The 115,343-nt window shown below is 40.2% G+C and carries 74 protein-coding genes and 2 pseudogenes (1 of these 76 running past the window's edge); 27 read left to right on the top strand and 49 right to left on the bottom strand.

Annotation, left to right across the window (positions count from 1 at the left end):
• Window positions 1-193: 193 nt before the first annotated feature.
• The 3 genes from V7K67_RS11505 to V7K67_RS11515 form a co-directional block, all read right to left on the bottom strand.
• Window positions 194-391, bottom strand: a complete 198-nt coding sequence (locus V7K67_RS11505; RefSeq protein WP_334708702.1) for a CopG family transcriptional regulator — start codon at window positions 389-391, stop codon at window positions 194-196.
• A gap of 54 nt (window positions 392-445) precedes the next feature.
• Window positions 446-1,120: a response regulator transcription factor gene (locus tag V7K67_RS11510; RefSeq protein WP_334730473.1), complete on the bottom strand. Its 675-nt coding sequence runs from the start codon at window positions 1,118-1,120 to the stop codon at window positions 446-448.
• Window positions 1,121-1,817: 697 nt separating this feature from the next.
• Complete coding sequence (locus tag V7K67_RS11515; RefSeq protein ID WP_335166596.1) at window positions 1,818-3,251, bottom strand: sensor histidine kinase; 1,434 nt, start codon at window positions 3,249-3,251, stop codon at window positions 1,818-1,820.
• Window positions 3,252-4,031: 780 nt separating this feature from the next.
• Here V7K67_RS11515 and V7K67_RS11520 point away from each other — a divergent pair.
• A pseudogene (locus V7K67_RS11520) lies at window positions 4,032-4,478 on the top strand (DUF3479 domain-containing protein); the annotation flags it as partial.
• Between the two features lie 25 nt (window positions 4,479-4,503).
• Window positions 4,504-5,052, top strand: coding sequence for a hypothetical protein (locus V7K67_RS11525; RefSeq protein WP_335166757.1), 549 nt, complete (start codon window positions 4,504-4,506; stop codon window positions 5,050-5,052).
• 289 nt (window positions 5,053-5,341) lie between these two features.
• Here V7K67_RS11525 and V7K67_RS11530 read toward each other — a convergent pair whose 3' ends face one another.
• The 4 genes from V7K67_RS11530 to V7K67_RS11545 form a co-directional block, all read right to left on the bottom strand.
• Window positions 5,342-5,539 (bottom strand): DUF2283 domain-containing protein, encoded by a 198-nt coding sequence (locus V7K67_RS11530; RefSeq protein ID WP_292724987.1) that lies wholly within the window; start codon window positions 5,537-5,539, stop codon window positions 5,342-5,344.
• The gene (locus tag V7K67_RS11535; protein WP_334730475.1) at window positions 5,536-5,796 is read right to left on the bottom strand and encodes a DUF4258 domain-containing protein; all 261 of its coding nucleotides are present in this window, start codon (window positions 5,794-5,796) and stop codon (window positions 5,536-5,538) included. The genes V7K67_RS11530 and V7K67_RS11535 overlap by 4 nt, the downstream gene beginning before the upstream one ends.
• A gap of 51 nt (window positions 5,797-5,847) precedes the next feature.
• On the bottom strand, window positions 5,848-6,336 hold the full coding sequence (locus V7K67_RS11540) for a helix-turn-helix transcriptional regulator (protein ID WP_334730476.1): 489 nt from the start codon (window positions 6,334-6,336) through the stop codon (window positions 5,848-5,850).
• Between the two features lie 116 nt (window positions 6,337-6,452).
• Window positions 6,453-6,686 carry a hypothetical protein gene (locus tag V7K67_RS11545; protein ID WP_335166598.1) on the bottom strand — a complete coding sequence of 78 codons (234 nt, stop codon included), beginning with the start codon at window positions 6,684-6,686 and terminating at the stop codon, window positions 6,453-6,455.
• Between the two features lie 57 nt (window positions 6,687-6,743).
• Between V7K67_RS11545 and V7K67_RS11550 the strand changes: the two genes are divergently transcribed.
• The 6 genes from V7K67_RS11550 to V7K67_RS11575 all read left to right on the top strand — a co-directional run bounded on the left by V7K67_RS11550 (window position 6,744) and on the right by V7K67_RS11575 (window position 13,991).
• A complete protein-coding gene (locus V7K67_RS11550) occupies window positions 6,744-7,046 on the top strand; it encodes a hypothetical protein (RefSeq protein ID WP_335166600.1) in 303 nt (100 codons plus the stop codon).
• Window positions 7,047-7,458: 412 nt separating this feature from the next.
• Complete coding sequence (locus V7K67_RS11555) at window positions 7,459-11,445, top strand: magnesium chelatase subunit H (RefSeq protein ID WP_335166602.1); 3,987 nt, start codon at window positions 7,459-7,461, stop codon at window positions 11,443-11,445.
• A gap of 115 nt (window positions 11,446-11,560) precedes the next feature.
• Window positions 11,561-11,923, top strand: coding sequence for a XisH family protein (locus V7K67_RS11560; RefSeq protein ID WP_335166604.1), 363 nt, complete (start codon window positions 11,561-11,563; stop codon window positions 11,921-11,923).
• Between the two features lie 44 nt (window positions 11,924-11,967).
• The gene (locus V7K67_RS11565) at window positions 11,968-12,303 is read left to right on the top strand and encodes a XisI protein (RefSeq protein WP_194003987.1); all 336 of its coding nucleotides are present in this window, start codon (window positions 11,968-11,970) and stop codon (window positions 12,301-12,303) included.
• Window positions 12,304-12,691: 388 nt separating this feature from the next.
• Window positions 12,692-13,069: a hypothetical protein gene (locus V7K67_RS11570; protein ID WP_335166606.1), complete on the top strand. Its 378-nt coding sequence runs from the start codon at window positions 12,692-12,694 to the stop codon at window positions 13,067-13,069.
• Between the two features lie 100 nt (window positions 13,070-13,169).
• The gene (locus V7K67_RS11575) at window positions 13,170-13,991 is read left to right on the top strand and encodes a hypothetical protein (protein WP_335166608.1); all 822 of its coding nucleotides are present in this window, start codon (window positions 13,170-13,172) and stop codon (window positions 13,989-13,991) included.
• A 223-nt stretch (window positions 13,992-14,214) separates the two neighbouring features.
• Here the strand turns inward: V7K67_RS11575 and V7K67_RS11580 are convergent, their stop codons facing one another.
• Window positions 14,215-14,658, bottom strand: a complete 444-nt coding sequence (locus tag V7K67_RS11580; protein WP_335166609.1) for a type II toxin-antitoxin system VapC family toxin — start codon at window positions 14,656-14,658, stop codon at window positions 14,215-14,217.
• Complete coding sequence (locus V7K67_RS11585) at window positions 14,646-14,867, bottom strand: hypothetical protein (RefSeq protein WP_334730484.1); 222 nt, start codon at window positions 14,865-14,867, stop codon at window positions 14,646-14,648. Before V7K67_RS11585 ends, V7K67_RS11580 begins: the two co-directional genes overlap by 13 nt.
• A 387-nt stretch (window positions 14,868-15,254) precedes the next feature.
• On the opposite strand from V7K67_RS11585, the gene V7K67_RS11590 reads away from it, so the two are divergent.
• From V7K67_RS11590 to V7K67_RS11600, 3 genes are all read left to right on the top strand, one after another.
• Window positions 15,255-15,485 (top strand): type II toxin-antitoxin system HicA family toxin, encoded by a 231-nt coding sequence (locus V7K67_RS11590; RefSeq protein WP_335166610.1) that lies wholly within the window; start codon window positions 15,255-15,257, stop codon window positions 15,483-15,485.
• A 29-nt stretch (window positions 15,486-15,514) separates the two neighbouring features.
• Complete coding sequence (locus V7K67_RS11595; protein ID WP_335166759.1) at window positions 15,515-15,850, top strand: type II toxin-antitoxin system HicB family antitoxin; 336 nt, start codon at window positions 15,515-15,517, stop codon at window positions 15,848-15,850.
• A gap of 83 nt (window positions 15,851-15,933) precedes the next feature.
• The gene (locus V7K67_RS11600; RefSeq protein ID WP_334730486.1) at window positions 15,934-16,509 is read left to right on the top strand and encodes a Uma2 family endonuclease; all 576 of its coding nucleotides are present in this window, start codon (window positions 15,934-15,936) and stop codon (window positions 16,507-16,509) included.
• A 32-nt stretch (window positions 16,510-16,541) separates the two neighbouring features.
• Here V7K67_RS11600 and V7K67_RS11605 read toward each other — a convergent pair whose 3' ends face one another.
• Entirely contained in the window at window positions 16,542-16,700 is a 159-nt protein-coding gene (locus V7K67_RS11605; protein WP_334730487.1) for a hypothetical protein, read from the bottom strand.
• Between the two features lie 15 nt (window positions 16,701-16,715).
• Between V7K67_RS11605 and V7K67_RS11610 the strand changes: the two genes are divergently transcribed.
• Together V7K67_RS11610 and V7K67_RS11615 are read left to right on the top strand one after the other, a co-directional pair.
• The gene (locus V7K67_RS11610; protein ID WP_334730488.1) at window positions 16,716-16,937 is read left to right on the top strand and encodes an addiction module protein; all 222 of its coding nucleotides are present in this window, start codon (window positions 16,716-16,718) and stop codon (window positions 16,935-16,937) included.
• A complete protein-coding gene (locus V7K67_RS11615) occupies window positions 16,937-17,233 on the top strand; it encodes a type II toxin-antitoxin system RelE/ParE family toxin (protein ID WP_334730489.1) in 297 nt (98 codons plus the stop codon). The genes V7K67_RS11610 and V7K67_RS11615 overlap by 1 nt, the downstream gene beginning before the upstream one ends.
• A 176-nt stretch (window positions 17,234-17,409) precedes the next feature.
• On the opposite strand, the gene V7K67_RS11620 is transcribed toward V7K67_RS11615, so the two are convergent.
• The 4 genes from V7K67_RS11620 to V7K67_RS11635 all read right to left on the bottom strand — a co-directional run bounded on the left by V7K67_RS11620 (window position 17,410) and on the right by V7K67_RS11635 (window position 19,116).
• Window positions 17,410-17,838 carry a hypothetical protein gene (locus tag V7K67_RS11620; RefSeq protein WP_335166613.1) on the bottom strand — a complete coding sequence of 143 codons (429 nt, stop codon included), beginning with the start codon at window positions 17,836-17,838 and terminating at the stop codon, window positions 17,410-17,412.
• A complete protein-coding gene (locus V7K67_RS11625; protein WP_162400202.1) occupies window positions 17,831-18,046 on the bottom strand; it encodes a hypothetical protein in 216 nt (71 codons plus the stop codon). The genes V7K67_RS11620 and V7K67_RS11625 overlap by 8 nt, the downstream gene beginning before the upstream one ends.
• A gap of 396 nt (window positions 18,047-18,442) precedes the next feature.
• The gene (locus V7K67_RS11630; RefSeq protein WP_335166615.1) at window positions 18,443-18,862 is read right to left on the bottom strand and encodes a type II toxin-antitoxin system VapC family toxin; all 420 of its coding nucleotides are present in this window, start codon (window positions 18,860-18,862) and stop codon (window positions 18,443-18,445) included.
• Window positions 18,853-19,116 carry a CopG family transcriptional regulator gene (locus tag V7K67_RS11635; protein ID WP_335166617.1) on the bottom strand — a complete coding sequence of 88 codons (264 nt, stop codon included), beginning with the start codon at window positions 19,114-19,116 and terminating at the stop codon, window positions 18,853-18,855. The genes V7K67_RS11630 and V7K67_RS11635 overlap by 10 nt, the downstream gene beginning before the upstream one ends.
• A gap of 317 nt (window positions 19,117-19,433) precedes the next feature.
• On the opposite strand from V7K67_RS11635, the gene V7K67_RS11640 reads away from it, so the two are divergent.
• The 3 genes from V7K67_RS11640 (at window position 19,434) to rbsK (ending at window position 21,524) form a co-directional block, all read left to right on the top strand.
• A complete protein-coding gene (locus tag V7K67_RS11640) occupies window positions 19,434-19,850 on the top strand; it encodes a XisH family protein (protein ID WP_335166619.1) in 417 nt (138 codons plus the stop codon).
• Entirely contained in the window at window positions 19,838-20,179 is a 342-nt protein-coding gene (locus V7K67_RS11645; RefSeq protein WP_334719922.1) for a XisI protein, read from the top strand. The genes V7K67_RS11640 and V7K67_RS11645 overlap by 13 nt, the downstream gene beginning before the upstream one ends.
• 409 nt (window positions 20,180-20,588) lie before the next feature.
• Complete coding sequence (gene rbsK, locus V7K67_RS11650) at window positions 20,589-21,524, top strand: ribokinase (protein ID WP_335166621.1); 936 nt, start codon at window positions 20,589-20,591, stop codon at window positions 21,522-21,524.
• A gap of 218 nt (window positions 21,525-21,742) precedes the next feature.
• On the opposite strand, the gene V7K67_RS11655 is transcribed toward rbsK, so the two are convergent.
• The gene (locus V7K67_RS11655) at window positions 21,743-22,174 is read right to left on the bottom strand and encodes a nucleoside deaminase (protein WP_334730493.1); all 432 of its coding nucleotides are present in this window, start codon (window positions 22,172-22,174) and stop codon (window positions 21,743-21,745) included.
• A 15-nt stretch (window positions 22,175-22,189) separates the two neighbouring features.
• Between V7K67_RS11655 and V7K67_RS11660 the strand changes: the two genes are divergently transcribed.
• Entirely contained in the window at window positions 22,190-23,113 is a 924-nt protein-coding gene (locus V7K67_RS11660; protein ID WP_334730494.1) for a nucleoside hydrolase, read from the top strand.
• A 29-nt stretch (window positions 23,114-23,142) separates the two neighbouring features.
• Here the strand turns inward: V7K67_RS11660 and V7K67_RS11665 are convergent, their stop codons facing one another.
• Window positions 23,143-23,403 (bottom strand): hypothetical protein, encoded by a 261-nt coding sequence (locus V7K67_RS11665; RefSeq protein ID WP_334706876.1) that lies wholly within the window; start codon window positions 23,401-23,403, stop codon window positions 23,143-23,145.
• A gap of 15 nt (window positions 23,404-23,418) precedes the next feature.
• On the bottom strand, window positions 23,419-23,640 hold the full coding sequence (locus V7K67_RS11670; protein WP_334730495.1) for a hypothetical protein: 222 nt from the start codon (window positions 23,638-23,640) through the stop codon (window positions 23,419-23,421).
• Window positions 23,641-23,913: 273 nt separating this feature from the next.
• On the opposite strand from V7K67_RS11670, the gene V7K67_RS34355 reads away from it, so the two are divergent.
• A complete protein-coding gene (locus V7K67_RS34355) occupies window positions 23,914-24,084 on the top strand; it encodes a hypothetical protein (RefSeq protein ID WP_334706874.1) in 171 nt (56 codons plus the stop codon).
• 40 nt (window positions 24,085-24,124) lie between these two features.
• Here the strand turns inward: V7K67_RS34355 and V7K67_RS11675 are convergent, their stop codons facing one another.
• The gene (locus V7K67_RS11675; RefSeq protein ID WP_335166624.1) at window positions 24,125-24,688 is read right to left on the bottom strand and encodes an NUDIX hydrolase; all 564 of its coding nucleotides are present in this window, start codon (window positions 24,686-24,688) and stop codon (window positions 24,125-24,127) included.
• 125 nt (window positions 24,689-24,813) lie between these two features.
• Between V7K67_RS11675 and V7K67_RS11680 the strand changes: the two genes are divergently transcribed.
• From V7K67_RS11680 to V7K67_RS11690, 3 genes are all read left to right on the top strand, one after another.
• Window positions 24,814-25,866, top strand: coding sequence for a dipeptide epimerase (locus V7K67_RS11680; protein ID WP_334730497.1), 1,053 nt, complete (start codon window positions 24,814-24,816; stop codon window positions 25,864-25,866).
• Entirely contained in the window at window positions 25,850-26,896 is a 1,047-nt protein-coding gene (locus V7K67_RS11685; RefSeq protein WP_334730498.1) for a DUF1611 domain-containing protein, read from the top strand. Before V7K67_RS11680 ends, V7K67_RS11685 begins: the two co-directional genes overlap by 17 nt.
• A 248-nt stretch (window positions 26,897-27,144) precedes the next feature.
• Entirely contained in the window at window positions 27,145-28,638 is a 1,494-nt protein-coding gene (locus tag V7K67_RS11690) for a catalase (RefSeq protein WP_334730500.1), read from the top strand.
• A 433-nt stretch (window positions 28,639-29,071) separates the two neighbouring features.
• Here V7K67_RS11690 and V7K67_RS11695 read toward each other — a convergent pair whose 3' ends face one another.
• On the bottom strand, window positions 29,072-29,392 hold the full coding sequence (locus V7K67_RS11695) for a TMEM14 family protein (protein ID WP_334730501.1): 321 nt from the start codon (window positions 29,390-29,392) through the stop codon (window positions 29,072-29,074).
• Between the two features lie 87 nt (window positions 29,393-29,479).
• Here V7K67_RS11695 and V7K67_RS11700 point away from each other — a divergent pair, with 87 nt between their 5' ends.
• From V7K67_RS11700 to V7K67_RS11710, 3 genes are all read left to right on the top strand, one after another.
• A complete protein-coding gene (locus V7K67_RS11700) occupies window positions 29,480-30,829 on the top strand; it encodes an ATP-binding protein (protein WP_334730502.1) in 1,350 nt (449 codons plus the stop codon).
• Between the two features lie 162 nt (window positions 30,830-30,991).
• Window positions 30,992-32,263, top strand: a complete 1,272-nt coding sequence (locus V7K67_RS11705) for a tellurite resistance TerB C-terminal domain-containing protein (RefSeq protein WP_335166761.1) — start codon at window positions 30,992-30,994, stop codon at window positions 32,261-32,263.
• Window positions 32,264-32,428: 165 nt separating this feature from the next.
• A complete protein-coding gene (locus V7K67_RS11710; protein WP_335166627.1) occupies window positions 32,429-33,757 on the top strand; it encodes an ATP-binding protein in 1,329 nt (442 codons plus the stop codon).
• A 182-nt stretch (window positions 33,758-33,939) separates the two neighbouring features.
• Here V7K67_RS11710 and V7K67_RS11715 read toward each other — a convergent pair whose 3' ends face one another.
• From V7K67_RS11715 to V7K67_RS11845, 28 genes and pseudogenes are all read right to left on the bottom strand, one after another.
• Window positions 33,940-34,137, bottom strand: coding sequence for an MbtH family protein (locus V7K67_RS11715; protein WP_334709050.1), 198 nt, complete (start codon window positions 34,135-34,137; stop codon window positions 33,940-33,942).
• 504 nt (window positions 34,138-34,641) lie between these two features.
• Window positions 34,642-35,667 (bottom strand): methyltransferase, encoded by a 1,026-nt coding sequence (locus tag V7K67_RS11720; RefSeq protein WP_335166629.1) that lies wholly within the window; start codon window positions 35,665-35,667, stop codon window positions 34,642-34,644.
• A 56-nt stretch (window positions 35,668-35,723) separates the two neighbouring features.
• Window positions 35,724-37,058 carry a cytochrome P450 gene (locus V7K67_RS11725; protein ID WP_334730505.1) on the bottom strand — a complete coding sequence of 445 codons (1,335 nt, stop codon included), beginning with the start codon at window positions 37,056-37,058 and terminating at the stop codon, window positions 35,724-35,726.
• A gap of 195 nt (window positions 37,059-37,253) precedes the next feature.
• Complete coding sequence (locus V7K67_RS11730) at window positions 37,254-38,633, bottom strand: cytochrome P450 (protein WP_334730506.1); 1,380 nt, start codon at window positions 38,631-38,633, stop codon at window positions 37,254-37,256.
• A 24-nt stretch (window positions 38,634-38,657) separates the two neighbouring features.
• Window positions 38,658-42,740 carry a non-ribosomal peptide synthetase gene (locus V7K67_RS11735; protein ID WP_335166632.1) on the bottom strand — a complete coding sequence of 1,361 codons (4,083 nt, stop codon included), beginning with the start codon at window positions 42,738-42,740 and terminating at the stop codon, window positions 38,658-38,660.
• Between the two features lie 189 nt (window positions 42,741-42,929).
• Window positions 42,930-43,691: a class I SAM-dependent DNA methyltransferase gene (locus tag V7K67_RS11740; protein ID WP_335166634.1), complete on the bottom strand. Its 762-nt coding sequence runs from the start codon at window positions 43,689-43,691 to the stop codon at window positions 42,930-42,932.
• Between the two features lie 36 nt (window positions 43,692-43,727).
• Window positions 43,728-48,362, bottom strand: coding sequence for a beta-ketoacyl synthase N-terminal-like domain-containing protein (locus V7K67_RS11745; RefSeq protein ID WP_335166636.1), 4,635 nt, complete (start codon window positions 48,360-48,362; stop codon window positions 43,728-43,730).
• A gap of 40 nt (window positions 48,363-48,402) precedes the next feature.
• Window positions 48,403-53,085 (bottom strand): type I polyketide synthase, encoded by a 4,683-nt coding sequence (locus V7K67_RS11750; protein ID WP_335166638.1) that lies wholly within the window; start codon window positions 53,083-53,085, stop codon window positions 48,403-48,405.
• 44 nt (window positions 53,086-53,129) lie between these two features.
• Window positions 53,130-54,776, bottom strand: coding sequence for a pyridoxal-dependent aspartate 1-decarboxylase PanP (panP, locus tag V7K67_RS11755; protein ID WP_334730511.1), 1,647 nt, complete (start codon window positions 54,774-54,776; stop codon window positions 53,130-53,132).
• 99 nt (window positions 54,777-54,875) lie between these two features.
• The gene (locus V7K67_RS11760; RefSeq protein WP_334730512.1) at window positions 54,876-58,190 is read right to left on the bottom strand and encodes an amino acid adenylation domain-containing protein; all 3,315 of its coding nucleotides are present in this window, start codon (window positions 58,188-58,190) and stop codon (window positions 54,876-54,878) included.
• 2 nt (window positions 58,191-58,192) lie between these two features.
• Window positions 58,193-62,848 (bottom strand): amino acid adenylation domain-containing protein, encoded by a 4,656-nt coding sequence (locus V7K67_RS11765; RefSeq protein ID WP_335166640.1) that lies wholly within the window; start codon window positions 62,846-62,848, stop codon window positions 58,193-58,195.
• The gene (locus V7K67_RS11770; RefSeq protein ID WP_334730514.1) at window positions 62,845-67,425 is read right to left on the bottom strand and encodes a type I polyketide synthase; all 4,581 of its coding nucleotides are present in this window, start codon (window positions 67,423-67,425) and stop codon (window positions 62,845-62,847) included. The genes V7K67_RS11765 and V7K67_RS11770 overlap by 4 nt, the downstream gene beginning before the upstream one ends.
• A gap of 35 nt (window positions 67,426-67,460) precedes the next feature.
• Window positions 67,461-70,232, bottom strand: coding sequence for a non-ribosomal peptide synthetase (locus tag V7K67_RS11775; protein ID WP_335166642.1), 2,772 nt, complete (start codon window positions 70,230-70,232; stop codon window positions 67,461-67,463).
• A 54-nt stretch (window positions 70,233-70,286) separates the two neighbouring features.
• Window positions 70,287-71,543 carry a diaminobutyrate--2-oxoglutarate transaminase gene (ectB, locus tag V7K67_RS11780; RefSeq protein ID WP_335166644.1) on the bottom strand — a complete coding sequence of 419 codons (1,257 nt, stop codon included), beginning with the start codon at window positions 71,541-71,543 and terminating at the stop codon, window positions 70,287-70,289.
• A 187-nt stretch (window positions 71,544-71,730) separates the two neighbouring features.
• Window positions 71,731-73,131, bottom strand: coding sequence for a condensation domain-containing protein (locus V7K67_RS11785; RefSeq protein WP_335166646.1), 1,401 nt, complete (start codon window positions 73,129-73,131; stop codon window positions 71,731-71,733).
• The gene (locus tag V7K67_RS11790; RefSeq protein WP_335166648.1) at window positions 73,128-77,876 is read right to left on the bottom strand and encodes an amino acid adenylation domain-containing protein; all 4,749 of its coding nucleotides are present in this window, start codon (window positions 77,874-77,876) and stop codon (window positions 73,128-73,130) included. The genes V7K67_RS11785 and V7K67_RS11790 overlap by 4 nt, the downstream gene beginning before the upstream one ends.
• A gap of 38 nt (window positions 77,877-77,914) precedes the next feature.
• Window positions 77,915-78,985 carry an HAD-IIIC family phosphatase gene (locus V7K67_RS11795; RefSeq protein ID WP_334730518.1) on the bottom strand — a complete coding sequence of 357 codons (1,071 nt, stop codon included), beginning with the start codon at window positions 78,983-78,985 and terminating at the stop codon, window positions 77,915-77,917.
• Between the two features lie 323 nt (window positions 78,986-79,308).
• Window positions 79,309-80,265, bottom strand: coding sequence for a cupin-like domain-containing protein (locus V7K67_RS11800; RefSeq protein WP_335166650.1), 957 nt, complete (start codon window positions 80,263-80,265; stop codon window positions 79,309-79,311).
• 135 nt (window positions 80,266-80,400) lie between these two features.
• Window positions 80,401-81,270: a cupin-like domain-containing protein gene (locus V7K67_RS11805; RefSeq protein WP_335166652.1), complete on the bottom strand. Its 870-nt coding sequence runs from the start codon at window positions 81,268-81,270 to the stop codon at window positions 80,401-80,403.
• Between the two features lie 69 nt (window positions 81,271-81,339).
• A complete protein-coding gene (locus V7K67_RS11810) occupies window positions 81,340-82,521 on the bottom strand; it encodes an acyl-CoA dehydrogenase family protein (RefSeq protein ID WP_335166654.1) in 1,182 nt (393 codons plus the stop codon).
• A 224-nt stretch (window positions 82,522-82,745) separates the two neighbouring features.
• Window positions 82,746-82,994 (bottom strand): acyl carrier protein, encoded by a 249-nt coding sequence (locus tag V7K67_RS11815; protein ID WP_334730521.1) that lies wholly within the window; start codon window positions 82,992-82,994, stop codon window positions 82,746-82,748.
• A 19-nt stretch (window positions 82,995-83,013) separates the two neighbouring features.
• Window positions 83,014-83,868, bottom strand: coding sequence for a 3-hydroxyacyl-CoA dehydrogenase family protein (locus tag V7K67_RS11820; protein ID WP_335166657.1), 855 nt, complete (start codon window positions 83,866-83,868; stop codon window positions 83,014-83,016).
• Between the two features lie 51 nt (window positions 83,869-83,919).
• Entirely contained in the window at window positions 83,920-85,326 is a 1,407-nt protein-coding gene (locus tag V7K67_RS11825; protein WP_334709072.1) for an acyltransferase domain-containing protein, read from the bottom strand.
• Between the two features lie 93 nt (window positions 85,327-85,419).
• The gene (locus V7K67_RS11830) at window positions 85,420-91,299 is read right to left on the bottom strand and encodes a beta-ketoacyl synthase N-terminal-like domain-containing protein (RefSeq protein ID WP_335166659.1); all 5,880 of its coding nucleotides are present in this window, start codon (window positions 91,297-91,299) and stop codon (window positions 85,420-85,422) included.
• Complete coding sequence (locus tag V7K67_RS34360) at window positions 91,292-93,910, bottom strand: zinc-binding dehydrogenase (RefSeq protein ID WP_442943817.1); 2,619 nt, start codon at window positions 93,908-93,910, stop codon at window positions 91,292-91,294. The genes V7K67_RS11830 and V7K67_RS34360 overlap by 8 nt, the downstream gene beginning before the upstream one ends.
• Window positions 93,911-93,919: 9 nt before the next feature.
• Window positions 93,920-98,002, bottom strand: a pseudogene (locus tag V7K67_RS34365) (type I polyketide synthase); the annotation flags it as partial.
• 22 nt (window positions 98,003-98,024) lie between these two features.
• Window positions 98,025-102,713, bottom strand: a complete 4,689-nt coding sequence (locus tag V7K67_RS11840; protein ID WP_335166663.1) for a type I polyketide synthase — start codon at window positions 102,711-102,713, stop codon at window positions 98,025-98,027.
• The gene (locus tag V7K67_RS11845; protein WP_335166665.1) at window positions 102,706-109,236 is read right to left on the bottom strand and encodes an amino acid adenylation domain-containing protein; all 6,531 of its coding nucleotides are present in this window, start codon (window positions 109,234-109,236) and stop codon (window positions 102,706-102,708) included. Before V7K67_RS11845 ends, V7K67_RS11840 begins: the two co-directional genes overlap by 8 nt.
• Window positions 109,237-109,954: 718 nt before the next feature.
• Here V7K67_RS11845 and V7K67_RS11850 point away from each other — a divergent pair.
• Window positions 109,955-112,654, top strand: coding sequence for a TonB-dependent siderophore receptor (locus tag V7K67_RS11850; RefSeq protein ID WP_335166667.1), 2,700 nt, complete (start codon window positions 109,955-109,957; stop codon window positions 112,652-112,654).
• 176 nt (window positions 112,655-112,830) lie between these two features.
• The gene (locus tag V7K67_RS11855) at window positions 112,831-113,694 is read left to right on the top strand and encodes an iron-siderophore ABC transporter substrate-binding protein (protein WP_335166669.1); all 864 of its coding nucleotides are present in this window, start codon (window positions 112,831-112,833) and stop codon (window positions 113,692-113,694) included.
• Window positions 113,695-113,855: 161 nt separating this feature from the next.
• Here V7K67_RS11855 and V7K67_RS11860 read toward each other — a convergent pair whose 3' ends face one another.
• Window positions 113,856-114,287, bottom strand: coding sequence for an EamA family transporter (locus V7K67_RS11860; RefSeq protein WP_335166670.1), 432 nt, complete (start codon window positions 114,285-114,287; stop codon window positions 113,856-113,858).
• A 141-nt stretch (window positions 114,288-114,428) separates the two neighbouring features.
• On the opposite strand from V7K67_RS11860, the gene V7K67_RS11865 reads away from it, so the two are divergent.
• Window positions 114,429-114,560 carry a hypothetical protein gene (locus V7K67_RS11865; RefSeq protein ID WP_334730530.1) on the top strand — a complete coding sequence of 44 codons (132 nt, stop codon included), beginning with the start codon at window positions 114,429-114,431 and terminating at the stop codon, window positions 114,558-114,560.
• Window positions 114,561-114,562: 2 nt separating this feature from the next.
• Here V7K67_RS11865 and V7K67_RS11870 read toward each other — a convergent pair whose 3' ends face one another.
• A protein-coding gene (locus V7K67_RS11870) for an acylase (protein WP_334730531.1) crosses the window boundary here: on the bottom strand, window positions 114,563-115,343 show its final stretch. It continues 1,325 nt past the right edge of the window; only the last 781 of its 2,106 coding nucleotides appear in the window; its start codon lies off the right edge, out of view; it ends in the stop codon at window positions 114,563-114,565.

A 115,343-nucleotide genomic window follows, 5' to 3' on the forward strand; every position in this document is an offset into this window, starting at 1 on the left:
CTCAGTTTGAAAAATAACTGGTGTAATTTATGATGCGTAGTTTTTATTTCGCGAGTCACACTCGCGAACTTCTTCTTTTTGTCCAAAGTCCAAATAGCAACGCACCTGAGATTGTTGACGGTGCGGCGCTTGGCGACAACACACCCGACATTAAAATTCCTTAACATAGCTGGAAACATTAGCACCGACTTACTTAACTGCCAACAGTTATTGCTGAGTCTGCTGTTTCCTTTTCAGAGTTTTCCGCATTGTCAACCTCAAGACTTCGGAGCAGTTCTCGAATGACATCTGTTGCTGGCCTTCCTGTAAAAGCACAGTAGCGTTCAAGTTTCTTCATTTCCTCGGTTGTGAGATTTACTGTCAGTCGTTTAACAGCCCATTTTTTCTTCATGATCCTTATTTTGTATTTAATTTGCTTTTTATCAAAATCACCAAGTCATTAGGATTATTCCCGTAGTGCATAGCCTACACCACGGACTGTATGAATCAAACGCTTTTCATTATTTTCTTCCAACTTGAGTCGCAGATAACGAATATAAACCTCAATAATATTAGAATCACCCATGAAATCGTAACCCCAAACCTTCTCTAAAATTTGATCTCTAGTAAACACTTGACGGGGATATGAAAGGAGATATTCTAATAAGTCAAACTCTTTTGCTGTTAACTCAATGCTTCGTTTTTCCCGAAATACTTCACGGGTGCGGCGATTTAGGCTTAAATCTTCAAATTGCAACAAATCCTCGTCTGTTTCTTGGGTGCGGCGGAGATGGGCGCGAATTCTAGCTAATAGTTCCTCAATGCTGAAGGGTTTAACTACATAATCATCGGCTCCTGCATCTAATCCTGCCACGCGATCGCTCACTTCATCTTTTGCTGTTAACAAAATCACTGGTACTGTACTCCCTGTTGCCCGCAAACGGCGACAAATTTCCAAACCTGTCAAGCCTGGAAGCATCCAATCCAGAATCGCTAAATCCGGTGATGAGTCTCGGGCTAGAGTTAAACCAGCAATACCATCATGGGCTACACTAACTTTGTATCCTTCGCTACTAAGTTCTAATTCGACAAATCGCGCCAGTTTGACTTCATCTTCTACCAAAAGGATATGTGCTGTCATATTTTTGCTCCTAAAGCAGGTAATGTTAGATTAATAATTCAAAATTCAAAACAAAGTTTTTCTGTCATATACACTATGTCTGCTATCAAATCAAGAAGTCGAGAATCTAAATCTTTCGATTTTCATAAATCAGATATAAATGCTATATAGCAATCCTAAATGAATGAACAGGGTGTAGGGGATAGGGTGTAGGGTGTAGGGAACCCCATAATTAAAATCAGGGGTTTCAAAAGGGACGCTGTATTTCTTGCACATACGTGTCTCAAAATACATCTTTTTCTTTTTCCATATTTAAAAATAGGGGCTTGTACCCGTTGGGTGTGGGATAACCTTCTTTTCCTACACCCTACACCCCACACCCCACACCCTTTTCGGTCACGTCGCTTCTCTACGAGACGCCAAGGGCGAACGCTCCGAATTCAAAATTCAAAATGACGCTCACAGATTCGCTAATACTAATTCTGTATGAAGATGCGCCAAACTACATGAGGAACGAACCGCCAAGTACGCAAAGAAAGAACATTTGGCGCAGCCTCACAAAGAAATGGTATAATGCTGCGCTAACAAAATTCTTGCATTAATGATCCCCATAAATAAATTTAGTTGCTCTGTATCATGAGTCGTTTTCGGTCACGAACTAAAAGATCCCCGACTTTTTCAATAAGTCGGGGATCTGCTCCTCTCGGTGGAGAGCAAATCAGATAGGACTGCTATATGTAGGTAAACTGATTGTAAATATACTACCTTCCCCTAATTTAGATTGCACACTGACACTACCCCCCATACCTTCTATAAGTGTCTTGACAATCGATAAACCCAAACCACAACCCCCAGTAGTATGAGAGCGAGATTCATCTACACGGTAAAACCTCTCAAATATCCGTGCTTGGTGTTGTAAAGGAATGCCATAGCCTTTGTCACAAACTTGAATAATTGCCTTGTCTTGAACCTGATTTAACTTAAAACTTATGGGTGTATCAGCTTCAGAATACTTAACAGCATTATCAATTAAGTTTAATAACACTTGTTTGAGACGACTGTAGTCTGCTTTGATCTCAATTGGATAAATCTTTGACTCAATTGTAATTGTGCGATCGCTATATTTTTCTGCCATCATTACAACTTCTTCAACCAATTCATTGAGTACATAAGATTTCATCTGAAAGTATAAATAACCACTATCGGCTCGTGCCAAATCAAGTAAATCTTGCAACAAGCGGATAGTGCGTTCCGCTTCTGATGCCGCAGTTTCTAAAGCTTCTTGCTGGGTTTGGGTTAAGTTATTCTGCCTTCGTAAGACGCTTTGCAAATAACCATGTACAATTGTTAAAGGTGTGCGTAGCTCATGAGAAACATTACTCACAAATTCTCGCTCTTGCTCCCACGATTGGGAGAGGCGTGATAACAGCATGTTTAAAGTTTGAGCTAATTCTTTAACTTCGCTGGGTGCATTATCAAGATATAGCTGTGCTTGTCCTAAATCTTCAGCGGAAATCACAGAAGTCATTTGATTTAGCTGGCGTAGGGGTTGCAGAGAACGTTTGATATAAAATGCGATCGCAGCAGTTAAAACAATAATTGCCAAAATACTAGTAATACCTAAATTCTGCACCATTCCCACAAACATTTTCTGTTCGCGGGTAATATCCTTAACTACAAATAGCTCACCGATAAACTTCCCCTGCACTTGCACAGAACTACCACATAAAACAAAATAGCTTTGGTTTACTTTGTAAACTTGTGCTTTAATCGGCATCTTAGTCAGGGACATTAACTCAGTAACCGTAGTACCAGATAATAAATTTAAATTGGCAGATTTTACTAAAATTTTATTATCAGGACTTTTTAGCCATAATAATGTGTTGCTATTTCCCAAATTATTAATAGCCTTTTGCAACCCAGTTTCAAGTTGCATCATTTCACTATAAATTTGCACATCTTGCGGCAAGCGCTTGGCTATTTCTTCTATATTATATTTATGACTATCAACTAAAATTTGCTGCATTTTCCAGCTAGTCCATGTAGCGAGACTACCTAATACCAAAGCTGAAAATGCTGCAATACCAATGGTGAGGCGTGACTGTAAGGAAAATGGATCTATACTTATCCAAACTTTTATGATTTGCTTCACTGTTCTGGTTGCGCTTGATGTGTTTAATAAGGCTTGATCAATAAAATCAGACTGCTAAATGTAAAGTTACTGTCAACCGCGACATCTTTAGTTATAGCTGATTTGAACTTACCTCTGTTGCATACCTACAGTGAAAAGTGCAGCCATTCCAAAAAGATTGCTAAATATTTTTATTTTATCGACCCCTTAACTCTACGAATCTTGGTCTAATAATAATCTAAATGCATTTATTGGTAATTAAATTAATTTCCGCTGAGAATTACCTTAAAATGTCTAAATATTATCTGCCTTTAATTTGAACGCAGGGGCTACAAGTCAATCTTTCTCTTTAATAAAGTTTCTTCTGTATGAAGTATAAATTTATGGGTATTGAGGCAGGAAATAGAAACTCTTTAATAATTATCTTGAGTCCTACATTTTTACCTATACAGCAGGGCAAACGCATCTAAATTACTCTTGATCACAACGAAGGTTAAGAACCAACGAAAAAATCAGGATTTCGCGTTTAATTATTTTTTAAGCCCCAAAGCGATCACCTAATTTTTTCGCAATAAGCAAAAGTTAATGATATTATTCTTAACTCTATTGAGAATAGACTTTACTTATTGACATGATGCGGCCGCCCTGACCTATACAGCGTTTGGCATCTAAATAGAGTACATCCTTTACCCTCCTTAATCCACCCTTATAAAGGCTACCATGTATACACAAGTCGAATTGGGAATCAAATGGGCTTGTCAAAGTAACGCTAATATAGCTAAATAGTTATTTAACCATTAAGACCCTGAGAATTACGAGGAGTTCAAACGAGAAATTGAGAATGCGAATATCTTCATCGCTTCCCTCATTTTCATCGAAGACTTAGCACAGAAAGTAGTAGCAGCAGTAGAACCACACCGCGATCATCTGGACGTTTCCGTTGTATTTCCCTCAATGCCAGAAGTAATGCGCCTGAATAAAATGGGCAGCTTTTCTCTGGCACAGTTGGGTCAGTCAAAAAGCGCGATCGCCCAATTCATGCGGAAACGCAAAGAAAAATCCGGTGCGGGATTCCAAGATGGGATGCTAAAGCTTTTGCGAACCCTGCCGCAAGTGCTGAAGTTTTTACCGATGGATAAGGCACAGGATGCCCGAAATTTCATGCTCAGTTTTCAGTATTGGCTAGGTGGTTCTCCAGAAAATCTGGAAAACTTCTTGTTGATGCTAGCTGATAAATTCGCTGTCAGAAGTCAAACGCGACTTGAACTTAACTATGGTTGAAAATGGACGGTTTTTACCTGAAACCCAGTCCATAGAACCTAGTATTTACCTCAAAGAAGCACTAAACGAAGGACTACCACTAGCAACAGCAACAGGCTCAGAAAAAGCTCGCTCAGAGTTAATTATTAGTCCTATCCTCGTAGAAGTTCGGAAAATTCTGGAACGTAAAGTCAGCTTTTTTTCGGGTGAAGATTTTACTGTCGCATCAGAATTAGGCTTAAGTGGAGTATGTGATTTTTTAATTAGCCGCTCACCCGAACAAATATTTATTGAAGCTCCTGTGATCGTAATTATTGAAGCAAAAAAAGGTGATTTAAAACCTGGTTTAGGGCAATGTGCAGCAGAAATGATTGCCGCGCAAAAGTTTAATGAAATCAATAATATACCGATTAAGACAATTTATGGTAGCGTCAGCAGCGGTACGGCTTGGCGATTTTTGAAATTAGAAGGGCAAATACTGAGTATTGATTTGAATAATTATACAGTTCCGCCAGTGGAAATACTATTGGGAATGTTGGTTTGGATGGTGTGGGAAGGTTAGATATTTTGATCTTTGTGTCTTAGTGTCTGTGCTTAAAACAGGATCGCTTCAAAGATACGAAAAGCTAGCTGTACGCTAACGGGAGCATCCACTTTTGGAAGAAACACCGGGCGATTGGAAATCGCGGCTACACAAACTTTCGTCCGCCTGCGCGGACTCTCTGAAACCCGCGTAGGCGGGTTTTGTTTGTATAGCCCCAGACTTCTAGTCTGTTCGCGTAGCGTGCGCCTTAGCGCAGGGCGATCCGCCAAAACAGGATGCTCCCTACGCTAACCCTCTCAAACCTCTATTATGTAGAAATCGAATACTCTAGGGAACGTGGATTATCGATTCTTTTAGAAGCGTCTAATATTTCTAGGGCGATAATATTTCCATCTTCGTCGTAATCTAAAATTACCCCTGGCTTTTCTTCGTCACTATCTTCTATGGGTACATCACTCAATATAATTCTTAATATATCTACTTCTGGGTCATAGGTAATTTTCATAGTTCTCTCCAGTATTTTTCGATTTTACTAGTTTTATATACGGTTATTACAACTGCGGGATCAACATCATCTACTACGATAACGCGTAGCAAGAATATTTTCCCACTACCAAAGTCAATTTTTGACTGGTAGACTTTTCTACCTTCCTTTTCTGACACTACTTGCCCAGGAGCATTCAGAACGGATTCAACTACAGCTTTAGATATATTTCTTCGCTCCATCTCTGTCTGTGCATGACGAGAAATTATATACTTCATTTTTACCTGTTTGCTTATCAAGCATGGTCTGGTTTCGGCAGAATATAAATACTAATTGCTTTTATAATTATCTAAATTATTGAATTCATCTTCCAAAGAATCTGGATTTTCTGAAGTGGGAATACAAACTTTAATACCAATAACTAATTGATTATTTTCAATATTTATATTAGTTACATTAACTACTGCTTTATCAGGCGATAAATCTAAACCTGGAACCTTTATCGACTGATTTTTATACCCTGCGTCATCAAGCCATTCAGAAATATTTCGCCAATTTTCTAACTTTTCATCAGACTTATCCAACAGACTTTTTACATACCTGTATACGGTTGCACAGAGGTCAGTTTCTACACCCTTGCCATTTTTACCCAGTTTATCAGCTATTTCAGCCGGACTACAGCCACAAAGCAAACCCCGCAAGTGTCGCTTTTCCACTGGTGTCAAACACTTACCTTTCACTGATGACAAATCAGAATAAAGGGTTTCCAAGTCCCAGCTATTCGCTGCTTGCGTGAACGGTTCATTGCTGGATGGCATGACTACATTTACGATGGTGATAATTTTTACTGATGTAATCCTAGCATAATTCCTGACGCTTACCAGAAGCTAGTTAGCTTTTAATTAGCAGATACTTAGATTAATGACAATAAAAACTACAAAATATACGGATAAAATAATGATGAACAAATATCAATTAAAAATTGGAGCAAAGTTAAAATCGATCGCGTTTCCTGCTGTAATCCTGATGTGTTCTGCTGTAGTACACCAGCTATGGCGGCAGATTGGAGCTTTCCTTGGCAAGCAGGTAAAAGCGCTACGAACAGATAGGTGTAGTAGCTGCTGACACTCCTAATGATCCTAAGTGTGCGATATCTACAGGTCCCCATCTTCATATAAATTTCCCAAGCCGCAACCTAGTTGTGGATGGTTATCAAGTTGCAACTATGACGCGTGGGACATACACTTCCAGAAATGGTCTTGTTAGTGACGACTTGACCCATGTCAATTTCAGTGGAGTTACTGCTCCTGCTGGAGTTAATGTGCGCTCTGGCACTTCCATATCTGCTTCAATTGTTGGAAGATTGGGGGGTACTGTAAGAGTTAATTTTGATGGATGGAAATATGGCGATTCCGTAGCAGATACTTGGACAGGTAAGCCCGATCGCCGTTGGTATCGCATTGCTGGTACTAATAATTGGATAGCAAGTGCTGTTGTGAATGGTAATGCTCCTGGTTCCCAACCTTAATCTTTTCTATCTAGTTTTTTAAACTTAAATTTCCCCGCTATCGGAAAGCGGGGTTTTTTATCAAAATAGCCGTGAGTTTTTCTAAACTGTTACTCGATGATTTTGAGAACAGACATTCAAAATCTCTCTTCTCAGAGAATATATTTAATAGCATTAATAACTAAATAGTCAACTATCAATGTAAATAATAATTTACATTATTGTGAGCTAATACTTTTAGATAAAGTCAACAATTACGAAGAAATATTTCGTTTTTTATATCGATTTGTGTCATATAGGCGATAAAATGCCTACTGGGCAAGCGTTTTCTGATAAAAAACAGATATTGCCTAAAAGATCACAAGTTACCTGTGGCTGATGATGCCGCTAGGAACTTCCTTCAGAGAACACGCATCAAAGGAGCCGAAGAAGCATGTTCACACACGTCAAGTCCACCATTAGACACATTGCGCCTGATAACTTACGCGGACGTAGTTTAATCAAGGTGGTCTATGTCGTGCTTGAGTCCCAGTACCAGAGCGCATTGTCGCAAGCGGTTCGCACGATTAACGCGAACAATCCCAACTTGGCGATTGAAATCAGCGGGTACTTGATTGAGGAACTCCGCGACCCTGAGAATTACGAGGAGTTCAAACGAGAAATTGAGAGTGCGAATATCTTCATCGCTTCCCTCATTTTCATCGAAGACTTAGCACAGAAAGTAGTAGCAGCAGTAGAACCACACCGCGATCATCTGGACGTTTCCGTTGTATTTCCCTCAATGCCAGAAGTAATGCGCCTGAATAAAATGGGCAGCTTTTCTCTGGCACAGTTGGGTCAGTCAAAAAGCGCGATCGCCCAATTCATGCGGAAACGCAAAGAAAAATCCGGTGCGGGATTCCAAGATGGGATGCTAAAGCTTTTGCGAACCCTGCCGCAAGTGCTGAAGTTTTTACCGATGGATAAGGCACAGGATGCCCGAAATTTCATGCTCAGTTTTCAGTATTGGCTAGGTGGTTCTCCAGAAAATCTGGAAAACTTCTTGTTGATGCTAGCTGATAAATATGTATTTAAAGGTTTAGAAAAACAAAATTTTGCACCTTCTACATACGAACAGCCGGTGGTTTATCCCGATTTAGGGATTTGGCATCCTTTGGCTCCTAGTATGTTTGAGGATGTCAGAGAGTACCTCAATTGGTATACAGCTCGTAAGGATATTTCTAGCGATCTAAAAGATCCCTTAGCTCCTTGTGTCGGGTTGGTATTGCAACGCACCCACCTAGTTACAGGGGATGATGCCCATTATATAGCAATGGTGCAGGAGTTGGAAGCACTAGGCGCACGGGTACTACCTGTGTTTGCTGGTGGTTTGGATTTCTCCAAGCCTGTGGATGCTTACTTCTACGAACCAATTACCAAGATACAGTTAGTAGATGCAGTGATCTCGCTGACTGGTTTTGCTTTAGTGGGTGGCCCAGCCAGACAAGATCATCCCAAAGCAATTGAGTCACTCAAACGCTTAAACCGTCCTTACATGGTGGCGTTACCCTTAGTATTCCAAACCACAGAAGAGTGGATGGATAGCGATTTGGGGTTACATCCAATTCAAGTAGCTTTGCAAATTGCGATTCCCGAATTGGATGGAGCAATTGAGCCGATTATATTATCGGGTAGAGATGGAACTACAGGCAAAGCGATCGCACTGCGCGATCGGGTGGAAGCTGTAGCCGAACGCGCCTTAAAATGGGCTAATCTCCGCCGCAAACCGAAGCTGGATAAAAAAGTCGCTATCACTGTTTTCAGCTTTCCGCCAGATAAAGGCAACGTGGGAACCGCCGCTTACTTGGATGTATTCGGTTCCATCTACGAGGTGATGAAAGCACTGAAAAATAACGGCTACGACTTACCAGAATTGCCAGAATCAGCCGAAGCGTTGATGCAAGAAGTCATCCATGACGCTCAAGCGCAGTACAACAGCCCAGAATTGAACATTGCTTACAAAATGTCGGTTCCTGAGTATGAGGCGCTGACTCCCTACTCTCACCGCTTAGAGGAAAACTGGGGCCCACCTCCTGGACATCTCAACAGCGACGGGCAAAATCTGCTGATTTATGGTAAGCAATTCGGTAACGTTTTCATCGGTGTGCAACCCACATTTGGTTACGAAGGCGATCCGATGCGGCTGTTATTCTCCCGTTCAGCTAGTCCTCACCACGGTTTTGCTGCCTACTACACTTACCTAGAGCAAGTTTGGAAAGCTGATGCTGTACTGCACTTTGGTACACACGGTTCCTTGGAATTCATGCCAGGTAAACAGATGGGGATGTCTGGTGACTGTTATCCAGATAACTTAATTGGCTCAATTCCCAACCTATATTACTATGCAGCCAATAATCCGAGTGAGGCGACAATTGCCAAACGCCGGAGTTATGCCGAAACAATTTCTTACTTGACACCGCCTGCAGAAAATGCTGGTTTGTATAAAGGCTTGAAGGAACTCAGCGAATTAATCGCTTCCTACCAAACCTTGAAAGATAGTGGACGCGGTGTTTCCATTGTCAACAGCATCATGGATAAATGCCGAATCGTGAATCTGGATAAGGATATTAACCTGCCAGAAACCGATGCCAGAGACATGAGTACCGACGATCGCGATAATATTGTTGGTAACGTCTACCGCAAGTTGATGGAAATTGAGTCGCGGTTGTTGCCTTGTGGTTTGCACGTCATTGGTAAACCGCCAAGTGCAGAAGAAGCGATCGCAACTCTCGTCAACATTGCTAGTCTGGATCGTCAGGAAGAAGAACTTCAAGGCTTACCGGGAATTATCGCTAACAGCATTGGGCGTAACATTGACGATATTTACCAAAATAACGACAGAGGCATTTTAGAAGATGTTCAGTTATTGCAAGATATCACTTTGGCAACCCGTGCGGCAGTTACCGCCCTTGTTCAAGAGCAAATCGACGCCGAAGGACGAGTTTCTCTGGTTTCTCGGTTGAATTTCTTCAACATGGGCAAAAAAGAACCTTGGGTAGAAGCATTGCATAAAGCAGGTTATCCTAAAGTTGACACCGCGGCCCTAAAACCCCTACTTGAGTATTTGGAATTCTGCCTGCAACAAGTTTGTGCCGACAACGAACTAGGAGCATTACTCAGAGGCTTGGAAGGTGAATACATTCTACCCGGCCCTGGTGGCGATCCCATCCGTAACCCGGATGTATTACCTACGGGTAAGAATATCCATGCTCTCGATCCGCAATCCATCCCCACAACAGCAGCAGTACAATCAGCCAAAATTGTCGTAGACAGGCTCTTGATCCGTAACAAGGCTGAAAATGATGGAAAATGGCCAGAAACTATCGCCTGCGTCCTCTGGGGAACCGATAACATCAAAACTTACGGCGAATCCCTAGCCCAAATTATGTGGATGGTGGGCGTGCGTCCAGTTCCCGATGCCTTGGGACGGGTGAACAAGTTGGAATTGATATCTTTAGAAGAGTTGGGACGACCCAGAATTGATGTAGTAATCAACTGTTCTGGTGTATTCCGCGACTTGTTCATCAACCAAATGAACCTGCTAGACCAAGGCGTGAAGATGGCGGCTGAGGCAGATGAACCCTTAGAAATGAACTTTGTTCGCAAACACGCTTTGCAACAAGCCCAAGATATGGGGATTAATCTGCGTCAAGCAGCAACGCGCGTTTTCTCCAACGCTTCTGGTTCCTACTCGTCAAATATCAACTTGGCGGTAGAAAACAGCACTTGGGATAGCGAAGCCGAGTTGCAGGAAATGTATCTCAACCGGAAATCCTTCTCCTTCAATTCCGATAACCCCGGAATCATGGACGAATCCCGGCAGATTTTTGAAAGTACATTGAAAACTGCTGATGCAACTTTCCAAAATCTGGATTCTTCCGAGATTAGCTTAACGGACGTTTCCCACTACTTTGATTCAGATCCTACTAAGCTGGTGGCAAGTCTGCGGGGTGATGGTAAAAAACCAGCATCTTATATTGCAGATACAACCACAGCTAACGCCCAAGTGCGGACATTATCAGAAACCGTGCGTTTAGATGCGCGTACCAAATTGTTAAATCCCAAATGGTACGAGGGGATGCTATCTCACGGTTACGAAGGTGTGCGCGAACTCTCCAAGCGGTTGGTAAATACAACGGGTTGGAGTGCGACAGCTGGCGCTGTGGATAACTGGATTTATGAGGATACTAACGAAACCTTCATCAAAGATGAAGAAATGCAGAAACGGTTACTGAACCTTAATCCCCATTCTTTCCGCAAGATTGTATCAACTTTGTTGGAAGTGAATGGACGCGGTTATTGGGAGACTAGCGAGGATAATTTAGATCGTCTGCGCGAGTTGTACCAAGAAGTTGAAGACCGGATTGAAGGGATAGAATAATCCCTAATTCATAAATGTAGGGACGTTCTATAAAACGTCTCTACATAAAAAACGGTTTTGACAAATTGTATGGAATGCGGCTAAATGAAAATAAAATATATAATTATAGATATGTATGTCTGCTAAAGATGTCTTTCATGAAGTTGTCAAAACAGCTTTACACAAAGATGCTTGGCAGATTACTCACGATCCACTCACAATTAGCGTGGGAGGAGTTAACCTTTCGATTGATTTAGCCGCCCAAAAGCTGATTGCAGCAGAACGTGAAGGACAAAAAATTGCAGTCGAAGTTAAAAGTTTTTTAGAGAGGTCGTCTGCTATTTCAGAATTTCATACAGCATTAGGACAGTTTATTAATTATAGAGGTGCATTACGACGGCGGCAACCGGAGCGTGTTTTGTATTTAGCAGTACCTTTAACAACTTATAAAACATTTTTTCAACTTGATTTTCCTAAAGAGATGATTGCAGAAAATTAAGTGAAAATGCTTATTTATGATGTAGAACAAGAGGTGATTTTCCAATGGATAAATTAACTCGATATCGCCAGCTTGTACAACAGATATTACATGATTATAGTGAGCAAAAACCAGCTAACGGAAATATAGAAGTTGAAACAATTTTTGATACAGAACGTGACCATTATCAAATAGTTCATGTTGGGTGGGAAGGTCAAGACTGGGTACATAGTTGTATTATTCATATTGATATTAAAGGTGGGAAAATTTGGCTTCAGTGGAATGGTACAGAAGATGATATTGCAGCTAATTTGGTAGCTGCGGGAGTTCCCAAGGAAGACATTGTGTTAGGTTTTCAGTCTCCTTTTATGAGACAGTTTACAGAATATGCAGTGAGTTAGGAGATGTTTTGAAAATCTCCAAGTACTACTTAATGAATGTTAACCCGAACTCCTGGGTCAAGACTTTGGCGTAATCTTCAGCAAAAAGTTGAACTTTGCTTAGTAAAGCCACAACTTTATTGGAAGTGAATGTACGCGCCTATTGTGAGACTAGCGAGTAGAATTTAGACCGCATCTGCGAGCTGTACCAAGAGGTTGAAGAGCGGATTGAAGAAATAGAATAGTGCGAATTAGGCAGGTATAACGCCTCCATTTTGTCTTTTATAGATATTTACTGCCAAATATTGGAATTTTAAATACCAGAGTATAGAATAGTACTTCTAGGGCAGGCATCTTGTTTACTCTAGCTTTCTATAGGTATTTACTACCAAATATTGGAGTTTTCAATATGAGTAACGTTTTAAAAGAAGAGTTATCAAAGCAGGAATCAAGTCAAATACGTTCTAATATTGAGCGTATTATTTCAAGTTACAGACATATTTGGGATATTTATACAGAGCTATTACAAAATAGTGCAGATGCAATTATTGAGCAGTTTGGTGAGGAAAATATTAGTGAAGGCAAGATTGCACTGGAAATAAGTCCTGATGAAAGGATTATTACAATAATAGATAATGGTATTGGTATAGAAGAATCTACTATATCCAAGATACTGGTTACAGGTAAATCTCTAAAAAGAGAGAGAAATACTGGAAAATTCGGGTTTATATGTAGAAATTGGTACAAGAAATCCACTACAAGCCCGTATATTTATTTCTGCAACTAGCAAATCTCACATTAATCAGTATAATGATCGATTTAGAAATGAGGATGGTATTTCTTATGATTTTGCGTTAGAACATGGGCTGTGGTTAGCAATATGTGGAATGCCAATTGGTGTTTGCTTAGACCCATTTGAGCATAGCAACTATTTGCCATACACAGTAATTGTTGACATAAAAGATATGTCAATACGTAAAGAGTTAGATGCTGGTCGTAAAGGAATTAGTGCTTATCGAATGAAACAAATAGCTGAGACAGTTTTGGAAATATTAAAAGAACGAAACTTTATAAAATATCGACGCTATATTGTAGGTGGTGGTGACAGTAGAATTAATAATCCACTATACGATCCTAAAAAAGAACTTGCTCATATATTTAAAGATAAAAAATGGTTTGATTCAATTTTAACACAAAAATATTTCCCCCCTGTAGAAGAGCAAGAAGTAATTAGTCTTTTTGTTGAATTAGTAGCGCAAAAATTTTTAAAAGGGTATTTTCTTAAAATTCTTTCTGGCTATCAAGTTTATGATGGACTATATGAATACCAATTAGAGCAAAGCCAAGAAGTAGAGTATTCGGAAAACAATAAGCTAGGAATATATAAAAATATATTTAGTGCTAATGGAGGAAGTTTAAAAAAAGACATATTAATAGAATTTAAAAAGGAATTGAATGGCATATATAAAGACATAAGTTCAAATAAAAAAGATATAAGTCATGTTGACATTTTAGTAGTTTGGGATGTTGATTTTGAAGATAAAGAAACCCTGCAAAAAGAAAAAGGTGATATTCTCACAGAAAAAGATATTACAACTAATGTCTTTTATGGTGTCACACACCAATTATTCGGAGGTTCACGACAACAACCATTACCTATTATCGAACTTAAGAAAATTTTAGAAATACTTTTTAAGTATCAAGAATAAAAGAAGTACGGTGATCGCTATTTTGGTTGCTTTACTTAGTATAAGCGCCCTAGATAAACTATCGCACATTCTTCCATAACAGGCGATGTCTAACGACAAGCTGCTACGCGTCTAAGCTTAGTTTTTGAGGTTTTCTGTAAGGCGATCGCTTTATTTTTGGGGTTTTCTGCAACGGCGATCGCTCACTCTTCTACAACAAGCGATCGCAACATACAAAAAAGACTCAAACTATAAGTGTATCCAACACTAACACTGATAACGCTGGTAAAGACGGCAACCGCGCATCATTTGTCAAGAAAAATGATGCACCTCCACGAATAGCAGTAGCCATTTGAATAGCATCTGGGGTTCTTAAGTTATAATTTGCCCTTAATTGTGCTGCATTTTCAGCAATGTCAGGCAAAACTTCTATAGTAGTCAAACCTTGGGAATTAAATAAAATTTTACGATATTGTTGAGCGAATGCTGTGTTTCCTTGTCGCAAGGGATAGACTAACACTTCCGTGATAGTCAAAACTGATGTTACAACGCTAAAATCACCACGAAACATTGCTTCAAAAAAAGCATCTGTAACATCCAAATAATTAGGATTTTCTTCAATAAAGTAAATGAGTGGAGCAGTATCCAAACCTACAATTTGCCCCTGTAGCTGGACTAGCCATTCCATGAATCACGTTCCTGATTAATGTATTCTTGAGCATCAATGCCATTCCAGATTTCTTTACCTAATCCACGTAATTCGAGAATGCTATGCTTTTGCTTAGGTGTCATAGTCACCTGTTGACGAATTAAGCTTGATAAGTCTTCAATTAAGCGTATTTGCTCTTCAGGAGTTAGGCTTTGAGCTTGCAATAGTACTTCTTGATAATTAGACATAAAATATACACTGCCATTTCTCTGGACTTTAAGTCAAATATACACAGACAGACACACAGACTGCGTTTCTTTATTTTATAAATAAATGTAGACAGGCTTGATATATGCTTGTTTATCAGAATAACCATTGCGATCGCACTCACTCTTCCACAATAAGCGATGTCTAACAAACAGCAAGCCGTTACAGGTCTAGGCTTTATTTTTGAGGTTTTCTGTAACGCGATACCTACGGTGAGCTTCGCTAACGCACTTTGGGAAATTTTGGAGATGTAGTGTACCCCAGCTACGCCTACGCTTCTATATTTTCAACGATATCATAATATGATATCATTAAATCTGTGGCTATATTCAACTTAACTGTAAGATGGCTGTAATTGTATTGATTAAATGGATCTCAATAACAAACAACGTCAGATTTTAGAGTTAATTTTTACAAATCCTGTACCATCTAATATTCTTTGGAAAGATATTGAAAGTTTATTTATAGCTCTCGGTGCTGATATTACTCAAGGTAGAGGTTCGCGGGTTCGTGTGAAATTAAATGATGTGAAAGCTGTTTTTCACGAACCGCATCCTCAAAATGAGACAGATAAAGGAGCAGTCAAATCTGTTAGATAATTTTTAATTAAGGCAGGAATTGAAATATGATGATTTATAAAGGATACACAGCTAGTATAGAAGTAGATGTAGAAGCGGGAATACTTTTTGGTCAAGTCCTAGATATTAATGACGTAATTACCTTTAAGGCAAAAACTGTAGACGAAGCGCGTCAAGAATTTCAAATTTCTGTTGACGATTATCTTGCTTTCTGTGAAGAACTAGGAGAGGAGCCTGATAAACCATTCTCTGGTAAACTTCCATTCCGCACAACTCCAGAACACCACCGAAAAATATTTATTGCTGCTAAAAAGGCTGGCAAAAGCATAAATGCTTGGATTGATGAAATATTAACTGGTGCTGCGGATAAAGTAATCAATACTTAGAGTCAATCATTCTAAATATGTTTTTCGCTAAAGTGCATTCGCCTTTGGCATTTTTATAGGAATATTCAAGTTGAAATTTTTATATGGATGCGTTAACTATCAACTTTGCTCCTGTTCTTCAAATAACAGATGAGCAATTCTTCCAGTTATGTCAGATAAATGAATTAATCAGATTTGAGCGTAATGCTGATGGCACATTGCTACTAATGCCTTTAGTAGGAGGTTTAACCAGCAACCGCAATGCTAACTTAACTGCTCAACTTGGAGTGTGGAATCGTGATGAGTCACTAGGTATAGCTTTTGGTTCTTCGGTTGGGTTTATTTTACCAAATGGGGCAGTGCGATCGCCTGACGCATCTTGGTTAAGAGGTGACAGATGGGATTCTCTCACACAGGAGCAAAAAGAGGGATTTCCGCCTGTATGTCCTGATTTTGTCGTGGAATTGCGTTCTGATACTGATTGTTTAATAAGGCTACAAAATAAAATGCAAGAGTACCGAGACAACGGTACTAGATTAGGTTGGTTAATTGATTTAGAAAATCGGCAAGTAGAAATTTATCGCTCCGCTAGAGATGTTGAATTACTGCAATCTCCTGCCAGTTTATCAGGAGAAAATGTGCTACCGCAATTTGTGCTTAATCTTAAAGATATCTGGTGAATTGATTAAAACATGAAGTGCGTTAGCGTAGCTCACCGTAGGTATCGCTTAATTTTTGAGGTTTTCTGCAAGGCGACACCGAATAGCCCGTCGTAGACATCGCACTGTTGGGCATCAAAGCAAATGCAGCGTTTGATTTGATAGACAAAATCTTGTCCGCTATATTTAAGGTGTACCAGTTGCTTCCTCACTCCCAGTTAATCAGCATGGATATCACAGCTACTTTGAACGAAATCGCAACTCTTAGTGTTGAAGATAGAATCCGTATTGTGCAGGCAATTTGGGATAGCATCGCAGCAGAGCAAGTTTACCCTGATTTAACCGATGCACAAAAGCAAGAGCTTGATCGTCGAACTGCTGAATATGATTCAAATCCAGATAATGTGCTGACTTGGGAGGAAATCAAAGCATCAATTAAGGGGCAGTAATGAATTATGTCCTGGTGTTTCGCCCAGAGGTTCGAGAAGAACTTAATGATGCACACAGTTGGTACGAGAGCCAGAGACCTGGTCTGGGTGACGAGTTTTTAGACTGTGTAGACGAAACGGTGAATCTAATTTGCCAGATGCCAGAATCCTATGCAGTTACCTACCGTGATGTTCGACGAGCAATAGTAAGACGATTTCCGTATGCTGTGTACTATCGAATTGTTTCGAGTCGAGTAATTGTCACAGCAATTTTTCATGGTCGCAGAGATCCAAAATCTTGGCAGATGCGAACCTAACAGTGCAATTTAGTGGACAGACGAAAGCCGCTACGCGTCTACGCTTTATTTTTGAGGTTTTCTGCAAGGCGACGCCGAATAGCCCGTCGTAGACATCGCTCTTTATAATGTCCCTCACCAACGGCTTACGTACACTAATCTGAAGTGTAAGGTAGCTGGCAAATGCAATAATAAATCTACTCTGACGCTACCGATTTAGGGCTGATCTCAAACTGTAAATGTGAACGGTAGAAACAAACATCAAACTCCATAAAGAAGTTAACTTGCCCCAAAATCAGAGGTACGTTTGTAGCCTGTGTCCATGCAAATACAAGTTGTACAGGTTCAAATTGCCCAACTACTGCCTGAAGAACCACGACACGCGCCTCGTATTGAGCTAAATTACCTGTCAAACTCAATGCAGTTGTCTGCTGCTCCCATACGTAACCAAGCTCAACTCCCACTGGATAAGGAAGCACATTCACGCTTGCTCCAGTATCCAACAGACCGGATGCGATCGCAGAACTTTGTTGGTAGATCAAAGTAACGGGTAGATAGGGGCGGAAACTGGCTTCGCCCAATGCAACATCAATCGGGATAAAGGAATACCGTTGTGCGTTACGCATGGTCTTGAGTTTTAGCAGCTTGTAGCACTTTCAACATAGTATCTGCTGCTTCAACTGCATCATAAGGCGACCACACAGGATAGGACTGATCGGGCTTAATCAGATCGGTTTCCTGTTGGGCTAACTCCGAGATTAAAACCTGCATAATGTAAAACTTATCTGCTCGACTAAGTTCTCGCAAAGTGGAGATTAATTCTGCTGAAACCATGCAAAGCACTCTAGTAAATCATGTCTGCTTCTTGATCATAGTTTATTTGTTGGGTTTCACTGCGTTTACCCCAAGCTACAACTACCCGCATTTATCACTCTTCAGTAGGGGCGGGTTAACAGATATGATCCATCATTCACGAATGTCTCGCTTAACCCGCCCCTACGACCTCTGCACTTCGGTTTGATAAATCTGGTGAGAAATCCGGGAACTAGAATAATTACGTCTGCAACTTACAGGTGCGACAATTCAAGCAGCTAATAATGCGATCGCCTACAATGCCATCATATACGCTTTATTTTTGAGGTTTTCTGTAAGGCGTAGGCGTAGCCCATCGTAGACATCGCTCACTCTTGCATAACAGGCGATCGCTCTTTTGTTAACTATTATTTATCTTTAGGGGAAAATCTCAAAGCTATCGCAGTGCTGAGGTCGATATAATCTAAAATCTCGTTGATCTAAGGTAAATATTTTTTTAATACCATAGCGTTCAGCTATAGCCATAACACTTGCATCTACAAAATCAATCCGACTATCTGCATACTCATCCAAGATTTCCGCCACACGAATTACATCTTGCTCTGTAAAAGCTACTAAACTAAATCGACTCGCAGATAGTCCTTGCAAAAAAGCTACTACTGTCGCTATACCTGCATTACGTCCTACCAAATAAGCTAATTCTGCTAATACTGTTTGGGGTAACAGAATTTGTTTTTGTTGTATATATACTGTTGCAACAACACTATGCATTGTATCCGAACGGTTCAACAATGCTACAACAAAACCCGTATCAGCTACTGCTAAGGTTATTTCCATGTCCAACCAGATTTTTCAGTAATCTCCTGTTGGAGAATATCTTCTGAGTTTGTAGCCAAATCAGATGTTCCTGCAAATAAGCCAATTAATGGGTCAGACGCAGCATTATCAACTGTTTCTAGCAATTGGGTTTCGAGATATAGCCTAACAGCTTCACTGATTATTGATTCAGGAGATTGCCCTCGTTGAGTAGCCAGATTTATGACTTTTTCAAGTAAAGTCTGTTCCAGTTTCCAGTTAAATGTAGAGTCCACCAGATAACTTCTCTCTCTTTAGTAACAAAAGATATTTTAACAAATATGGGTTTGATACTCACTATTATACTTTTTTGTTTTTAAGTTAAATATACACAGACAGCGATACCTACGGTAAGCTACGCTAACGCACTCACTCTTCCACAACAGCGATCGCTTTGTTTTTGAGGTTTTCTGCAACGCGACGCCGAATAGCCCGTCGAAGACATCGCTTTTTGGGAGTGTAATTTTAAGGGGATGAGATATTGAAGTTCTTGGCCAGTGAGTATAATCAGAATAACTAAACTTAATATCTAGCCAATATTACCACGAAGGAAATGCCAGCAAAGGACATTTACCATGATGCTGTTCAAAATGCCTTAATTAAAGATGGTTGGAAAATTATAGCTGACCCTTATTTTTTGCAGTATGAAGATGCAGAAGTTTATGCTGATTTATTTGTAGAAAAAGCCTTATTAGCAGAACAAGAAGGACGGAAAATAGTTGTAGAAATTAAGAGTTTTATCAGTCCTTCTCCCATGAGAGATTTTGAAAATGCTCTAGGTCAATATATTTTATACCGCGATATTTTACAACTAGCCAGTAAAAACTATAAAATTTATCTAGCAATCAGAGATACAGTATTTGATACTTTCTTTCAAATAAAATCTATTCAAGCAGTGGTTAAACTTCAGAAAATTGAATTTATTGTTTTTAACAATGAAAGGGAGGAAATTACTTTATGGATAAATTAACACAATATCGAGAGTTAATTAAACAGGTGCTAACTGAATATGATAATTTATCTCGTCAATCACCTGATAAAATTGCTGAAAATTGTTTAGTATTTGATGAAAATCACGATCATTATCTCTGGTTAACTGTAGATTGGCAAGGTAGCAAAAGACTTAAATATACTCATGTTCATATTCGGATTAAGAATGAAAAAATTTTCATAGAAGAAGACTGGACAGAAGAGGGAATAGCGACTGAATTAATGAAGTTAGGTGTAAATAGCAGCGATATTGTGTTAGCTTTTCAGCCTCCAGACGTGAGAAAATTTACAGAATTTGCAACAGCTTAGTAAATTATTATTCTACCCAGGCGATCGCTCACTCTTAGACAACACGCAATGTCCAACGACAAGCCGCTACGCGTCTACGCTTTGTTTTTGAGGTTTTCTGCAAAGCGACGCCGAATAGCCCGTCGTAGACATCGCCTGTTGAGCAGCAAAACATATACAGCGTTCAATTTGATGGACAAAATCTTGTCCGCTATATTAATGATGTGAAAGCTGTTTGTCACGAACCGCATCCTCAAAATGAGACAGATAAAGGAGCAGTCAAATCTGTTAGAGAATTTTTAATTAAGGCATTTGAGGTTTACTGATGACAGCTAAAAATTTCCAAATATGAGGTTGTTTGCAGAGCGATCAGCGATCGCATCCTGTAATATCAATCAAAATAAATTTAAGCTCAATAAAAATCAGCACCATGAGTATAATCGTCTTCGGCAGCATCAATATAGACTTGGTAGCAACAACACCCCGGTTGCCAGTTGCAGGAGAAACGTTGCTAGGAGAAGACTTTTTTAAAGTTTCGGGAGGTAAAGGAGCCAATCAAGCTGTAGCCTTAGCAAAATTGGGCATTCCTACGTATATAGTTGGGCGTGTAGGCGCAGACGATTTTGGTACGGAACTTGTTAACAATTTGCAAGCATCTGGTGTGCAGACTGATAATATTTTTGTGGATGAAACTGTTAGTTCTGGAGTCGCCATCATCACCGTAAGTCATACTGGTGAAAATCAAATCGTCGTCATTCCTGGTGCAAATGGGCGCGTCAACCAAGAAGATGTAGAGCGATTATCCCACTTATTACCAGCAGCTACAGCACTACTTTTACAACTAGAAATTCCTATTACTGCTGTGGTTGCTGCTGCTCAAGTGGCACGACATGCAAACATAAAAGTAATTTTTGACCCTGCACCCGCACAATCTAATTTACCAGATGAACTGTATCCATTAGTAGACATTATTACACCGAATGAAGTTGAAGCAGCGCAGTTGGTTGGTTTTCCTGTGGATGGAGAGGAACAAGCAGCCAAAGCAGCTGCGGTTTTGTTGGAACGGGGTGTGAAATGTGCGATCGTCAAATTGGGTTCTAAGGGTGTTTTTTGTGCCACTGCTGAGGAAAAATTTTTTGTACCCGCGTTTTCAGTTCATGCAGTTGACACAGTAGCCGCAGGCGATGCTTTCAATGGCGGTTTAGCGGCAGCACTTTTTGAAGGACTTTCTTTACATCAGGCAGTTATTTGGGGTGCAGCCGCCGGTGCTTTGACGGCGACAAAACCAGGCGCACAAACTTCGCTACCGGATAGGTTTACATTTGATGCATTTCCTAAGGAAAGGGGAATGGGGAGTGGGGAGTAGGGGAGTAGGGGAGATGAGGGAGATGAGGGAGATGAACTATTGATCCATACACAATCCCCAATGCCCAATGCCCAATGCCCAATGCCCAATGCCCAATGCCCAATGCCCAATCCCCAATCCCTATTTACCAATCCCCAATCCCCAATCCCCAATCCCCAATCCCCAATCCCCAATCCCTATTTACCAATCCCCAATCCCCAATCCCCAATCCCCAATCCCTATTTACCAATATCTTCATTCCAAAGTTCAGGGTTAGTTTCAATAAACTCACTCATAATTTGTTCGCATTCGTCAAGATTAAGATCAATTACTTCCACACCATGAGATACCATAAATTCTTTAGCACCAGGAAAAGTTTTGGATTCTCCAGCGATGACTTTTTTAATGCCAAATTGTACCACTGCCCCAGCGCACAGGTAACACGGCATTAAAGTTGAATAAAGTGTTGTCCCTCTATAGCTGCCAACTCTTCCAGCATTGCGGAGACAATCGATTTCGGCGTGGGTAACAGGATCGGCGTCTTGCACACGTTTATTGTGTCCTTTGCCGAGAATTTTGCCGTCTTTGACGAGAACCGAACCAATAGGAATTCCACCTTCTTCTCTGCCTTGTTTTGCTTCTTGAATAGCAGCTTCCATAAACTCATCCATATTAATTCTCCTTTTATGTCAAAACAACTTGTATTAATGGATCACGATGGCGGTGTAGATGATTATCTAGCAACTATGCTGCTGTTGACGATGGATCATATAGAACTTCTTGGTGTTGTCGTCACTCCAGCAGATTGCTACGTTCAACCGGCTGTTAGCGCTACACGTAAAATTCTCGATTTGATGGGATTTTCTCATATCCCGGTTGCAGAAAGCACAGTGCGCGGTATCAATCCATTTCCTACTCTCTATCGCCGTGATTCCTTTATCGTCGATCATCTCCCGATTCTCAATCAAAGGGAAACCATTACTACGCCTCTGGTTGCCCAAACAGGTCAAGATTTCATGATACAGGTGTTACGTGACGCATCAGACCCCGTAACGTTGATGGTAACTGGGCCGTTAACGACGGTTGCAGTAGCTTTAGACAAAGCACCAGACATTGAAGCCAAGATTCACAAAATTGTGTGGATGGGGGGTGCGTTAAATGTTGGTGGTAATGTAGAAAAAAGTCTGGAAGCAGGACAAGATGGTTCTGCCGAATGGAATGTTTATTGGGATGCAGTTTCAGCAGTGCGGGTATGGCAAACCCAAATTGAAATTATTATGTGTCCTTTGGATTTAACTAACAATGTCCCAGTCACATCGGAGTTAGTATACAAAATGGGACGACAACGCCACTATCCCATTTCTGATTTAGCTGGACAATGTTATGCACTAGTTATCCCCCAAGATTATTATTTTTGGGATGTCTTAGCAACAGCTTATCTAGGACATCCAGAATTTTATCAACTGCGCGAATGGGAAACAGAAATTATCACAACTGGTCTTAGTCAGGGACGTACTAAAGTAGTTCCTAATGGTCGGAAAATTTATGCAATGGATCAGGTAGATAAAGAGGCTTTTTATGCTTACATCTTGCAGCAATGGGCAAGATAAAAAACTAAAAAATTAAGTGAAGTGGATACTCAAACTTTTGCCTGCACAACAAAATCTTCAACTTGTCTGATTTGATCCCAATCAATGGCAGCAACCCACAACTTCTCATCTTCGGAGAACTGCACCACTCCATCAACTTCCAAATCCTCGCTATATAGCGTGAGTAATCGCCCATCTTGTAGTTCAATACTTTGATTTGCCAAGTCTTCGATTGTACCAATACAGTTCAAACGCAAACGTCCTTCAACATCAGCATTATGAAAATCTACAAAAACTCTAGGGGTAATCATTCTAGGTGATCCAAGCTATAACTGCTGCTTTGCTGGATTAAGAACAGTAGGTGTAAGAAGTTGACTAACTTGCTGTGGGTTTAAACCCCTCAATGTTGCATGATTAGCACTTCTACCGGATGTTCTGATTACATCACCACCTGCTTGGCGAACCTCGCCAACTGTTGTTACACCAATCTGCCCATGAGGAATACTTGATGCCAACTCCGCTATTGATAATCCTACTGCACATTCCACAGAAATTCCTGTTATGCCACTGGGATGAGTGCCTATTATGAAATGTATCCAAAGTATGAGCAATTAATGAACAGGGTGTAGGGGATAGGGTGTAGGGTGTAGGGAACCCCATAATTAAAATCAGGGGTTTCAAAAGGGACGCTGTATTTCTTGCACATACGTGTCTCAAAATACATCTTTTTCTTTTTCCATATTTAAAAATAGGGGCTTGTACCCGTTGGGTGTGGGATAACCTTCTTTTCCTACACCCTACACCCCACACCCTTTTCGGTCATGAACTATCTTTTAGTTCATGAAGAAATAACTAATCGTATTGCTCGACAAGTGGCTGGGATCGAATCAGGTACAGTAATGAAAAATATTCTTTATAGGTTGCGGAAGAAAGGATTTATAGAAATTGTGCCAGGAAGATCGCGTATCGATGCCAAATGGCGCAAAGTTTAAACCTGCCTCAAGCATTATTCTTAACTAAATCTAAAAAGCTCTATTGATTATTAATGTAAGTAATAAACTTTAAACCTAAGAAGAGAGCAGCTACAGTTCCGGCAACAGAAATTTCTCCCTGAATAATTTTATCTAAAACTGATTCTATAGGAATAAATACAACTTCAATTTCTTCTGTAATATCTAGTTGTTGCTCTCCAACTTTACTCACATTTTCTGCTAAAAATAAATGTATTTGATTGGTATCTTTACTCGGCTTATCGTATAGAGTTCCGATTTTTCTAAATTTTTGGGGAATATAACCAGTTTCTTCTGTAAATTCTCTAATGGCTGCTACTTCTGCACTCTCTTTTGTGGGATCGAAATTCCCTGCTGGCAGTTCTAAGAAAAATTCACCTACGGCGTGTCTGTATTGCCGGACAAAAATAATTTCTCCACTACTAGTGATAGGTAAAACCATCGCAACGTCAGGCTTAATACTGACAAAATAATCATCGATAATTTTACCATTGGGCAATTCTATTTCATCTTGTCTTACCTTACACCAGTAATGATCTAAGACCATTTTTGATTTTAAAGTCTTCCATTTTTTTAAGTTGTTCATAAATTAAGTAATATATTTTTTATAAAAAATTCGCTATGAATGTAAAAAACTATAACAGATGCATCCGATAATCTAAACTTTCAACTTACACTAGCTTTTGCTATATCATAATATGTATAAGAAGTATGCAAATAAATGTAAACTTATTTACAGTCAACAAGAGATTTCCCTTGACTATTAGTCGAGGCACAACGGCACAGACTACGAATATATGGGTGAGAATTTTACACGATCGCATCGAAGGCTGGGGAGAAGCATCACCATTTGGTGTGGGTAATCATCGGCAATCAACTGATGCAATCAAAGACGCGCTACAGCAAGTTGTACCACTGTTACAAACATTCAGCCCCTTACAGCGGCAGGAAGTTGAGCAAGTTTTAACACAAAACCAAATTCCTTCTGCGGCCAGGGCTGCTTTGGATATGGCAATGCATGACTGGTTGGGTAAGCGCGTAGGATTACCCTTGTGGCAAGTTTGGGGACTCGATCGCAATCAAATAGTCCCGACTTCAGTCACAATTGGGATTAATTCACCTGAAGGTGCGATCGCCAGAGCGCGAGACTGGTTACAATTTGCTGATGTTCGCCTTTTTAAAGTTAAGCTAGGTAGCCCAGATGGTATAGATGCAGATAAAAAAATGCTATTAGCAGTGCAAAAAGAAGCACCATTACCAGAGTTTTTTGTTGATGCCAACGGCGGTTGGAGTTTAGAAGATGCGATCGCCATGTGCAATTGGCTGGCTGATTTGGGTATAAAGTATGTAGAACAACCATTACCACGAGGGCAGGAACCAAGTTTAGCAAAACTCAAAGAACACTCTCCCCTACCCATCTTTGTCGATGAAAGTTGTTTTACAAGCGCCGATATTCCCCATTTGGCAAACTACGTGGATGGTATTAATATCAAACTGATGAAATCAGGGGGACTAACGGAGGCAATGCGAATGGTACACACAGCACGAGCCTACGGATTACAAGTAATGTTCGGTTGCTATTCTGACAGTTCGCTAGCTAATACAGCAGCATTACAGCTAGCACCACTAGCTGATTATTTAGATTTAGATAGTCACCTGAATTTAATCGATGATCCCTTTACGGGTGCATTGCTAAAAGAAGGGAGAGTTTTGCCAAACGATTTACCAGGTTTGGGGGTACAACACAGTGCGTCTACCACTTAATCAACGAGTAGCGATCTTACTTCATGAGGGAATTAGCGGGCATCACGGCAAAACAGGGCTAGCAATTTTACGTTACAGTGAAGCCCCAATCGTAGCCGTAATCGATCGTGAGTCTGCTGGCAAATCCCTAACAGAATTAACAGGTATCAAGCGTAATGTACCAATTGTGGCATCAGTAGCCGCAGCCCTAGAGTACCAGCCGGAAGTATTAGTAATTGGCATTGCCCCTGGTGGTGGTGCTGTACCAGATGATTACTGGCTAGAAATCAAAAATGCTTTAGAGGCGGGAATGTCTCTAGTAAATGGTTTACATACACCAATGGCAAGTATCCCAGAGTTAAATGCACTACTCAAACCTGGGCAACTAATTTGGGATATACGAAAAGAGCCGTCTAATATCAGTGTTGCTAGTGGCATAGCACGCACTCTTCCCTGTCGGCGGGTATTGACAGTGGGAACCGATATGGCGATCGGTAAAATGTCAACTAGCCTAGAGTTACATTGGGCATCAAAACTGCGGGGTTGGCGTTCTAAATTTCTCGCCACAGGACAAACTGGTGTGATGTTAGAAGGGGACGGCGTGGCTTTAGATGCCGTGCGGGTAGACTTTGCCGCCGGTGCTGTGGAACAAATAGTTATGCGTTATGGCAAAAACTACGACATTTTGCACATTGAAGGACAAGGTTCACTACTACACCCTGGTTCAACAGCAACTTTACCCCTCATTCGTGGTTCGCAACCAACCCAACTGGTATTAGTACATCGGGCGGGACAAGTTCATGTACGTAATCATCCCCATGTACTAATTCCGCCTTTACCAGAGGTGATTAAGCTTTATGAAACTATTGCTAGTGCTGGTGGTACTTTTGGAAGTGTTCCTGTAGTGGGTATAGCGCTGAATACAGCCCATCTAGATGAGTCTGCGGCCGAGGAAAGCATCGCTCAAATAATAGCAGAAACAGGACTACCTTGCACCGATGTAGTACGCTTTGATGCCAATGTGCTTTTGGATGCAGTAATGAAGAATTAGCTGCTGCAATCAAAATCCTTGAACCCAATCCCCAATCCCCAATCCCCAATCCCCAATCCCCAATCCCCAGTTCTCTACCCAAAAATACAAAATAAATTTGTGGCAATTCATAGTCATATCGAGTATGCTCTATATATGAACTCGTTATGACTATGAGTTAGGCGGCTCGCTGATCGAGCATCTGTCTATCTACTAGCTAAAATGTATTCTGGGCAATTTGAGTAACTTAATGGAGAGCTTTTTTACCCATGACTGAACCCCAAAAATTGACAACTGCTGACGGTATACCTGTTGCCGATAACCAGAACTCACTCACGGCTGGCTCGCGTGGGCCTGTATTAATACAGGATTTCCACCTCATAGAAAAGCTGGCTCATTTCAACAGAGAACGTATTCCTGAAAGAGTTGTCCACGCTAAAGGTGCGGGTGCTTTCGGTATTTTTACTGTCACCAACGACATCAGCCACTACACTAAAGCGAAACTTTTTTCTGAGATTGGCAAGAAAACGGAAGTTCTCCTGCGCTTTTCTACAGTTGGCGGAGAAAAGGGTTCAGCAGATGCCGAGCGCGATCCTAGAGGATTTGCCGTCAAGTTTTATACTGAAGAGGGCAACTGGGATATCACAGGCAACAATACCCCTGTTTTCTTTATTCGTGACCCGTTGAAATTTCCTGATTTCATCCATACCCAAAAGCGCAATCCCCAAACCAATTACAAAGACCACAATGCAATTTGGGATTTTTGGTCACTCAGTCCAGAATCGCTGCACCAGGTAACGATCCTGTTTTCAGATCGGGGAATTCCGAAAGACTATCGCCACATGGATGGTTTTGGTAGTCACACCTTCAGTTTGATTAATGCTCAGGGCGATCGCGTCTGGACGAAATTTCATTTTAAGACTCTCCAAGGGCATCAAACCTTGACGAATGAGGAATCTGCCAAACTCAAAGGAGAAGACCCCGATCATGCGACGCGTGATTTATTTGAAGCGATCGCTCAAGGTAACTATCCCAAATGGCGGCTGTCTATTCAAGTGATGACAGAAGAGCAAGCCGCAAAACATCCAGATAATCCCTTTGACTTAACAAAAGTTTGGAAGCAAGGGGAATATCCCTTAATCGAAGTTGGGATATTAGAGCTAAATCAGAACCCTGAGAATTATTTCGCCGAAGTCGAGCAAGCCGCTTTTAGCCCTAGTGCGGTAGTACCAGGCGTTAGCTTCTCTCCAGATAAAGTTTTACAAGCTCGCCTCTTTTCTTACCCAGATGCTCAACGGTATCGTTTAGGTGGTAACTATCAGCAACTACCTGTGAACCAGCCCAAATGTCCAGTCAGCCATAATCAGCGAGATGGCTTCATGGCGTTAGGAAACAACGGCGGTAGTGGCCCTAACTATGAACCCAATAGTGTTGAGGGCACACCCAAAGAAAATCCAGCTTATGCAGAACCACCTAGTCATTTGGGCGATGTCACAGTCGATCGTTACAGTCATCGTGAAGGAAACGACGATTACACCCAAGCAGGTAATCTGTATCGGTTACTAACTCCTGAACAGCAAGAGCGTCTTGCTAAAAATATTGTCGGCAGTCTCTCTCAAGCAAGGCAAGACATCCAAATGCGCCAACTTTGCCACTTTTTTAGGGCAGATGTTTCCTATGGTAGTCGTGTAGCTGAGGGATTAGGCATTTCAATTGATCCCTCGGTATTTTCTGCTCATGCTCAACCAGTAGGTAACTGGTAGCCAGTTTCGTCTGGTGCGTTAGCCTACGGCATAACACACCGAAAACTTAGATGGTGGGTTACATCTAGCTCCCTGACTTCTTGAAGAAGTCAGGGATCTGATAAATAAAAACAGACTCGTCAATAGAGCTAAAAGTCTGCTTAATTCCTTTTTCTAATAGATACTCTGTGGCTTTGCCATCAAATAATTTTTCAAACATATTATAAATTAGCATAACCGCAACTGGCAGGTTGAAATAGAGGCGCACAAATATTTGTGCGCCTCTAACCGTATCCCTTATTTAAACAAAAACCGCCATAACTCATTGAGAATCCTGGAAGTTATCAGGCAAGAGTAACAAGTCGTAGTAATATAAATGTACTAGTATAATTCAAGGCAAAAAAGTCATGCCATGTCAAAAAAACAGGGGGTGGTTATTGCTTGCAGACTGATGCTACCTTAAAGCCACAATTTGATTCACCATCACCGCCAATGCCAACATACCCAAAATGATCATTAATCCCGCAGGCATAAACTTGCGTGTTTTTACCAGTCGAAATATAAAGAAGACTACTAAAACAGCAGTAACTAATACTGCTAAAATTGAACCCCAGGTTTGCCCTTGGAGTTGAAAGTAAGCGGACAGTATTAGTAATAAACCGCTAATGCTACCACTTAGGAGTGAAACTCTACTTGTAGCTTGAATGTAGCCAATAATTCCACCAACAATCGCTAATATGCCATAGGCAAAAGCAGCAACTATACCTAAATTCATTGTTAAAACCTATATAGACTTTGACTTTACTGCCAGGGTCAGCAGACAATTTACCATAGCTATTTAGCTATACCACACAGTTGATTGATGGATAATCAAGCGATGACAATGGCAAGTACTTCCTCATATACAAAGGTGCAACATCTCCAGCGCCAAGCAGCCTCACTTTTACTGTACCAATCTGTTCTGCAAGGCGAAGTGGGGATGGCATTTCTGGAACTGCTGCAAGCCATACGTTACACTAACGCCGATGCACAGGGTTGTCTCCAAGCCTACGGCAGTTACTTTCACGCTTTGGCTGCTATAAATCAAAACTGGGAAGACTATTTAATTACTCAACTTCTTTTTTCTGAGAATCCTTTTACAAGGTTAGCCCAACAGCAAGAATTTGAAGATTTGCCCCCAGCTTTAGTAGCAGCAGTCCAGCATGATTTACAAGTATTGCAAAGTCTCTATGAATGTAGCAGCGCTTCTTTGAGCGAGTGGGTACAAGGCGTTGCTCACATGCCAATTTCACCAGTAGTGTGGTATAAAGGGCAAGAATTGGTAGGAGTAGAGACAAAGTTCGCGACATATCTACAAGAGTTAGATAATTGGGGTGATGCTGTACAAGAGTTAGCAGCTTATTATCGGCAATGTGGCTCTGGTTTATTTGCAGAATATCGCGCTTTACGCTGGCAAGCAGGCCAGTTTATCGGTATTCGGTATTCTGACCCAATTAAGCTGAGTGCCCTTGTAGGTTACGAGTCTCAAAGAGATGCTTTGCTCAAAAATACAGAGTTTTTATTATCAGGAGAGATGGCACTGCACGTATTACTTTACGGTAGTCGCGGTTCTGGCAAATCTTCTTTGGTGAAATCTTTGTTGAATGAATACAGCAATCGCAGTCTCCGCTTGTTGGAAGTAGCAAAATCTGATTTAAAAGACTTACCAAAAATTGTGGAACATTTACGGGGTGTGTCACAAAAATTTATTATCTTTGTCGATGACCTTTCATTTGAAGAAGATGATGATGCTTTTAAAGCTCTCAAAGTAGTTTTAGAAGGTAATTTAACCGCGCGGCCTCAAAATATAGTCGTGTACGCTACTTCCAATCGCCGCCACCTAATTCGGGAGTTTTTTGTGGATAGACCTGCACCTAAGGATAATGAAGAAATCCATGCTTGGGATACGATGCAGGAGAAGCTTTCGTTTAGCGATCGCTTTGGTTTAACCTTGACCTTTGAACCAGCCAATCAAAAAACTTATTTAAAAATAGTACAACATCTAGCCGCCCAAGCTGAAATTAATATTACCCAAGAAGATTTGGAATTTCAAGCATTACAATGGGCAACTCGCCATAATGGTCGTTCTGGACGTACAGCACGACAGTTTATTGATTTTCTCAAAGCAGATTTAACACTTTTTCATGCAAATAACAATATATCCAACACCTAACATTAAAATTGAGGCATTGATGATTGCACTTTCTTGTTATTTACAGAACAATATTATGCACCAGTAACTCAAACTAGAGATTTAAGAACGACTATGAGAGGGGTAATGACCTTAAGAACTACTTATTCTGATAATAATTTAACTACGCTAAAAACCAGCAATATGCAATCAGTAATGATCAGCAATCGATTTATACTAGTGATAGTTGCCTTTAGTGTGAGTTTTGGCCTGAGCCTTGTCCCAAGCTGGGATTTTAATAAAGCCTTTCTCACAGGTGTAATTACTGCCGCTACTATCTATACAACAGCACTATTTGTAGATAAGCGGCGCAGAAATTATGAAATGTTTATTTTAGGTTCTCTCCGCAAGCGAATTAAAGATATGGAGGGATTAAAGGCTCGGATTGTTAGAGAAATAAATCAAATCGAAGAACATCATAATTTATTATACGCTGAATCACAACAACTACAAAATCAAGTCACAGAAAGCCGGAATCAAAGAGATAGTTTACATCGAGAATTAAGAACATTTACAGGACAAAAAAAGCAGTTAGAAACTGAAATCAATAATCTGCAAATTGAAATTAATAACTTGCAGAAGAATCAAACAGAATTGAACAATGCTTTTTCTGTACTCACAGCAGAGAAGCGCCGTCTAGAGTCAAACTGTAATATATCTCGTGCTGAAATCACCCAGTTACAAAGTCAAATTTCCGAACTCCAGCAGGAGAAACAAGGAGTTGAAAGTAATTTAACTCTTTTAGGCAGACTCAAACCTCAATTGGAAGAAAAACTATATGAATTACGAATTGCAATTCAAGAACTAGAAATTGAGACAACCCAAAAAAATCAATTGCTGATAGAGACAAAAGCTGAAAGAGAAAATATTCAAGCTATATTGAATTCTTCACAAACCCAACTAGCAGAACAAAAAGCCGAATTACAGCAGTTGCAAGGGCAAGTTTCATTATTGCAAGAAGAACGAGATTCATTGCAAAATCAAGTATGGGAATTATTACAACAAGTAGAAACATTAAATCCAGAGCATTTGTCTAATGATTTCCCAGAAGATGATATTGAATTGTTTCCTTTTTCTGAAATAATTGAAACTTCAGAAGTTGAGACATCGGAGAATATACCCGAAGAATGGACTAATTTTATAGAAAATTTACCAGGAGATGAGTTACAAGTATTAAAAGCTCTAGTTGAACAAGATAATCCTAATGGTGCTATTAAAAAAATTGCCGAAGCAAACATCACTAGGCCGAATCTATTAATCGATTCTATAAATGAACGAGCAAATGATACTATTGGTGAATTAATAATTAGTTCGGATTCAGAAACTCCAAAAGTTTATCCTGAGCATATAGCCCATGTCAAAAAAATGATTGCAATGTATGAAGACCTCATGGCTAGACATACTTCGTCCAATTAAACTATTATTGCCGTCGTCAAATTTAGTAGTAATGTCAATATGTCACTTAACCTACGCGAGCATCTCTCCTTTGCAAATATACGTGGCAAATAGAATTCGCTAGGGCTAGGTAGGGGCATTTTTACTGCGTGTTTTTGTGTTTAGAATAAAGTTGAACTGTAATACATGGCAAAGCTCAAAATCTCGAAAAAAATCTCCACTGCTTTAATCAATTCCCTTGGCGCGGGGGTAGTACCCAGACTGGGAGTTGAATATATAGCAGTAGGCCGAGAAAAAGAACTAAAAAGCCTATTACAAAATCTCGATGATATTGCAGAAGGTGTAGCAGCATTTCGCTTCATAATTGGTAACTACGGTTCTGGGAAAAGTTTTTTACTGCAACTAATTCGCAACCGCGCTATGGAGCAAGGTTTTGTAGTAGCTGATGCTGATTTATCCCCGGAACGCCGATTAGCTGGAAGTAACAATGAAGGTGTAGCCACCTATCGAGAATTAATGAGCCACCTAGCTACAAAAACTCGTCCTGATGGTGGTGCTTTAGTCTCTATTTTAGAAGGATGGATTAATAAAATTCAACAAGAAGTGGTTAAAGAAACTGAAATGCGTCCGAATGACGATGGTTTTGATGACCAAGTTGAATCAAAAATTAGGGAAGTAATTCAGTATATTGAAGACTTAGTTCATGGTTTTGATTTTGGTAGCGTGATTATCGCTTATTGGCGTGGCTACCGATTGGATGATGATGATTTAAAAAATGCGGCGATGCGCTGGTTGCGGGGAGAATTTACTACTAAAGTTGAGGCGAAAGCAGCTTTAGGAGTGCGCGTCATTATTGATGATGATAGTTGGTATGACTATATCAAACTGTTTGCAAAATTTGTCGCTGAAATTGGCTATAAAGGACTGTTAATTTTAGTTGATGAAGCCGTACATTTATATCAAATATCTACTACAGTCACGCGGGAAAAGAATTATAATCGACTCCTCGCAATGTTTAACGATACTATGCAGTGCAAAGCAGAACATCTTGGCATTGTGGTTGGTGGAACAACTAAATTTTTAGAAGACCCTAAACGAGGACTTTTTGCAGACCAAGCTTGGCAAAGACGTACAAAAGAAAGCCGTTTTGTTGCACAAGCTAATGTTCAAGAACATTTAGGGCCAGTGATTCGGCTAAATCCGTTGAGTGAAGGAGAAATATTGACGCTTCTGCAACGTTTAGCTGAGATTCACGCACTCAATTTTGGGTATGAACAGACTTTGACAAATCGTGAGTTGAAGGAGTTTGTGCAAGAAATTATTAATCGCTTGGGTGCAGAAGCATTACTGACACCAGGGGAAATTGTGCGAGATTTTATGAGTGTGCTGAATATTCTTCACCAAAATCCAGGAATTGCGTTTGGTGAATTAATTCATGGCTCCAAATTTAAACCTATTGCTATGGGTAAGGATGCAGGTGTGGATGAGGATGGCGCAGCAGAATTTAGTTTGTAATTTACTCTCTAGTAATTGGTAAGCCTAGCTATTAAGAAGTAAAAAGTAAAAAGTAAAAAGATAATCCCCATAAATAAATTTAGTTGCTTGTTACCATTATTCTTTTTCTTTATGAGTGCCTTTTTACTTTTTCCTTTTGCCTTGTTCAGTCAAGTTATGGAGGTGTGACAGGAAAAAAATATTTAATTTCTAAGACTCAGAGGCCTCATATCAGTCCAAATTTCCTTAATGTAGCCAAGACACTCTTGCTTGAGACCACTTTTGCCTACATCTTTCCAACCAAGAGGGTTATTTCTGCCAGCAGGCCAAATAGAGTATTGTTCTTCGTGATTGACTACGACTTTATAAATCGTAGTATCTTCTTTTTCATCTTGATACATTTGTTTCTCCAATCAATTAATAATGAGTTGACAGACAATTAATTAGCTAAAAAGTAGCAATGGTGCTGTAAGAAAATAGCCTATCGAGCAAACTCAGTACTGAGTGCTGATTCAAGTAAAAACTACACATTATTAATGCAATCAGTACAAGCCCTACCCGTACTTCGTGTCGTTCTGGGAAAACTTGGGCGGAATCTTCTTAGTAGAAGAAGTTGATAGCTTGCATATTATAGGTTGTCTTTTAATTCAGAACTCAGCCCTTTTCATTGAAAGCGACGGGAAACTCCATCCCGCAAGTGGCGTGGAGTTTTTCATCAGGAAAGGCAGAGGGCAGGAGGGAGGAGGCAATGCTGGCTCCAGATATGAAGCCCGTGACCAAAGGGAACAAGGGTTTAATACCCTGCCGTCTACACGGCGCTGACTTTTTCGTTGGGGTCTGAATCCCCATTCAATTGTTCCTTCTGCCTTCTGCCCTCTGCCTCCTGCCTCCTGCCTTCTTCAATATTAATTAATATCTATTTTAACCCCTTCAATAATACTAACATCCAATTGTGTTAGATAAATTTTCGTAAGTTTGAAACCTGCTGATTTAAATAATTCTTCAAACTCGGCTTCCGTTCGATCGCGTCCACCAGGGCACATCACCAACATATTTACGTCCATAAACTTACCTGCAAAAAAGTCATTGCCAGAAGGAATTATGAAGTCTATTACCAATAATCGTGCTTGTTCTTTCATGGCTTGATGACAGCGCCTAAGAATATCTTTTGCGCGTTGATCATCCCAGTTATGAAGAACATTCTTGAGCAAGTAGGCATCTCCTCCTGCTGGGACAGACTCAAAGAAATCTCCCCCTACTAATTGACAGCGATTATTCACAACTGTTGTTTCGAGCAAATTCTTAGCTCTATCAATCACATCTGGATGGTCAAATAACACTCCTTTTATAGTGGGATAAGCTTGGAGTATATCAGTGAGTAAGCTACCTTTACCACCACCAATATCAACTAGTTTGTCAATCGAAGAAAAATCATAAGCCTCTATTAATAAGGCATATTCGTCTTTTGACGAAGACATAGCCTGATCGAATATTTCTCCTTGGTCAAGATTTTGCTCGTTGTACTTAAACAAATCCATACCGTACAAATCTTCAAAGGCACTTTTCCCGGTTTGTACGCTATACATCAAATTTCCCCAGGATTTATAGTAGTGCCCTTCACCTCGCAAAATAGCTGTAGCACGAATTGAGTCAGGAGCGTTGCTTTGCAAACAATCTGCCAACGGTGTTAGCTCAAAGCATCGAGTTTGTGTCTCAGCAAAAATTCCGATACTGGCGAGCGCCCGTAAAACTCGATATAGAGAATCACTATGTGTATTTGTTGCAGCAGCTAAAGTATCGCAATGTTGAGAACCATCCTTGAGCAAATCAGCAATACCAAATTTAGCAGCGACATAGATACACTGTGAAACCCAGTAAGCATGTACCCATTCCATTGGGCTGATTTGAAAGTCTGTATTATTTGGATTCATCTTTGTGGCCTTTATGGTGAATAGATATGTAAGTAGCTGGAAAAAATATTTACTTATTAGCGTGACCCAAGCATTATCATCTTCAAGCCACTAGCAGGAGGATAGTTAACGCCCCTAGCCTTAGGTTTCTCTACTTTTTTATGTGCTAGCGCTAATTGATACCGTGAGAGAATTGTTGCTAATACCAGTTTCATTTCAAAAAGTGCTAATAACTCACCTGGACAGCGACGAGCGCCACCACCAAATGGTAGAAATTCATAGGGAGAATATTCTTTTTCTAGAAAGCGCTCTGGTCTGAATTGCTTTGGTTGTGGATATAAATCCTCTCGTTGATGAGTTAAGTATATACATCCTCTGACTAAGGTTCCTGGGTCTAATTTGTAGTCCATGACTTCAATTGGTGATTCTACAAGTCGTGGAAATGTCACAACCTGAGTTGGATAAATTCGTAGGGATTCATTACAAACAGCATTTAAGTAAGGTAATGCAATAATCTTCCCAGGTTCTAGGGATTCACCAAGACTGTCAAGTTCTTCTAATAAGCGATCGCAAACGCCAGGTGTGCTATGAATCCAGTACAAAGACCAACTTATCGCAGTGGCTGACGCATCTTGACCACCAAATAGCAATGATGGAAACAAATCTCGGATATATTCATAGGTCATTGGTTGACCCATTTCATCGCAAGCCAAGACCAGTTCTGATAATACATCGGTACGCAAAGGATTTACTTGTTGGTGGCGCTCTTCAATTTCGATGTGGAGTAGTTTGTCAAATTGCCGTTGTAAGTGAAGCCAGTATCCCCAAGGACTCCAGCGACCCAAATCCCTCTTGAGAAAAGGGTAGGACAGAGATATATCTAGCCAGCGAGACCGAGCGTAACTTATTAAATTAGAAAACAGTTGTCGAAATTGTTCGTAACGCTCTCCTTGATTTAACCCAAATAATGATGGCAAAACTACTTCTAGGGTAATCTTTTGCATAGTGGGGTAAGCAAGAAAAGATTTACCTAAAGTCAGTTGATTCATGACTTTTTCTGTAACTCTACAAATATGCTGTCCATATTCTTGTGTCTGAGTTTCGCGCATCGGCGACATCAACAACTTACGGCGATTTCTGTGACGCAACCCATCTAGTGCAAGCAACCCATTCTTGCCGACAATTGATTCTCCACCTTGATTCAACTTACCAGAAGCTGTAATCTCTTTTGCATTAGTAAAAATCTGCTTCATCCCTTCTGGGTTGCTGATTATTACTAGAGGTATTGAATCAGCCATAATAGTGAAAATGTCGCCATAGCGATCGCCCATAGCATCCATGAAGGCAAGGGGATCGGTCTCAAATTGATTGAGTAATCGGGGAGAAGTTTTTGGCCCATCAGGTAGTTTCATTGGTATTTTTCTGACAAATGTTAAATAATTGATAGTTCTTAAACTAAACCGACTACGGATAGTTTTAAGAAGTCGAAAGTAAAAAGATAATCCCCATAAATAGATTGATGGGAAATGATTAAGTCCGTTTTATTTCGTTCCATAAATAAATTTAGGCGGCTCACAACCATTTTTCTTTTTCTTTATGAGTGCCTTTTAACTTTTTACTTTTGCCTTGTTCGGTGATTGCCTTTGATTTTGACGCAGACCACGTATGACCATCTTCACACCGCTAGCTGGATAACAAATCAGACCTCCATATTTGGGACGTTCTGGGCGCTGACTAACTAGCTCTAATTCATAATGTGAAAGAATGGTTGCTAATACAAGTTTCATTTCAAATAAAGCAAAACTCCCGCCAATACAAATACGAGAACCACCACCAAATGGGAGAAATTCATAGGGAGAAAATTGTTTTTCTAAAAAGCGCTCTGGCTGAAATTCTTTTGGACTGGGATATAAATCTTCTCGCTGATGTGTGGAATAAATATTAGCAATAAGTATTGTACCGGGATTCAACTCGTAGCCCATGATCTCGACGGTCGATTCTACCAACCTGGGAAATGCAAACAACTGAGTTGGGTAAATTCGTAAAGCTTCGTTACAAACAGCATTGAGGTAGGGTAATGTGATAATGTTCATGGGGTCTGGGTTTTCACCAAGACTATCAATTTCTTCCAGCAGGCGCGATCGTATAGCAGGTAAACGGTGAATCCAGTACAAAGACCAAGCGATCGCAGTTCCGGAAGCGTCTTGAGCTGCAAATATCGGCGATAATAGAAGATCGCGCACCTCTTGATTACTTAATGGTTCACCTGTTTCATCAGCAGCAAATATCAGATCGGTAAGCATATCAGTGCGTAAATAATCTGCTTGCTGGCGGCGTTCTTGCACTTCAGTATATAGCAATTGAAAAATTTCTCGTCGGAGGTGAAGCATATATCCTTCCGGACTCCACCGACCTAAATCCCGGTTTCCTAAAGGTAGTTTGGTAATAAATTTAAAAAGTTGAGATCGCTCGGATTTGAATACAGAAACAAATAAATGCTTGAGTTTGTCATAGCGTTTACCTTCAGGTAATCCCAGCACAACCTCCATACCTATCAACAGCGTAATTTCTTCTATAATTGAGTAAGCGATAAAAGGTTTCCCAATCGCTTGTTGAGCCATAATTTTTTGCGTAAGTTCGCAGATACGTCGTCCACAGGCTTGCATTCGCGTCCCATGAAAAGCCTGCATGAGGAGCTTACGTCGATTTTTGTGAATTAAGCCATCAAGTTGCAGGATTCCTTGAGTTCCTGTGAACAGGGCAAAATCTTGGTTCAATGTACCAGATGCGGTAATTTCTCTAGTATTGGTGAAAATTTGCTTGATACCCAAAGGATTACTAACGTAAATCATCGGCGTAGAACCAAGCATTCTAGTCACCATGTCCCCATAAAGTTGGGAATTAGCATCCATATAGGCAAAGGGGTTAGCCTCGAATTGCAGAGCTAGCAACCAAGCAGGAGTTTTTGGCCCTGGGGGTAGTTTCATCAGTCTTTTTTACTCCCATTATTTTTATACAGCATTATCAATACAAACTCTCAGATATCTGGCTAATTCCTGAATATAAGGTTCTACGAAAATTGAGAAATGGTCGCCAGGAATTTCAATCACTTGTATAGGTTGCTTGGAAAATTTCTCCCAACCTAGAAATGGATCGTCGGTATTCCATTCGGGGTTTTCAAAATCATGAATTATTTCCTCATTTGCTCGAAATAAAGTCATTTTCTCAGGATAAATCTGCGGGACATAACCTCGCATAGCTTGAACATGAGCTTTAAACAGTTTGTAATGGTGAAGAAAATCGTTAATCTCCGGATCGCTAAAAATGAAATTTGCTTTTTGATTAATAAAATTAAGTTGCTGATTTAATGGTAAATCTCGAAGTTCTTCAAAAGGTACTAAAAAGTCTATATTATTATCGGTTTTTATTGATTCAGCGATCCGGAGCAAAAATTTTGCATCGTCATCGTCTGTAGATTCAATGGGTGTTTCTGATAGTATGGCATCGATGATAACTAATAAACTTACTGTTTGACCCTTCTCTTGCAACTGTTGCGCCATTTCAAAAGCAAGTACACCGCCGTAACAATGACCACCTAAAAGATAAGGACCATTTGGTTGTACTTTCCGAATTTCTTGGAGGTAACGAGTTGCAGTTTCTTCTACTGAAATAATTTCTGCTTTGTCTTGTTCTAAGGTATCTTCCAAAGCGTAAAATTGATAATCTTCACCAAGTCTTCTGGATAAGTTAAAGTAGTGACTAATACCTCCACCAGCGCCATGTATACAGAAAAAAGGTATTTTAGAACCGGAAGAGTTAATTGCTACTAGAGGAGAATTAGAACTCTGACGGGATGGCTGACTGACAATGGTTGCTAGTTTTTCAATCGTGGGGTTTTCAAAAAGAGTAGATAGGGGAAGATTATGCTCAAATCTGTCATGAATTTGAGCCATTAAGCGTACAGCTAAAAACGAGTGACCACCCAACTCGAAGAAGTTATCTGTCACCCCAATAGGGTTAGTATTTAGGAGATTTTCCCAAAGTTTTACTAATGATAATTCTGTAAAATTCCGAGGAGCAACAAATGATTGGCTAGTAGTTGGTCGGATAACTTCATCAATTGGCAGAGAATGCTTGTCTACTTTGCCATTAGGTGTAAGTGGGAGCTTATCCAGCACAACGAAAGCAGACGGTAGCATGTAATTAGGCAACTGATGCTGCAAATAGGGCAACAATTGTGTAGCTATGTCCTGTTTATTTGTGACGACATAAGCAACCAAACGCTGATTTTCTTGAGCATCATCGCTGGTAATTACAACAGATTCTTGCACATCTGGATGTTGTGCGATCGCCGCCGCAATTTCACCCAATTCTACTCGAAAACCTCTAATTTTTACTTGTTCATCCTGACGACCCAAATACTCCAGACTACCATCGTTAAGATAACGCACAAAATCGCCTGTTTTATAAAGCTTGGCTCCTGGAACAAAGGGGTTATCAATAAATCGTTCTTGAGTTAATTCTGGACGGTGTAAATAACCCTTCGCTAACCCATCACCACCAATATAAAGTTCTGCAATCACTCCTCTAGGTGCTAATTGTAAATCACGATTCAACACATAAGTTTGAGTATTGTCAATAGCACGACCGATAGGGACACTGTTTGCTTGGTCTTGTAATAAACTGGTATCGTAGTAAGTAGCGTTGGCGGAAACTTCCGAGGAGCCATAAAGGTTAATTAATTTCGCAAATGGGATTAATTCTCGGAAACTTTTAGCTAAGTTAATAGATAGTGTTTCCCCGCTAGTTATCCAAAATTTGAGCCGCGATAATTTCTTGACCAGATGACTGTAATTGTTAATCAGTAAGCGCAGTAGTGAGGGTACAAGTATAATACGGCTTACTTGATGATCAGCCAGAGTTTCTATAAATAGTTGCGGGTCTAGTATAGTTGCATTGCTGATAATTACTGTAGGAATTCCTTGAAGTAAAGGAGCAAAAATTTCCCATACAGAATCTACAAAACTCATAGCTGTTTTTTGACAACAAACTTCTCCTTGGGTAAAAGGATAGGTTTTCCATAGCCAATGTAAGCCATTGACTGTACCACGATGAGTCCCAAGAACGCCTTTAGGTGTTCCAGTTGAGCCAGAAGTGTAGATAATATAGGCGAGATTATCAGATGCAGAGATGTTAATGGGATTTTCTGAACTTTCTTGAGCAATTTCATCTTTGTGGATATCTAAGCAAACGGTTTGAGCCGAAGATAATGACAGTTTTTCTAATATCTCTTGCTTGGTAATTAACAGCGATGCTTGGGAATCAGAGAGCATAAAATTCAGGCGCTCTACAGGATAACTCGGATCGAGGGGAATGTATGCACCACCAGCTTTGAGGATAGCTAAAATTCCTGTCACTATGTCTATGGAGCGTTCCAGACATAGAGCAACCAGCGTTTCTTTTGTTACACCCTGTTTTTGTAGATAATGTGCAAGCTGATTAACTTTGTGGTTAAGTTGACGATAAGTCAGTTTCTCAGACAGGCTAATTAACGTTAAAGAGTCAGGTGTTAATTCTACTTGTTGCTCAAATAATTGATTCAAAGATGCATCTTGAGGATAATCAGTACGAGTTTGATTAAATTTAAATAATAGTTGTTCTTGCTCAGAAGCAGTTAGTAATGACAACTCACTGATGCGCTGTTCTGGATTAATAACAATATTTTCTAACAATGTCTGGAAGTTGTTGATAAATTGAGTAATTGTTATTGAATCGAAAATGTCTGTATTGTACTCCAAACATCCTGTTAACCCTTCTTGGGATTCAGATATCGACAAGAAAATATCTAGTTGAGCTGTACCACTATCAAATTCCAAGTTACGCAAGGTTAATCCAGACACTTCCTGTACAGAGGTTGGAGTATTTTGCAAGACAAACATGATTTCATAAAGTGGATTTCGGCTGAAGTCGCGTTCGGGTTGTAATTTTTCTACAAGCATCTCAAAAGGCAAATCTTGATGTGCATAAGCATCGAGAGTCACCTGACGCACTCGACATAGAAATTTACGGAAACTGGGATTACCACTGAGGTTATTACGTAACACCAAAGTATTAACAAATAAACCCAGCATCCCTTCTAATTCTGCACGGTTGCGGTTAGCAATTGGAGAACCAATTAAGATATCTTCTTGGTCTGTGTAACGATATAATAATATGTTAAATGCTGCCAGCAAACTCATAAATAAAGTTGCGTCTTCTTGCTGGCTTAATTGTCTGAGTACATCAGTCAGGGCTTTTGAGAGTGTAAAGTACTGCTTGGCACCACTGAAAGTAGTAAACTTCGGTCGCGGACGATCTGTAGGTAATTGTAGTACAGGTAACTCACCCTTGAGTTGTTGCTGCCAATAATTTAGTTGGGTTGCGAGGAATTCACCTTGGATGCGATCGCGTTGCCAAATTGCAAAATCTGCGTACTGAATAGGGAGTGCAGGTAAGGGAGAAGGCAGATTTGTTGAAAAAGCAGCATACAGCGTTGACAACTCCCGCAGGAACACATTACAAGACCATCCATCCGTAATAATGTGGTGCATAGTCACAAGCAAAACGTGTTCTTCTCCACTCAAGCGCAGTAAAGTTGCTCTGACTAGAAGCCCTTTAGCTAAATTAAAAGGTTTTTTTGCTGACTCTGCTGCAAATTGCTTAACCTCCGATTCCCAGTTATTATCAGACAAATGTTCAAGATTAATAATAGATAAATCCCAAGTTAATTGGGGTACAATTTCCTGTATTGGTTCTCCATTTATAATCTGAAAATTTGTCCGCCAAACTTCGTGACGATTGAGGATTTCATGCAAACACTGTTGCAGTACTGTAATATTCAGCCGTCCTTTGATCTCAAATGCGATGGAAATATTGTAGAAAGAACTCCCGTGATAAAGCTGGTCAACAAACCACAGTCTTTGTTGGGAGAAAGATAAGGGAATATTTTTAAATACTTGACGCTTGGGGATAATATCAGCTTGAAGATTCCCTCTCTTCCATTTTTCTAAAAGGGCTTTTTTGGCTGGTGATAAATTAAAGTCTTGTTTCTCCATTGCTGATAAATTATTAATAGTTACTAGTTCTGAGTTTTTTAGCTAAATTTGGACTTGTCGCTGAATAAAAATTTTCATCCCCAAACTCTTGACTCAGATAGCTATACCGTTATCAAAAGCTTATTAACTGACAAGTCCTATCAGCTAAAACAATTAATTTTGACTGAGCCACTAATCTCGGCAATTATACTATCGCGTCAGGGATGGTTTGCGACAAACAAAGCAATCCTCACCTGTTGGGGTAGGGTCTCCAAAATCTTTGCTATCGTAGTGATTAATTTCTATAAAGCCCACATTTTCTAAAGCCGACTGAATTTCTGATGAAAAATAAGCTTTATCTAGTACGGTACTGTCCGAACGCTTCCACATTCCATTTATCAATTCAAACGTAGTGGATTTGAGTTCCCGTATCCTTTCTTCTGGGTTATATTTGCCTTCTTCAAGGTAAACATATTTATCAGTGACATCACATATATTGAAATCTTCTAGAAGACTCTCACGCGATACACTGTCCACAGTTACTATGGTGAACACAAACAGACCATTATTATGCATTGCCGCATATACGTTTCTGAAGACAGTTGTCAATTCCTCAAGGTTGAGAATGAAGCCGAGAGTGTTTCTTGAAAAAACTGCATCATAGGTGGGTAGCGACTCAAACTTACGTATATCACTAAGAATAAATTTACTTTCAGGTGCATTTATTTGGGCGTAGTGCAATAGTTTTTCAGAACAATCAAGTCCAGTCGTTTGATAACCTCTGATATGAAACTGTTGAACTAACTGTCCATTAGCGCAACCAATGTCGAGAATATGTGATCCTTGAGAAAGGTATTTTAGCATTAATTGCTCTAAAATTAGTGCTATAGTTTCGGCTTCGGAAGCGATACCAATAGCGTTATATACCGAAGCAATAGGGTCGTGATTTGCATTATTATTGGCTAAAGACATAAGCTGTTTTTCCTATTTCTAGATAAAGATTTAAAATCAAGTATTTGGAGAATCTGATAATAAAATAGCTGCTACTTCTTCTTCGGATAATTCTTCGATTTTTTCCAAGAGAAGTTGTTCAACTATTTCTGCTTGTTTCGCTGGGATCATTGCTTCAAATAAAATGTCACGTAGTAGTAGGTCTATAGGGAATTTGGTTCGCAATCGAGAAACTAATTGAGTTGCAATCAGTGAGTCGCCTCCTAACTCATAAAAGTTGTCGTGAATACCAATTTCTGTAATTCCAAGTACCTCTTGCCATATTTCCGTAATTTGTTTTTCCAACTCATTTGTCGGAGCAACATAGGAATTACTCAGGCTAGGTCTAGAGTAGTGTGAGGATAAATTTAATTGATTAGTTGATGTTGAATTTACTAGAGAATCGAGGCTAAATGGATGATTCTTTCTGGCATTAATATCTACTTTAGAAAGAATAATCTGAGTTCCTTCTCTTAAAGAAAATACTCGTTTAAATAGTTCTACAATTTCTGTTTGGGTAATAGCTAAATTTGACCCAGATACTTGCTCAAGTGTTGTTTCTTCTTGGTTAGTATTCAGTTGTAATTTATCCCAATTTATAATATACCACGGAAAATCATTATTCTGGTTGTGTCGGTTAGCAAAGGTGTCAATGGATTGATTAGCTGCTGAATATAAGCCTAGTCCAAATCCTCCTAAAATGGAAGATAAAGAAGAAAAAATAATCCAAAAATCTAATTTGATATTTTGTAAGACTTGTTCTAATACTGTAATCTTACAAAGTTGGGAGTCTAAGAATTCTTGTAATTCTATTTTACCAATTTCTGGAATGGAACCAAATATATTTGCGCGTTTTATTCCAGTTGAATAAATGACCCCATTAATTTGTCTAATATTTTCAGATGCAAGGCTTTGAGACATTTGCTCATAATTAGTTGTATCTGCACGCATTACCAAAATTTTTGCACCTAATTTCTCTAATGCTAGCAATTGTTGAATTTTGCAACTCACGTCATCTTCTTGAGTGTGAGATTCCAGCCATTGCGAGAAATCATCTTTTTCTGGGAAGGTAGAATCCTCGATAAATATGAGTTTTGCTTGAAAAGTTTTTGCTAAATATTCTGCAAGCACAACTTCAATACTTTCTAAACCACCAGTGAATAGGTAAACACCTTGTTTTCTCAATGGTGTTTTTTCGTTAACTACTGACTCTAAGCGAACTGGTTCAAACGTTTGTACCCAACGGTAGCGATCGCGATAAGCAACTATCATGTCTGAGGATACAGAGGTCAACTCATCCAAAAGTTGGTCAATAATATTACCCTCACAATCTTCTTGTGCTTTTTCTGCGTCTCTGCGATTAGTTAAAGCAATATCAATACATCGACAAGTAATATTAGGATGCTCTTGAGGGATGACTTTACATAAACCTAATATGGCTGCTTTCTCTGGGTCTAGTTTTTCATTCCCATTCACCTCTTGGATGTTGTTCGATACGATCAAAATTTGCAAGCGATCGCTAATTTTTAGTTTACTAAGGCTCTGCATAAAAAATAGTAAACTGTTGAATTCTAAATAATTTCCTCGTTGACAATTTTCAATATGGCTTACGCTCCAGAAATAAGCAATATATTCTGGATTTTGACCTGATGATATTAATTCTTTTAGTAAGGTATTATAGTCTTCACTTATATAGGGATTAATTGTATAAATACCCTCACTTAATTTACTAAAATACTCTCCTTTTGGAACAATAATAATATTTGTAGATTGATTTGCTAACGCATCAATGACTTTTTGAGCCAGTCCCAAATCATCCACAAAAAACAGCCATTTTTCTTGTGTAGATTTTATTGGATAAGAAGATGACTTATGCAGCAAAGAGCGCTTCCATGAAGGAATATAAAACCAGTCAGCAATATCTTGTTTATGATCTAATGTGATTGATTTTGTATTTACTGAAGTGGGTGGGGATTTCGCATCAATCCAGTACCTTTGTCGTTCAAAGGGGTAAGTAGGCAAAGGCAAACGATGACGCTGTTCATGGGTATAAAATCCCGACCAATCTATTTCGACACCAGAAAGCCACAACCGACCTAATGTCTGCAACAACCAAGCAACATCCGATTGCTGTTCTTGAACATGGCGTAACGAAGTCAATACCTGTTGCTTGGCATTTCCATCCAAATGCTGTGTCGTGAATGTACTTAAAGTTCGCCCCGGTCCCATCTCCAGAAAAACACCTTCAAATTGCTGTATGAGTTGGGATATCCCATCTGAAAATCTGACAGTTTCTCGTAAATGTTGACACCAATAATTCGGATTTGCAGCTTGCTCTTTACTAATCCAACTACCAGTTACATTAGAAATAAAGCGGATACGTGGTGGATTCAGTTTGACTGTTTTTATCACCTCAAGAAATGCTGGCAATATTGGCTCCATCATCGCCGAATGAAACCCATGAGATGTATGCAACAGCCGACATTCAACTTCTTGAGAAGATAGTTGCTTTTCTAGGGCTGCAACTGCCTCCTTTGTTCCCGAAACTACACAAGAAGATGGGCTGTTAATCGCTGCGATTTGTAGAGATGTTTGATACAACCTTTGTGCAGACAGTAGCAACTGCACATCTTTTTCTGGCAGCCTAATTGCCAGCATACTCCCAGAGGGCAACTGTTGCATCAACTGTCCTCTTTTTGCCACGATTTTTAAAGCATCCTCTAGAGAAAATACATCTGCAATGGTTGCGGCGACATATTCCCCAATACTATGACCAATCATGGCTTCTGGTCGCACACCCCAAGATATGAATAACTGAGCCAGGGCGTACTCTGTAACGAATAACGCGCTTTGGGTCAGGGCTGTTTGTTGTAGTTGCAAACAAGCTGTTTCAGTATCTTCTTCTCTGGGATAAAGTCGGCAACGGATATCAATACCCAGATGGGGTTGCAAAATCACAGCGCAAGTATCTACATGTTTTTTAAACGTCGGTTCGACTTCATACAGTTCCCGACCCATGTTTGCATATTGTGACCCTTGTCCTGAAAACATCAATATGACTGGCTGTTCTCTATGCTCTTGACATACAGTAAAAATCTGTTCCTGCGCCTGTGTCGTCAAGACGTTTACAGCATCTTGAACACTCTCACACACCAAAATTCGGCGATGGTTAAAAGCTCTACGACCCACTTTTAGAGTGTGAGCAACATTAGCTAAATTTATATCTGGATGTTCTTTTAAATACGTAACCAAATTTTCAGTTGCAGTATCTAAGGCTGTGCTAGTTTTGGCTGATAATAATATTAATTGCCAAGGTCTAGAGTCATCAAAATATTTAATGTCAGGGGCTTCTTCCAGAATCAGATGGGCATTAGTTCCACCAAAACCTAAGGAACTAACTCCTGCTCTCCGGGGACTATTGTTAGCTTTCCACTCAGTAAGTTTAGTATTAACGTAGAAGGGGCTGTTGACAAAATCAATCTCAGGATTGGGAGCTTCAAAATTTATACTAGGAGGTATTTGTTTATATTTTAATGCTAGGACAGTTTTGATCAGACTTGCAACACCAGATGCTGTGTCTAGATGTCCAATATTTGGTTTTACTGAACCTACAGCGCAGAAGCCATTTCTTCGCGTAAAAGCACGAAAAGCCTTAGTGAGCGCAGCAATTTCTACTGGGTCTCCAGCACCTGTTCCAGTTCCATGAGTTTCGATATAGGAAATATCATCAGCATCTATTCCAGCATTTGCCAGAGCCTCTACAATAACTTCAGCCTGGCCATTTACACTAGGTGCTGTATAGCTAACTTTTAAAGAGCCATCATTGTTGATTGCTGAACCTTTAATAACTGCATGAATGTAATCTCTGTCTGCTATTGCATCTTTTAATCTTTTTAAAACGACTATTCCCAGTCCACTGCCGAAAATAGTACCCTGTGCTTTAGCATCAAAGGCTCGACAATGACCATCAGGAGACAAAATTCCGTCCTCTTCATATAAGTAACCTGACTTTTGTGGAACTATAATCGTCACCCCACCTGCTAAAGCAATATCACACTCTTCATCAAGTAAACTTTTGCAGGCTAAGTGTACAGCGACTAATGAAGTAGAACAGTAAGTTTGGATACCGACACTTGGTCCTTTTAAATTTAATTTATACGATATATTGGTGGTCAAAAAATCTTTGTTCAGAGTATAGTTATGGGAAATATTTATTAAATTAACGTTTTCATATATATTGTGAAAAAAGTAACTATTTGTGCTTACGCCAGCATAAACCCCAATCAAACCTTCATAGGTTTCTGGATCGTATCCAGCGTTTTCAAGAGCTTCCCAGGCACATTCTATGAATAGGCGATGTTGGGGGTCCATTACTTCAGCTTCTCTAGGGCTGCAACCAAAGAACCTAGCATCAAAATACTCAATGTCTTCTAATATAGGTGCTGCTTTAACATAATTGGATTCGTTTAAAACTTCCTCTTCAAGATTTAAATCTACTAAGTCATGATTGGAGAAAAATGAAATAGACTCAACACCATTTTGAAGATTATGCCAAAACTCATCAATATTTTTTGCCCCAGGTAAACGACCAGACATTCCCACTATTGCTATATCTATATTTGCTGTTTCTTCTTGTTTTATATTGGTATTCATAATTTCCCAATCTAGATAAATTAACTGAAGTTAACACATTTTAGTTACTTTGGATTTTCATCTGTCTTCTTTTCTGCCCTCGGCTTAGTCTTTGTTCAAAAGTATTTTCCTGAGATTCTTCAGGAGTAAAAATCTTTGCCATAGAACTGATGTTCGGACATTCATAAAGTTTGGCAACAGAAATATTTACATGAAATACCTTATTTAAGGTTGCAATCAGTTGAATACCTATCAGCGAATCACCACCAAGTTCAAAAAAATTATCATGGATTCCTATCCTTTCAATGCCAAGGATTTGTTGCCAAATTTCAAATAGCTGTTGCTCAATTTTATTTCGAGGAGCAACATAATCATTACTTAATTCAGGTCGAGGATATTTTGAGTTAGATAGACTGGCAGTTTCTAAAAATTCTAGGGATTGTATTTGTTTGGAAGAATTATAATGTTTGAGTTTATCCAAGAAGTCAGAGGTAGATATTACAACTTGAGATATTGTATTTCCCAAAGTACGTATAAAAACCTCTATACCCTCATTAGGTAATATGCCTTGTTTAAGCTCTTCTATTCGTGATTCTTGCAGGTGTTGAGGAACTCCTGTGTTTACAGCCATTCCAATTTCTTGCCAAGCATCCCAATCGATACTTGTAGTAAATGTGCCATGTTTTGAGGCATTACGGTGAGCAAAGGCATCAAGAAAAGCATTCGCTCCACAATAGTCTACTTGTCCAAAATCCCCTAAAATTGAGGTGCTTGATGATACTAAGATCAAGAAATCTAACTGAATATCTTTGACAAGTGAATCAATAACTACTGTACCTTTGACTTTCGGAGCCAGAATACTTTCTGCTTCTGCTTGAGTTTTTCGCTGAATGACACCGCCTCCAGGAACTCCAGCAGCATGGATGACACCGTTTAACTGACCAAATTGCTGTTGAGTTTGAGCAATGACACTTTGCATTTTTTCGATGTTGCTCACATCAGCACTCACCACTAAAACTTCTGCACCTAAGTCTTCGATTTCTTGAACTTTGCGAATTTTGCAGCTAGTCCTATCAGTTTCATCGTGAGTAGCAAACCATTGAGACCATTCGTCTTTTTTGGGTAAACCAGAACGTCCTAGCAATACTAGTTTTGCTTGTACAGTTCGAGCCAAGTATTTTGCCAAAACAAGTCCAATACCTCCGAGTCCACCTGTAATTAAATAGACTCCTTTTTCTCTTAGTCGAGGCTTTTCGATTTTAGCTTTATCGAAGCGTACAGGTTCAAAAGTTTGTACCCAACGATTCAAACCTCGATAAGCAATGAGTTTTTCCGAATCAGGAACTTTCAGTTCCGCCAGCAATTGTTCTACAAGTTTTTCTTCTTGCCAATTTCGTTGTTCTGCAAGTATAACATCAAGACTACGACAGTTTATATTTGAATATTCTTGAGATATGACTTTAATTGGCCCAAGTAAAGTAGCTTTCTCCGGACAAAGTACTTCATTGCCATTTACTGACTGTAGGTCGTTAGAAATAACTGTAATTTGAAAATCATCACTAGTTTCTAGTTTTCCCAAAGCTTGAGCAAGAAATAGCAGGCTGTAAAATCCTATTGCTTGAGCTTTTTCAACTTTTTCAATTTCTAATTCTTCGCCACTACTAGGTGTAACATTCCATAAATGAACAATCGTTTTTGGCAACTTATTTTGCTGATAAAGCTCCTGAAGTAAAATATCGTAGTCATAATTATTTTTTGGATTAATAGTATATTGAGACTCACTGAGTATGGTAAATTTTTCACCAACTTTTACAGTAATTACATCCTGGTTTTGCGTTTCTAATTGTTTGACCAATTTACTACCCAAGCCACACTCATCGATAAACACCAAAGTGCAAGACTTCTCAGATACTAATTCTTGATGTTCAAGTTGTAATGGTGGTAAAGAAGGCTTCCAAAAAGGGATATAAAACCAGTTGGCTATATCAGATTTTTTACCCAGTGATACTGGGGTGTGACGCTCATCTTGTCCTTGCTTGTTAGGTTCAATCCAGTACCTTTGTCGTTCAAAGGGGTAAGTAGGCAAAGGCAAACGATGACGCTGTTCATGGGTATAAAATCCCGACCAATCTATTTCGACACCAGAAAGCCACAACCGACCTAATGTCTGCAACAACCAAGCAACATCCGATTGCTGTTCTTGAACATGGCGTAACGAAGTCAATACCTGTTGCTTGGCATTTCCATCCAAATGCTGTGTCGTGAATGTACTTAAAGTTCGCCCCGGTCCCATCTCCAGAAAAACACCTTCAAATTGCTGTATGAGTTGGGATATCCCATCTGAAAATCTGACAGTTTCTCGTAAATGTTGACACCAATAATTCGGATTTGCAGCTTGCTCTTTACTAATCCAACTACCAGTTACATTAGAAATAAAGCGGATACGTGGTGGATTCAGTTTGACTGTTTTTATCACCTCAAGAAATGCTGGCAATATTGGCTCCATCATCGCCGAATGAAACCCATGAGATGTATGCAACAGCCGACATTCAACTTCTTGAGAAGATAGTTGCTTTTCTAGGGCTGCAACTGCCTCCTTTGTTCCCGAAACTACACAAGAAGATGGGCTGTTAATCGCTGCGATTTGTAGAGATGTTTGATACAACCTTTGTGCAGACAGTAGCAACTGCACATCTTTTTCTGGCAGCCTAATTGCCAGCATACTCCCAGAGGGCAACTGTTGCATCAACTGTCCTCTTTTTGCCACGATTTTTAAAGCATCCTCTAGAGAAAATACATCTGCAATGGTTGCGGCGACATATTCCCCAATACTATGACCAATCATGGCTTCTGGTCGCACACCCCAAGATATGAATAACTGAGCCAGGGCGTACTCTGTAACGAATAACGCGCTTTGGGTCAGGGCTGTTTGTTGTAGTTGCAAACAAGCTGTTTCAGTATCTTCTTCTCTGGGATAAAGTCGGCAACGGATATCAATACCCAGATGGGGTTGCAAAATCACAGCGCAAGTATCTACATGTTTTTTAAACGTCGGTTCGACTTCATACAGTTCCCGACCCATGTTTGCATATTGTGACCCTTGTCCTGAAAACATCAATATGACTGGACAGTGACCTGGCTTGTGGTGGTGACTAAAAATACGTTGTGGGTATTGGCTGTTAAGCGATTTCACTGCATCATTTGGGTCTTGGCAAATCACGATGCGGCGATAGTCAAAAGCTCGACGACCTACTTGTAGGGTGTGAGCGACATCTGGTAGGGGAATATCGGGGTTTTGCTCTAAATAATTACGCAGTTGTGCTGTTGCAGTGTCTAAAGCTGTGCTGGTTTTGGCTGAGAGTAACAACAATTGCCACGGACGGGAGTCTAGAGACGCAACTTGGCGCGTCTCTACTGGAGCTTCTTCCAAAATAACATGGGCATTAGTCCCGCCAATACCAAAAGAACTCACACCTGCTCTGCGGGGTGTTCCGTTGGTTTTCCACTCGGATAATTTGGTATTGACGTAAAAGGGGCTATTGGCAAAATCTATCTGTGGATTTGGCTCTTGAAAGTGCAAACTTGGAGGTATTTGTTTATATTTTAATGCCAGGACTGTTTTAATTAAACCTGTTACACCAGCTGCTGTATCCAAATGTCCCACATTGGTCTTTACTGAACCAATAGCACAAAAACCTTTTTTATTTGTGCTAGCACGAAAAGCCTGTGTGAGAGCCTTAATTTCAATCGGGTCTCCTAAGATGGTTCCTGTACCGTGCGTTTCTACATAAGAAATAGTCTCAGGTTCGACTCCAGCTAAAGCTAAAGCTTCTAAAATAACTTTCCTTTGACCATCAACACTAGGGGCTGTATATCCAACCTTTAAAGAGCCATCATTATTAACAGCTGAACCCTTGATTACTGCATAAATAAAATCACCATCAGCAATAGCATCCTCTAATCTTTTCAAGACTACTACACCTAAACCATTGCCACCATTAGTTCCTTTGGCTTGAGCGTCAAAAGCTCGACAATGACCATCAGGAGAATGAATTCCTCCTTGTTGATAGTGATAACCAGTTTTGTGTGGTACTCCAACGGTAACACCCCCTGCTAAAGCCATATCACTTTCACCATTTAGTAAACTTTGGCAGGCTAGGTGGACAGCAACCAATGATGTGGAACAGGCAGTCTGAACATTGATACTTGGCCCTCTTAAGTTTAATTTGTAAGAAATTTGTGTTGGGAGAAAATCCTTATCATTCCCAATAGTAAGACTGTCTTCTGATTCCATCAAATCCCGATGGAAATATAAGTTTGATAGCAGGTAGGAACTAGCAGCAACACCAGCGAAAAGACCTATTTGACCGCTATAAGTTTCCGAGTTATAGCCGGCATTTTCTAAAGCTTCCCAAACACTTTCCATAAAAAGACGGTGTTGTGGGTCTGTAACTTCAGCTTCTCTGGGAGAAAAGCCAAAAAATGAAGCATCAAATAACTCTATACCTTCTAATATACCGCTTGCTTTCACGTAATTGGGATCATTCAGTAATGCTGAATCTACCCCAGCAGATATTAGTTCCTCATCCGTGAAAAAAGAAATTGACTCTACGCCATCCCGCAGGTTTTTCCAAAAGCTATCAATTTCATTTGCTCCCGGAAAACGACCTGCCATACCAATAATAGCAATTTCGTCTTGATCATGATCATTTAAGCTATGAATAAAATTATTGGCTATATCCATAAGTCAACACCTGATTATAAATATTTTTTCTAATATCAAAATTCTCAATATGAAATGGAAATTTCTGAAGCGATCTGAATTTGGTCATTTAAAACAGCCTCAATATCTTCTTCAGTAGTTAATGGGTTAGCAATTACTGCACGCATAGCAATTACAGGAATTTCTTTGCCCAGTTTGATAGTTATTTTCGTCGTTCGTGAGATAAAAGTGCGACCGATATGACGCTGCATTTTTTGTAAGTATTCATTAAAATTATTGATAATTTTATTGTCTGTTTCTGTTAACTGTGCTTTTGCAATCACCCCTCTAAATTGCTCTGGAATATAGCGATACATTAACAGATTAGTATCAGGTTCTGCCAACAATTCAAATTCAGGCATCGCCGAAATCCGAGCAGCCATATATTGAGTTTTGCGGATTCCTTCATCAATTAAAAATTCATATCCCTTAAGCCCAATCAGCTTTAGACCAGCGTGTAAAAATAAAGCCATGCCCGGCCGAGAACCTTCTAAAGCACGTTTACCTAAATCAAAAGATCCCTTACGCATGGTATAGCTAGCCTGTTTTTCGATTGAAGAAGCTAGATAGGGGTTGCGGAAAAAAACCATACCAATACCCATTGGCAAATACAGTTGTTTATGTCCATCAATCGTGACTGAATCAGCTTTTTCTATACCAGCAAGCTTATACCGATATTGTTCAGAAAAAATCAGCGGGCCACCCCAAGCAGCATCTACGTGAAAATGAGCATTGGCTTCTTCTGCAATCTCCGCAATATCTTGAAGGGAATCAACTCCACCTGAATCTGTCGTGCCAGCAACCCCGACAATTGCGATAATTAGTAAGTTTTGGTTACGACACTCTACAACACTTTGGCGCAGTGCTTGTAAGTTAACTCGATTATTACAGTCAACAGAGATTCTCATCAAACGATGAGTACCAATGCCCATCAAATCCGCAGCTTTATCAAAAGAGTAGTGCATCAAGTCAGAGCCAATAATCACTGCTCCTTTGTAGCCATAGAAATCTAGAGCAGCTGCTAAACCTTCTTTTTCTACGCCGAGAAATCCATCTTTCGGCCCTAGTGAAGCATTTCGCGCGCACCAAAGTGCTGTGATATTCGCCACTGTTCCACCAGAAACTAAGATTCCTAGTGTACTGAGGTTGTTTTGAATATGTTGAGTGTAGAAACCATCAGAGAAATTATAAATCTGTCGATGTAACATAGCTAAAGCCTCACGTTCACAGAAGGTGAGGGCTTTAGCTGTCTCTATTTTGACGGCGTTTTGATTCATTGCCGTCATGAGTTTAGCTAAAGGGCGTACAAAACTAGGAAGTGCCGAGGTCATGTGACCAATAAATCGTGGCGAAGAAGTATGTATTGAATGAGCAACAACATTGTTGCCTATGTACTTGAGATAGCTTTCAAAGTTAGTGGGCTGAACTGGAATTTTACTATCAGAAAACTTCTCTAGTAGTGAGTCTAAATCAATGTTGGTATTAGAGTCAATATTGCTGAAGAAATCTTGATAAATATTATCAGTTATTTCATCTATTTGTTTCTCAATAGAGTTTACCTGATTGAATGAAGCAAACATTTGCATTACTTGCTCTTCTATCCCATCATGTAAGACCTGTTCCGATTCAAAAAGGTAATTTTTGTTTAGCATTTCTTGGTTGCTCGATGTCATATTGTGTTTTTTGCAATAAATTTTTATACTTCATTCTTGAAAGAAGAAGGGCATCAATCTTCTAGCGATCGCTCTTATTTCCTCAATGCCTTGTTGAGACTAAATATCTTTTTGCTTTGTTGCTGCTCGATACTCTTTTCTCACTTGTTTTCGCCGCTGTACTGAAGCCGTTCTGCTCTCTGGGTGATGAGCAAGTAGTAAAACAGATGTTTCTTCACTAGATTCCTGACTAAAATATTTAGCCAAGTGACTTATAGTCGGATATTCAAACATATCAACTAAGGTGAAATCTCGCTGAAATACTTTTTGCAACTTGCTGTGAACCTGAATTAAGAGCAATGAATGACCACCAAGTTCAAAAAAATTGTCATGGATTCCCACGTCCCCAATATTCAGTATTTCTTGCCAGATACTAGCAATAGTTTTTTCTATTTCGGTTTGGGGTGGCTGATAAGCTGCTTCTAATTTAGGCCTTGTCGTACTAGGTGCAGGCAATGCTTGGCGATCAACCTTACCATTAGGTGTAAGTGGTAGTGCATCTAGCATCACGAACGCTGACGGCATCATGTAGTTCGGCAGCTTCGCCTCTAAATGCTGCCGTAATTGGGACACAACCTGAGTATTAGACATCAAATCGACTGCTGATGTATTTGCAACTACATAGGCTACTAACTGCTCGTAATCTGACACATCTTTCCGAGAAATCACTGTTGCTTCCATAACAGATGGATGTTCGTTGATGAGTGCTTCTATTTCTCCTAGCTCAATACGGAAGCCCCTAATTTTTACTTGGTTGTCAATACGATCGCTAAATTCAATTTGACCATCGCTGCGGTAGCGTACCCGATCGCCTGTTTTGTAAAGACGAGAACCTGGGCGATCGCTAAAAGGATTTGGTATAAACTTCTCAGATGTTAACTCTGGTTGATGCAGATAGCCTCTGGCTACGCCAATTCCGCCAATGTACAACTCCCCCCAAACACCGATGGGGACTGGTTGCAAATCAGAATCTAAGACATAGGTTTGCATATTAGCGATCGCTCTGCCAATCGGCACTTCCCCTTCTACAGTTGTCAGATCGCAAACTGTAGCAACTACTGTGGTTTCTGTTGGCCCGTAGCTATTAATCAAACCTATGCTCGATTCTACTTGCTGTTGCCAAATGTTAACTTTATCTGGTGCAGCTTTTTCGCCACCAATAATAACTAGGCGCAGTGATTCTGGTAGCTTTAATGCTGATGTTGCCAGTTCTGAAGTTATCTGATGCCAAAAGGCAGTAGGTATATCTAAAACCGATATGCAATGCTGTTGGCATTTTTCATTGAAAGCTTTGATCGAAACCAACATTTCATCAGTTCGCAATACCAAAGTTGCACCGTGTAGCAAACAAGGAAAAATTTCTTCACAAGCGGCATCAAAGCTGATGGAGGCAAATTGCAAGATCCGGTCTTGTGCTTGTAGTTCGTACTCTGCGATCGCTGCTTGGACAAAGTTTACCAAAGATTGATGTTGGATGGTGACACCTTTGGGTGTGCCAGTAGAGCCTGATGTATAAATCACATAGACTAGATTTGCCGGGGTGGTTTGATTTACAGGGTTTTGTTTGATTGCTGATGATCCGGCTTGCCAATTAATATCATCATCGAAGCAGATGACTTTTGCTGTATGCGGTGGCATCTGTGCCATTCGGTACTGTTGTGTAAGTAATACTGTCAGTGGAGCATCATTTAGCAGCAGTGCCAATCGCGGCTGCGGATAGTTTGGATCAATCGGTACGTAGGCTCCCCCAGCTTTGAGGATGGCTAATAGCCCAATGATCATCTCGATTGATCGGTCTAGACAAATTCCCACTAATACTTCTGGTTTTACTCCTAAAGTTTGTAAATAATGTGCTAGTTGATTGGCTCTGGCGTTGAGTTCGTAGTAGCTCAATTGTTGGTCTTCAAACACCACTGCGATCGCATCGGGTGTGCGTTCTACTTGAGCCTCGAATAATTCATGGATGCATTGATCTTGAGAATATTCCACCTGAGTCTGATTCCACTCCACAAGTAACTGATGTCGCTCATGTTCTGTTAAGAGCGACAACTCACCAAGACGTTGCTGTGGATTGGTGGACATACTCTCTAGCAAAGTCTGCAAATGCCCTAGCATTCGGGTGATCGTGTCATTGTCGAAGCGATCGCAATCATCGCAAGTAATATTGAGCAACAACTCCTCACCTGGATTCACGCTTAGGGTTATCGGATAGTTAGTCTTTTCAAAGCTATGAAATTCCTCTATCTGCAAATTTATATCCCTCTGTCGTAAGCAAGGATCTACAGCATAGTTCTCAAAAACTACTATACTCTCGAACAGAGATACACCTTTGGGAACTTCGCTCCATTCTTGGACTTTCACTAATGGACAATACTCGTATTGACGTGCTTCAACTAGTTGATCTTTGATTTTCTGAAGCCAAGGCAAAAGAAATTCTTGGGGTGATACTTGTACTCTAATGGGTAACGTGTTGATAAACAGCCCTACCATAGACTCGGCTTTAGCTAAAGTAGGGGAACGACCAGAAGTTACTGCCCCAAAAACTACGTCTTTTTGACCACTGTAGCAGCTCAATAGCAAAGCCCAGGCTCCCTGGACTATAGTGTTCAGTGTTAACTGGTGTTGCTTTGCTACAGATTGCAATGCTGTTGTTGTGACTACAGAAAGTTTAACTTCTCGCTCGTCATAGCCATCTGTTTGAGTCAGTAATTTTCTAGCTCGTTGATTCACCGATAGCTGTGTCGGAGTGGTAAAACCTTTAAGCATCTGTCGCCAAAAAATCTCAGCCTCAGATCGGTTTTGTTGCTGTAGCCAGACAATGTAATCTCGATACGGGCGAATTGATTCTAAGTATAAGTCTTGACCATTGCTAAAAGCTTTGTAACAAGCAAGGACTTCTTTAAAAACTAAGGCAACAGACCATCCATCTAACAATAGATGATGATGACTCCAGGTAAAATTATAGGAAATGTCCGAAAGTTGAACCAGTGTTAGGCGCATCAATGGAGGCTGCTTAAGTTCAAAGCCACTGGAGCGATCGCTTTGCAAGAAAAGTTCTAACTTTTGTTGTTGTTCTTCTGGAGAGAAATGCTGCCAATTATAATCCTGCCACGGTAGGTTTACCTGTCGATGCACAATTTGTACTGGTTCTTTTAAGCCTTTCCAAACAAAGCAGGTTCGGAGAATGGAATGTCGTTCTATAGTATATTCCCATGCGCGATGGAATGCTGTAACGTTGAGCTTTCCGTGGATAGTCCAGCTAAATTGTTCAAAATAGATGCCAGATTTAGGAGCTGCAAGACTATGGAACAGAATGCCCTGCTGCATGGGCGAGAGGGGATAAAAATTTTCAATGTTTTTGTTTTTAAAACCCATATTTAGATATCCCCCATAGCTGCTGTAATGGCATCGAGATCGGTTTGATCCCATTGGCTTTGCTGAAAATCTGCGAAATCGGAAGGGGTAAAACCACCTGCATTGGGAGATAGGCAATGAGCAATCAGCGATCGCAGTTCCTCAATAAACCTTTGAGCAAGTACTTCAATCGTGGTTTGTCGATGCAACTGATTACTGTAAGACCAACTCATTTCCAGATGTCCCTGATAAATACCACCGTTAATTTCTAACAAGTAAGTTCGTTTACTTTGCAAACTGCGAGTGGAACCACTCGATTCCTTCGCGAAGCTAAATAAAGATGATTCTGGTAAAACTTGATCGAACTGTCCTAAATAGTTGAAAGCAACTTCAGCCTTTGATGAGGAAAATTTTTCAGCTATTTCCTGATTTTGACAAAGATAGCGGAGTAATCCATAGCCAATACCTCGATTCGGAATTGCTCGTAGCTGCTCTTTGATCGACTTCAAGACTTTTCCTTGCTCGTTGGTATTTTCTAGCTTTAGGTGTACTGGGAAAATAGTTGTGAACCAACCGATAGTCCTCGATAAGTCCACATCCTCAAAGATTTCTTCTCGCCCATGCCCTTCCAAGTCAATTAGTAGAGAATTTTCTCCCGTCCATTGGTTAAACGTTAGTATCAGTGTTGTTAACAATACATCATTAATTTGTGTTTGGTAAGCTGCTGGCACTTCTTGCAGCAGACTTTGGGTTTCTGCTACGGACAGCGATACTGATACCATAGAAGTGGTTTCTTCTATATTATTTCCATCAAGAAAATCTCTTGGTATAGACGAAACTGATTGATATTGTGTCGTCAACCAAAAGTCTCGCTCTGAAAGTAGTGCTGAAGATTGTGCATATTTTTGTAGATGGCTAGACCATTGTTTGTAAGAAGTTGTTTTGGGTGGCAACTTAATTACTTTGCCTTGACTAATTTGCTGGTAAGCTGTTTGAAAATCTTCAATTAAAATTCGCCAAGAGACACCATCAACAGCTAAGTGGTGAATAATCCACAGCAAGCGGTTGGGTTGATTGTCGCCCAAGTTGAAAAGCGCAACCTGGAATAACGGCCCTTGTGACAGATTTAAGCTGGCTTGCAATTTAGTTGCTGCTGCTTCTATTGCTGGCGATTGTCGGTCTTTTGGCAGTGCTGAAAAATCGAAGCATGTCAGTGGTATGACATCATCAGGACTAACGATCAGTGCTTGAGTACTAAATTCCTCCTGTATAAATCGTAAACGTAGGACATCATGATGTATTTGTAGAAACTTGATAATTTTCTCTAAAACTACAGGGTCAATATTCTGCTTGCTTTCTAAGAATACAGCTTGATTCCAGTGGTGTGGTTCTGGTTGCTTTTGTGTAAAAAACCAGTGCTGAATGGGTATTAGCTCTAGCGCTCCAATTAAAACTCCTTGTTCAGCTTGAATTTTCTGAGTTGTATCAATTACTGTCGCTAATTGGGTAATCGTTTGGTACTGAAACATCTGCTTAGGAGTTAGGTGCAGCCCTGTTTGCTTGGCTTTGGATATTACTTGAAGGCTAAGAATAGAATCCCCACCCAATCCAAAAAAGTTATCGTTTATACTTATATTTTCCAGACCTAATACTTCTGCCCAGATTCCAGCCAACTGCTTTTCAATAGTTGTCTGTGGTACCACTAGTTCTTTGTCTTCAGGTCTAGCTGTATCAGGTGTAGGTAGTGCCTGACGGTTAACTTTACCATTCGGTGTTAGTGGTAGTGCTGATAATATGACAAAAGCTGCTGGCACCATATAGCTTGGCAACTTCGCTTCTAAAAAACTCCTTAGTTCAGGAATTGTCAGTGTTTGCTCTATTTGAGGGACTACATAGGCGACTATCTGTTGAGAATCTACCTGTGAAAAATGAACCGCAACTACAGCTTCTTGGACTGCTGGGTATTCAAGAATAACTGCTTCAATTTCTAACAGTTCAATCCGAAAACCACGGACTTTTACTTGATAGTCAACGCGACCAATATATTCGATATCTCCATTGGGCAGATAGCGTGCCTGATCTCCAGTTTTATATAACCGTTCCCCTGGCAAGTTGGCGTAAGGATTAGGAATAAATTTATCCGCAGTCAGTTCCGCTTTGTTTAGATAACCACGGGCTAAACCTGCACCACCAATATACAACATTCCTGGTACACCTACAGGAACAGGTTGTAAATTTTGATCTAACAAATAAATCTGGGTGTTGTGAATCGGACGACCGATAGGTGGAGTGTTGCTAGTATCCTTGTGTATCCAGGCAAAGGTTGAATAAGTTGTATCTTCTGAAGGCCCATATAAATTAAATACCTTTTGTATATTATCCTGCTGATAAAGTTGTTGTACAAGTTTATTATGAAGTGGTTCACCTGCGACATTCACAATCTGCACTGACGCTGGAATCCCATCAGTTCTTAATAATTGTAAAATTACACTTGGGACAGTATTAATTAAGGTTACATCTAAGGTTGTTGGCAAAGTTGGTAACAAGAGTGCGTTCTCGATTAAAATCACTTTGCCACCACAACAGAGAGGAACAAACACCTCGAATACCGAAAGATCGAAGCAAATTGAGGTTGATGCCAAAACTCCTTGCATAGCTGACATCGCAAAGGTTTTGTTTGCCCAATCCAACATTGCAACTGTGCTTGCGTGTTGAATCATTACACCTTTTGGTCTGCCTGTTGAGCCAGAGGTATAGATGACATAAGCTAGGTTGTCAGTTGTGACAACAGATAATAAATTTTCCTGGGTTTGTTGGGCGATTGTCTGCCAATCGGTATCTAAACAAACCACTTTAGCTTTGTGTTGCGGCATTGCTTCAAGAAGCGACTCTTGAGTTAGGAACACTGGGGCTTGAGTGTCTTCTAGTATAAATGCAATGCGTTCTTGGGGATAGCTGGGGTCTAATGGTATATATGCACCACCTGCTTTCAGGATGGCTAACAGCCCGATTACCATTAAGAGTGATCGCTCTACACAAATCCCAACTAATACTTCTGGTTTTACTCCTAAAGCTTGCAAATAGTGCGCTAGCTGATTCGCTCTGGCGTTGAGTTCGCAGTAGCTCAACTGTTGGTCTGCAAACACCACTGCTATAGAATCAGGTGTGCGTTCTACTTGAGTCTCGAATAACTGATGGATGCATTGATCTTGAGGATAATTAACCTGAGTGTCATTCCACTCCACTAGCAATTGACGTTTCTCTGCTTCTGTTAGCAGTGATAATTCTGATAGTCGTAGTTTTGGATTGGCAATAATCTCTTGAAGTAAGGTCTGGAAATGTCCAGCCATCCGCTTAATAGTACTTGACTCGAATAAATCTGTATTAAACTCTAGGTTAGCAAAAAGTTTTTGTGGTGTTTCTGTGATCTCTAAGGTCAAATCAAACTTGGCGCTACCATTATCAATTGTCAAGGGACTGATAGTCAAACCAGGCAACTCGAAAACAGACATTGGTGTATTCTGAAGCACAAACATTACTTGAAATACTGGCGTGTAGCTCAAGTTTCGTTGTGGTTGCAATTCTTCTACTAGCTGCTCAAAAGGTAAATCTTGATGGGCATAGGCTCCTAATAGCTTTGTCCGCACGCGAGTTAGTAGATCCTCAAAGGTAGGATTACCTGCCAAATTAGTTCGGAGCGCAATTGTATTGGCAAAGAAACCAATTAATCCTTCTAACTCTGTGCGATCGCGGTTAGCAATGGGCGAGCCGACTACAATATCTTCACTACCCGTATAATGCCATAATAGTGTTTGAAAGGCTGCCAGCAGGGTCATAAATAAGGTACTTCCATACTGCTGGCTCAATTTATTTAAGGCTACATATAAATCATCAGATAACTCAAATGAATAGCTGGCACCCTGAAAGCTGCTAACGGCAGGTCGTGGGTAATCAGTGGGTAACTCTAATAATTTTGGTGCGCCCTCTAACTGGTTTTTCCAATAAGATATTTGTGATTGTAGTAGTTCTCCTTGTAGCCGTTTTCGCTGCCAAGCTGCAAAATCTACATACTGTATTGGTAGTTCTGAAAGCAAAGAAGGTTGCCTTTTCGAGAAGGTTTCGTAAAGTACTGCGACTTCTTGAGTCAGTACTCCCATTGACCATCCGTCAGAGATAATATGGTGCATTGTGAACACTAGAATGTGTTCTGTTTCTTTGAGACGCAGCAAAGTAGCTCGCAGTAATGGAGCTTGGCTCAAATTAAAGGGTTGCTGAATTTCTTGTATAACTAACTTTTTAACTTCAGCTTCTTGCTCAACCTCAGATAATTCCTCCAGATTGATGGTAGGTAGATTCAAGCTTAAATTAGGAATAATTACCTGAACAGGTTTTTCTTCCATCGTTGCGAAAGTAGTTCGCAAAACTTCATGGCGTCGCACTATTTCATCCAGGGTTTGCAACAATGCAGCTTGATTTAGGAAACCTGTAAGACGCAAAGCTGCCGATATGTGATTAGCAAAGTTACCAGGTTGTAATTGGTCTATAAACCAAAGTCGTTGTTGACCAAAAGACATTGGAAAAGTCTGAAGCTGGCTAACATTTTCTTGAAGTAGTTTTGCCAACAATTCACGTTTTTTTTCTGGTGAAATATCATTAATCTGCTCGTGATTACTGGTCATTGCTCAGTTCCCTTTTCTGCTAACACCTTATTAAGCAGTAACTCAACTTCTTGGTCTGAAATTTGATCGAGTTTTGCCAACACCTGTTGCTCATTACTCCGCTCGATTCTTTCAATCATGTTGATGCTATCCCTTTCTCCCGAACTTCGGATCTGTTCAACTATCAATGCTTGATCGATGATAGTGGGTGCTTCAAAAAAGCTATGCAGAGACAGGTTTACTTGAAATTCTTGACGCAATCGAGAGAGAAGTTGAGTAGCTAATAGGGAATGTCCTCCCAAATCAAAAAAGCTATCATGAATACCTATTTGATTAATTCCCAGGATCTGTTGCCAGATTCGAGCAATAGTTCCTTCAATTTTATTATTAGGTGCAACATAATCATTACCTAGATTAGGCCGAGGATGGTTTGCTTGGGAAATACTAGCTGAAGCTGAGTTATCTTCCAGAAGTTTTAATCCTTCTTCCAGAAAATTGAGATAATGATTCTCCTTAATTACATCTGGGAAATTTTTTGTTGACACAACAACGTGAGGTAAGGCACTTCCCAAAATGCGATCAAAAGCATCAGCACCTTCTTGGGGCATTATTGCTTCTTTTAATTCTTCTGCAACTATATCTTCAGCTAGGTATTTGAGATTATCTGGTAAAATAATCTCCGTTGCCATCCCTACTTCTTGCCAAGTATCCCAGTCGATTGATATTGTTAATCGTCCCGATTTAGAAAATTGATTATATGCATATACATCAAGAAATGCATTAGCCGCGCAATAATCTACCTGTCCAAATTCACCCAATATAGAACTTTGGGATGAACAAAGTACCAAGAAATCTAGATTAATATTCTGAAAAACTTGCTCTAGTAATATCGTTCCTCTGACTTTTGGTGCGAGTACCTTGCTTGCTATATCCAGGGTTTTAAGTTGGATGACACCGCCACCAGCAATACCAGCTGCGTGGATAACACCATTAATCTCACCAAATTTTTCTATTGACTGAGCAATCACAGCCTGCATTTGTTCGGAATTAGTCACATCCGCACTGATTACCAAAACTTCTGCACCAAGAGCCTCTAATACTTGCACTTTACAAATTATCTGGCTAACCCGATCTTGTTGATCATGAGTTGCCAACCATTCTTGCCAATGATCTTTTTCAGGAATACTCTTTCGTCCAACTAGAACTAATCTAGCCTGCACTTTCTTTGCTAGATGCTCTGCTAATACTAAACCAATACCGCCTAGTCCACCAGTAATTAAGTAAACCCCTCCCTCCTTTAACTTAGTTTTATCAGCTATGCTCTGTTCCAAATGCACAGGCTCGAAGGATTGAATCCAGCGATGATAACCACGGTAGGCAACTATGTCATCTGTTTGATCTGCTGTAAATTCGGCGATCAGATTGTCTAAAACTTTTTGTCCTGGTGGGGTTTTTAAAGAATTGACTACTATATCAATATTACGGCAATATATGTTTGAATATTCCTTGGGAATTACCTTACATGGCCCTAATACGGTTGCCTTGGAGGGGCATAATTTTTCCTCGCCAGTTACATCATATAAATTACTGGTGACGACCATCAGCTTCAGAGAATTGCTAATATCTTGTTTTCCTAAGGCCTGTGCTAAAAAAAGTAGACTCCAGAAACCGAGATACTGACAATCTTCAAAAAATTGATGTTGTGTTTGTTTCTCTAGCTCTTGAGAGTGTAGAGTATCGTTGGGAGTAACGCCCCAAAAATGGGCAATCCCTTGGGCAATCCAATTGTGTTCTCGTAGTGTTTGAAGCAAGGTATCATAATCATCTCTCTGTTGGGGATTAATTGTATATGTACAGTCACTAAGTTTCGCAAAATTATCTGCGACTTTGACGGTAATCACATCCTGATCTTGTTGTTTGAGTCTTTCTGCAATTTCTGATCCCACTCCATAGGTATCGACAAAAACTAACCAACATAACTTTTGTTCTACCAGCTTTTGTTTTTGGAAAAGCTCAAGCGGTGTAGATTCTTTCCAGCGAGGAATGTAGAACCAGTTAGCAATATCTGGCTTCTTATCTAAGGTTTTTTGCGACTTCATTGCCAGAAGTGCATTTCGATTTACCTCCAGCCAGTAACGCTTGCGCTCAAAAGGATAAGTAGGTAAGGGTACACGATGACGCTTTTCATCTACGTAAAAACCAGACCAATCAATGTGAACTCCTACTACCCAAAGTCTACCCAAGGTGTTGAGTAAAAATGCTACATCTGATTGTTGCTCTTGAGGATGCCGTATAGAGGGTAGCACTATCAGTTCATCTGTTTGATGTTGTTTAGCCAAACTACTCAGTGTCCCTCCCGGGCCAATCTCCAACAGTATTTGATCTGGCTGTTTGAGTAACTCTGTTACCCCTTGGCTAAAACGCACTGGCAGCCTTAAATGTCTAGCCCAATAGTTAGGGTCTGTCGCTTCTGCTACGGTAATCCAAGTTCCGCTAACATTGGACACAAAAGGAATTTTCGGGGGATTGAGTTTTATTTTTTGTAATGACCAGGTGAAAGCTTCAATGATGGGTTCCATTTGTTCTGGAAGCTGAACCGAGAGCATAGCACCACCAGGCAACTGCTGCATTAGTTTTCCGCGCGTAGCTACTATTGCCAAGGCATCTTCCAAAGAGAAAACTCCAGCCACAGTGGCAGCTACATACTCTCCGATACCGTCACCAATCATAGTCTCAGGACGCACGCCCCAGGCCATCAATAACTTGGCTAGAGCATATTCAAGCACAAACAAAGCTGGTTGAATAATTGCTGTTTGCTGCAACTTTTGTGCTGCTTCTTGAGTTTTTTCTTCGCAGGGGTAGAAAATTGTACGTAGGTCTACTTCTAAGTGAGGTATGAGCAGCTCGCAGCAGTAATCAACTTGCTCTCTAAATACGGTTTCACTCTCGTATAATTCCCGACCCATATTTACATACTGCGAACCTTGTCCAGAAAACATAAACACAATCGAGCGATTACAAGGTTCTTGATAATGGGTGAAAGCTATTTGAGGGTCTTGCAGTGCCTTGATTGCATCTTCTTGGTCTTGGCAAACTACCATTCGGCGATGGTTCAAAGTCCAGCGCCCCACTTGCAAAGTATGAGCAACATCAGCGAGATTGAAATCTGGATGCTCTTGGAGATAATTAGCCAGATTTTCTGTAGCAGTTTCCAGTGCTGTATTTGTTTTAGCTGAAAGTAATAATAACTGCCAAGACCGAGAAGGGCTAGAGGGTTTAATTATGGTCGCTTCTTCTAAAATTACATGGGCATTTGTCCCACCAAAACCAAAAGCACTAACTCCAGCACGACGAGGAGCGTCATTGCTTTTCCACTCAGATAATGTGTTGTTCACGTAAAAAGGACTGTTAGCAAAATCTATCTGGGGGTTAGGTTCTTCAAAGTTTAAGCTAGGTGGTATCTGTTTATGCTTGAGCGCTAAAACGGTTTTGATTAGACTTGCAACGCCAGCAGCTTCATCCAAATGTCCAATGTTGGTTTTCAAAGAACCGATCGCACAAAAGCCCTTTTTCTGAGTTTTGCTGCGGAAAGCTTGTGTTAAAGCCGCAATTTCAATGGGGTCGCCTAGAGCAGTTGCAGTCCCGTGAGCCTCTATATAGGTAATTGTTTCGGGTTCCACCTCAGCCATAATCTGAGCCGCTCTAATCACCTTTGCCTGACCGTCAACGCTGGGTGCAGTGTAGCTAACTTTGTTTGCTCCATCATTATTAATGGCAGAACCTTTGATGATCGCATGGATGCAGTCTCCATCTGCGATCGCTTCCTCCAAACGTTTTAAAACTACAACACCTAAACCCCTTCCTCTCGGACATCCCTTGGCCTCTACATCAAAAGCCCGGCAATGTCCATCAGGAGATGAGGTCCCATCTTGCTGATATACATAACCGACTGCTTCTGATATTGAGACTCCAGCCGCCAAAGCAACATCACACTCGCCACTAAGCAAACCTTGGCAGGCTAAATGTAAAGCAACCAATGAACTTGAGCAGGTAGTTTGAACGGCATAACTTGGCCCCTGCAAGTTTAATTTATAAGAAGCAAATGTAACGGAAGCTCCAGAGGTTCCTTTCTCTATTTGTTGTTCACCAAGAGATTCTACAATTTCATAATTTGAATAAATATTACGTAAATAACCGCCAAAACTAGTACCAACATAAACTCCGATCGGCTGATTGTAAGCTTCGGAACTATAACCAGCATTTTCAAGTGCTGTCCATGCCTGTTCCAAAAACAAACGGAGTCCGGGGTCCATAATTTCAGCTTCTCTGGGATTTATACCAAAGAATGAAGCATCAAACAAATCTATACCTTCAACTACACCCTCTGCCCTGACATAATAAGGGTTTATCAGGTCGGCAGAATCTACACCTAAATCTTTTAGCTCTTGAGCGGTGAAATAATAAATCAACTCTACTCCGTCTCGGATATTTTGCCAAAATCGCTCAATATTTTGAGATTTGGGAAAACAGCCACTCATCCCAATAATAGCTATTTCTAAGCCTGTTTTGTCACTTAAATAATCTACTGAGTTAGGCATAATTTTTATCCTTTTAATTAATCTTATATTCGTTTTTAAATAAGTTGTTGTTTCTTTCGTAAGAGGCTTTGTTTTAATCTAGCTTTACCAGCTTCTAGATTTTCATTGATTTGATGACTTTCAGAAGCAAATATTTCATCACTATGATCTTTTTGACTTAAATATTGTGATAAAGACTTGATAGTCGGATATTTAAAAAGGTCAGTTATAGCTAAATCCGCTTTCAAAAGTTCTCGCACTTTGCTATAAACCTGAAGTACATTTAGCGAATGACCACCGAGGTCAAAAAAGTTATCTTTAATGCCAACTTTCTCCACCTTAAGTACTTTTTGCCAAATATCGGCAACCGTCTGCTCGATTTCATTTCGCGGAGATACGTAAGCTGTTTCTAGTTCTGGACGAAGATTATCTGGTTTAGGCAGAGCTTTACGGTCTACTTTACCGCTTGGTGCTAGTGGTAGATTTTCCAGTACTACAAAGGCAGAAGGAATCATGTGGTCAGGTAATTTTTTCTTCAAGAAGCTACGGAGTTCGCTAATACTAGGAACTACTTCTGTCTTCGCAACCACATAGGCAACTAATTGCACGTTATCTGCTTGCCCCTGTTGAACCACAACTACATTTTCACGTACATTCGGATGCTGACTTAGAAATGTCTCAATTTCTCCCAGTTCAACCCGGAAACCACGAATCTTTACTTGATGGTCAATACGTCCAAGGAACTCGATATTCCCATCAGTCAGCCACCTTCCTAAATCTCCAGTTTTATAAATTAAATCTCTGCGATTACCAAATAAGCTGTTTATGGTATCTGTAAATGGGTTAGGAACAAAGCTTAAATTGGTTTTTTCTTCGTTTTTCCAATACCCATCACCTACAGCAATTCCCGATACACAAATTTCTCCAGGAACACCAATGGGTAATAGCTGCATTTCTTCATCCAGAATGTAGAGATTTATGTTTGCTAATGGTTTACCAATTGGAACTGTTCGCTGATTTTCTGGCAAAGGCTTGTTAACGATAAACTGGGTGATATCATCAGCAGCTTCGGTAGGACCGTAAGCATTAGCAATTCTGATATGGGGGTATATCTCAAGCCACTTATTTACCCATTTAACCGATACAGATTCACCCGATAATATCATCCATTTTAAATCTGGTAATACCCGTTCATGGTTTGGTAATTGGGAAGTATATTCAAGTAACCCACTAAATAATGTTGGTACTAATTCAATAACCGTAATTTTCTCTGATTTAAGTACTTTAAATAATTGTTCGGGAATCGCAACAGTTTCGATATCTATAATTATAGTCTTTCCGCCAATTAAAAGTGGTGCCAAAAATTGCCATACAGAAATATCTGTTGAAGAAGGAGCGCTTTGGAGAAAACAAAATTCCGACCTTAACTCCAACTCATCAAATTGAGCATAAATATGATTTATTGCACCATCATGTCTAACAATTGCCCCTTTAGATAATCCTGTAGAGCCTGAAGTATAAAGCATATAAGCTGGGGTGACAGCATCATTCAGATGTTCTATATTGTCATGAGGTAGCTGGTCAAAATCACACTTGCTATATATTTTAAGCTCTGGTTTATTAGCCAATAGTGTAGTCTTATTCAAGACATCATCTAAACAAATAATAGATGATAATTGCGAATCATCTTCTAGCAAGTCTGATAAGGAATTTAATAGCGAATAATCTGTGAGGATAAATTTAACTTCGCTATTAGATAGCATATATTTAATTCGATTTTGTGGATAAGTACTATCAATCGGTATATATGCCCCACCTGCCTTATAGACAGCAAGAATAGCAACCAGAAAATTGATATCGCGGTCTTTAAAAATGCCTACAAACTCTCCTTGAGAAACTCCTATTTTCCGCAGTAATCTAGCTATCTGATTAGCTTTTATATTTATTTCTCGATATGTTAATTCAGTTGATTTGTGAACCACAGCTATCTTATTTGGGGTTCGAGATGCCTGATATTCAAATAATTTATTTATTGTCTGATCAACTGGGTATTCTTTAGTATTGTTGTTATATTGTTTTAATAACTGATGTCTGTCAGATTCTTTCAAAAAAAGAATATCTGAGATTCTATTATTAAAATTATTGATAATACTTTCAAGACCATTAGTATAATACCTAATCATCATTTTTATATTTTCATCTTTAAACAGATGTTCTTTATACTCAATATTGGCAATAATACCTTCACCATTAACTGAAAAAGAAATTGTTATGTCATTATTAAGTTGATTTAAATCTTCTTTGCTATGAATATTTTCTAATAAAACTACTATGTCAAAAATTGGACAACGATTAGGGGCTGTTGGTAGCTCTAACAACTTAATTAACTCATTAAAATTATAGTTCTGATTGTTGAAAGCACCGATAATTGCATCTTTGACTTCAAAAGTAAAATCTTTGAATGAAAGTTGACGTGTTACCTGAGTCCGCAAGGGAATGACTTTGCTATTTACGCAACCTGTACCACTTTCTTTATATATAGGTATTCCAATAATAACATCATTATTTCGAGTATATTTTTGTAGCAATATATTCAATGCAGACACTAGTATCAAGTACGTTGAAAAATAAGAACCTTTAGCTAGCTTAATGATTGCTTTAGATAAGTTATTTGATAAGTCAAAGCTAAGAGATTTGTTTCTATCACTAGGAAATGAAGGTCTTATATAGTCCAGCATGAGATTTGTTTCTGGTAGTTCTCCTGATAACTTATTTATCCAATAAATTTTTTGAGACAATAAGTCATTTGAGTGTGATTTTGTACTCATATTGTTTTCCTGATAACAAACTATTTGCTGAGTTATGAATATTAGTATGCCAATTTAATTTGACATGCAGTCATTAAAAGCCTCTTTGATAATTGAACAACCTTTTTCTAAGGTAGACATATCAATTACCAAAGGTGGCAAAATTTTAATTACAGTATCATTTCTACCTGCGCTTTCAACTATTAATCCTAGCTCAAAACAACGCGATGTTATACTTTTAGCAAAACTATTGCCGCCAAAATTTTTTAAATCAATACCCCAAATCATACCAATTCCACGTATTGCTATCTTTTCACTAATTGGTGATATTTGTTGAGTGAGAAAATTTTTCAAAAAAAGTTCTTTGGCTTTGACATCCTGTTCCAGATTGCTACTTTCTCTATACTCTAGAGCCGCTGTTGCTCCTATAAATGCCAATTGATTACCCCGAAAAGTACCATTATGCTCACCCGGTTCCCATATATCCAATTCTGGTTTAATCAATAATAGTGACATTGGAAACCCGTACCCACTAATAGATTTAGAAAGTACTACCATATCGGGAACAATATCTGCTCTTTCAAAGGAAAAGAAAGAGCCTGTTCGACCACAGCCGACCTGAATATCATCGCAGATTAATAAAATATCATTCTCATCACATAACCTTCTTAGTCTTTGCATCCACTCAATGGGAGCTACAACAACTCCACCTTCAGCTTGCACTGTTTCAAAGATTATTGCTGCTGGTTTTTCAATTCCGGAGTTGACATCATTTAAAACAGAATTTATATATTCTATTGTGTCAAAACTCTCCATAAATCCATAGGGATAAGGCATAAAATTTACATTACTTGATGTACCAATTGTGCCTGCTCTAATTCCGATGTTGCCACTAATCGATAGACTCCCTAAAGTCATTCCATGATATGCTCCCATGAAGGAGAATATACCTGTTCTTCCTTTGACTTTTCTCGCTAGTTTTAAAGCAGCTTCAACTGCATTTGTTCCTGTTGGTCCACAAAACTGAATGCGATAATCTAGTTTTGTTGAACTTAGTATTACCTCATCAAACTTGGCTAAAAATTTCTCCTTAGCCGCAGTATACATATCCAAACCATGTGTTATTCCATCGGCATCTAAGTATGAGATCACTTTTTCTTTGATATAGTCGTGATTATGTCCATAATTTAAAGCACCTGCTCCTGCTAAAAAATCAATATATTCTTTACCTGATTCAGAATAAATTATAGAACCTTTAGCTCGATGAAAAATTGCGGTAAAATTGCGGCAATAGCTTCTGACATTTGATTCACGCTTTTCAAATATATTCATGAGTTTTCTATTTAAATTGCAAAATACATTAATTAATCTGGTATTGCTGAATTCGGGGTTTTCCTTCAAAAAACTCTTCGGGTCATACAAGCGATCGCTAAAAGCTAAAAACCCCTTCTTCTTCTCTAATTACAAATAAATCAAGATCAAAATATTGGAAATGAAATTTGGTGTTCTTTTTGATCTTTTAATTGGTAGAAACAAAATCAAAATCCAATGACATTTCTGTTTCTAACATTGATAATTTAATATGGGGCTTTTGCTCTGTAAGCAACAATAATTCCTGAAGACGTACTTGAGGATTCATCACCATGCCTTCGAGCAATATTTTTAAATGCGCCAATATGTTAATGATTGTTGCAGCATCAAAGCGGCGAAAATCATAATTAATTCCAATTGTCAGTTCTGAACCAGGATACCCAACTATCGTTAGAGGATAGTTAGTTTTGTAATATTCAGTTTTCTCAGAGATGTTTAGACTCCCCCATTCTTCCAGAAATTTACCTGTTTTTTGGTTCTCGAACACCACTATGCTCTCAAACAAGGTTACATTACCCCGAACTTCGCTGCACTTTTGAATATCTACCAATGGATAACATTCATACTCACGAATATCTATTAACTGATTTTGTAATTGCTGAAGCCAAGGTAATAAATACTCATTCATATTTACCTTGATCTTTACTGGTAAGGTATTAACCATTTCCCCTACCATTGACTCCGAACCTTCTAAATCTACTGGACGACCAGAAGTAGTACAGCCATAGACTACATCATTTTTGCCACTGTAGTGATACAGAAGTATAGCCCAAGCTCCCTGAACTAGGGTACTCATAGTGAGGTGATGCTGTCTTGCTAATAAATATAGATTCTTTGTCGTTGCTTCCGATAGACTGATTTTTATATCCTCGTACCGTTGTTCTAAGTTGGACAAGTTGTTTGACTCTAAATTCCTTAGGCGAGTAGCCTCTTTGACTCCACTAAGATGCTGTCGCCAGAACTCCTCTGCTTTTGATGAATCCTGCTGTTTTAGCCATTTGATATAATCTTTAAAGGAACTGCCATCTGATAAGGATGCATCTTCACCCCGACAATAAGCTTCATAAATTTCAATCACATCATTTAATACCAATGGATATGACCAACCATCGAGAACGATCAGGTTGCTACTCCAAACAAGATAGTAAGCGTGTTCTTGAATCTGGATGATAGCCACACGCATTAGAGGTGCTTGAGAAAAATCAAAACGCCGCAGGCGATCGCTATTGAGAAAAGACTGTAAACGCTCTTGCTGTTCTAATGGATTGATTTCCTGCCAGTCTTGGTATTCTACAGGTACTTCTACTTGCCGATGCACAACTTGTAGTGGTTGATCCAATTCTTCCCAATAGAAGCTAGTACGCAACATTGTGTGTCGGGTTGCTACTTGCTGCCAAGCATATTCAAAAGCCGCAAGATTCAGATTGCCACTAAAGGTGTAGACAGACTGTGCATGGTATAGCTCCATTTCCGGAGCGTGCAAACTGTGAAAAAGCATACCATGCTGTATCGGAGATAGTGGATATATATCTTGGATATCTTCTTTCATATTGTTTTATTTTTACTCCCTCGGTTGATTTTCTCTAAAAACCGATCAAGGTCTTGTTGAATCAAGTCTGCTTCTGGAAAATCAGAAGGTGTATATCCTCTGTCTTCAGGGGATTGACAATGAGTCACGAGTACTTGCAATGCTTCTAAAAACTCTTGCGCTAATCGTTTGATAGTACTTTGTCGATGTATTTTTTCACTGTACGCCCAATTCACTCTCAACTGGTTATCAATTACCAAAGCATCGATATTTAGCATATAAGCCTCGCAATTCCCCGAACTGCGCGTTTGTCCTTGGGAGTTATGAGAGATTTTAAATATTGATGAGTCGGAAAATGTTTGATCGAACTGACCTAAGTAATTGAAGACGACCTCAGCTTGGGGAAGCGATCGCAGTGACTCTACTCTCGTAGTATCATGGCTCAGGTAACGTAGTACACCATAGCCCATTCCCTTATTGGGAATGCCCCGCAGCTGCTCTTTTACCACTTTCAAGGCCTCTACGGGATCAGATGTTTTTCCTAAATCTAACAGTACAGGAAAAATAGAGGTTAACCAACCCAATGTGCGTGAAAAATCGACATCATCGAAAATTTCTTCCCGCCCATGACCTTCGAGAGCCAACAACAGAGAATTATTCCCAGTCCATTGAGAAAAAGCTTGTACTAGTGCCGTGAGCAAGATATCGTTAATTTGAGTATTGTAAGCTTTTGGTACTTCTTTTAGCAAGACTTGAGTCTGTTCCACAGTCAGAAAAATTGAGATGTTCTGAACTTGCTCCACAGTATTGTTGCCGTCAGAAAAATCGACTGGTAAAGGAACAATCTCCTGCCAAGACGGACTCAGCCAATAGTCCCATTCTTGCTGGAGGATAGCTGATTGTGCATATTCCTGTAAGCATTGCGACCAATATTTAAACGAAGTTGTCTTTGCTGGCAGTTGCGCTTTCTTGCCTTGACTTAACTGTTGGTATACTGTCTCCAAATCCTCCAGTAAAATCCGCCAAGAAACGCCATCTACGGCTAAATGGTGAATGACTATCAGCAAACTGCTTGGTTGTTGCCCTAAGTCGAACAGAGCAACTCGTATCAATGGGCCTGTTGAGAGATTAAGACTGGCTTGTAATTTGGTAGCAGCTGTTTCGATGGCTAGTTCTTGTTCGCTTGCTGATAGGGCAGAGAAATCCAAGTGTATCCAGGGTAATTCTGCATCAGGGCTGGCTATCACCTGCTGCCAGCTAGACTCTGTTTGTTCAAAGCGTAAGCGGAGAGCATCATGGTGTAACAGCAATTGCTGTACGGATTTTTCTAATACAGCTAGGTCAAGAACTTGTTTAACTTCTAGTAATACTGCTTGATTCCAGTGGTGGGGATCGAGTAGATTCTGTTCAAAAAACCAGTATTGTATTGGTGTCAGAGAAGCTAAACCTGTAATCAGTCCTTGTTCAGCTTGTTTTACCTTTTTCGTAACTGCCACACTTGCCAAACCAGCAACTGTTTGATGTTGAAATAACTGTTTAACTGCCAGTTGTAGACCAGCCTGGTTGGCTCTGGTGATAACTACAATGGCAAGGATGGAATCACCACTTAACTCAAAAAAGTTATCGAAAATACCCACTTTATCCACACCAAGCACTTCTGCCCAAATTTCAGCCAGCTTGGCTTCTAGGAAATTACGAGGTGCTACTAGCTCTTTGTCTAACTGAGTCCTTGCTGTATCAGGTGCAGGTAGTGCTTTACGATCAATCTTACCATTAGGTGTTAATGGTAACGCTTCTAGGCTGACAAAAACAGATGGTACCATGTAGTGTGGCAACTTTGACTCTAAAAAGCTACGTAGTTCAGGAATTGTCAGTGTTTGTTCTTTTTGAGGAACTACATAGGCGACTAAACGTTTAGAATTTACCGATTCTTCGCTGACTAAAACTACAGTTTCTTTTACTGCTGGGTATTGGTTGATGGCTACTTCAATTTCTCCGAGTTCAATGCGAAAACCACGTATTTTTACTTGGTGATCGATACGTCCAAGGTACTCGATGTTACCATCTGCTAAATAACGAGCCAGATCCCCGCTCTTGTACAGACGTGCGCCCGACTTGCTGCTGAAAGGATCAGAAACAAACTTAGCTAAAGTCAGATCGAGGTTATTGATATAGCCTCGTCCGACTCCTTCACCACCAACATATAGTTCGCCTACCATACCCACCGGCAAAGGCTTGAGGTTTTCATCTAACACGTATACTTTGGCATTATGAATCGGCTTCCCAATCGGTACTAATTTTTCTAGCCATTGTTCTGGTTGAGCGACCAGATAAGCGGCACAGATGTCTGTACACTCGGTAGGGCCATAGGTGTTGACAATTTGTGTTTTGCAGGGAATAGAGTCGAGCCATACCTTTAGCCTAGAGATTGAAATCGGTTCACCACCTAAAAATACATACTTCAACGTCTTCTTCATGCATAAGCTTTTATCACCTTGATCGATCAATGGATAAAAGGCGCTCGGAGTGCAGTTGAGCCATGTCACTTGTTTGTTACAAACGGACTCAACAATTTGTGCAGCGTCATAGCATCCAGATGATAAAAGGTGCAACTCACCTCCGACGAGCAGAGGGGCGTAAATATTCTTCTGCGTCAAATCAAAACTCAAAGAAGATATGAGTAAAACACAGTCATTGCAGGTAAAATCGAATTCCGTCACAAACCAATTCATCAGGTTTGCAAAGCTTCGTTGATAGACTCCTGCACCCTTGGGTTTACCTGTTGACCCAGAGGTGTAGATCACATACATTAAATTGTCTGGTGTGACATCACTGACAGGATTTTCTTGGCTGTGTTGGGCAATGGCTTCGCAATCTGCGTCAAAACAAATCACATCCCCTTTGTACTCCGATAACCGCTCTGCTAGCTGTTTATGAGTCAACAAGACGAATATATCGGCATTCTCTAGCATGAAGGCCAAACGTTCCGGTGGGTACATCGGATCTAGCGGTACATACGCACCACCTGCTTTGAGGATGGCTAATAGTCCGATGATCATCTCTAGAGAGGACTCTACACAAATCCCCACCAGCACCTCTGGTTTTACTCCTAAAGCTTGCAAATAATGGGCTAGTTGATTTGCTCTGGCGTTGAGTTCCCAATAGGTTAGCTGTTCATCTTCAAATACTACAGCTACTGCATCAGGTGTGCGTTCTACTTGAGCATCGAACAAGTGATGGATGCATAGCTGTTGAGGATACTCAACTTCTGTATTATTCCACTCCCGCAGTAATTGATGCCGCTCAGATTCACTCAACAGTGGTAACTCTGACAAACGCTGCTGCGGATTAGCAACAATTCCTTCAAGCAACGTTTGCAAATGACCCGCCATTCGATGTATCGTATTTTCTTCAAATAAATCAGTATTGTATTCTAAACTTCCAACTAGCCCCTCCTCTGTTTCTGTCATTTGTAGGGTTAAATCAAACTTGGCACTATCACTATTGCTTTCTAAGGGAGTTAAAGTCAAACCAGGCAACTCTAACGCAGACATCAGTGCATTCTGAAGCACAAACATCACTTGAAATAATGGTGTATAGCTTAAGTCTCGCTGTGGTTGCAGTTCCTCAACTAACAACTCAAAAGGCAAATCCTGATGTGCATAAGCTCCTAACGCTACTTCCCGCACCCTTTTTAGTAGCTCTTCAAAGCTGGGATTTCCTGCCAGGTTAGTTCTCAATACCAAGGTGTTGACAAAAAATCCAATTAACCCTTCTATCTCTGTTCGGTTGCGGTTAGCGATCGGTGAACCGATCACAATATCTTCCTGATCCGTATAACGCCACAGCAGTGTTTGGAAACCTGCTAACAGAGTCATAAATAAAGTACTTCCCTGTTGCTGACTTAATTTATTTAGGGATGCGGATAATTTTAAAGATAACTTAAATAAGTAGGTTGCACCCCGGAAACTCTGAATTGCTGGCCTTGGGTGGTCTGTAGGTAATTCTAATACTTTTGGTGCATTTTCTAAGTGCTTAAGCCAATAAGATATCTGAGTTTCGAGTACTTCTCCTTGCAGCCATTGTCTTTGCCAAACTGCGAAGTCTACATACTGTATTGGCAGTGCAGGTAACGGTGAGGGTTGTCCATCACAGAATGCTTGATAAAGTGTTGCCAATTCGCGCACCATAACACCTATCGACCAACCGTCAGAGACAATGTGGTGCATTGTCAGTAATAATATATGTTCTTGTTTACTAAGTCTCAACAGCTTTGCTCTCAGTAACAAGTCGCTGTTGATAGCAAAAGGTTTTTGTGCTTCTTGAGAAGCCTGTTGTCTGACTTCAGCTTCTTGTTGATTTAAAGGTAGCTCGCTAATATCAAATATTGGTAATATTAAGGGCATCGTTTCAGAAATGACGGATATTGCTTGCCCTTCTATTGTTTGGAAATTGGTTCGCAACGCTTCATGGCGACTGATAATTTCGTTGAAACTTTGTTGCAATGCTCCTAGATTCAATTGTCCCTGTAAACGAACAGCAGCAGGGATGTTGTAGAAAGGACTGTTTGGCTCTAACTGGGCCAAAAACCATAAGCGTTGTTGAGCAAAGGATAGGGGAGCCGGACTTATTTGGGAACGTCTTGGAATAACTTCTAATTGAAAGTCAGAGTGAATTTCACCTTGTAACCGCTTTTTGAGAAACTCTTGCTGTACGAGTGAAAGCTTTGACCGTCGTTTTGAAATTTCATCTTTTCTTTTGTCCATAATCTCCCCTATCAAACTACAAAAACCAGCAATATTTTTTAATTTATAACTTTGACATTCACATACTCAGGGATAGCCTGTATTCGACTTAGATCATTTTCTAAAATCAGCAAATCTCCATTTTTATCAATTTCCTGAAAGCCTGAAAACTTATAAGATATGTACATCATGCGATTCCGATTATTTGAAATAAACTCAGCCCGCAAACGAACATTATTGTTTTTAGCCAATTTCATAATATGGTTTAGCATAATTGTGCCGACACCTCTAGACATGACGCGACAAGACATCAGCAAAAGTTTTAGAGTCCACACAACTTCTTCACATTCCACAAGAGCTAACCCAATTTTTCCATAATTACCATATTTATCTTCTAAACTACTAATCAATATTTTATGCTTATCAGATTGCCGAAACTGATTTAGATCGTCATAGGAGTATGTATAACCAGTTGTATTTAATTGATTTGTTCTTATTGTTAATTCTTCGGCTCTTTGTAAATCATCTTCTTGAGCAGAAGAGATAGTGAAAGTCATATTGAGTGTAGCTAAAAATTCTTCTTGAGTTCCAATAAATTCTTTCTCGAAACTATTTCGTTCTATATCATTAAGATACATTAGCCTTCTTAATTTTGAATCCTCTGTAATAAAACGAGGATTCATGACTGGCATATCGACAATATACCCTATTTCATCAGCATTAATACACAGGATTTTTGGGCAGGAAAATTTTACTTCTTCTAGTTCAAATAATTGATCGTCAATAAAAGCGATCGCATCTATGCCAATGTTAAGTAAGCTAGCAATTTCTTTGAGAGAAGATGCTTTAGAGTTCCAGTTTATTTGTGGATATAAAAAATACTCTTTTAAACTAAATTCTTCTAGTTTGGCTATTGCTGTAGCAGGTTCGTTTTTACTAGCTATAGATTGTAGTATACCACGACCATCTAAAGTTTGAATAATATTTACTATATTTTCTCGCAGAGAAACTTTCTCATCTTCCAGCAAAACTCCATGCCATAAAGTATTATCTAAATCCCAAACGACGCATTTAATAACTTTTTTATCTTTTTCTTTACTATTTACATCTTGTTCTTCAGTGATAATCATAATATTAAACTCTCTCTGTTATGTGTACTTATGCTTTGAGCCGTTAGCTATAAGTTCTTGGCTGATAGCTAGTAGTCTGTCAAATTCATTTTGACGGTTAGAGAGACGCGATAAATCGCCGTCTCTACAAGGAATTTATCCGTCAATTAGTTCTTGACAGACTACTAGTACAAGAAGGCAAAAGTAAAAAGAAAGAATGCTTATTTTGTAAGCTTTCTGGCTATTTTAAATGGGTGGTTTATTTACGCCGTGTTGTACTAGTAGATAAATAAATCAAAAGCTCAATTTATTTACATGCGAAATGTATCTCAATGGTTTAGTTGCTATTTAAGTTTTTCCTCTTTAGCAGTCTCTGTGAAACTACCCGGCAAGATAAAAGATTTGATCATAGCTATAGAAGAATGTAGAGCGTCTGGAGAGGAGATTGCATGAAATAGATAATGAGGTGCGATGTTAAAAAGAACTGATGACATATTTTTTTGCTTGAAATAATCTTGAATTGTAATATCGTAGAAAAATGACAATGATATATTTTCATCTATTGCTGTTACATGATGCCACCAATAAGGTGGTATGTAGAGCATTTCTCCTGCTTGAATTACAACTTCTATTCTTTCCTGCCAAGGAAACTTCGGAAATAATTCCAAATTGGGGAGATTCGGATCTACCTTACTATAACCTGCTAAACCACGACTATCCTCAAGAGGTGGATAAAATGACAAATAATCAAAAGGAGGATATAAAAGTATTTTTTTTCTACCTCGAATTTGAACAAAAATATTATGAACTCCGTCAAAATGAAGGGAACTAGCTGAAGAAAAAATTTTACTTGAGAAACCATGCCAGTAGTTAACTAATGGCTTCCTCTTTAAGTATTCTGGATAAATTACGTCTCCAATAATTTCAGGGAAAGAATCTTCAAAACAAGCACTAGGTAAATAACACCCTACTAAATCAGAATCATTTTTATTTTCATTAACTCTCTCTTCTATCTCTTTTACATACTCCTTGTATTTAATTATTTTTCGATCTTCAACATAAGCACCAACATGAGAAAATATCTTATAATCCTCAAAGAAATCTTTCTTAAAATTTTGTATGTCAACCAGATTATTTCCGCAATGTGTTATCAAATAATCATTAGACCACTTACTACAAGCATCCCAATATTCAGCAACACCTTCAATTAAAAAAGGCTGATATTGCTTCCAAAGCTCTACAAATTCTTCTTGATTAGGATTTTTAATCCTCAAAATTGAGTCGCTATTTTTAACTGTCATAAAAAATCTCCAACAATATACTGTACTCGTTCTTATTTTTTGTGCGGATCAATTGATTGATGTTCTTTCAGATAAACGCCAACGTGTTTACGCTTATTTGTATACTTGATATAGCTGATTTCAAACTAATTGTGATTACCAAAGAGATTGAAATAAGAACTTAAGCATACTTAGGGAAGACATTGAATGACGTGTATAATGAGGCAAAATATTCAAAATAGTAGAAAAAAATCTCTTTTGTCTGAAAAAATCCTTTATTTTAATATCATACCAAAAGGACAATGATATGTTTTCATCTAATCCTGTAACATGATGCCACCAAAGAGGTGGGATATAGAGCATTTCTCCAGCTTGAAGTATAACTTCTATTTGCTCTTGCCAAGGAAATTTCGGAAATAATTCCAAATTGGGGGTGATAGGATTTACCTTACTATAATTTGCATAAGTACCACTCTCTCGAAGTGGTGGATAAAATGATAAATAATTTGAAGGAGAAAACAGAAGTATTCTTTTTCTGCCTCGAATTTGAGTAAAAATATTATGTGCTTGATCAAAGTGAAGAGTGGTAGTTTTCCCCAAGGAACCAAACCAGAAGAAAATGAATGGTTTTATACTAAAGTAATCTGGATAATTTATATCACCAATTAGTTCAGGCAAATACTTTTCAAGGTCTAACTCACTCATATAATATTTTAAATCAATTTCTTTTTTATTTTCACTAATTATATCTACATAGTCTTTTAACTTCATCTCCTTCTTATTGTTATAAGTTTCATGTAATACATAGTTAGAGTTATCCAAATATTCTTTAGTAAAAAATGATACGGGAATAATATTTTCCCCACATTTTTTTGATAAATAATCATTAGACCAGTTTTTACAGCCATTCCAATATTCAGCAACACCTTCAATTAAAAAAGGCTGATATTGCTCCCAAAGCTCTACGAAATCTTTTTTACTAGGATTTTTAATCCTCAAAATTGAGTTACTATTTTTAAGTTTCATAAACAATCCCCAACAATCTGCTTGTCTTATTTAGTGAAGTCTAAGTGTTTTTATTCAATAATAAAAATATTATTTGAACACAATATTTTTTTCTAAGCTAGTAGTAACAGTTGAAAAAAGATAATCTTGATAACCTGATTCTGCGATAGTAATTTCTTGAATTTGAGTACTACCTTCAATAATTTCCATGATTTTAGAATCTCGTAAATACCTTTCAACTGGGTACTCACTACTACAACCATTACCACCATGAATTTGCACGGCATCATTTGCTATTTTGGTAGCCACTGTGGATGCAAAGTACTTGGCAATAGCAGTCTCCGTAATCGAGTTTGGGTCGTTAATGTCTTTGAGATAACCAGCTTGATAACATAAAAGTCTTGCCGCTTTCACTTTAGTTATCATCTGAGTAATCATTTGGCGGATTAATTGATGTTCTTTCAGATAAACACCAAACTGTTTTCGTTCATTTGTATACTTGATACAAGCTTCTAAACAAGCTTGAGCAATACCTACACAACCCGATGCTACGCTATATCTACCATAATCAAGTGCAGAAGATGCAATGTAGGAAAATCCAAATCCTAATTTACCTACTAGATTTTCTGAAGAAACGTGACAGTTATTAAACAGCAATTCTGCTGACATTGAAGCCCTAACACCTAAAATACCAGACATTGGTTTGACTGAAAGTCCTGGGCTATTTTTTGCAACTAAAAAAGCAGTGGGTTTACCCTCACATTTAGCAAAGATCAAAAATACATCTGCTATTTGTCCATAGGTAATCCATTTCTTTTGCCCATTTAAGATATAAGCATCACCTGCAAGTGTTGCTGTTGTTTCTACACTTTTGGCATCGCTACCTACATGAGGTTCGCTTAGTGCAAAAGCAGCGATGATTTCTCCAGATGCAAATTTTGGCAGCCAATATTCTTTTTGAGACTTATTACCCCATTTACACAAAGCATAAGCAACCATGTTGTGAACTGTGAGCAAACTCCGCACAGAAGAACATCCCCGGCCAATTTCCTCGTTGAGAATACCATAAGTAATCATGTCCATTCCTTTACCACCATATTCCTGGGGTAATATGGCAGCGAGAAAACCACATTCAGCTATTTTTTTAATTAGTTCTGGTGGAGTAAATTCTTTTCTATCCCATTCCCCAGCACTAGGACATATTTCCTCATTAACAAAAGCTCTAAATTTAGCTTGAGCATTTTTTTGTTGGGTAGATAGTTCTAGTTTCATAATATCATTGATGCCTTGAAGAAGAATTCAGCTATTCTGAATTCAGGAGTCAGAATCAATCAGTGGGGGATTCAGACCCGCCACTGATTGAAGACCACTAAATCTTCGATTTAGTGGGGGTCTTAAACCCCTTGATTCATCCGCCAGTCGCACAAAAAACATTGCTGAATTCTGGCTCCTGACTCCTGAATTCTGTTTTGATAAAAATGGCAACGTATATTTGATTAATGCACGAGAATAGTAGTTTTACGTTCAATTAAATTGACGATAGAGTTGATTGTGCGAAAATTTTCAAATTCTAAATCATCGTTTTCAATGGTAATCTGAAACTCTTGCTCTACAAACAAAACAAGTTGCATGGCAAACATAGAATTGACAAAACCGAGCGCAAAAATATCTTCATCTGGTTGCAAATCATGATTGCCGAAAAATTTTGCCAGAAAGCTTTTGATTTTAGCTTTAATTTCGTTCATTTGTCTTGATTATTCCTATTTAATGATGTGCGTAAAATCCTTGACCACTTTTTCTACCATGTAACCCAGCATTTACCATTTTTTTGAGTAAGGGGCATGGTCTATATTTACTATCGTTAAAGCTTTCATATAAGACTTCGATAGAAAATAAAATGGTGTCTAAACCAATCAAATCTGCTGTTTCTAAAGGCCCCATTTTGTGACCGAAACAGCTTTTAAAGATTTTGTCTATATCTTCTGCTGTAGAAACTTGGTCTTGCAATAGAAAAACAGCTTCGTTAATAGTTAACATCAACACCCGGTTAGAAACAAAACCAGGTGAATCATTAACAAGGATACATTTTTTACCCATCTGAGCTAGCATTTTTTTTGCTATCTCAATTGTTATAGCAGAGGTATGATATCCACGAATCATCTCCACCATCGGCTTCATTGGTACAGGATTCATAAAGTGGATACCAACAACTTTATCAGCACGTTTAGTAACTGAAGCAATGCGGGTAATAGGAATTGCTGATGTGTTAGCGGCGAATACACAATTTGCTGGACAGATAGAATCTAGTAAAGGATATACCTCTTTTTTAATATCCCACTTTTCTGTGACATTTTCTACTACAAAATCTGAATTATCTAACATTTTATAGTTTGTAGAAAACTCTATTTTGCCGAGGATACTATCTGGAGTTTCTGTTTTGTCACTTTTTTTGAAAAAACCCTGAAAGCGGATATTATTCCTGATTTCGTGTTTAGCTTTATCCAGGGTATTTTCCGAAATATCTACGAGTATTACTTGATGACCTGTTTGAGCAAGGTTTTGTGCAACCCCTATTCCCATTACCCCTGCACCAACAACACCTACTGTTTGAATATTCATAACTTCAACTCATCTCCCTTTGGATATTATTGTATTTAAGGTAGTTTTGCATTAAAAAAGAGAGGCAGGTAAAGGAATGGAATGACGATGCTCATGAACATAAAATTTCGCCCAATCTATTTGCACTCCTGTTAACCAAAGCCTACCCAATGTTTTAAGTAAGAATGCTAAGTCTGGTTTATTATCGTAAGAATATCTAAGAGCGGGTAAGATGATTTGACTAACTGCTAAATTATTTTCTATACATTGCAGCGCAAAGCTACCTAGAGTCTGTCCAGGGCCTACTTCCAACAAAATAGGATATTGTTGTTTCCACAACTCCTGCATACCCTGAGCAAACAGCACAGGTTGACAAAGATGCTTAACCCAATAATCGGGATTTGTCGCTTCTGCTGCTGTGATCCAAGTTCCTGTAACGTTAGATATATAGGGAATTTTTGGTGCTTGCAGGTTAAATGTTTTTACCAACTCACGTAAGTCAGAGGTAGCACCCTCCATCATCTGAGAGTGAAAAGCGTGAGACGTATCCAGACGGCGACAAGCTAAACCTTTTTGTGTTAACTGTTGTTCTAAAACTTCTATAGCATTGGTTTCACCTGCGATTACACCCATAGATGGGCCATTGACCGCAGAGAGTGAGAGTTTATCATTGAGTAGGGGAGATATCTCTGTTTGCGAAAGTGGAACTGCAAGCATTGCTCCACCTGGCAACTTTTGAATTATCTGCGCTCTTGCTGCTATTAGTGTTAAACCCTCTTCTAAAGATAAAACCCCTGCCAAAGTCGCTGCTACATATTCACCAATGCTATAGCCAATCATTGCCGCCGGACGAATTCCCCAGGATATCAATAGCTCTGCTAAGGCATATTCAATTACAAAAATGGCTGGTTGAGCGAGGTGAGTTTGATTGAGTAAAGATTTAGCAGCTACCATCTTTGCATCCGCTTGTGTCTGGCTGCGACCTAACATTTTTCGTAAGTCCAGACCTGGAGAATTTTCTCTCAAAGACTGCTGGTCTTGTTGAGAAGCTCTGTGTGGATAGATTACATCTTGTAAATCTTGACCAAGAAGGGGTTTGAGAAATTCACAACAGTAGTCAACTGATGTGCGAAATACGGGTTCGACTTGGTAAAGTTCCCAAGCCATGTTGACGTAATGAGTACCAAGTCCAGGAAACATAAAGGCTACAGGACGTTCTTCTGTTTCTTGGATGTTGGTAAGCACTCGCCTTGAATCTTGAAGTGCAACTAGAGCATCTTCAATATCCCGACAAACAACCGTCCGCCGATGTTTAAAAGCCTGTTGTTCGCGTTGCAATGTATGAGCAATATCCGCAAGGTTAAAGTCACGATGCTGTCTCAAGTAATCTGCAAGGTTGACAGTAGCAGTTTTTAGTTCTGAGTCCGTCTTTGCAGAAATTACTAATAACTGCCAAGGGCGAGAAGGGCTAGTAAGCATTGTTTACAAACTCCAAAATGGCTACTTAACATTAGTGAGAATTATTTGTTGATGTTCTCATCGATTTCTCCTGCAATGGCTAAGTTTTGTAATCTAGCTTGACAATTGCACATCAAGAGTTTTGTTGATCTTCCCAGTTCCACTTATTTCATTTCCAGATAATTGTTCTAACTCTTCTATGAGGATTTCCTCAATCACCAAAGCTAATTCATCGATGGTGGGGGCTTCAAAAAGAGAACGAACAGGTAGTTCTATTTGAAAGTTTTTGCGAAGTTGAGAAATGAGGACAGTTCCCGTCAAAGAATCTCCCCCTAGTACAAAAAAGCTGTCATGAATACCTACTGGTTCAATACCTAGTAACTCTTGAAAAACTTCAACTAATTTTTGTTCTACATCATTACTAGGAGCAACATAAACATTTTTTAAGTTCGGTCTAGAGTGACGAGAAGATAAATTAACTTTTTGGGCAGGATTTTTCTGTTGTAAAGGCTTTAATCTAATCCATTGGTCAATTCTAGATTGTAAATTACCAGTTGAGACAACTATTTGATGATATTGACTCCACAAAAGAATTCGTTCAAGGGTCTTGATACCTTCTAAAGGTTCGATGGCAAATTCAGCTAAACTTGTACCAGTAGGTATTTGTGAATTTTCTGCTGCAAATTGCCATGCATCCCAGTTAATACTCATCCAAGGGACAGGATTTTTCTGATTATGCTGGTAAGCAAAAGCGTCCATTAAAAGACTTGCTGCTGAATAGGTTACAGAGCCTAATCCTCCTAAAATTGAGGTTAATGAAGACATTAATAGACAAAAATCAAGTTTTTGGGACTGCAAAACCTTTTCTAATACTAAGAGTCCCTGTTTCTTGGCTTGAAGTTGCTGTTTGGACTGCGTTGGTTCTATCTCTGTAATCGCACTAAATGAATTCTCTAAAGCTATCTTGGTTGTATGAAACACTCCGTTTAGTTGACCAAACTGCTCTTGTGTTTGAGCGATCACACTTTGCATTTGTGCTAAATTTACTACATCAAGGCTCTTGATTAAGACTTCTGCGCCCAGATTTTCTAGTTCCTGCACTTTCCGAATCTTACCGCTGATGTTATCTTGCTCATCGTGAGTTGTCAGCCACTCTAACCACTCCTGTCGGTTGGGAAAATCCTCAGCCTCTAAAAGCAGCAGTTTTGCCTGTACTGTCTTTGCTAGATGTTCGGCTACTACAAGTCCTATTTTTTCGAGTCCACCAGTAATTAAGTAGACTCCTTTTTCTCTGAACCTGGGTGTATCCGGGACGTTTGCATCTAATTGGACAGACTCAAAGGTTTGTACCCAACGTTCCAAACCACGGTAAGCCATAACTGAGTCAGAGGAATTGGCTTTAAGTTCTGTCAGTAGTTGTTCTACAAATTTTTCTTCTTGCCAACTTTCTGATAAGGGAATAATAACATCAATGCTACGACATTTAATATTGGAATATTCTTGTGGGATAACCTTAACAAGTCCGAGTAGGGTTGCTTTTTCTGGGCAGAGATTTTCAACTCCAGTTACAGCCTGCATATTGTTGGAGATAACTGCAAGCTGGAACTCATCAGTAAAATTCTGTTTTCCTAGCGCCTGTGCCAAAAACAGCAAACTCTGGAATCCCTGTGTTTCGGCTGCATCAAAGTCTGCACATCCTGACTGGGTTACACTCCACAGATGAATAATTCTTTTTGGTATTAAGTTTTGGGCGCGAAGTTCTTTAAGTAGGGTATTGTAATCATCCTGTTGTTGAGGTGCTATTGTATATGCACGCTTGTCCAGATGCTTCTCTGAAGATTCGCTTTGGCTGCCAAATTGCTCCCCAACTCTGACGGTAATTACATCATGACCTTCAAGTTCGAGTCGCTTGACGATTTGAGCACCTAACCCATACTCATCAACAAAGACTAACCAGCGTTCTACTTGTTTCACCTGACCGTTTGACTGTGGTGGTAGCGAACGTTTCCATGAAGGGATGTAGAACCAGTCAGCAATGTTGGACTTTTTGCCAAATGAAACTTCTTGTTCATGAAGTAATGCTGTAAAGGCTGCTGGTGCTTTGGGCGTTGCTGGGGCAGTAGCTTGAGCGACAATTATGTGGTCTGTAAAAGGTGCGAATTCTGAGAAAGCTTTTACCTGTACAAAACCATGAGATTTGAGTTCTGCTTGCCACTGCTCTTGAGATAAAAAGGGATTGCACATATTGCGATCGCTTTCTGGATTCTCTATCGGATTCATCAGCAGCGCGTCAATGAACTCAAATTCTAATCTGGGTTGAGTTGTTTCCCAAAATAGAAGTAAACCTCCAGGAGCGAGTAAAGAGCGGATGCGATCGAGAGTTTCTCCAATATTTCGAGTAACGTGCAGCACTTGGAAAGCTACAATTACATCAAAGCTGTGGCTTGAGTATCCCTGTTCTTGTGGCGATCGCTCAAGGTCTAGCAATTGGTATTCAACAAATGGATAATCGCTAAATTTCTTCTTAGCTGCATTCAGGAAAAAACCTCCCACATCAGTGAAGGTATAATTTGTTTTATCTGATGGCAGTATAGGTAATAGTTCTGCTGTGCCGGTACCAGTTCCAGCACCAAGTTCCAGAATTCTGAGATTAACTTGAGGTGGTAATGCTTTTAACACCTGTTCTAAGCATACCCGCATGATTGAGTTGTAGTACTTATTTTCAGGCAATTGTTGGACTGAAAATTCTCCTGACTTTAATAAGGTAGAAACATGGAACTCCAATGGTTCTTTTTTACCAGTCAGCAGAGATACCATATTTTCGCCATACAGTTGCAGCAAATCTATTTGTTGCGGCGTGTCTACCCATTTGGCTTTGACTTCTACTAATATTTCATTAACAAAGTGTGCTGATATTGGCAAGAAATTAGTAAATAACTCTTGTTCTCGATCTAACTGACCCTGTTCAACCAATATTTCTAGCCATCGACTGAACAATTCTCTATAGGTAGGAATAATCTGACATCGGTCAAATAACTCCTCTAGAGAATACTTTTTAGTGGGATTGCTAAAAGCTCCTAAATGTTTGATTGCAAGATTAATATAAGCAATACATAAACGATCTAAACACTCTCTTTTCTCTTGAAAAGTTTGCTCGTTAAATTCCGTAGAAGAAATGCTAGCTTGGAGTTGAGCAGCTTTTACCAGAGGTTTCCAAAGTTCTGATGCTGTTAACTGGGACTGGAAATTTCTTTGTGCAGGCAATAATTTTTGCGGTTCAATCCAATATCTTTGTCGCTCAAAGGGATATGTTGGCAAGGGAAGGCGATATCGACGCTCATCTGCATAAAATCCCGACCAATCTATCTTGATTCCTTCAAGCCATAGTTGTCCTAATGTGTTGAGGATGAAAGCAACATCTGACTGTTTCTCATAGGCATAGCGCAGCGAAGATAATATTACTTTGTGATCATCAGAAACATTATCTAAACATTGCACCGTTAAACTGCTTAAGGTTTGTCCTGGGCCTACCTCTAAGAAAATGGGACTATGTTGTGTCCACAACTGATGTATTCCATCAGCAAATAGCACGGGTTGGCATAGATGCTGTGTCCAATAACTGGGATTTGTGGCTTGCTCTGCTGTGATCCAAGTTCCGGTAACGTTAGATATATAAGGGATTTGCGGTGGTTTGAGACTGATATTTTTAACTAGTTCAGTGAAAGAGTTAGCGATCGCCTCCATCATGTAAGAATGAAAGGCATGAGAAGTCTGCAATTGCCGACAGGCTAACCCTCTAGCACTAAACTTGCCTGCCAGTTCCTCTATAGCCTGTGTAGTTCCCGCAAGTACACATTGGAATGAGCCATTGACTGCTGATAATGAAAGGTTTTCACTTAAGAAAGGTTGCACTTCTTCCTCTGTCAAAGGAACCGCCAGCATTGCTCCCCCTGGCAACTCTTGAATCATTTGCGCTCTTTTAGCAACAAGAGTAATCGCATCTTCTAGAGACAATACCCCGGCTATTGTTGCGGCCACATATTCACCAATGCTGTAACCAATCATTGCTACTGGACGAATCCCCCAGGACACCCATAATTGAGCTAAAGCATACTCAATGGCAAACAGCGCTGGCTGAGTGAGATAGGTTTGATTTAATTTTTGGGCGGCGGCATCTGGAGATTGGCGATCGCGACCAAGCATTTGGCGTAAATCGATACCCGATTTTTCCTTTGTTGCTTCTGGCTTGGCACAGGAAGTAGGATAAATAACTTCTTTGAGATTCAGACCTAACAGAGGTTGAAACAACGAGCAACAGCGATCGAGGTGTTCGCGGAAAGTTTTTTCAACTTGGTATAATTCATAACCCATATTGACATAATGGGTTCCCAAACCAGTAAACATAAAGACTACTGGGCGCTGATTTGTTTCCTGAGTGCTAGTGAGAACTCGTTTGGGATTTTGGAGGGCTGCGATCGCATCTTGAGTATCTTGACAAACAACTGTCCGCCGATGGCTCAAACCATGCCGACCAACTTGCAATGTATAAGCTACATCCGCAAGGTTGAGTTCTGGGTGCTGTTGCAGGTGATTAACCAAATTTGTAGTTGCTGTCTCTAAGGCAGAGCTAGTTTTAGCCGATAGACACAGTAAATATTTACTTTTGCCTTTTGCCTTTTGACTTTTAACTTGTACTGGCGCTTCTTCTAAAACAACATGAGCATTAGTTCCACCAATGCCAAAAGAACTAACCCCAGCCCGGCGAGGAGTTCCCTCTGTTTGCCATTCATGAAGCTGAGTATTAATGTAAAAGGGGCTGTTAGCGAAATCAATCTCTGGATTGGGTTCTTCAAAGTGCAGGGTGGGCGGAATCATCTTGTGTTTGAGCGCCAGGACTGTTTTGATCAAGCCCGTCACGCCAGATGCCGAACTCAGGTGGCTGACATTAGTCTTGACTGAACCAATGGCACAGAAGTTCTTTTTACTAGTTCTGGCACCAAACACCTTTTTAAGTGCCCTAAATTCAATTGGATCGCCTAGAGGTGTACCAGTTCCGTGGGTTTCAATGTAGGTGATTGTTTCAGAATCAAAGTTAGCGATCGCCTGAGCCTCAGCAATCACTTCTGCTTGGCCTGTGACACTGGGTGCGGTGTAACTCACCTTCTCAGAACCATCGTTATTGATAGCTGAACCTTTGATAACCCCATAAATGCAGTCCCCATCAGCTACAGCATCTTCCAATCTTTTCAGCACGACAATACCCGCTCCTTTACCGAAAGGGCTGCCCTGTGCTTTCGCATCAAAAGCCCGACAGTGACCATCAGGAGAGGCCATACCACCTTCTTGATAGAAATAACCTTGTTTTTGTGGAATTTGTATTGCAATACCACCAGCCAGGGCCATATCACACTGATAACTTAGCAATCCTCGACACGCCAAGTGAACTGCTACTAATGATGTAGAGCAGGCCGTGCCGACGCTAATACTCGGCCCTTTCAGGTTTAATTTATAAGAAACTCGTGTGGATATAAAGTCTTTATCATTAGCAATTGCAATTTGCGACTCCAGCGTTTTCATGAGTTCAGGGTGTGAGGCCAGATTGTTAAGCAAGTAGGTACTTAAGTTAGCCCCTGCATAAACACCAATGAGATTTTTGTTTGTTTTCGGGTCATAACCAGCATTTTCCAGCGCTTCCCAAGCACACTCCAAAAAAAGACGTTGTTGCGGGTCTATGATTTCAGCTTCTCTAGGCGAGAAGCCAAAGAATGAAGCGTCAAACATCTCAATGTCTTGTAACACAGCCCCCGCTTTAACGTACTGAGGGTCATTTAACCAAGCTGGGTCTACGCCTGAAGCAACTAACTCGTTATCAGTAAAGAATGAAACTGATTCCACACTGTTACAAAGATTCTGCCAAAATTGATCGACATTTTTGGCTCCGGGAAAACGACCACTCATGCCGATTATGGCTACGCCTTTCAACTGGTTACTCACGTATTTTCCTCCTTTGCTTCATTAGTTGCATTTCTTCTTCCATAACTTCCTGTTGCCTCTTAGCACGGTTATATGCTTGCCCAAAGGCAGGTTCTTCAGCCTGTTTCCGACTTAAATATTCTGCTAAGGTACTTATGGTTGGATATTCAAACAAGTCAGCCGTTGAGATATCACCATTAAACACTTGTTGCAGTTGGCTGCGAACTTGGACTATTAGGAGGGAATTGCCACCGATTTCAAAGAAGTTGTCTTGTATTCCCACCAAATCTTTCCCAAGAAGTTCTTTCCAGATGACAGCAAGCCTTTGCTCAATCTCATTTCTGGGAGCAACATAGGCACTACTGGGCGCAGGTTGTGATTGTGTCGGTTTAGAGAGATGATACTTTTGTGAGGCTTCTTGGAAAGGTTGTAAGTTAACACCATTATCCTGCTCAACTCGGTTTAAGAAATCACGGGTCGATACTAAAACCTGGGTAAGTGTACTTCCGAGAATGCGGTCAAACGCCTCTATACTCTCTTTTGGTAATAACCCTTCCTTGAGAATAGCAGGTTTGTCCTGTATACCAGAGCCAACTGTGGAAAAGACGGTAGACGGAGAAACCAACCAAGTAGGAGAAGCTACAGTCCCTTTCTCCTGACTAACTTCGCCTTCTGAAGCAACCAGCGCTTTCAAAGCCTCCTGATTCTGCCAAGATACCACAATCTTGCCGATATGTTTGGCTTTAGCCATGTATTCAAAGGCGGGAGCTACTTCTGTAATTGGAAATATCTGATGAGGAAGGGAATTAAAATTGCCATCTTTAAAGTGTTGCACTACTTCGTGCCACGTAGAAATGAAGTCAGGGAGATCATTTCCTACTTCCGTAGCAAAGAACGATAAGCATTTCTCAAAAGGTCGTAGACCTAATTGGCTATTGTTGAGGATATCCCGCTTACCGAGTTCTAGAAAGCGTCCATAGGGTGCTAGAAGTGAAAGGCTTTTAGTCATGAATTCTCCTGATAGGGAATTCAAAACTACGTCCACACCCTTGCCATCAGTATATTTCATCACTTCATCGGCAAAAGCCAAAGACCTGGAATCCATAACATATTCAATACCCAACGAATGCAGAAATGCTCGTTTTTCCGGGTTGCCTGCTGTGGCGAAGATTTTGGCTCCCACCCACTGGGCTATTTGCACGGCAGCCATTCCAACACCACCGGCAGCAGCATGGATGAGAACACCCTCACCCTGGCGAAGCCTAGCTAATTTGATCAAGGCATAGTAAGCCGTAATAAAGGCAACGGGAATTGTTGCTGCCTCTTCTAAACTCAGATGATCTGGTTTGAGTGCCACCAAAGAAGCAGGAGTCGTTGTGAATTGGTTAAAGCAGGAATCGCCAAAGGCGATGACTTCATCTCCTACCTCAAAACCCTTAACTCCTTCTCCCAGAGCGACTATCTTTCCAGAACACTCTCTACCGAAGTTGACACGAACATTTGGTGGAACAGGAAGCAGCCCCAATGCTATAAGCACTTCCTTGAAGTTAAGACCAGTCGCGCAGACCTCGATTTCTACCTCACCCAGACCTGGTTTTTGGCGGGTGCTAGGTCGCAAGGTCAGGGTATCTAAGATGCCAGGGGAAGCAATCTCCAAAGAGAAGTTTTCGCTGGCAGAAACGGAAGAAATTTTTCGAGGTTTACCGTTAGACTGTTCAGCAGTAATTGTGCCAATATCTACTTTCCTCATGATGAATTCTGCAATCTCAACCAGTTCATTTCCCTGGTCGTCCATGATGGTGATATGAAATTTTAAAATTCCTTCTCGGAACTGATTATTTTCTGTATATCTGATGTGGCTATATACTTTGCTTGGCAAAGGTTTTTTTATTTTCAGACTTTTATAGGAAAACGGTAAGTAAATACCTTCGTTTTCAATACTTAGAAAACCCGTGGCATTATCCAATAAAGCAGGATGCAACTTATATGAATTAATATCGGTGGCAAATACTTCGGGCAGTTCCAGAGCAATCAACCCCCGATCTGTTCCTAATTTTGCCTGCTTCAAGTTATTCCATCTAGAACCAAACTCTACAAATCCTGTTTGAAGCTTATGCTCTCCTTCTGGAATGATTATTTCCTTTTGATTACATCTTGCCTCAAGTTCTCTGATTTCCTGTTTTGCTGATGATTCTACTTTTATACAGGCTATTTCGCCCTTGGCGTGTTCGATCCATTGCTTTGACCCTGAGTTTGATTGGCTTGTTACCGAAAATTCAAAGCCCTCTCCTTTCTTCTTTAAAAGTGTACGAACTTCTTTTTCTTCATCATCTTCTATTACCAAGGGAGTCAAGAAAAATACTTCCCGAATTTCAATCGTTCCGTTCTGAGCATGGTTTTCAAAAGCGGCTAAAGCCATTTCCAAGTAAGCTGTTCCTGGAAGTGTCGCCTTACCCATAGCCCTATGTTCATCTAAAACCCAGTGTTTGATGACGCTAAATTTGCTGATGTATATCTCTTGCTGTTTCCCTTCAACTATACATTGATCGAATAAAGGGTGAGACACTTCTTTTAATTGATATTTGGAAATATCCAGGGTTGGTATTGATTGCTTCATCGCCTCTGCTACCATCCCCTCTTTCTGCCAGGAATCCCAGTTAATCGATACGGTAAATGTGCCATCTCGGTCGCTCCTATAGCAAGCAAAAGCGTCAATAAAAGCATTAACAGCAGCATTATCTACTTGCCCAAATCTACTTGCAATGGAAGTGATTGATGAACACAGAACAAAGAAATCCAGTAGAACATCCTTGAGAATTTTATTGAGAATTAGTATGCCTTTTATTTGAGATGCCAGCATACTTTCTGTCATTTCTGGCGTTTTTTGCGGAATCATGCTGCTAACAGAAACCTCGGCTGCATAGATTACACCATTGATCTGACCAAATCGCTCTTGGGCGAATGCGATCGCTTGTTGCATCTGCTCAAAATTGCTCACATCGGCGCTGACTACCAAAACTTCTGCACCTAGCTGTTTAAGTTTCTGGATTTCCCGAATCTTGAGGCTTGTATTATCTTGCTCATCGTTAGTAGCTAGCCATTGTTCCCATTCCTCTGGTAAAGGAAAAGCTAAACCTCCTGTCAGGATCAGCTTGGCTTGTACAGTCTGTGCAAAATGTTGGGCTAGGACAAGACCAATACCTTCTAATCCACCTGTAATGAGATAAACGCCTCCTTCTTTTAACCTTGATATCCCTTGGCCAGCTTTCTCCAATCGAATTGGCTCAAAAGTTTGCACCCAACGATGATTTCCACGGTAAGCAATAACTTTCTCAGAACTTAGCGTTTGTAACTCGCAGAGCAGCTGCTCTAAAAGTTTCGGCTCAGTCTTAACTCCTAATTGGGGAATAACAACATCAATGCTACGACAGATAATATTTGAGTATTCTTCCGCAATCACCCTAACGAGTCCGAGTAAAGTCGCCTTCTCTGGACACAGCAACTCTTCTCCGACAACTTCCTGCATATTGTTGGAGACAACCGCGATTTGATATTCATCAGTATAGTGTTTACTAAGTGCCTGGGCTAAAAACAGCAGACTGTAAAATCCATTTTCCTGAACTTTGTCAACTTCCTCAAGTCTTAATTCTGCGTCACTGTGCGGTGTAATACTCCATAAATGAACAATGGTTTTTGGGCGCTTATTTTGTGCTATAAGTTCATTGAGCAAGGCATCATAATCATCAGCTTGTCGAGGATTAAGGATATATGCGCGATCGCTCAACTTTGTAAACGCTGACCCAATCTTCACGGTAATCACATCTTGACCCTCAAGTTCGAGTCGTTTTACCAACTCAAAACCCAAACCGCACTCATCGATAAATACAAGAGTGCAAGACAAAACTGACTTTTGACTTAGTTGAGGGGCAAGCAGCAGAGAGCGTTTCCAAGATGGGACATAAAACCAGTCGGCTATGTCCAGCTTTTTGCCTAGTAGAGAGGTTGTAGGCAATTTCTTTTCACCAGTCTTGAGAGCGTTTACCTGTATTTTGGGTTCAATCCAGTAACGCTGACGCTCAAAAGGATAAGTAGGTAAAGGTATACGATGACGGCGCTCATGGGTATAGAATCCCGACCAATCTACTTGTACTCCAGCCAGCCATAGCTGACCCAATGTATTTAACAAGAATGCTACATCCGACTGACTTTCTTGTGGATAGCCCAAGGAAGTTAACACAATCTGCTGGGCTTCTTTATCAGGATGACGACGGGCAAATGCACTCAAAGTCTGCCCAGGGCCAACCTCTAGCAAAATGCGCTCTGGTTGTTTCAACAATTCTTGCATACTCTGAGCAAAGCGAACTGTTTGCCGCAGATGCCTAACCCAATAGCTTGGATCTGTCACCTCCGCTTCTGTAATCCAAGCTCCGGTAACATTGGATACAAAAGGAATTTTAGGAGGATTCAGTTTAACTTTTTTAACTTCCTCAGTGAAAAGCTTTAAGATGGCATCCATCATCACAGAATGAAAGGCATGGGAGGTATCCAGACGCATACACTCAATGCCTTGGGAAGCTAGCTGCTTCTGTAACACCTCCACAGCATCTATGAAACCTGAAACTATACAAAGAGATGATTCCTTAATCTCAGCTAGAGATAGTGTTTTGCCTAGCAGGGGTTGAACTTCTTGTTCTGAAAGTGGAATAGCAAGCATTGCACCTTCAGGCACTTGCTGCATGAGTTGTCCCCGTGCAGCTACTAGAGTTAAAGCATTTTCTAATGAGAGTACTCCTGCTAGACATGCAGCGACATATTCCCCGATACTTTCACCAATCATTGCTTGGGGATGTATTCCCCACTCCATCCACAATTTTGCTAGGGCGTACTCGATGACAAAGAGTGCTGGTTGAGCAATTGTGGTCTGTTTCAGTTGTTGCGCGGCTTCTTGAGTCTTTTCTGTGTTGGGGTAGAGTAGATGTCGCAGGTCAAGCCCTAGATGTGGTTGGAGAAACTCTGAGCAGATATCTACCTGCTCTTGAAACGTCGGTTCTGTCTGGTAGAGATCCAACACCATATTTACGGACTGTACTCCTTGCCCTGGAAACATAAATACGACGGGAGGATCTAGGCGATCCTGGTAGACCTGAAAAACCCGTTTCGGATCTTGTGTTTCTAAAGTAGCGATCGCATCATTAATGTCATGGCAAATCACCATCCGCCGATGGTTGAAAGCCCTGCGACCAACCTGAAGTGTGTAAGCAACATTCGCTAGGTTAACATTTGAATGCTGCTTTAAGTATGCAATTAGATTCGCAGTGGCAATTTCAAGTGCAGAGATGGTTTTGGCTGAGATTACCAACAATTGCCGGGGTCTGGATGCTTCCGAATGTTTGATTGGCGGAGCTTCTTCGAGAATGACAAAGGCATTGGTTCCACCATAGCCCCAGGAATTAACCCCAGTTAGACGGGGTGTGTGATCTGTCTTCCATTCAGAAATCTGAGTATTGACGTAGAAGGGGCTGTTGTTGAAATCGATTTGGGGATTGGCTTGTTCAAAGTGCAGACTAGGTGGGAGCAGCTTGTGTTTGAGCGCTAACGTAGTTTTGATGAGACTTGTTACACCGGCTGCTGCATCTAAATGTCCGATATTGGTTTTCACTGAACCGATCGCACAAAAACCCTTCTTTTGGGTAGTAGTGTGAAAAGCTTTTTTGAGTGCAGTGATTTCAATGAGATCACCCATAGCTGTTCCGGTTCCATGAGTCTCTATATAGGTTATATCCTCGGCATCTACTCCAGCATTTCTCAGGGTTTCTACAATTACCTCCGCCTGACCTTCTACACTAGGGGCAGTGAAATTTACTTTCAAAGAACCATCGTTATTGACTGCTGAACCCTTGATGACTGCATGAATGCAGTCTCCATCAGCAAGAGCATCCTCTAATCTCTTTAATACGACAATTCCAGCCCCACTGCCGAAAACAGTTCCCTGTGCTTTGGCATCAAAGGCTCGACAGTGCCCATCGGGAGACAACATCCCTCCTTGTTGATATAAATAGCCAGCTTTTTGTGGAACTTTAATTGAAACACCACCAGCCAAAGCCATATCACATTCTTCATTCAACAAACTTTGGCAGGCCAAGTGAACTGCAACCAATGATGTAGAACAGAAGGTTTGGAGAGTAATACTAGGCCCTTTAAGATTTAATTTGTAAGAGACACTTGTGGTTAGGAAAGCTTGACCACTACCATGTAGAGGTTGTAAAACTCCATCTACAAGATTTATAGTATCGCGGTTTGGATAAAGATTTTCTAATAGATAGGTGTTCATATTTGCCCCGGCGTAAACCCCAATCAAACCCTTATAGGTTTCAGGATCGTAGCCAGCGTTTTCAATTGCTTCCCAAGCACACTCCAGAAAGAGGCGATATTGGGGGTCTATAACTTCAGCTTCTTTAGGTTCAAAACCAAAAAATGAAGCGTCAAACTCCTCTACGTTTTCCAGTATCGATGCGGCTCTAACATAATTAGGATTATTTAGCAAGGCAGAATCAATATTTGAAGATCTTAAATCACTCTCAGAAAAAAATGAAATTGATTCTACACCGTCCTGCAAATTTTGCCAAAACTCATCAATATTTTTTGCACCTGGAAACTGACCTGCCATACCCACTACAGCTATATCTAAACCAGCTATATTAGAAAATGTTTCATGGATTTTCATTAGTACCTCTTTGATTAATTTTTTATAGAGCGCCCTTCTGTTTCATTCTTTTTTCTCTTCGTCTTTGCCCCCGTCCGCTCCTTTCTTCCATAGGTTTGTCAGCCTGTTCCATATTTAATGCTTTGCTCAAAGAACTGACTGTTGGACTTTCATAAAGACTGACTACAGGAATTTCTATCTGCAATTCTTTACCTAATTGTGAAATAACTTGAACACCTACTAAAGAGTCGCCACCGAGTTCAAAAAAGTTGTCGTGGATGCCGACTAAATCAATACCAAGTAGTTTTTGCCAAATATCTGCAATTGTTTGCTCAGTCTGATCTCTAGGAGCAAAATAAGCATTACTCAGATGAGGTCGTTGATGTACCGATTTTGATAGATTAGTCTTGCCTAAAGATTCCAAAAGAGCTTGGGCATTAAAATTGCGATCGCGTTCAATCACAGTTGCCAAATCTTCAGTCGATACCACAATCCGAGAGACTGCACTGTTGAGAGTACGCCTAAAAACCTCTATCCCCTCTGAAGGTAATATGGCATCCATCAAAAGGGTTTTATCATCAGAAATATCCTGTGTTCTAAATAATCGCTTCACTGCCTCTACTGCCATACCAACATCCTGCCAGTCAGTCCAATTAATCGAGAGTGTGAATGTGCGATCTTTGTTTGTTTTGTGGTAAGCAAAGGCATCAATAAACTCATTGGCAGCACAATAGCCAACTTCACTAAATTTCTTTTTAGAAACGATTGAGCTAAGAGATGAACAGAGAATGAAGAAATCTAGCTCAAAATCTTTCAAAAGGCTATCCAGTACTAGTGTACCCTTGACTTTCGGGGCCATAATATTTTCTGTCATCTCTCGCGTTCTTCGAGAAATCACACCCGCATAATCAGCAATTCCTGCACAATGAAGAACACCATTGATTTGGCCAAACTGTTTCTGGACTTTTGCGATCGCTTCTTGCATCTGTTCAAGTTTAGCCACATCAGCGTTCAGTACTAAAACTTCTGCACCCAGTTCTTCAAGTTCCTTTACTTTCAAAATTTTACGACTGATATGATCTTGGCGATCGTTAGTAGCTAACCATTGTTCCCACTCTTGTCTAGGAGGAAAAGCTGAACGTCCGATCAAAACTAGTTTGGCCCGTACCGCCTTCGCTAGGTGTGACGCTAGAGCAAGTCCAATGCCTCCAAGTCCACCTGTGATCAAATACACTCCTCCTTGCCTTAATCGTGATGTTTCTCCCTTTGCTTCCTCCAATCGGACTGCTTCAAAGGTTTGCACCCAGCGATGAAAACCACGGTAGGCAACAACTATATCAGAGGATTGTATTTGTAACTCATTCAGCAGATGATCTACAAGTTTCTCCTTTTGCCAACTTACTTCCCTTGGAATCACAACATCAATGCTACGACAGTTGATATTTGGATATTCTTGGGGAATGATCTTAACAGCTCCCAGTAGAGTCGCCTTTTCTGGGCATAGCACCTCTTCTCCAGTAACTAAGTGTATATTGTTGGAAATGACCGCTATTTGCAGTTCATCTGTAATCCGTTGTTTTCCAAGTGCTTGAGCTAAAAACAGCAGACTATAAAAACCTTTTTCTTGGGCTTGATCAACTCCTGCAAGTCCAGATTCAATTTGACCAACAGAAGTCACACTCCATAAATGAACAATCGTTTTTGGGATATTGTCTTGTGCTACTAGTTCATTGAGCAGGGCATCATAGTCTTCACGTTGTCTAGGATTAAGGCTATATGCACGCTCATTCAACTTAATAAACTTTGACCCCACCTTCACTATAATTACATCCTGACCATCAAGCTGAAGTCGTTTAACCAGTTCTTCTGCCAAGCCGCACTCATCGAGAAACACAAGAGTGCAAGACTTCTGAGTGATCAATTCCTTCTGGTTCAACAGTACAGCAGGTACAGATTGTTTCCACAAAGGTAAGTAGAACCAATCGGCAATATCTGGCTTTTTGCCAAATGACACAGGTTTAGCACTGTTATCCTGTCTGTGTTTATAGTCTTCAACCCAGTAACTCTGCCGCTCAAAGGGATATGTTGGTAGTGGGAGACGATGACGGTGTTCGTGGGCGTAAAATCCTGACCAATTTACCTGTACTCCATATAACCAGAGTTTACCGAGTGTGTTCAGTAAAAATCCTATATCTGACTGTTTTTCTTGAGGATGTCGTAATGAACAGAGTGCTAGAGAATCTGAATGCTTTTTAACAAAAGTACATAAACTGCTTCCTGGCCCCACTTCTAGCATGATGCAATTTGCCTCTTGCTGCAACGCAGAGATGCCAGCTGCAAACTGCACTGTTTGGCGTAAATGTCTTGCCCAGTAATTGGGATCTGTGGCTTCTTCTGCTGTTATCCAGGTTCCTGTGACGTTAGAGATAAAAGGAATCTGCGGCGGATTTAGTTTGACTTTTTTAACTTCTTTGATGAATGGCTCAATAATCGGTTCCATCATCGCAGAATGAAAGGCGTGGGAAGTATGCAAAGGGCGACACTCTACACCTAATGCTGTAAGTTGCTGATGAATCGTGTCTACAGCATTATGGGTTCCGGAAACTACGCACAAACGAGGAGCATTGCTGGCGGCTAAAGATAAATTTTCATTTAGTAAAGTTTTAATCTCTGCTTCTGTTTGTGAAACCGAAAGCATAGCACCTGCTGGAAGTTGCTGCATCAGTCGTCCACGGATAGCTACTATTGCCAAAGCATCTTCCAGGGCAAATACACCAGCAAGGCAAGCTGCGACATATTCCCCTATGCTATGACCAATCATCGTTTGGGGAGAAATGCCCCAGGACATCCATAATTTAGCGATCGTATATTCTATGACAAATAATGCAGGCTGAGTGATATCAGTTTGTTGCAGTCTTTCTGCTGCGGCTTTTGACTCAGACTCGTTGGGATAAATCAGCGATCGCAAATCCAATCCAAGATGGGGTTGCAGCAATTGACAGCACAAATCAACCTGTTGTTGAAAAATCGGTTCAGTCTGGTAAAGTTCTTTACCCATGTCCACATATTGAGCGCCTTGTCCAGGAAACATGAAGACGATGGGGCGATACTCCTGCGGAGTCACTTCTCTACGAGAGGCTGCGCCAACGTGAACGCCACTTTCAACTAAGCCAGTGAAAACTCTTTCTGGATCTTGTAAGACTACATCCTCAATATCTTCACACACCAGCACGCGACGATGATTGAACTCAGCACGCCCCACTTGCAGGGTATAGGCAACATCAGCTAAGTTCACATTGGGATGCGCTTTGAGATAATTAGCCAAATTTACTGTTGCTGTCTCCAAGGCAGAGCTAGTTTTAGCCGATAGACACAGTAAATATTTACTTTTGCCTTTTGACTTTTGACTTTTGACTTGTACTGGTGCTTCTTCTAGAATGACATGAGCATTAGTCCCACCTATACCCAAGGAACTCACGCCAGCACGACGAGGAGTACTTCCGGTTTTCCATTCTGCTAGCTTTGTATTGATATAAAAGGGGCTGTTGGCAAAATCTATCTGGGGATTTGGCTGCTCAAAATTCAAGCTTGCTGGTATCTGCTTGTGTTTCAGGGCTAAAACTGTTTTAATCAGTCCGGCAATCCCAGCAGCCGCATCTAGATGACCAATGTTTGTTTTTACTGAACCGACGGCACAGAAGCCTTTTTTGTTGGTACTACTACAAAAAGCTTGAGAGAGGGCGGCAATTTCAATCGGATCGCCTAAGGCTGTACCAGTACCATGAGCTTCAATATAGTTGATTGTCTCAGGCTCAACTCCTGCCAGCATCATCGCTTCGGCAATCACCTCTGCTTGACCATTGACGCTAGGGGCTGTATAGCCAACTTTACCAGAACCATCGTTATTGATGGCTGAACCTCTAATTACAGCATGGATGCAGTCACCATCTGCAAGAGCATCGCTCAATCGCTTGAGGACAACAACTCCGACACCATTACCAATAGTCGTTCCCTCTGCTTTGGCATCAAAAGCACGACAATGACCATCAGGAGATAGTGTCCCTCCCGATTCATGCAAATAACCTGTTTTCTGGGGTACGTGGATAGAAACCCCACCAGCCAAAGCCATATCACATTGATAATTCAACAAACTTTGACAAGCAAGTGTGGTTGCAACTAATGAGGTGGAACAAGCTGTTTGGATCGTAATACTTGGGCCAGTTAGATTTAATTTGTAAGAAACACGGGTAGTCAGAAAATCTTTATCATTACCAATTACTGTTTGATAGCATTGGGCCGATCCGATGGGATCGCGGTTTAAATCTAATGAATAATAGTTATTTAAGCTAGCACCAGCATAAATTCCGATCCGACTATCATACCTATTGGAATCATAGCCAGCATTTTCTAATGCTTCCCAAGCACACTCTAAAAAAATCCGGTGTTGTGGGTTAGTAACTTCTGCTTCTTTGGCATTAAAACTAAAAAATGCGGCGTCAAATAAATCTATATTTTCTAATATGGCACTAGACTTTACATAATTGCGATCGCTGAGTGTAACGGAATCTATACCGTCAGATACTATCTCTTCATTTGTGAAGAGAGAAATTGACTCTACACCAGATTGTAAATTTTGCCAAAATTCTTCAATATTTTTAGCACCAGGAAAACGCCCTGCCATCCCAACAATGGCAATGCCTTCTACAGCATCATTATCTATAGTGCTAATCATAAATCTTTTTACCTTTCTGACTCAATTGTTGTTTTTGGCGATTTATAGCCTCAATTTGCTTATTTGCGCGATCGCGCGTTGACTGAAGAGAAGGCACATCCTCTAGTTTCTGACTTAAATACTGCGCCAGTGAGTGAATAGTGGGATATTGAAACATTGTCATTACTGATATATCTCGCTGCAAAATTGCCCGCAGTTTGCTATTAACCTGAGCCATTAGTAACGAATGTCCGCCGATATCAAAAAAATTATCATTAATGCCTACTTTCTCCAGATGTAGCACCTCTTGCCAAATAGTTGCGATATTTCTTTCTACCTCTGATTTTGGGGGTTTGTAAGCTGCTGCGAGTGTTGGACTCAAGCCTTCAATTCCAAGCAATACATGCCGATCTACTTTTCCGTTGGGCAAGAGCGGTAGGGTGTCCAATAACTTGAGAGTAGATGGCACCATATACTCAGGCAGTTGTTTCTTTAAACTGTGCTGTACATCATCAATTAGTTGCTTCGGGCTACTCCAGGTCAATTTTGGTTCGCATTTCAAAATATCTGAGGACTGCTGATTGTTATCGTTGCCAATTGGACGTACTGCGTAGACGTTGTAAAGCCATGTCTGTGCCAGCAACCTGTCTTGTTCTACCGTCACGTGATAACCTCGCTGTTCTAGCAGGTTTGTTAGCTGTGTTAATCGTCCATTTGTATCGTGTACCTCAACAACAAGCTGCCGAATTTTAGACCAGTCTTCTTCTTCAATACCAGCTAAAACATCTAGTTCGCTTTTCTCAACATCTACCTTCAGCAAATCAATCCGCTCAAGCTGATGTTCTCGAATCACGTCTGAGAGAGTTTTGAGTTGGCAAGTAACTTGTTCGCTCGTTAAACGAGCTTCTAGCAACTCATCAATGATTTCCATTGATAAAGCAGTATTATCTTCAGTGACTGATTGCTGATTTAGCAGAAACGATTTCACAACTGCTCGTTCCTCTTCTCCATCAACAAAGCGCCCAGAAATAAGTGAGAGTTGGGGATAGTAAGTAAATGTCTCTGTTTTTAACTCACTTGCAAGCCCGCAATTAAACAGTTTTACATTTAAGCCATAGAGTGCTGTGTTAATGCGTAAAGCCTCGAAGACTGCCGGAATCGGCTCAAAGGCGTAAATGACAGAATTTGGATATTGTTGACCAATAAAAAGGGTGAACAGTCCGATATTTGCACCTACATCAAAGATACAGTCTCCCTCTGAAATGATAATGCCATGCTGCAAATATACCTGATCGGTGAAGATTTCTTGGTATGAGAACTCAGTTTCCTGTTTGTTCAGATAGGTAATTGCCATACCATTCGGCAATTCATACCAAGACTGGTCATGTAATAAACCTTCTCTTTTAAATTGAAGGAGCCGCCGTACAGTTAGCGCCTGGTTTGAATCTGGCACTAAATAGGCAACAAGACACTGATTTTTGAATTCATCTTCCTGCAATATAACAGTAGCTATTTTCACACCTGAGTGTTGATTCAGAATTGTTTCAATCTCTTCCAACTCGATACGCAAGCCCCTAAGTTTGACTTGGTGGTCAATTCGTCCCAAAAATTCGATGCTTCGATCTGGACGATAACGTGCTAAATCTCCAGTCTTGTATAGTTTATTAACTTCTGCCTTCTCAAACGGATTGCTAACAAACTTCTCATCAGTCAAATCCGGACGGTTTAAATATCCTCTAGCCAATCCCGCACCAGCAATACATAACTCACCAGCAACTCCAATAGGCACGGGTTGCAAATATTTATCTAAAATATATATTTGCGTATTGGTGATTGGGCTGCCAATAGGAACAATTCTTCGGCTTGTGTGATGTTGACAATTCCAGAAGGTAACATCAATAGCTGCTTCTGTTGGGCCATACAGATTGTGCAGTTCTGTATCAAAATGAGCAAAAAATCTCTCTTTCAGGTCAAAGGAAAGAGCCTCACCACTACAGATAACTCGTTTGAGACTATTACACTTTTCTAGACTTGGCTCCTCCAAAAAAACTTGCAACATTGAAGGAACAAAGTGAAGTGTGGTGATTTTCTCTTTAGCAATTAGTTCAACTAAATAACTGCTATCTTGATGACCTCCCGGTTTAGCTACAACTAACTGCGCTCCCGTAAATAGAGGCCAGAAAAATTCCCAAACTGATACATCGAAACTAAAAGGAGTCTTCTGCAACACTCGGTCAGATTCAGTTAATTGATAAGCATCTTGCATCCAAAGCAAGCGATTGCTCAAACCTCGGTGAACATTCATTACCCCTTTCGGTTTTCCCGTAGAACCAGAAGTATAAATTACATAAACAAGATGTTCTAGTTTGACATCGCTACTGGGATTATCTGGACTTTGATGTGCAACTAATGCTTGCCACTCGGTATCTAAGCAGATGACCTGAGCTTGGTATTGAGTTTGTAAAGACGTTAAATTTATTAGTTCCGCAGCAAGATGTTGTTGAGTTAGTAGTAACGGAACTTGAGCATCTACCAGCATAAACTCCAAACGCTCTTGAGGATACGCTGGGTCGAGAGGTAAATATGCACCACCCGCTTTCAAAATGGCCAGTAACGCCACTACCATTTCCACAGAGCGCTCCATGCAAATACCAACAAGAACATCCGGCTTTACACCTTGGTTTTGCAAATAATGCGCTAGTTGATTTGCTTGCTCGTTTAACTTGCGGTATGTAAGTTTCTGATTTTCAAACAGTAAGGCAACTGCATCCGGTGTCCTTTTCACCTGCTGCTCAAACAGCTGATGAATGCAAAGATTCTGCGGATAATTTTTGTTTGTATTATTCCACTCAACTACTAACTGATGTTTCTCTGCTGCTGTCAGTAAGGGCATTTCGGTAATGCAGCAGTCAGGGTTAGCAACAATACCTTTTAGTAAAGTTGCATAATGCTCCAACATCCGATCTATGGTATCTACATTAAATAAATCAGAGTTGTACTCGATAGTCACAACGAATCCTTGCTCTCTTTCTTCTACAAACAAAGTCAAATCAAACTTACAAGTGCCGTTATAACTTTCCTCACAACTGATGGATACATCTGCGACTTGTGGAGTCGGAATAGGAACATTCTGGAGAACGAATACCACCTGGAACAGAGGATTATAACTTAGGTCACGTTCTGGCTTCAGTTCTTCTACTAATTTCTCAAAAGGTAAGTCTTGATGAACATAAGCTTCTAAAGCCGTTGACTTCACTCGTGTCAACAACTCCTTGAAACTAAGTTCACCAGAAAAGTCTGTACGCAGGACTAAAAAATTGACAAAGAATCCAATTAATGACTCTATTTCTGCTCTGTTACGACTGGCAATTGGTGAACCTACTAAAATATCAGTCTGACCTGTGTAGCGATACAGCAAGGTTTTGAAGGCTGTAAGCAAGGTCATAAATAGAGTTACTCCCGAATGACGGCTCAAATTCTTTAGCTCTTTTGTCAGAGTTTGAGAAAGAACTAATTTCGCTTGAGCACCTTTGAATGTTTGAACTGGCGATGTCTGATGACAAGAAGCAAAGCTTCTACGCGGACGGTCAGTTGGTAAATTTAATACAGGAAGCTCACCGCTTAACTTTTGTTTCCAATAGCTAAGTTTTGGTTGAATGCGATCGCCATCAAGCCATTGTCGTTGCCAATTGACAAAATCCCGATACTGAATGGGTAATTCAGGAAGTGGTGTACCCCTTTGGGGAAGCAAGCTACGCGTAGCGTCTCGTAGAGAGAGTTTGCCCGTGGAGAATGCTTCATATAGTGCAGCTAGTTCTTTGATCAGAATACCGATAGACCAACCATCTGCAATTATATGATGCATAGTGATAATTAAATGATAATTTTTATCACTTAATTGTAAAATTTTAGCACGCAAAAGCGATTGAGCAGATAAATCAAATGGCTGCTGTGCAAATTCTGTAGCCAAACGTTGTGCTTCTTGAGTGTGTTCCTCTTTTGATAGTGAACGCAAATCCTCAACCGCCAAAGTTAAAGGTGGCGCTTGATTTATAATTTGGGCTGGTTGTCCATCAACTACTGTAAAGCTTGTCCGTAATACTTCGTGTCGTCTAATAATTTCGTTAAGACAATCTTGTAAAATTGCTAAATTAATGCAGCCTTTGAAGCTAATAACTATCGGAATGTTATATGTAGGACTATCGGGAGTTAGCTGATGGATAAACCATAATCCCTGCTGGCCAAAAGATAGAGGCTGAATGGATGTATTTTTCTCTTGTTTGGCAAGGGATATTGACGGTAGTGCAGCTGTTGTCAGTTGAGCGAGGATTTTTGTAGCTAGCGATCGCGTACTCATCCCTGCAAAGAAGTCTGCTACTGATACTTCTACCTCTAAATCAACCTCAACTCGGTTTTTCAACTCAAACACTTTTAAAGAATCAAGGCCCAGAGCGCTTAATGGTTCATCAGGACTGATATCATCTGGTGCGATCGCCAGTACTCTCGCTTCCTGTTCAATCAGATAGATTTCTAAAAGCTGTTGACATTCCTTGGGAGAAAGCGCCAAAAGTTCAGAACGCTGTAATCGGGTTTCCTCTCTGACAATATTGCTAATTTTGAGAATGTTGCTGACAACTACATTCAGTTCACCATTCTGAAACTGAGTGCGAGTTGCACGACGTTGAATCTTACCACTGGAAGTTTTGGCAATACTACCTGGTTTAATCAAAACTACAGCATAAACTTGTACTTCATGTTCTTCAGTCACAGCTTGACGAATTGCAGATATAACTTCTTCTAAATTTGGCTTGGCGCGAAACTTCAATTCTTGGACGATTACCAACCGTTCTTCGTTGTTAACCTCGACTGTAAATGCTGCACTAGCACCAGAATTTAAAGATGGATGACTGCGTTCTGCGGTTAATTCTATATCCTGTGGGTAAAGATTTCGACCACGAATAATAATTAAATCTTTGGCTCTACCTGTAATGAAAAGCTGGTTATTTTGTAAAAAACCTAAATCTCCCGTCCGCAGAAAAGGGCCTACACCTGTATCTGATAAATAAGCATGGAAAGTTTCTGCTGTCTCTTGATCGCGATTCCAATAACCTTGGCCAACACTCGGTCCAGATACCCAGATTTCCCCGATTTCATCAGGTTTACAACTACTGAGGGTTTCGGGATTAGCGATCGCCACTTCCAGTTGTGGTATAACTCGACCACAACTGACAAAATGATAGACATCTTCAGTACTCTGGGACTGGGTACTGGGGACTGGGTACTGGGGAAGAAATTCTTTTGAAGCCTCCACGTCACTCGGCTTTAATATTTGGTTAGGGTCTGAATCCTCATGCAAATCTTCCCGCTCCCCAGTCCCCAATCCCCAATCCCCAGTCCCCAGTCCCCGCTCCCCAGTCCCTAGTCCCCAATCCCCAGTCCCCAATTCAACTACCCGATTCGATTCTAATGCAGACTTTTGGACTGTCTTGATAATCGGTGATGTTGCCTTCTGCACACCAGAAACCATCAGAGTTGTTTCAGCCATTCCGTAACAAGGGTAGAATGCCTCTTTACGGAAGCCACAATCGACAAAAGCTGCTGCAAACCGCTCTAGAGTATCATCCCGAATCGGCTCCGCGCCGTTAAATGCCACACTCCAACTACTCAAGTCAAGAGTCTCTTTTTGTTCAGGAGTAATTTTTTGAGTACATAACTCATAAGCAAAATTCGGGCCACCACTAGTTGTCCCTTTGTAGTGAGAAATAGCTTGTAACCAACGATAAGGACGTTGGAGAAAGGAAGTTGGAGGCATGATGATGCAAGGAAAACCTCCATACAAGGGTTGCAATATTCCTCCAATCAGGCCCATATCGTGGTACATCGGCAACCACGTCACGAACTTACTTTCTGGAGAATGCTCCATAAATTGGTAAGTTGTATCAGCATTGTGCAGTAGGTTTCCATGACTAATCATTACACCCTTTGGTGTCCCTGTAGAACCAGAAGTGTATTGCAGAAAAGCTAAGGTATCTCGATCAATAGAGGGTTGTTGCCAAGTATCTTCTATTCCCAGAGCAAGATTATCTGTAGTTAGCCACTGTAAGGATTCTAACTCAGTCTTTTGTGACATTAAAGACTGCACTGTAGGCAGGATTTCTGTCGTAGTGAGTGCGATCGCTGCTTGTGCATCTTTTGCAATAGCTTTTATTCTCGGTGTGTTGCGCTCATTTCTAGGGGGATATGCCGTTACAGCCACAACTCCCGCATATAAACAACCGAAAAAAGCAACCAAAAAATCTAGTCCGGCTGGATAAAGTAGTAAGGCGCGTTCTCCAGTCAAACCCAATGCTTGTAACTGAGCAGCTATTCGACGCGATCGCCTATCCAATTCTTGATAGGTTAGCGTTGTTTGTTCTGTTTCCCCATCCAGCAAGAAGGTAAAAGCATCTCTGTTTGGCTGAGTAGAGCTTCTGAAGCGCAGTAAGTCAACAAATGTAGAACTACTGCCAGAAGCTTCAAGGAAGCAATGAGAATATTGATTCATTTTGATTTTCTACTAGATACAACCCTGATACACTGCTACTCTTCGTCTCGCTCTGACTAGAGAAAAATCAAGAGGAAATCATTAATTCAGCCAATTACTTAAAATTGTCTAAATCCTAATTAGTGATTTTCTGGGAGCAATATCTAGCTTATTGCGAGTAATTTTTATTTATCTTCAGATACACTAACGAGAATTAGTTGCTTTAGCAATAGAAAAAGTATAGAAAGTTAATATCAACAAAATCATCTTATATAAATTTTACTTATATAGCTTTATTTACATCTGTAGATAGATGATAAATCTAAAAACGTCATTTTCAGACAGTAAATCATGGGAAAATCAATATTCCCTGACAAAGGAAAAATGACCAATGCCCCATTTTCAAGTTAAAACTCCACGAGCGATCGCCCGCAACCACCCGATGAAATTAACTTGTCCTCATCCCTAATTCCTAGTCACCAATCCCTATTTACAAGACAGAAAAGTAGTTTTAGCTAGCAATACAATCTCTGATTGTATGTCAAGCAAATAAGCTGTTTCAAAAGAATTTATTGTTTAGTATCTATAAGCTAAATGAAAAAAACTATTAGTTGTCTTGTGTCTTGCATCGCTTCATAATATGATTCAAATAATTTCAACTTAAATGACAATTTTTTTCAGAGATTGTCATTGTATCTTCAGGTACAACCAAGTAGTGTGATTGAGTGTAAGCGGATAAATGAAGTTAGATAAATTGTTTCAAAGCCTGCTGCTGACAGGTACGGTTGTTCTTTTTATCAGCGCTCCTGGTAAAGGCGAGGAAGTACGAGAAGATGTTCAAGGCGAATCTTTTAACCAAGTGATAGGGAAATCTACTTCACCGCAAACATTATCTGGTAAAGCAAGTAAAAACATTTCCCAACTCAGCGAAATTGAACTTCCCGCAACTAGCGCTCAAATGCTAGTGCAGATACCAACACCAACCAACCCTCCAAATCCAGAACCAAGAAGTGGGGATCAAGTTGTACCAATCATGGGAGTTAAAGCCAATCCCACAAACAAAGGTGTGGAGTTGATTTTAGAGACGACTCGTGGGGAACAACTGCAAGTTAAAAATCGCAGTACAGGTAATAATTTTATTGCAGATATACCTGGCGCACAGTTGCGTTTACCATCGGGAGAAGCTTTTATATTTCGTTCAGAAAAACCCCTTGCAGAAATTACTGAGATAACAGTTACAAATATCGATGCGAATACTGTCCGAGTGACGGTGGTGGGTGAGAAAACTTTACCCAAAGTTGAGTTATTTGATGATAATGCCGGGCTGGTGTTTGGTATAAATTCTGTAGTAACGGCGACTTCTCCACCGCAGCAACCCCAAACACCACAAGATCAACAAAAGCCAGCAAGCGAGACACCGCAGCAACAACCAACAGCACAGCAGAATGAGCCGATTGAGTTGTTGGTGACGGGGGAGCAAGATAGATATAACGTACCAGAAACGTCAACTGCTACTAAAACCGACACACCACTGCGCGATATTCCCCAATCGATTCAGGTGGTGCCGCGACAAGTGCTGGAAGATCGCAAGGTAAGAAGTGTAAATGAGGCAGTGGAAACGGTCAGTGGCGTTGTTGATGGCGGAACCAACTTCGGTGCGCCTTCAGGAGGCAGAGTTATTAGAGGATTTGTGCAGAACGGAGATTTCCGCAATGGGTATCGAGATACAAATGATAGCTTTTCGCTGACAGGCATTGGGACAATCGAACAAGTAGAAGTTCTCAAAGGCCCCGCCTCAGTTCTATTTGGCGCTGTAGAACCGGGTGGAATCGTCAACGTTATTACCAAAAAACCTTTGAGTGAACCCTACTACAGTCTTGGATTTGAGGCAGGAAATTTTGGATATTATCAACCCAGCATCGATTTTTCAGGGCCATTAAATACTGATAAAACTGTACTCTATCGCTTGATTGCGAGCTATCAAGATTCGAGCGGATTTCAAGATTTCGTCCACACAAATATAACCACGATCGCACCCTCAATCACTTTGAAATTGGGGGATAGGACAGACCTGAATCTATACTATGAATACACTAACTATAATGGATATCCGAATCAGTCTGGCAGTTGGTTTTTCAGCAATGGTAGCTTGCTGCCTGCGAATCTCTTTCTCGGCTATCCTAATTTAACCTTTATTGATGCCACGACTCAAAAATTTGGCTACACACTGAATCATAAATTTAGCGACAACTGGCAGATTCGTAACAATTTTGCGGTGGCTGCTACTAACACTAGAGACGGATTTGCCTCAGGATCAGATATAGTCAACGATCGTTTACTAGTAGGTATTGACACTGAAAAACGTGAATACACAATAGATAACTATTTTGGACAGATCGACTTGCTTGGAAAGTTTAAGACGGGATCGATTTCGCACCAACTTTTAGTAGGTTTTGATTTTAATCGCAATGTTCAGACTTTTGAGGATTTGATTGCCGATCCTGCTCTTCCTAATCTAGATCTCTTCAACCCAAATTACAATATTTCAAACCCCGTATATATTCCAAATTATAGTTTCGATTCATCTACCCAATCTTACGGTGCTTACCTTCAAGATCAAATCAGTGTTTTGGATAATCTGAAGCTATTGGTTGGCGGGCGCTTAGATTGGGTTTCACAGAATGTGACAAATAGTGGAATTGATTCTCCCGAACAGAATGATAGTGCTTTCAGCCCCCGAGTTGGATTGGTGTATCAGCCGAGCAAATCTGTTTCTCTCTACACCAGCTATAGTCAATCTTTTCTCCCTACTTCTGGATTCAATCCTGATGGTAGAGCGTTTAAGCCAACCGCAGGAACCCAATATGAAGCAGGTATTAAAGCTGACTTTCTAGACGGAAAGCTTTCAACAACATTGGCAGCCTATCAAATCACCAAGACGAATGTTACAACTCCCGATCCAAATAACCGTGATTTCTCGATTCAAGTGGGGGAGCAAAGGAGTCGAGGGATTGAGTTAGATATTGCGGGTGAGATTCTACCAGGGTGGAAGGTGATTGCTTCTTATGCCTATACTGATGCAGAAGTTACCGAGGATAATGCCATTGCTGTAGGCAACAAATTGCTGGGTGTACCAGAGAATCAAGCTAGCCTCTGGACAACATATGAAATCCAAAAGGGCAATCTGAAGGGTTTGGGATTTGGTCTGGGGCTTTTTTATGTGGGCACGCGGGCAGGAGATGCGGATAACACGTTTCAACTACCCGATTACTTGCGTACTGATGCGGCGATTTACTATCGTAGGGATCGTTTAAATGCTGCGATCAATATTCGTAATCTATTTGATACGGACTATTTTAGTTCTACCTACGGTTACACTTTAGGTCTTGAAAGAGGTGCGCCCTTGACAATCATCGGCTCTATTCGTTGGGAGCTTTAACTCACTGTTGTGTTGGTAATCGGCTGGACAACGTGTTGCAATTATCCTATTGGTACTGATTCTCAATGCTTTTACGTCGTTTCATCTATCTACTATTATTAGGAGTTTTGATGTTTGCACTTATTTCGGCTTGTAGCAAGAATCCGAATTATAGTGCTACAAGCTGGAAACAGCCAATGCAAAACTGTCGAAAGGTAGAGCATTTGATGGGAAAGACTTGTATCCCTCTCCAGCCTCAACGAGTCATAACGATATGGTCAAGTTTTTTGGCTGATACACTAGCATTGGGGATTAAACCAATTGCAACGGGATATGATTCTAGTGAGCCTTTTCCAGAATATCTTCGAGACAAAGTAGATGGAGTTGATTTGATTGGAAGCGTAAATGAACCAAACCTCGAAAAGATTTTGCTCCTGAAACCCGACCTAATTTTGGCTCATCCTTATATTTTGAATGTTTATTACAAGCAGATATCTACGATTGCGCCTACGGTCATCATAGGGCATCCCGATTTACTCACTCGTCGTTGGGATCAAGATTTGGTAGACCTTGGCAAGGTTTTAAATAAAGAAGAAGCTGTCAATCAATTAATTAAGGAATATTGGCAGCGGATTGAAAAACTTAAACAAGCCTTGGGTAGCCGTCGTCACCAAATGCAGATTTCAGTTGCCTCGACAAAGGCATTATCTGGAATTTGGTCTTATGGCGAAAAAAGTCCTGTTGGCAGAGTCCTCAATGATATTGGACTAGAACGCCCATTGTCACAAAGGGGGAATTTTTTCTATATAGAAAATATTTCTGAAGAGCGTCTGTCTGATATTGACGGTGATGTTCTCTTCTTTTTATCTTGGGGAAGCAAGGGTGCTAAGGAGACTTTAGAAAAGCTTCAACAAAAACCTTTATGGCGACAACTTAAAGCGGTTCAACGAAATCAAGTTTATTTCGTTGACGGGCTGCGCTGGCATGAAGGCGATATCTTTGCAATCAATACAATAATTGATGACTTATTTAGATACCTGATCGACCGTCCCAGGTTTTAGCACCTCACCAAATCGCATTGCTCCCCTTCTAATACTTGTTGGGTTTTGGGGAAAAGGTGAAGGAGAAAGGGGAAAGAAAAAACCTTTAACCTTTTCCTCAAACCCAATTCCGAGTTAAAAATGCAAAAACCGAGCAGTATTGGCTCCCCTTCTAGTTTTAGTTAAAGGATTAAAACTAAAGTACCCATAACTACTAAACTGGTTCCTAATATCATTTTCAAGTTTAATGGTTCTCCTAGAAAAATAACCGAAAACAATAAAACTAATACCAAGCTTGATTTATCAATTGGTGCAACCAGGGAAGCTTTGCCTGTTTGTAAAGCTTGGAAGTAAAAAATCCATGATAATCCTGTAGATACTCCAGATAATAATAAAAAAATCATCGTTCTTTGGGAAATAGCTAAGATATTAACTACATTTCCTTGAAAAAATACAATTCCCCAAGCAATTACTAAGATGACAACAGTTCGGATTGCTGTTGCTAAATTAGAGTTCACATTTTCTACTCCAATTTTGGCAAAGATAGTTGTTAATGCTGCAAAGCCAGCCGAAAGTAATGCATATATCCACCACGTTATGGTGTTGTTCTCCATTTTGCCTCCTGGCTTGTTAGTCAAAATTAGTAGTGTTATTTAGACTCATGTTAGATTAGACATCTCCAGAAATTAAATATGCGTTATCCAGAATCCTTGTAGAGACGTAGCAGTGCTACGTCTCTACATTCATTTTCACAGATGTCTATTAAATTACTCGCTGCACTGCGATCGCTTGTCAAAAGCAAGTATCCTGATGGGATGTCTGCGATAGACATCTTCAGAAACTTAGAAGTTTTTGGGCGATCGCCAGCACTAAAAGCAGACTATTGACCTCAGAATATTTTACGTGCTTCTAGATGAGCAAGAATATCTGAGCGATCGCGCCACACAGGACGCAACTTTTTGTTAGCGAACATCTGTAACTGGTCGCTAATGTGGGGCGATCCGGGTTGACTTGCATTACCATAGCTGGTAAGTGCCATTGCCCGTACAGGGTTGGAAAATTCAATCGCAGCCACATAGGAATCACCTGCAACGGCTTGGAACTGATCGTTTGCTTCAGGAGCAAAATAGAGCGCACGAAAAATTCCCAGGCTGCCATCCCCACCATTAGCAGATACATCCATATCACCCAATCGTAGCCGAAAAACCTTGCCCCACGGGACATCAAGCGCCCCATAAGTCTTTTTTACCTGTGCTGCTACTACTTGCAGAGTTGCAACTGCACTTTCAGGGTTAGCTAAACCATTGGGTGTGGTGCGTGGAGAATTTTCATTCCAGGGTTTACTAAAGGTCTTATCTAAGTCCATCTGTTGTACCCAAAAGGCAAAGAGTACGGCCCCACGACTATCTGCATTAGCTTGTCGATCCCACGCTTCTAAGACATTAGCTGCTTTTTGCCCTAAGTCCTGACCATATTTGCGGGCAGCCGGAATTAAATCATCCAAAATCCGATCGGCCAGTTCCATACGGGTAGAGTGCTTATCTGCAACCATTTGATCAAAAGAGATTTTGTCATCCTCAGCCAACATCCTTACAGAACGTTGGGAGCGAAAATCCATAAAACGGGGTGCCATGTAAGGCGGGTAATCATCTGCTTTAATGGCGGCTGGA

This window comes from Nostoc sp. (assembly GCF_036917155.1).
Lineage (GTDB): Bacteria > Cyanobacteriota > Cyanobacteriia > Cyanobacteriales > Nostocaceae > Nostoc.

Excerpts from the sequence above, each read along its gene's own strand:
- V7K67_RS11505 (WP_334708702.1), bottom strand. The coding sequence starts at position 391 with ATGAAGAAAAAATGGGCTGTTAAACGACTGACAGTAAATCTCACAACC.
- V7K67_RS11510 (WP_334730473.1), bottom strand. The coding sequence starts at position 1,120 with ATGACAGCACATATCCTTTTGGTAGAAGATGAAGTCAAACTGGCGCGA.
- V7K67_RS11525 (WP_335166757.1), top strand. The coding sequence starts at position 4,504 with ATGGTTGAAAATGGACGGTTTTTACCTGAAACCCAGTCCATAGAACCT.
- V7K67_RS11530 (WP_292724987.1), bottom strand. The coding sequence starts at position 5,539 with ATGAAAATTACCTATGACCCAGAAGTAGATATATTAAGAATTATATTG.
- V7K67_RS11535 (WP_334730475.1), bottom strand. The coding sequence starts at position 5,796 with ATGAAGTATATAATTTCTCGTCATGCACAGACAGAGATGGAGCGAAGA.
- V7K67_RS11540 (WP_334730476.1), bottom strand. The coding sequence starts at position 6,336 with ATGCCATCCAGCAATGAACCGTTCACGCAAGCAGCGAATAGCTGGGAC.
- V7K67_RS11545 (WP_335166598.1), bottom strand. The coding sequence starts at position 6,686 with ATGGGGACCTGTAGATATCGCACACTTAGGATCATTAGGAGTGTCAGC.
- V7K67_RS11550 (WP_335166600.1), top strand. The coding sequence starts at position 6,744 with ATGACGCGTGGGACATACACTTCCAGAAATGGTCTTGTTAGTGACGAC.
- V7K67_RS11555 (WP_335166602.1), top strand. The coding sequence starts at position 7,459 with ATGTTCACACACGTCAAGTCCACCATTAGACACATTGCGCCTGATAAC.
- V7K67_RS11560 (WP_335166604.1), top strand. The coding sequence starts at position 11,561 with ATGTCTGCTAAAGATGTCTTTCATGAAGTTGTCAAAACAGCTTTACAC.
- V7K67_RS11565 (WP_194003987.1), top strand. The coding sequence starts at position 11,968 with ATGGATAAATTAACTCGATATCGCCAGCTTGTACAACAGATATTACAT.
- V7K67_RS11570 (WP_335166606.1), top strand. The coding sequence starts at position 12,692 with ATGAGTAACGTTTTAAAAGAAGAGTTATCAAAGCAGGAATCAAGTCAA.
- V7K67_RS11575 (WP_335166608.1), top strand. The coding sequence starts at position 13,170 with ATGCCAATTGGTGTTTGCTTAGACCCATTTGAGCATAGCAACTATTTG.
- V7K67_RS11580 (WP_335166609.1), bottom strand. The coding sequence starts at position 14,658 with ATGGAATGGCTAGTCCAGCTACAGGGGCAAATTGTAGGTTTGGATACT.
- V7K67_RS11585 (WP_334730484.1), bottom strand. The coding sequence starts at position 14,867 with ATGTCTAATTATCAAGAAGTACTATTGCAAGCTCAAAGCCTAACTCCT.
- V7K67_RS11590 (WP_335166610.1), top strand. The coding sequence starts at position 15,255 with ATGGATCTCAATAACAAACAACGTCAGATTTTAGAGTTAATTTTTACA.
- V7K67_RS11595 (WP_335166759.1), top strand. The coding sequence starts at position 15,515 with ATGATTTATAAAGGATACACAGCTAGTATAGAAGTAGATGTAGAAGCG.
- V7K67_RS11600 (WP_334730486.1), top strand. The coding sequence starts at position 15,934 with ATGGATGCGTTAACTATCAACTTTGCTCCTGTTCTTCAAATAACAGAT.
- V7K67_RS11610 (WP_334730488.1), top strand. The coding sequence starts at position 16,716 with ATGGATATCACAGCTACTTTGAACGAAATCGCAACTCTTAGTGTTGAA.
- V7K67_RS11615 (WP_334730489.1), top strand. The coding sequence starts at position 16,937 with ATGAATTATGTCCTGGTGTTTCGCCCAGAGGTTCGAGAAGAACTTAAT.
- V7K67_RS11620 (WP_335166613.1), bottom strand. The coding sequence starts at position 17,838 with ATGCGTAACGCACAACGGTATTCCTTTATCCCGATTGATGTTGCATTG.
- V7K67_RS11625 (WP_162400202.1), bottom strand. The coding sequence starts at position 18,046 with ATGGTTTCAGCAGAATTAATCTCCACTTTGCGAGAACTTAGTCGAGCA.
- V7K67_RS11630 (WP_335166615.1), bottom strand. The coding sequence starts at position 18,862 with ATGGAAATAACCTTAGCAGTAGCTGATACGGGTTTTGTTGTAGCATTG.
- V7K67_RS11640 (WP_335166619.1), top strand. The coding sequence starts at position 19,434 with ATGCCAGCAAAGGACATTTACCATGATGCTGTTCAAAATGCCTTAATT.
- V7K67_RS11645 (WP_334719922.1), top strand. The coding sequence starts at position 19,838 with ATGGATAAATTAACACAATATCGAGAGTTAATTAAACAGGTGCTAACT.
- rbsK (WP_335166621.1), top strand. The coding sequence starts at position 20,589 with ATGAGTATAATCGTCTTCGGCAGCATCAATATAGACTTGGTAGCAACA.
- V7K67_RS11655 (WP_334730493.1), bottom strand. The coding sequence starts at position 22,174 with ATGGATGAGTTTATGGAAGCTGCTATTCAAGAAGCAAAACAAGGCAGA.
- V7K67_RS11660 (WP_334730494.1), top strand. The coding sequence starts at position 22,190 with ATGTCAAAACAACTTGTATTAATGGATCACGATGGCGGTGTAGATGAT.
- V7K67_RS11665 (WP_334706876.1), bottom strand. The coding sequence starts at position 23,403 with ATGATTACCCCTAGAGTTTTTGTAGATTTTCATAATGCTGATGTTGAA.
- V7K67_RS34355 (WP_334706874.1), top strand. The coding sequence starts at position 23,914 with ATGAACTATCTTTTAGTTCATGAAGAAATAACTAATCGTATTGCTCGA.
- V7K67_RS11675 (WP_335166624.1), bottom strand. The coding sequence starts at position 24,688 with ATGAACAACTTAAAAAAATGGAAGACTTTAAAATCAAAAATGGTCTTA.
- V7K67_RS11680 (WP_334730497.1), top strand. The coding sequence starts at position 24,814 with ATGCAAATAAATGTAAACTTATTTACAGTCAACAAGAGATTTCCCTTG.
- V7K67_RS11690 (WP_334730500.1), top strand. The coding sequence starts at position 27,145 with ATGACTGAACCCCAAAAATTGACAACTGCTGACGGTATACCTGTTGCC.
- V7K67_RS11695 (WP_334730501.1), bottom strand. The coding sequence starts at position 29,392 with ATGAATTTAGGTATAGTTGCTGCTTTTGCCTATGGCATATTAGCGATT.
- V7K67_RS11700 (WP_334730502.1), top strand. The coding sequence starts at position 29,480 with ATGGATAATCAAGCGATGACAATGGCAAGTACTTCCTCATATACAAAG.
- V7K67_RS11705 (WP_335166761.1), top strand. The coding sequence starts at position 30,992 with ATGCAATCAGTAATGATCAGCAATCGATTTATACTAGTGATAGTTGCC.
- V7K67_RS11710 (WP_335166627.1), top strand. The coding sequence starts at position 32,429 with ATGGCAAAGCTCAAAATCTCGAAAAAAATCTCCACTGCTTTAATCAAT.
- V7K67_RS11715 (WP_334709050.1), bottom strand. The coding sequence starts at position 34,137 with ATGTATCAAGATGAAAAAGAAGATACTACGATTTATAAAGTCGTAGTC.
- V7K67_RS11720 (WP_335166629.1), bottom strand. The coding sequence starts at position 35,667 with ATGAATCCAAATAATACAGACTTTCAAATCAGCCCAATGGAATGGGTA.
- V7K67_RS11725 (WP_334730505.1), bottom strand. The coding sequence starts at position 37,058 with ATGAAACTACCTGATGGGCCAAAAACTTCTCCCCGATTACTCAATCAA.
- V7K67_RS11730 (WP_334730506.1), bottom strand. The coding sequence starts at position 38,633 with ATGAAACTACCCCCAGGGCCAAAAACTCCTGCTTGGTTGCTAGCTCTG.
- V7K67_RS11735 (WP_335166632.1), bottom strand. The coding sequence starts at position 42,740 with ATGGAGAAACAAGACTTTAATTTATCACCAGCCAAAAAAGCCCTTTTA.
- V7K67_RS11740 (WP_335166634.1), bottom strand. The coding sequence starts at position 43,691 with ATGTCTTTAGCCAATAATAATGCAAATCACGACCCTATTGCTTCGGTA.
- V7K67_RS11745 (WP_335166636.1), bottom strand. The coding sequence starts at position 48,362 with ATGAATACCAATATAAAACAAGAAGAAACAGCAAATATAGATATAGCA.
- V7K67_RS11750 (WP_335166638.1), bottom strand. The coding sequence starts at position 53,085 with ATGGATATAGCCAATAATTTTATTCATAGCTTAAATGATCATGATCAA.
- panP (WP_334730511.1), bottom strand. The coding sequence starts at position 54,776 with ATGACATCGAGCAACCAAGAAATGCTAAACAAAAATTACCTTTTTGAA.
- V7K67_RS11760 (WP_334730512.1), bottom strand. The coding sequence starts at position 58,190 with ATGGGTTTTAAAAACAAAAACATTGAAAATTTTTATCCCCTCTCGCCC.
- V7K67_RS11765 (WP_335166640.1), bottom strand. The coding sequence starts at position 62,848 with ATGACCAGTAATCACGAGCAGATTAATGATATTTCACCAGAAAAAAAA.
- V7K67_RS11770 (WP_334730514.1), bottom strand. The coding sequence starts at position 67,425 with ATGCCTAACTCAGTAGATTATTTAAGTGACAAAACAGGCTTAGAAATA.
- V7K67_RS11775 (WP_335166642.1), bottom strand. The coding sequence starts at position 70,232 with ATGAGTACAAAATCACACTCAAATGACTTATTGTCTCAAAAAATTTAT.
- ectB (WP_335166644.1), bottom strand. The coding sequence starts at position 71,543 with ATGAATATATTTGAAAAGCGTGAATCAAATGTCAGAAGCTATTGCCGC.
- V7K67_RS11785 (WP_335166646.1), bottom strand. The coding sequence starts at position 73,131 with ATGAAAGAAGATATCCAAGATATATATCCACTATCTCCGATACAGCAT.
- V7K67_RS11790 (WP_335166648.1), bottom strand. The coding sequence starts at position 77,876 with ATGGACAAAAGAAAAGATGAAATTTCAAAACGACGGTCAAAGCTTTCA.
- V7K67_RS11795 (WP_334730518.1), bottom strand. The coding sequence starts at position 78,985 with ATGATTATCACTGAAGAACAAGATGTAAATAGTAAAGAAAAAGATAAA.
- V7K67_RS11800 (WP_335166650.1), bottom strand. The coding sequence starts at position 80,265 with ATGACAGTTAAAAATAGCGACTCAATTTTGAGGATTAAAAATCCTAAT.
- V7K67_RS11805 (WP_335166652.1), bottom strand. The coding sequence starts at position 81,270 with ATGAAACTTAAAAATAGTAACTCAATTTTGAGGATTAAAAATCCTAGT.
- V7K67_RS11810 (WP_335166654.1), bottom strand. The coding sequence starts at position 82,521 with ATGAAACTAGAACTATCTACCCAACAAAAAAATGCTCAAGCTAAATTT.
- V7K67_RS11815 (WP_334730521.1), bottom strand. The coding sequence starts at position 82,994 with ATGAACGAAATTAAAGCTAAAATCAAAAGCTTTCTGGCAAAATTTTTC.
- V7K67_RS11820 (WP_335166657.1), bottom strand. The coding sequence starts at position 83,868 with ATGAATATTCAAACAGTAGGTGTTGTTGGTGCAGGGGTAATGGGAATA.
- V7K67_RS11825 (WP_334709072.1), bottom strand. The coding sequence starts at position 85,326 with ATGCTTACTAGCCCTTCTCGCCCTTGGCAGTTATTAGTAATTTCTGCA.
- V7K67_RS34360 (WP_442943817.1), bottom strand. The coding sequence starts at position 93,910 with ATGGTAGCAGAGGCGATGAAGCAATCAATACCAACCCTGGATATTTCC.
- V7K67_RS11840 (WP_335166663.1), bottom strand. The coding sequence starts at position 102,713 with ATGATTAGCACTATAGATAATGATGCTGTAGAAGGCATTGCCATTGTT.
- V7K67_RS11845 (WP_335166665.1), bottom strand. The coding sequence starts at position 109,236 with ATGAATCAATATTCTCATTGCTTCCTTGAAGCTTCTGGCAGTAGTTCT.
- V7K67_RS11850 (WP_335166667.1), top strand. The coding sequence starts at position 109,955 with ATGAAGTTAGATAAATTGTTTCAAAGCCTGCTGCTGACAGGTACGGTT.
- V7K67_RS11855 (WP_335166669.1), top strand. The coding sequence starts at position 112,831 with ATGCAAAACTGTCGAAAGGTAGAGCATTTGATGGGAAAGACTTGTATC.
- V7K67_RS11860 (WP_335166670.1), bottom strand. The coding sequence starts at position 114,287 with ATGGAGAACAACACCATAACGTGGTGGATATATGCATTACTTTCGGCT.
- V7K67_RS11865 (WP_334730530.1), top strand. The coding sequence starts at position 114,429 with ATGTCTATTAAATTACTCGCTGCACTGCGATCGCTTGTCAAAAGCAAG.